101 protein-coding genes (2 of these 101 cut by a window edge) are annotated in these 115,343 nt (G+C 39.6%); 57 read left to right on the forward strand and 44 right to left on the reverse strand.

The features are described from left to right. The 3 genes from gyrB to INP93_RS02345 form a co-directional block, all read right to left on the reverse strand. Positions 1-291: the beginning of a DNA topoisomerase (ATP-hydrolyzing) subunit B gene (gene gyrB / locus INP93_RS02335; RefSeq protein ID WP_197545023.1), read on the reverse strand. The gene continues 2,136 nt to the left of window position 1, outside the view; the window shows 291 of its 2,427 coding nt (coding positions 1-291); its start codon is at positions 289-291; the stop codon falls past the left edge of the window. Between the two features lie 175 nt (positions 292-466). After that, on the reverse strand, positions 467-1,354 hold the full coding sequence (locus INP93_RS02340) for a DUF3137 domain-containing protein (protein ID WP_197545024.1): 888 nt from the start codon (positions 1,352-1,354) through the stop codon (positions 467-469). A gap of 11 nt (positions 1,355-1,365) precedes the next feature. After that, positions 1,366-1,923 carry a LemA family protein gene (locus INP93_RS02345; protein ID WP_232087614.1) on the reverse strand — a complete coding sequence of 186 codons (558 nt, stop codon included), beginning with the start codon at positions 1,921-1,923 and terminating at the stop codon, positions 1,366-1,368. A 404-nt stretch (positions 1,924-2,327) separates the two neighbouring features. On the opposite strand from INP93_RS02345, the gene hybO reads away from it, so the two are divergent. The 6 genes from hybO (at position 2,328) to hybE (ending at position 8,598) form a co-directional block, all read left to right on the forward strand. Further along, complete coding sequence (gene hybO / locus INP93_RS02350; protein WP_049380266.1) at positions 2,328-3,476, forward strand: hydrogenase 2 small subunit; 1,149 nt, start codon at positions 2,328-2,330, stop codon at positions 3,474-3,476. Positions 3,477-3,478: 2 nt separating this feature from the next. Further along, complete coding sequence (gene hybA / locus INP93_RS02355; RefSeq protein WP_049383968.1) at positions 3,479-4,519, forward strand: hydrogenase 2 operon protein HybA; 1,041 nt, start codon at positions 3,479-3,481, stop codon at positions 4,517-4,519. After that, positions 4,512-5,738 carry a Ni/Fe-hydrogenase cytochrome b subunit gene (gene hybB / locus INP93_RS02360; RefSeq protein WP_005695037.1) on the forward strand — a complete coding sequence of 409 codons (1,227 nt, stop codon included), beginning with the start codon at positions 4,512-4,514 and terminating at the stop codon, positions 5,736-5,738. Before hybA ends, hybB begins: the two co-directional genes overlap by 8 nt. Next, positions 5,738-7,447 (forward strand): hydrogenase 2 large subunit, encoded by a 1,710-nt coding sequence (gene hybC, locus INP93_RS02365; protein WP_049365051.1) that lies wholly within the window; start codon positions 5,738-5,740, stop codon positions 7,445-7,447. Before hybB ends, hybC begins: the two co-directional genes overlap by 1 nt. Next, positions 7,447-7,920, forward strand: coding sequence for a HyaD/HybD family hydrogenase maturation endopeptidase (locus INP93_RS02370; RefSeq protein WP_197545025.1), 474 nt, complete (start codon positions 7,447-7,449; stop codon positions 7,918-7,920). Before hybC ends, INP93_RS02370 begins: the two co-directional genes overlap by 1 nt. 90 nt (positions 7,921-8,010) lie before the next feature. Then, complete coding sequence (hybE, locus tag INP93_RS02375; protein ID WP_197545026.1) at positions 8,011-8,598, forward strand: hydrogenase-2 assembly chaperone; 588 nt, start codon at positions 8,011-8,013, stop codon at positions 8,596-8,598. Between the two features lie 110 nt (positions 8,599-8,708). Here the strand turns inward: hybE and serA are convergent, their stop codons facing one another. From serA to lon, 4 genes are all read right to left on the reverse strand, one after another. Next, positions 8,709-9,941: a phosphoglycerate dehydrogenase gene (gene serA / locus INP93_RS02380; protein WP_049369724.1), complete on the reverse strand. Its 1,233-nt coding sequence runs from the start codon at positions 9,939-9,941 to the stop codon at positions 8,709-8,711. 19 nt (positions 9,942-9,960) lie between these two features. Beyond that, on the reverse strand, positions 9,961-10,620 hold the full coding sequence (gene rpiA / locus INP93_RS02385; protein WP_049364295.1) for a ribose-5-phosphate isomerase RpiA: 660 nt from the start codon (positions 10,618-10,620) through the stop codon (positions 9,961-9,963). A gap of 109 nt (positions 10,621-10,729) precedes the next feature. Continuing rightward, positions 10,730-11,878, reverse strand: a complete 1,149-nt coding sequence (gene hemW, locus INP93_RS02390; protein ID WP_197545027.1) for a radical SAM family heme chaperone HemW — start codon at positions 11,876-11,878, stop codon at positions 10,730-10,732. A gap of 50 nt (positions 11,879-11,928) precedes the next feature. Then, positions 11,929-14,346 carry an endopeptidase La gene (gene lon, locus INP93_RS02395; protein WP_070775119.1) on the reverse strand — a complete coding sequence of 806 codons (2,418 nt, stop codon included), beginning with the start codon at positions 14,344-14,346 and terminating at the stop codon, positions 11,929-11,931. 235 nt (positions 14,347-14,581) lie between these two features. Here lon and INP93_RS02400 point away from each other — a divergent pair, with 235 nt between their 5' ends. Together INP93_RS02400 and INP93_RS02405 are read left to right on the forward strand one after the other, a co-directional pair. After that, positions 14,582-15,460, forward strand: coding sequence for a VirK/YbjX family protein (locus INP93_RS02400; RefSeq protein ID WP_197545028.1), 879 nt, complete (start codon positions 14,582-14,584; stop codon positions 15,458-15,460). Positions 15,461-15,631: 171 nt separating this feature from the next. Then, positions 15,632-17,155: a YfcC family protein gene (locus tag INP93_RS02405; RefSeq protein WP_197545029.1), complete on the forward strand. Its 1,524-nt coding sequence runs from the start codon at positions 15,632-15,634 to the stop codon at positions 17,153-17,155. A 54-nt stretch (positions 17,156-17,209) separates the two neighbouring features. Here the strand turns inward: INP93_RS02405 and INP93_RS02410 are convergent, their stop codons facing one another. The 3 genes from INP93_RS02410 to ansB form a co-directional block, all read right to left on the reverse strand. After that, positions 17,210-17,845, reverse strand: a complete 636-nt coding sequence (locus tag INP93_RS02410; RefSeq protein ID WP_049369711.1) for a hypothetical protein — start codon at positions 17,843-17,845, stop codon at positions 17,210-17,212. 124 nt (positions 17,846-17,969) lie between these two features. Continuing rightward, positions 17,970-19,271, reverse strand: coding sequence for an anaerobic C4-dicarboxylate transporter (locus tag INP93_RS02415; protein WP_049365060.1), 1,302 nt, complete (start codon positions 19,269-19,271; stop codon positions 17,970-17,972). A gap of 155 nt (positions 19,272-19,426) precedes the next feature. Then, positions 19,427-20,476, reverse strand: a complete 1,050-nt coding sequence (ansB, locus tag INP93_RS02420) for an L-asparaginase 2 (protein WP_005695016.1) — start codon at positions 20,474-20,476, stop codon at positions 19,427-19,429. Between the two features lie 249 nt (positions 20,477-20,725). Here ansB and INP93_RS02425 point away from each other — a divergent pair, with 249 nt between their 5' ends. The 5 genes from INP93_RS02425 to INP93_RS02445 are packed head-to-tail and all read left to right on the forward strand — an operon-like array spanning position 20,726 to position 24,384. Beyond that, on the forward strand, positions 20,726-21,172 hold the full coding sequence (locus INP93_RS02425) for a rhodanese-like domain-containing protein (protein WP_197545030.1): 447 nt from the start codon (positions 20,726-20,728) through the stop codon (positions 21,170-21,172). 9 nt (positions 21,173-21,181) lie between these two features. Continuing rightward, positions 21,182-21,691: a protein-export chaperone SecB gene (gene secB, locus INP93_RS02430; RefSeq protein ID WP_005695013.1), complete on the forward strand. Its 510-nt coding sequence runs from the start codon at positions 21,182-21,184 to the stop codon at positions 21,689-21,691. Positions 21,692-21,744: 53 nt separating this feature from the next. Next, positions 21,745-22,752, forward strand: a complete 1,008-nt coding sequence (gene gpsA / locus INP93_RS02435) for an NAD(P)H-dependent glycerol-3-phosphate dehydrogenase (RefSeq protein WP_197545031.1) — start codon at positions 21,745-21,747, stop codon at positions 22,750-22,752. A gap of 9 nt (positions 22,753-22,761) precedes the next feature. Then, positions 22,762-23,559, forward strand: a complete 798-nt coding sequence (gene cysE / locus INP93_RS02440; RefSeq protein WP_005695011.1) for a serine O-acetyltransferase — start codon at positions 22,762-22,764, stop codon at positions 23,557-23,559. Positions 23,560-23,568: 9 nt separating this feature from the next. Further along, on the forward strand, positions 23,569-24,384 hold the full coding sequence (locus INP93_RS02445) for a shikimate 5-dehydrogenase (protein ID WP_197545032.1): 816 nt from the start codon (positions 23,569-23,571) through the stop codon (positions 24,382-24,384). A gap of 46 nt (positions 24,385-24,430) precedes the next feature. Here the strand turns inward: INP93_RS02445 and udp are convergent, their stop codons facing one another. Further along, positions 24,431-25,189, reverse strand: a complete 759-nt coding sequence (udp, locus tag INP93_RS02450; protein WP_075875948.1) for a uridine phosphorylase — start codon at positions 25,187-25,189, stop codon at positions 24,431-24,433. Positions 25,190-25,238: 49 nt separating this feature from the next. After that, positions 25,239-26,738 carry a helicase HerA-like C-terminal domain-containing protein gene (locus tag INP93_RS02455; RefSeq protein ID WP_197545033.1) on the reverse strand — a complete coding sequence of 500 codons (1,500 nt, stop codon included), beginning with the start codon at positions 26,736-26,738 and terminating at the stop codon, positions 25,239-25,241. A 122-nt stretch (positions 26,739-26,860) separates the two neighbouring features. Here INP93_RS02455 and INP93_RS02460 point away from each other — a divergent pair, with 122 nt between their 5' ends. From INP93_RS02460 to ppx, 7 genes are all read left to right on the forward strand, one after another. Continuing rightward, positions 26,861-27,538 carry an MOSC domain-containing protein gene (locus INP93_RS02460; RefSeq protein ID WP_197545034.1) on the forward strand — a complete coding sequence of 226 codons (678 nt, stop codon included), beginning with the start codon at positions 26,861-26,863 and terminating at the stop codon, positions 27,536-27,538. After that, the gene (locus INP93_RS02465) at positions 27,528-28,001 is read left to right on the forward strand and encodes a YchJ family protein (RefSeq protein WP_197545035.1); all 474 of its coding nucleotides are present in this window, start codon (positions 27,528-27,530) and stop codon (positions 27,999-28,001) included. The genes INP93_RS02460 and INP93_RS02465 overlap by 11 nt, the downstream gene beginning before the upstream one ends. Then, positions 28,001-28,825: a virulence factor BrkB family protein gene (locus INP93_RS02470; protein ID WP_197545036.1), complete on the forward strand. Its 825-nt coding sequence runs from the start codon at positions 28,001-28,003 to the stop codon at positions 28,823-28,825. Before INP93_RS02465 ends, INP93_RS02470 begins: the two co-directional genes overlap by 1 nt. Then, a complete protein-coding gene (gene dtd, locus INP93_RS02475; protein WP_197545037.1) occupies positions 28,822-29,256 on the forward strand; it encodes a D-aminoacyl-tRNA deacylase in 435 nt (144 codons plus the stop codon). Before INP93_RS02470 ends, dtd begins: the two co-directional genes overlap by 4 nt. 188 nt (positions 29,257-29,444) lie before the next feature. Continuing rightward, entirely contained in the window at positions 29,445-31,181 is a 1,737-nt protein-coding gene (gene tamA, locus INP93_RS02480; protein WP_197545038.1) for an autotransporter assembly complex protein TamA, read from the forward strand. Positions 31,182-31,184: 3 nt separating this feature from the next. Further along, positions 31,185-35,084: an autotransporter assembly complex protein TamB gene (tamB, locus tag INP93_RS02485; protein ID WP_420026360.1), complete on the forward strand. Its 3,900-nt coding sequence runs from the start codon at positions 31,185-31,187 to the stop codon at positions 35,082-35,084. Positions 35,085-35,092: 8 nt separating this feature from the next. Then, positions 35,093-36,637 carry an exopolyphosphatase gene (gene ppx / locus INP93_RS02490; RefSeq protein ID WP_197545040.1) on the forward strand — a complete coding sequence of 515 codons (1,545 nt, stop codon included), beginning with the start codon at positions 35,093-35,095 and terminating at the stop codon, positions 36,635-36,637. Between the two features lie 22 nt (positions 36,638-36,659). Here the strand turns inward: ppx and INP93_RS02495 are convergent, their stop codons facing one another. Continuing rightward, complete coding sequence (locus tag INP93_RS02495) at positions 36,660-37,025, reverse strand: hypothetical protein (protein ID WP_197545041.1); 366 nt, start codon at positions 37,023-37,025, stop codon at positions 36,660-36,662. Between the two features lie 111 nt (positions 37,026-37,136). Here INP93_RS02495 and INP93_RS02500 point away from each other — a divergent pair, with 111 nt between their 5' ends. The 4 genes from INP93_RS02500 to purT all read left to right on the forward strand — a co-directional run bounded on the left by INP93_RS02500 (position 37,137) and on the right by purT (position 40,166). Then, positions 37,137-37,736, forward strand: a complete 600-nt coding sequence (locus INP93_RS02500; protein ID WP_197545042.1) for a beta-phosphoglucomutase family hydrolase — start codon at positions 37,137-37,139, stop codon at positions 37,734-37,736. Beyond that, positions 37,736-38,215: a YqaA family protein gene (locus tag INP93_RS02505; protein WP_049372968.1), complete on the forward strand. Its 480-nt coding sequence runs from the start codon at positions 37,736-37,738 to the stop codon at positions 38,213-38,215. Before INP93_RS02500 ends, INP93_RS02505 begins: the two co-directional genes overlap by 1 nt. Positions 38,216-38,471: 256 nt before the next feature. Next, positions 38,472-38,975, forward strand: a complete 504-nt coding sequence (gene luxS / locus INP93_RS02510; RefSeq protein ID WP_005694994.1) for an S-ribosylhomocysteine lyase — start codon at positions 38,472-38,474, stop codon at positions 38,973-38,975. A gap of 9 nt (positions 38,976-38,984) precedes the next feature. Then, on the forward strand, positions 38,985-40,166 hold the full coding sequence (gene purT / locus INP93_RS02515; protein ID WP_070868173.1) for a formate-dependent phosphoribosylglycinamide formyltransferase: 1,182 nt from the start codon (positions 38,985-38,987) through the stop codon (positions 40,164-40,166). 104 nt (positions 40,167-40,270) lie between these two features. On the opposite strand, the gene INP93_RS02520 is transcribed toward purT, so the two are convergent. The 4 genes from INP93_RS02520 to INP93_RS02535 form a co-directional block, all read right to left on the reverse strand. Further along, complete coding sequence (locus INP93_RS02520) at positions 40,271-41,119, reverse strand: hypothetical protein (protein WP_197545043.1); 849 nt, start codon at positions 41,117-41,119, stop codon at positions 40,271-40,273. Then, positions 41,116-49,908 (reverse strand): two-partner secretion domain-containing protein, encoded by an 8,793-nt coding sequence (locus INP93_RS02525; protein ID WP_197545044.1) that lies wholly within the window; start codon positions 49,906-49,908, stop codon positions 41,116-41,118. Before INP93_RS02525 ends, INP93_RS02520 begins: the two co-directional genes overlap by 4 nt. Positions 49,909-49,979: 71 nt before the next feature. After that, the gene (locus INP93_RS02530) at positions 49,980-51,755 is read right to left on the reverse strand and encodes a ShlB/FhaC/HecB family hemolysin secretion/activation protein (protein WP_197545045.1); all 1,776 of its coding nucleotides are present in this window, start codon (positions 51,753-51,755) and stop codon (positions 49,980-49,982) included. 158 nt (positions 51,756-51,913) lie between these two features. Then, the gene (locus INP93_RS02535; protein ID WP_197545046.1) at positions 51,914-52,348 is read right to left on the reverse strand and encodes a hypothetical protein; all 435 of its coding nucleotides are present in this window, start codon (positions 52,346-52,348) and stop codon (positions 51,914-51,916) included. 248 nt (positions 52,349-52,596) lie between these two features. On the opposite strand from INP93_RS02535, the gene INP93_RS02540 reads away from it, so the two are divergent. Further along, the gene (locus tag INP93_RS02540; protein ID WP_197545047.1) at positions 52,597-53,274 is read left to right on the forward strand and encodes a helix-turn-helix transcriptional regulator; all 678 of its coding nucleotides are present in this window, start codon (positions 52,597-52,599) and stop codon (positions 53,272-53,274) included. Between the two features lie 87 nt (positions 53,275-53,361). On the opposite strand, the gene INP93_RS02545 is transcribed toward INP93_RS02540, so the two are convergent. The 6 genes from INP93_RS02545 to INP93_RS02570 all read right to left on the reverse strand — a co-directional run bounded on the left by INP93_RS02545 (position 53,362) and on the right by INP93_RS02570 (position 58,799). Then, positions 53,362-53,616, reverse strand: a complete 255-nt coding sequence (locus INP93_RS02545) for a hypothetical protein (RefSeq protein WP_197545048.1) — start codon at positions 53,614-53,616, stop codon at positions 53,362-53,364. A gap of 105 nt (positions 53,617-53,721) precedes the next feature. Then, positions 53,722-54,165, reverse strand: coding sequence for a ribonuclease toxin immunity protein CdiI (gene cdiI, locus INP93_RS02550; protein ID WP_197545049.1), 444 nt, complete (start codon positions 54,163-54,165; stop codon positions 53,722-53,724). Between the two features lie 152 nt (positions 54,166-54,317). Further along, entirely contained in the window at positions 54,318-55,532 is a 1,215-nt protein-coding gene (locus tag INP93_RS02555) for an aromatic amino acid transporter (protein ID WP_193452029.1), read from the reverse strand. 163 nt (positions 55,533-55,695) lie between these two features. Further along, on the reverse strand, positions 55,696-57,072 hold the full coding sequence (locus INP93_RS02560; protein ID WP_049365086.1) for a tyrosine phenol-lyase: 1,377 nt from the start codon (positions 57,070-57,072) through the stop codon (positions 55,696-55,698). Between the two features lie 1,041 nt (positions 57,073-58,113). After that, entirely contained in the window at positions 58,114-58,494 is a 381-nt protein-coding gene (locus INP93_RS02565; RefSeq protein ID WP_197545050.1) for a hypothetical protein, read from the reverse strand. A 65-nt stretch (positions 58,495-58,559) separates the two neighbouring features. Continuing rightward, positions 58,560-58,799, reverse strand: coding sequence for an ErpY protein (locus tag INP93_RS02570; protein ID WP_197545051.1), 240 nt, complete (start codon positions 58,797-58,799; stop codon positions 58,560-58,562). 252 nt (positions 58,800-59,051) lie between these two features. Between INP93_RS02570 and INP93_RS02575 the strand changes: the two genes are divergently transcribed. Then, the gene (locus INP93_RS02575; RefSeq protein ID WP_014064485.1) at positions 59,052-59,354 is read left to right on the forward strand and encodes a YMGG-like glycine zipper-containing protein; all 303 of its coding nucleotides are present in this window, start codon (positions 59,052-59,054) and stop codon (positions 59,352-59,354) included. Positions 59,355-59,442: 88 nt separating this feature from the next. On the opposite strand, the gene INP93_RS02580 is transcribed toward INP93_RS02575, so the two are convergent. The 5 genes from INP93_RS02580 to rimO all read right to left on the reverse strand — a co-directional run bounded on the left by INP93_RS02580 (position 59,443) and on the right by rimO (position 66,707). Continuing rightward, positions 59,443-60,897, reverse strand: a complete 1,455-nt coding sequence (locus tag INP93_RS02580) for a DASS family sodium-coupled anion symporter (protein ID WP_197545052.1) — start codon at positions 60,895-60,897, stop codon at positions 59,443-59,445. Between the two features lie 170 nt (positions 60,898-61,067). Next, positions 61,068-62,003 (reverse strand): alpha/beta fold hydrolase, encoded by a 936-nt coding sequence (locus INP93_RS02585; RefSeq protein WP_197545053.1) that lies wholly within the window; start codon positions 62,001-62,003, stop codon positions 61,068-61,070. Between the two features lie 54 nt (positions 62,004-62,057). Beyond that, on the reverse strand, positions 62,058-63,173 hold the full coding sequence (gene asd, locus INP93_RS02590) for an aspartate-semialdehyde dehydrogenase (RefSeq protein ID WP_005697064.1): 1,116 nt from the start codon (positions 63,171-63,173) through the stop codon (positions 62,058-62,060). 138 nt (positions 63,174-63,311) lie between these two features. Continuing rightward, positions 63,312-65,330: a UDP-glucose:protein N-beta-glucosyltransferase gene (locus INP93_RS02595; protein WP_197545054.1), complete on the reverse strand. Its 2,019-nt coding sequence runs from the start codon at positions 65,328-65,330 to the stop codon at positions 63,312-63,314. Positions 65,331-65,369: 39 nt separating this feature from the next. Then, entirely contained in the window at positions 65,370-66,707 is a 1,338-nt protein-coding gene (gene rimO, locus INP93_RS02600) for a 30S ribosomal protein S12 methylthiotransferase RimO (protein WP_197543961.1), read from the reverse strand. 165 nt (positions 66,708-66,872) lie between these two features. Here rimO and INP93_RS02605 point away from each other — a divergent pair, with 165 nt between their 5' ends. Next, positions 66,873-67,589 (forward strand): MgtC/SapB family protein, encoded by a 717-nt coding sequence (locus tag INP93_RS02605; RefSeq protein ID WP_197545055.1) that lies wholly within the window; start codon positions 66,873-66,875, stop codon positions 67,587-67,589. An 84-nt stretch (positions 67,590-67,673) separates the two neighbouring features. Continuing rightward, the gene (mutS, locus tag INP93_RS02610; protein WP_197545056.1) at positions 67,674-70,256 is read left to right on the forward strand and encodes a DNA mismatch repair protein MutS; all 2,583 of its coding nucleotides are present in this window, start codon (positions 67,674-67,676) and stop codon (positions 70,254-70,256) included. 58 nt (positions 70,257-70,314) lie between these two features. On the opposite strand, the gene glpX is transcribed toward mutS, so the two are convergent. Next, the gene (gene glpX / locus INP93_RS02615; protein WP_197545057.1) at positions 70,315-71,328 is read right to left on the reverse strand and encodes a class II fructose-bisphosphatase; all 1,014 of its coding nucleotides are present in this window, start codon (positions 71,326-71,328) and stop codon (positions 70,315-70,317) included. A 143-nt stretch (positions 71,329-71,471) separates the two neighbouring features. Between glpX and INP93_RS02620 the strand changes: the two genes are divergently transcribed. From INP93_RS02620 to mnmG, 3 genes are all read left to right on the forward strand, one after another. Then, positions 71,472-71,690, forward strand: a complete 219-nt coding sequence (locus tag INP93_RS02620; protein ID WP_049370030.1) for a cell division protein ZapB — start codon at positions 71,472-71,474, stop codon at positions 71,688-71,690. A gap of 51 nt (positions 71,691-71,741) precedes the next feature. Continuing rightward, positions 71,742-72,179, forward strand: a complete 438-nt coding sequence (gene mioC / locus INP93_RS02625) for an FMN-binding protein MioC (RefSeq protein WP_197545058.1) — start codon at positions 71,742-71,744, stop codon at positions 72,177-72,179. Positions 72,180-72,608: 429 nt separating this feature from the next. Further along, entirely contained in the window at positions 72,609-74,498 is a 1,890-nt protein-coding gene (gene mnmG, locus INP93_RS02630) for a tRNA uridine-5-carboxymethylaminomethyl(34) synthesis enzyme MnmG (RefSeq protein WP_014064474.1), read from the forward strand. 67 nt (positions 74,499-74,565) lie between these two features. Here the strand turns inward: mnmG and INP93_RS02635 are convergent, their stop codons facing one another. Then, entirely contained in the window at positions 74,566-75,417 is an 852-nt protein-coding gene (locus INP93_RS02635; protein WP_197545059.1) for an SDR family oxidoreductase, read from the reverse strand. Between the two features lie 166 nt (positions 75,418-75,583). Between INP93_RS02635 and INP93_RS02640 the strand changes: the two genes are divergently transcribed. From INP93_RS02640 to INP93_RS02690, 11 genes are all read left to right on the forward strand, one after another. After that, the gene (locus tag INP93_RS02640; protein ID WP_197545060.1) at positions 75,584-75,940 is read left to right on the forward strand and encodes a winged helix-turn-helix transcriptional regulator; all 357 of its coding nucleotides are present in this window, start codon (positions 75,584-75,586) and stop codon (positions 75,938-75,940) included. Positions 75,941-75,999: 59 nt separating this feature from the next. After that, the gene (gene rsmG / locus INP93_RS02645; RefSeq protein WP_197545061.1) at positions 76,000-76,611 is read left to right on the forward strand and encodes a 16S rRNA (guanine(527)-N(7))-methyltransferase RsmG; all 612 of its coding nucleotides are present in this window, start codon (positions 76,000-76,002) and stop codon (positions 76,609-76,611) included. Between the two features lie 139 nt (positions 76,612-76,750). Beyond that, a complete protein-coding gene (locus INP93_RS02650; protein WP_178165214.1) occupies positions 76,751-77,125 on the forward strand; it encodes an ATP synthase subunit I in 375 nt (124 codons plus the stop codon). Positions 77,126-77,146: 21 nt separating this feature from the next. Beyond that, the gene (gene atpB / locus INP93_RS02655) at positions 77,147-77,935 is read left to right on the forward strand and encodes a F0F1 ATP synthase subunit A (RefSeq protein ID WP_014064469.1); all 789 of its coding nucleotides are present in this window, start codon (positions 77,147-77,149) and stop codon (positions 77,933-77,935) included. A 56-nt stretch (positions 77,936-77,991) separates the two neighbouring features. Next, the gene (gene atpE, locus INP93_RS02660; protein ID WP_005539567.1) at positions 77,992-78,246 is read left to right on the forward strand and encodes a F0F1 ATP synthase subunit C; all 255 of its coding nucleotides are present in this window, start codon (positions 77,992-77,994) and stop codon (positions 78,244-78,246) included. Positions 78,247-78,295: 49 nt separating this feature from the next. Then, on the forward strand, positions 78,296-78,766 hold the full coding sequence (atpF, locus tag INP93_RS02665; protein WP_005699161.1) for a F0F1 ATP synthase subunit B: 471 nt from the start codon (positions 78,296-78,298) through the stop codon (positions 78,764-78,766). 12 nt (positions 78,767-78,778) lie between these two features. Beyond that, positions 78,779-79,312, forward strand: a complete 534-nt coding sequence (gene atpH, locus INP93_RS02670; protein ID WP_197545062.1) for a F0F1 ATP synthase subunit delta — start codon at positions 78,779-78,781, stop codon at positions 79,310-79,312. 12 nt (positions 79,313-79,324) lie between these two features. Next, on the forward strand, positions 79,325-80,866 hold the full coding sequence (gene atpA, locus INP93_RS02675; RefSeq protein ID WP_005694948.1) for a F0F1 ATP synthase subunit alpha: 1,542 nt from the start codon (positions 79,325-79,327) through the stop codon (positions 80,864-80,866). Between the two features lie 18 nt (positions 80,867-80,884). Next, positions 80,885-81,754: a F0F1 ATP synthase subunit gamma gene (gene atpG / locus INP93_RS02680; RefSeq protein WP_005694946.1), complete on the forward strand. Its 870-nt coding sequence runs from the start codon at positions 80,885-80,887 to the stop codon at positions 81,752-81,754. A 16-nt stretch (positions 81,755-81,770) separates the two neighbouring features. Continuing rightward, entirely contained in the window at positions 81,771-83,144 is a 1,374-nt protein-coding gene (gene atpD / locus INP93_RS02685) for a F0F1 ATP synthase subunit beta (RefSeq protein ID WP_005694944.1), read from the forward strand. Positions 83,145-83,174: 30 nt separating this feature from the next. Continuing rightward, positions 83,175-83,603, forward strand: a complete 429-nt coding sequence (locus INP93_RS02690; RefSeq protein ID WP_197545063.1) for a F0F1 ATP synthase subunit epsilon — start codon at positions 83,175-83,177, stop codon at positions 83,601-83,603. Between the two features lie 50 nt (positions 83,604-83,653). Here INP93_RS02690 and ilvA read toward each other — a convergent pair whose 3' ends face one another. The 6 genes from ilvA to INP93_RS02720 all read right to left on the reverse strand — a co-directional run bounded on the left by ilvA (position 83,654) and on the right by INP93_RS02720 (position 90,489). Further along, the gene (gene ilvA / locus INP93_RS02695; RefSeq protein ID WP_197545064.1) at positions 83,654-85,195 is read right to left on the reverse strand and encodes a threonine ammonia-lyase, biosynthetic; all 1,542 of its coding nucleotides are present in this window, start codon (positions 85,193-85,195) and stop codon (positions 83,654-83,656) included. A gap of 84 nt (positions 85,196-85,279) precedes the next feature. Then, positions 85,280-87,118 (reverse strand): dihydroxy-acid dehydratase, encoded by a 1,839-nt coding sequence (gene ilvD / locus INP93_RS02700; RefSeq protein ID WP_049365103.1) that lies wholly within the window; start codon positions 87,116-87,118, stop codon positions 85,280-85,282. A gap of 36 nt (positions 87,119-87,154) precedes the next feature. Then, the gene (locus tag INP93_RS02705; RefSeq protein ID WP_197545065.1) at positions 87,155-87,790 is read right to left on the reverse strand and encodes a hypothetical protein; all 636 of its coding nucleotides are present in this window, start codon (positions 87,788-87,790) and stop codon (positions 87,155-87,157) included. Continuing rightward, the gene (gene ilvM / locus INP93_RS02710; protein ID WP_197545066.1) at positions 87,790-88,008 is read right to left on the reverse strand and encodes an acetolactate synthase 2 small subunit; all 219 of its coding nucleotides are present in this window, start codon (positions 88,006-88,008) and stop codon (positions 87,790-87,792) included. The genes INP93_RS02705 and ilvM overlap by 1 nt, the downstream gene beginning before the upstream one ends. A 1-nt stretch (position 88,009) precedes the next feature. Next, positions 88,010-89,665 carry an acetolactate synthase 2 catalytic subunit gene (ilvG, locus tag INP93_RS02715; protein ID WP_197545067.1) on the reverse strand — a complete coding sequence of 552 codons (1,656 nt, stop codon included), beginning with the start codon at positions 89,663-89,665 and terminating at the stop codon, positions 88,010-88,012. 185 nt (positions 89,666-89,850) lie between these two features. Beyond that, the gene (locus INP93_RS02720) at positions 89,851-90,489 is read right to left on the reverse strand and encodes a tellurite resistance TerB family protein (RefSeq protein WP_197545068.1); all 639 of its coding nucleotides are present in this window, start codon (positions 90,487-90,489) and stop codon (positions 89,851-89,853) included. A 159-nt stretch (positions 90,490-90,648) separates the two neighbouring features. On the opposite strand from INP93_RS02720, the gene INP93_RS02725 reads away from it, so the two are divergent. Together INP93_RS02725 and INP93_RS02730 are read left to right on the forward strand one after the other, a co-directional pair. Beyond that, entirely contained in the window at positions 90,649-92,163 is a 1,515-nt protein-coding gene (locus tag INP93_RS02725; protein WP_005694934.1) for a sodium-dependent transporter, read from the forward strand. Between the two features lie 2 nt (positions 92,164-92,165). Then, positions 92,166-92,264, forward strand: coding sequence for a methionine/alanine import family NSS transporter small subunit (locus tag INP93_RS02730; protein WP_032827301.1), 99 nt, complete (start codon positions 92,166-92,168; stop codon positions 92,262-92,264). A gap of 57 nt (positions 92,265-92,321) precedes the next feature. Here INP93_RS02730 and cpdB read toward each other — a convergent pair whose 3' ends face one another. Continuing rightward, positions 92,322-94,295, reverse strand: a complete 1,974-nt coding sequence (cpdB, locus tag INP93_RS02735; RefSeq protein WP_193451719.1) for a 2',3'-cyclic-nucleotide 2'-phosphodiesterase — start codon at positions 94,293-94,295, stop codon at positions 92,322-92,324. A gap of 232 nt (positions 94,296-94,527) precedes the next feature. Between cpdB and INP93_RS02740 the strand changes: the two genes are divergently transcribed. The 4 genes from INP93_RS02740 to potE all read left to right on the forward strand — a co-directional run bounded on the left by INP93_RS02740 (position 94,528) and on the right by potE (position 99,780). Beyond that, a complete protein-coding gene (locus INP93_RS02740) occupies positions 94,528-95,532 on the forward strand; it encodes an ornithine carbamoyltransferase (protein WP_197545069.1) in 1,005 nt (334 codons plus the stop codon). A 211-nt stretch (positions 95,533-95,743) separates the two neighbouring features. Further along, positions 95,744-95,938 carry a leader peptide SpeFL gene (gene speFL, locus INP93_RS09730; protein ID WP_197545070.1) on the forward strand — a complete coding sequence of 65 codons (195 nt, stop codon included), beginning with the start codon at positions 95,744-95,746 and terminating at the stop codon, positions 95,936-95,938. A gap of 254 nt (positions 95,939-96,192) precedes the next feature. Next, entirely contained in the window at positions 96,193-98,355 is a 2,163-nt protein-coding gene (speF, locus tag INP93_RS02750) for an ornithine decarboxylase SpeF (RefSeq protein ID WP_197545071.1), read from the forward strand. Positions 98,356-98,460: 105 nt separating this feature from the next. Continuing rightward, complete coding sequence (gene potE / locus INP93_RS02755; protein ID WP_049365111.1) at positions 98,461-99,780, forward strand: putrescine-ornithine antiporter; 1,320 nt, start codon at positions 98,461-98,463, stop codon at positions 99,778-99,780. 102 nt (positions 99,781-99,882) lie between these two features. Here potE and INP93_RS02760 read toward each other — a convergent pair whose 3' ends face one another. From INP93_RS02760 to INP93_RS02785, 6 genes are all read right to left on the reverse strand, one after another. Next, positions 99,883-100,323, reverse strand: coding sequence for a SoxR reducing system RseC family protein (locus INP93_RS02760; RefSeq protein ID WP_197545072.1), 441 nt, complete (start codon positions 100,321-100,323; stop codon positions 99,883-99,885). Further along, positions 100,317-101,084 carry a class I SAM-dependent methyltransferase gene (locus INP93_RS02765; protein WP_197545073.1) on the reverse strand — a complete coding sequence of 256 codons (768 nt, stop codon included), beginning with the start codon at positions 101,082-101,084 and terminating at the stop codon, positions 100,317-100,319. Before INP93_RS02765 ends, INP93_RS02760 begins: the two co-directional genes overlap by 7 nt. Continuing rightward, the gene (gene trmA / locus INP93_RS02770; protein ID WP_197545074.1) at positions 101,066-102,157 is read right to left on the reverse strand and encodes a tRNA (uridine(54)-C5)-methyltransferase TrmA; all 1,092 of its coding nucleotides are present in this window, start codon (positions 102,155-102,157) and stop codon (positions 101,066-101,068) included. Before trmA ends, INP93_RS02765 begins: the two co-directional genes overlap by 19 nt. A gap of 101 nt (positions 102,158-102,258) precedes the next feature. Further along, positions 102,259-102,594 carry a MaoP family protein gene (locus INP93_RS02775; RefSeq protein WP_032804166.1) on the reverse strand — a complete coding sequence of 112 codons (336 nt, stop codon included), beginning with the start codon at positions 102,592-102,594 and terminating at the stop codon, positions 102,259-102,261. A 53-nt stretch (positions 102,595-102,647) separates the two neighbouring features. After that, positions 102,648-103,253: a thiol:disulfide interchange protein DsbA gene (gene dsbA, locus INP93_RS02780; protein WP_049370007.1), complete on the reverse strand. Its 606-nt coding sequence runs from the start codon at positions 103,251-103,253 to the stop codon at positions 102,648-102,650. 9 nt (positions 103,254-103,262) lie between these two features. Further along, entirely contained in the window at positions 103,263-103,529 is a 267-nt protein-coding gene (locus tag INP93_RS02785) for a YihD family protein (protein WP_005699179.1), read from the reverse strand. A 66-nt stretch (positions 103,530-103,595) separates the two neighbouring features. Here INP93_RS02785 and mobA point away from each other — a divergent pair, with 66 nt between their 5' ends. Then, complete coding sequence (mobA, locus tag INP93_RS02790; protein WP_197545075.1) at positions 103,596-104,162, forward strand: molybdenum cofactor guanylyltransferase MobA; 567 nt, start codon at positions 103,596-103,598, stop codon at positions 104,160-104,162. Between the two features lie 78 nt (positions 104,163-104,240). Continuing rightward, on the forward strand, positions 104,241-105,092 hold the full coding sequence (htpX, locus tag INP93_RS02795) for a protease HtpX (protein WP_192829122.1): 852 nt from the start codon (positions 104,241-104,243) through the stop codon (positions 105,090-105,092). A 53-nt stretch (positions 105,093-105,145) separates the two neighbouring features. Here htpX and INP93_RS02800 read toward each other — a convergent pair whose 3' ends face one another. Continuing rightward, positions 105,146-106,594 (reverse strand): aminoacyl-histidine dipeptidase, encoded by a 1,449-nt coding sequence (locus INP93_RS02800; protein WP_197545076.1) that lies wholly within the window; start codon positions 106,592-106,594, stop codon positions 105,146-105,148. 111 nt (positions 106,595-106,705) lie between these two features. On the opposite strand from INP93_RS02800, the gene gpt reads away from it, so the two are divergent. From gpt to tmk, 7 genes are all read left to right on the forward strand, one after another. Continuing rightward, on the forward strand, positions 106,706-107,164 hold the full coding sequence (gpt, locus tag INP93_RS02805; RefSeq protein ID WP_049364228.1) for a xanthine phosphoribosyltransferase: 459 nt from the start codon (positions 106,706-106,708) through the stop codon (positions 107,162-107,164). 79 nt (positions 107,165-107,243) lie between these two features. Further along, positions 107,244-108,473, forward strand: coding sequence for a phosphoribosyltransferase (locus tag INP93_RS02810; RefSeq protein WP_049373754.1), 1,230 nt, complete (start codon positions 107,244-107,246; stop codon positions 108,471-108,473). A gap of 35 nt (positions 108,474-108,508) precedes the next feature. Further along, on the forward strand, positions 108,509-111,988 hold the full coding sequence (dnaE, locus tag INP93_RS02815) for a DNA polymerase III subunit alpha (protein ID WP_049373753.1): 3,480 nt from the start codon (positions 108,509-108,511) through the stop codon (positions 111,986-111,988). A 79-nt stretch (positions 111,989-112,067) separates the two neighbouring features. After that, positions 112,068-112,607 (forward strand): bifunctional pyr operon transcriptional regulator/uracil phosphoribosyltransferase PyrR, encoded by a 540-nt coding sequence (gene pyrR, locus INP93_RS02820; RefSeq protein ID WP_041918208.1) that lies wholly within the window; start codon positions 112,068-112,070, stop codon positions 112,605-112,607. A gap of 77 nt (positions 112,608-112,684) precedes the next feature. Beyond that, positions 112,685-113,617: a peptidylprolyl isomerase gene (locus INP93_RS02825; RefSeq protein WP_049373752.1), complete on the forward strand. Its 933-nt coding sequence runs from the start codon at positions 112,685-112,687 to the stop codon at positions 113,615-113,617. A 63-nt stretch (positions 113,618-113,680) separates the two neighbouring features. After that, positions 113,681-114,730, forward strand: a complete 1,050-nt coding sequence (gene mltG, locus INP93_RS02830) for an endolytic transglycosylase MltG (RefSeq protein ID WP_197545077.1) — start codon at positions 113,681-113,683, stop codon at positions 114,728-114,730. Next, positions 114,730-115,343: the 5' portion of a dTMP kinase gene (gene tmk, locus INP93_RS02835; protein WP_197545078.1), read on the forward strand. 13 nt of this gene lie beyond the right edge of the window; only the first 614 of its 627 coding nucleotides appear in the window; the start codon lies at positions 114,730-114,732; the stop codon falls past the right edge of the window. Before mltG ends, tmk begins: the two co-directional genes overlap by 1 nt.

Genomic DNA, 115,343 nt, shown 5'->3' on the forward strand with positions numbered 1-115,343 from the left:
AGCCGCAGAAACCCCTTCTTCTGGGTGAATATCTACTGGAATACCACGGCCGTCATCTTGCACGGAAACAGAATTGTCATCATGAATAGTAACGATAATATCGGAACAATAGCCGGCAAGCGCTTCATCGATCGCGTTATCCACTACCTCAAACACCATATGGTGTAGGCCTGTTCCATCATCGGTATCCCCAATATACATGCCCGGACGTTTCCGAACCGCATCAAGCCCTTTTAAGACTTTAATACTTGATGCACCATAAGCATTTTCTGTAACCGGTGTTTCTGACATAGTTTTTCTCTATTTTGTAATGAAAATTGTACGGAATTATAGCAAAAAACTGACTATTTTGCGAAATAAAAGTGCGGTCAAAATTTTCGGTGTTAAAAACCCAATAAACAAGTACATAGCATATAAAACAAAAAGACGAGTTTTTATCTAAACTCGTCTTTTATTACATTAACACTTATTTCCAAATATGGTTATTTAACCCGAGTTCTTTCACCATATCTGTAAAGCCTTTGATACTCGAAATATAATCACGAATCGTATTGTCTTCTAGCAATGACTTTTCAAAGGACGGTTCAAAACTATTCTTTCCTAAATTAAGCGCAATAATCACTTCTCGGTTACGAAGTACCATCGAAATAGGGCAATTAAATTTCTCTTTCAATCCACAAAAACGTTCCATTAACTTAGGCGATAAAGCATATCTGGCTAAGATTTGATCTTCAGTAAATACATCAAAATAGCGATTAAAAGACGGATTATCCATCAAGGCAATTTCACCTTCTTTTCTTAAACCTGCTTCTTTCTTATCACAAACATAAACCCAATGAGTCAGCTCTTTAGGGAAAGTGGCTTTAAATAAAATGCCTTGGAAATTCTGAGCACCTAATGCTTTAACGGATTTCTCTTTCAACGACATGTTAAATGCTGAAAAATCACAGATTTCAACTTCAGTTTGGTTAAACTCACCAAAGATTAAATCCTCACTACGGAAGGTCGCGGGACCACTATCATAAATGGAGAGGAAATCACCAATATTCAGTCCTCTATCTGCGTTAAACTGGAAACCAAATTCCTGGACAATTGTATTAATCACGCGAGTTTTAAATTCTGCGATAAAACGCTTATATTTAAAAAATAAATGACGAAAAGAATAAATGAGCACACCAAGGATCAATGCTGTACTTAATAGATACCCATTCCCTATCGTTCCAATGAGGAAAAATAACCCAACGCATAGCATAATAATCCATTTATTGATGAGGGATTTTATGGCTAAACGTTCCTCATCTAACTTTTCTAATCCCAGAAAACGAATCCCTTCAATTTCTTTTGGTGTATTCATGGTTTTTCCACTTATTGTTTAAATAAATTACCCACATTAGGCACTTCAGCTTCATTCTGAGGAATATCAAAAAATGTTCCTTTCTGGAAATTAAACAAGTTTGCAATTAAATTTGACGGGAACATTTCCACAGCATTGTTATACTCTTCAACTGCTGAATTATAAGTACGTCTTGCTGCAGAGATTTGCTCTTCCACATCACTAAGTGTGGTCTGAATTTGCAAAAGATTTTGATTGGCTTTGAGATCCGGATAATTTTCTAGACGAACCTGTAAATTACGCAATAAACCCGAAATCTCATTATTGAGTTGGAATTTCTCGCTTGTAGAATGGGCTGATTTAGCACTTTCACGTAACGTCACAATACGCTCAAGCAGGCTACGCTCATGCGACATATATTCCTTAGCGGTGGCGACAAGGTTTGGCAACAAATCATAACGACGTTTCAACTGAACATCCACACTGGCTTCAACACTACTCACCTGATTACGTTTTTTAATCAGTTTGTTATACATTGAAATAGTGAAAGCTAAACTGAGAAGGACAATACCCACAACTATATTCATCATTGTTTCTCCATAGAAAATTTTCCCTACTCAGTATAGGGAAAAGCACAATAAAATCTATTCACTTAGACAATATTTTGTTGATAAAAATCAATAAAACCAAGAATTTAGTTTTATCCATCTTCCCCATTCACATCAGCCAGAAGTGCGGTCAATATTCACGAAATTTTTCTGAGCCCAAATCCTTACTTTATTATTATGATTTAGTGTACAAAAAATGGACTCCAAGTGAATGTGGCGCAAATAAATAACAATCATTCTCAATAACTAAGTAAAAACAATCACTTACCCACTTATTTTGTAAGGAAAATAAGGGTATTTTTGATTACGATCAAATAAATTTCCCGCATCAAGGCATATCATAGTTAAATTAACCATACAAGTAACGTGCCAATTGGAGTGATTATATGCAACGAAGTGATGGATTATTTTCTGCTTTAGCAGAAGTTTCCCGTCGGGATTTTATGAAGTTATGTACCGCACTTGCGGCGACTATGGGGTTAAGTTCAAAAGCGGGTGCAGAAATGACTGCTGCTTTAACCGAACCTAAACGTCCACCAGTATTATGGATTGGTGCGCAAGAATGTACGGGTTGTACTGAATCCTTGCTACGTGCGACCCACCCAACAGTAGAAAACTTGGTATTGGAAATGATTTCCTTAGAATACCACGAAACCCTTTCTGCAGCCTTCGGGGAACAAGCTGAAGATAATAAACACAATGCAATTAAACAGTATTATGGAAAATATGTTTTAGTCGTAGATGGATCTATTCCGGTAAAAGACGGCGGCGTCTATTGTATGGTAGCAGGCAAACCGATTGTAGAACACATCCAAGAAGCCGCTAAAGGGGCTGCCGCGATTATTGCGATCGGTTCTTGTGCGGCATGGGGTGGCGTACCTTCTAGCGGTGGCAACCCAACTGGCGCAAGCAGCTTATCTGAAGTCTTACCAAAAGGCACGCCAGTAATCAATATTCCTGGCTGTCCACCAAATCCACACAACTTCCTTGCAACTGTCGCTTATATTCTTACTTATAAGAAACTACCTGCAATGGACAAATTAAATCGTCCATTATTCGCTTACGATCGATTAATTCACGAAAACTGCTATCGTCGTCCGCACTTCGATGCAGGTCGCTTCGCTAAAGAATACGGTGATTACGGTCACCGCAACGGTTGGTGTTTATATCATCTTGGTTGTAAAGGGCCAGAAACTTACGGCAACTGCTCTACCTTAGAATTCTGCGATGTCGGCGGTAATAACTGGCCGGTCGGTATCGGGCACCCTTGCTATGGTTGTAACGAAAAAGGTGTCGGCTTTACCAAAGGTATTTTCCAATTAGCAGGCGTAGAAAATCCAACACCACGCGTTGAAAAACCAGACGTCAACAACACCGAGGGTTCAGGTGCAACCATGACAGCTATTGGTTTATTAGGCGGTGCAGCTGCAATCCTAGCAGGCGTGAGTGTTGTGACCTTACGCGAATTAAGCGCTCAACATAAAGCTCGTTCTGAAGCTAAAGCTGCAGAGAAAGAAGAACATACAGGTAAATAATAATGGATAGACGAAAATTTCTAAAAGCGGGTATGCTTGGCGGAATCGCATCTACTTTGCCTGTATCAAATGTGCAGGCATCGGAAGCGGTTGAGCCTATTCCCGGTGCACTAGGAATGCTTTATGACTCTACCCTTTGTGTAGGTTGTCAGGCATGCGTGGCTGAATGTCAAAACGTGAACCACACACCCGTGAATCCAAAAGGTGATCAAACTTGGTCAAATAACGACAAACTCACACCGTTTACTCGTAACGTGATTCAAGTATGGAGTGATGGTGACGGCACAAATAAAGACAAAACCGAAAACGGTTATGCTTATGTGAAAAAACAATGTATGCATTGCGTTGACCCTAACTGCGTTGCCGTTTGCCCTGTTCAAGCACTCACCAAAGATCCAAAAACGGGTATCGTGAAATACGATCCCGATATTTGTACTGGTTGCCGTTATTGCATGGTGGGTTGTCCTTTTGATGTACCAAAATACGACTACGACAATCCATTCGGTGAAATCAGCAAATGTGAACTCTGTAACCAAAAAGGCGTTGAACGCCTAGACAAAGGTGAATTACCTGGTTGCTGTCATGTTTGTCCGACTGGTGCCATTATTTTTGGTACACGTGAAGAATTATTGGCGGAAGCAAAACGCCGTTTAAGCTTATTACGTGGTACTGAATATGATTACCCACGTCAACACGTCAATAGCACAGATAAATACCGTGCTACTGTGCCAGCATATCAATATCACATCTACGGTGAAAAAGAAGGTGGTGGTACACAAGTACTTGCCTTAAGTGGTGTACCTTTTGCTAACCTTGGTTTACCAGACTTAGATGAAGTCGCGACAGGTTCTCGTGCAGCGCATTTACAACACTTCTTGTATCGCGGTTTAGCATTGCCATTAGTCGCACTGGCTGGTTTAACCTTTATGACTTACAAAAATATGCATGGCGATAAAATCGCTGAGCGTATTGCAGCACAAAAAGAAGCCATGCGTCAGGCACGCAAGGAAATCGAAGAAGCGGAGGATGAGCATCATGAGTAATCCACGTCCGGTAGGCGGTCGCCTTGTTTCTGCCGCAATTCTCTTTTTTGCACCACTTGCTGTGCTTTGCGTTTTATTAATTTTAAAACGTTTGGTTTTCGGTATTGGTTCTGTGACCGCACTTAATGGCGGTTATCCTTGGGGTTTATGGATTGCCTTTGACTTACTTGTCGGTACAGGATTTGCCTGTGGCGGTTGGGCACTCGCTTGGACCGTGTATATTTTCAATAAAGGGAAATATCACGCTCTTGTTCGCCCAGCATTGCTTGCAAGTTTATTCGGCTATTCCCTTGGTGGTTTATCTATCACCATTGATATGGGGCGTTATTGGCATTTACCGTATTTCTACATTCCAGGGCAGTTCAACACGAATTCCGTTCTATTTGAAACGGCATTTTGTATGACGGTGTATATCATCGTGGTGACCCTAGAATTTGCCCCTGTATGGCTTGGTTTCTTCGGCTTGAAAAAATGGTTTAATAAACTGAATAAAATCATGTTTTTCATTATTGCCTTGGGTGCCTTGTTACCAATGATGCACCAATCTTCAATGGGTTCCTTGATGATTGTAGCTGGTCACAAAGTCCATCCGGTATGGCAAAGCTATGAAGCACTACCAATTCTCTCCTTGCTGACAGCTTTCATTATGGGCTTCTCTATTGTGATTTTTGAGGGTTCTTTAGTTAAAGCGGGTCTTGCAGGAAAAACACCAGATGAACGTCATTTATTTACTCAATTGGCACGCGTTACCGCTGGATTAATTTTCTGTTTCTTAGCGGTGCGTTTTGGTGAGTTGATTTATCACGACAAACTGCAAATGGTTGTAGGTTTCGATAAATTAACTAAATTTGAAGCATGGATGTTCTGGATGGAAGTCTGGTTGATGGTATTACCGTTACTGACCCTCTTCCTCGGGGAGAAAAAATCAGATTCCCGTTGGTTATTTATTTCGGCATTAAGCATGTTACTCGGTGCAGCATTATGGCGTATGAACTACTCGCTTATCATGTATAATCCGGGCAACGGCTATCAATATTTCCCATCTGCGGAAGAATTGCTTATTTCAATCGGTTTCGTATCTATTGAAGTATGTGCCTATATTTTAATCATTCGTTTATTCCCTGTATTACCGGTATTTAAAGAAAAACATACCGAAGACTCAGAAAAAATTATTGCCGAAAAAGCGGCATTCAGCAAAAAAGTTAGCGGAGCAGAATAATGTCAGAAAAAAAACGTATCTCAATTGACCCAATTACCCGTATTGAGGGTCATTTACGTATTGATTGCGAAATTGAAAACGGTGTTGTCACCAATGCTTGGTCTTCTGGTACCATGTGGCGAGGTATGGAAAATATCGTAAAAGGTGCCGACCCACGTGATGCATGGATGATTATGCAACGTATTTGTGGCGTATGTACCACTGTACACGCGATTATCAGCGTACGTGCTGTAGAAGATGCTATAGGCGCTAAAGTTCCCGTCAATGCACAGTATATTCGTAACATGATTCTTGCTGCCCACAGCATTCACGACCATATCGTACATTTCTATCAACTCTCCGCGATGGACTGGGTGGATATCACCGCTGCACTAAAAGCAGATCCTGAAAAAGCGGCAGATATGCTAAAAGGTGTCTCTACATGGTCATTAAACAGTGCTAACGAATTCCGCAACGTACAGAAAAAAATCCAAGCATTAGTGGACAGCGGACAACTTGGTATTTTCGCTAACGGTTATTTTGGTCATGCAGCAATGAAACTTCCACCAGAAGTCAACCTCATTGCCGTTGCACACTATTTGCAAGCTCTTGAATGTCAACGTGATGCTAACCGCGTGGTGGCATTACTCGGTAGTAAAACACCACATATTCAAAACTTAGCGATTGGTGGCGTAGCAAACCCAATTAACTTAGATTCCCAAGCAGTACTAAACCAAGAACGCCTCATGTTTGTGAAAGCGTGTATCGATCGCTTAACTGACTTTATCAACCAAGTGTATAAAGTAGATGCAGCAGTATTTGCGGCTTACTATCCTGAATGGTTAAGTTTAGGTAAAACATCGGGTAACTACTTATCTGTGCCAGAATACCCAATTGATGCAGATAACTCTAAATTCATGTTAAAAGGTGGTTATATCGAAAATGGTGATTTATCGACTTTCCGTGCAATCGACCAACAAAAAGACGAGTTTGTTGTAAAAGGTATTAAAGAAAGTGGTAAACACGCTTGGTACGAAGATGATGAGCCATTAGAACCTTGGGCGGGCTTAACTCGTCCGAAATATACCGGCTGGCAAGATGATGGTAAATACTCTTGGGTAAAAGCACCAACCTTCTACGGTAAAGTTGTCGAAGTGGGTCCTCTCGCCTATTTAATGTGTGGTTTGGCTGCGAATGACACGCCAACTGTCAACCACTTCAATGAATTAAAAGGCATTTATGAAAAATTGACTGGTAACACGTTAACTACCGATCAATTACATTCTACCCTTGGACGTATTATCGGTCGTACCGTGCATTGCTGTGCGATCAACGACATTTTAAGCGCTCAATGGCAAATGCTCATTGATAATATCGCTAAAGGTGATATGACGGCGTATATCAAAACAGATATTCCAGCAAGCGGTGAATTCCGTGGTGTTGGTTTCGGTGAGGTACCACGTGGTATGCTTTCTCACTGGGTTGTCATCAAAGACGGGCGCATTGAAAACTACCAAGCCGTTGTACCATCTACATGGAATGCGGGTCCGCGTAATGAACAAGACCAAATGGGTCCTTATGAGCTTTCCATTATTGGTACACCAGTGGCAGATCCAACTAAACCGTTAGAAGTGGTCAGAACCATTCACTCTTTCGACCCTTGTATGTCCTGTGCCGTACACGTAGTTAATACCGAAAACGGCGAAGTCACTGAAGTGAAGGTGTTGTAATGAAGCCGTTAATTCTTGGCGTCGGAAATATTTTGTTGAGCGATGAAGGTGTCGGTGTGCGCGTGGTGCAGGAGCTTGAAAAACGCCCTGAAATTCAACCGCACTTTGACATCATCGATGGTGGTACTTGTGGCATGGAATTACTGGATGCGATGGCAAACCGCGAGCATTTGATTATTGTCGATGCCGTGCTTGCTAATAAACAGCCAGGTGAGATTGTCGTGTTACATGACGAGCAAGTGCCCACCTTTTTCTCTCGCAAAATTTCGCCACATCAACTCGGCATTTGTGATGTACTTTCTGCAATGAAATTAACGGATGAATTTCCCAAACACCTTTGTCTCATCGGCATCCAACCAGAATCGCTAGAATCTGGAATTGGTTTAACGGAAACGATACAAAGCGTGTTACCAAAGGTTTTTGAAACGTTAAATCAAGTCATTAAGGAATACGGCTTAACGCCCACTATTTAGAATAGCAAGGAATTTAATAGCCAATCACTCATAGCACGCATCTTTTGATGCGTGCTTTAATTTAATTAAGTTTTATGTGAAAAATAAACCATGTATCGACACGAAAAAACACCTGACAAAAAGCAAAGCTTTTTGAACGTTGGCTTTGCCAACGGCTCTGAAGGAGCGAGTAAATCTTCAGGATTTACGAGTAAAAACCCTACCGCACTTTTAACCTCTGTTACTGGCTTTGAAGAAAACCCAACGGAGATTTTCCTTGCCGAAATGCAAAACATTGTACCTGAAATGCAAGATCTCCCTTTTTATCACAAAGGCATCGAGTGCTTCTGCCCTAAATTTGTTTTATTCGAAGACCAATGGATCGGCACAGTATTAACCCCGTGGATGATGAGTGTGGTGATTCTACCTGGCCCTCAACAACAATGGGAACCACGTGAATTAGGTGATAAACTCACTGTGCAACTGCCTTACAAAGCACTTACTTTCACCGTTAGTAGTCTTGAAAATGTACCGCAATATTTAAGTTGTTCCTTGCATTCACCGCTCGATCCAAATCTGACTAATGAGCAAGCAGTTCAACTCACACAAGATTGTTTGCGTATGGTTTTATCCATACCAACCGCACAGCCGACATTTAATTCTGATCGCCGTAATCTATTTAAGGCGATGATCAAATAAATGTTAGCTGCAAACAGTTAATAAAAATGGGCAAAGTAAACTAACTTACTTTGCCCATTTTGCTTTCCATTCCACACAAAGTGCGGTCAGTTTTTACTTAATTTTTCAAATTAATACAATACACGTGCTTTAATTGTACCTTCAATTTCACGAAGTTTAGCCAATAACGGTGACGCATCATCTGTTTCGATATCAACGACCACATAACCAATTTTCGGATCGGTTTGTAAAAATTGTGCTGCAATATTGAGATTAGCTTCAACGAAAATTTGGTTCAATTTGTTTAATACACCAGGACGATTTTCGTGAATATGAAGTAAACGTTTTGTACCAACGTGTTCTGGCAAGGATACTTCAGGGAAATTCACGGAAGAAAGGGTTGAACCGTTATCTGAATATTTCACAAATTTACCCGCTACTTCAAAACCAATGTTTTCTTGCGCTTCCGCGGTTGAACCACCGATATGCGGGGTTAAGATCACATTATCAAATTTACGTAGTGGCGAAACAAACTCTTCATTGATTGATGCGGGCTCAACAGGGAATACGTCAACCGCTGCACCACGAACTTTACCTTGTTCAAGTGCAGCTGCTAAAGCATCAATATCCACTACCGTACCACGTGCCGCATTGATCAAAATAGAATCTTGTTTTAATTGCGCAATACGTTCAGCACTCATTAAATTACGAGTTGAAGGTAAATCTGGTACATGAAGCGAAATCACATCACAAGAACCCAATAACTCTTCAAGTGTGTGTAATTGTTTTGCATTACCCAATGGCAATTTATTTTCAATATCGTAGAAATATACTTCCATCCCTAGAGATTCCGCAATAATACTTAATTGCGAACCGATATGGCCGTAACCCACGATACCTAATTTTTTGCCGCGCACTTCATGAGAACCCACTGCCGATTTATTCCATAAACCACGATGCACATCGGCATTCGCTTGAGGAATATTGCGCATTAAGAGCAAAATCTCACCCAACACTAATTCAGCCACAGAACGGGTATTAGAGAATGGCGCATTAAATACTGGAATCCCACGCATTTTGGCTGCATTAAGATCCACTTGGTTAGTACCGATACAGAAACAACCAATAGCAATCAGCTTAGGCGCCGCTTCAATCATTTCAGCGGTTAATTGGGTGCGAGAACGTAAGCCAATAAAATGCGCATCTTTAATGGCTTCTTTTAGCTCATCACCATCTAAAGCTTTTTTGTAAAAGTCGATATTGGTGTAGCCCGCCGCATGCAAGGTATCTAATGCACTTTGGTGCACGCCCTCTAATAGCACAAATTTAATTTTTGATTTGTCGAGTGAGACTTTGTTTGTCATGTTTGCTTCCTTATTTTTATTAATCAATAATTTTTGCGCCGTCTGGTGTACCGACAATCACAATATCCGCCCCACGTAAGGCAAAAATACCATTTGTTACTACACCTGCGACATTATTCAATTCTTTTTCCATTTCCACTGGATTTAAAATAGCGAAGTTATGTACATCTAAAATCACGTTGCCGTTATCAGTCACCACGCCTTCACGATATTCAGGTGCGCCACCAAGAGAGACTAATTTACGACCGACTTGTGAACGTGCCATTGGAATTACTTCTACTGGTAATGGGAACGTGCTACCTAACACATCCACTTGTTTACTAGAATCCACGATACAAATAAATTTTTTCGCTAAAGCAGCCACAATTTTTTCACGAGTCAGTGCCGCACCGCCGCCTTTGATCATCATTTTTTGTGGATTGATTTCATCTGCGCCATCCACATAAATATCTAAACTAGATACATCATTAGCACTAAACACTTCAATGCCCTGTTTACGTAATAATTCTTCTGAGGCTTTAGATGCTGCTACCGCGCCTTGAATTTGATCTTTTAATTCACCTAAGGCTTCAATAAAACAATTCACTGTTGAACCACTTCCCACGCCAACAATGGTATCGGGCTTAACATATTTTAACGCCGCACGTGCCGCTAATTTTTTCATTTCTAATTGGTCCATTTTTCTCTCCCTTTTAAATCGTGGATAACAACGTAAACGTTTGCTTTACTTTAATACGACACTATTAAATAAACAAGTGTAAAAATTTATTCGTGATGATGAAAAAATTTTATTCATCTAAAAAAAGTGCTAACAGCTCGTTCAAAAACAATTTTCCGTGTTCGGTGATTTGCCAAGAATCTAGTGTTTCGACGATATAATTTTGCTGAATGGCCAAATCAATTTGATTTTTGACCGCACTTTGCGAAAGCTTGGTGTAATGTTCAAACTCTTGTTTTGGCACGGCCTCCAATAAACGAAAACGATTCATGAAGAATTCAAAAGCGCGGTCATTTTTTTCCACGTTTTTTTCTTCATAAAGGTACTCACCTCGCAAATACCCTTTTGGATGCTTCGTTTTAGAACAACGTAAAATATCGCCATTAGGGAAAGTGAGTTTTCCATGTGCGCCACAGCCTATCGCCAAATAATCCCCGAATCGCCAATAATTCAAATTATGCTGACACTGAAAGCCTGGTTTCGCATAAGCGGATGTTTCATATTGCTGATAACCGGCTTCAGTTAAAAGTTGGTGACCTTGCTCAAAAATATCCCAAAGATCATCATCATCCGGCAATGTAGGCGGACGATAAGCAAACATGGTGTTGGGTTCAATGGTGAGTTGATACCAGGAAAGATGTGGCGGAGCAAGCTCTATGGCTTGTCGCAAATCATCTAAGGCTTCCTCAAGCGTTTGGTTTGGCAAGCCATGCATTAAATCCAAATTGAAACTTTTTAATCCAGAAACTTTCGCCAAACTGACCGCACTTTTAGCTTCCGCCACATTATGAATACGCCCTAAACGTTGTAATTTATCGTCATTAAAACTTTGGATGCCCATGGAAATACGCGTTACGCCAGCATCCACATAGCCTTTAAAACGCTCCGCTTCGACAGTGCCAGGATTGGCTTCCATGGTGATTTCAATATTCTCTGAAAAAGGAATACGACGTTGAATTTCTGCTAATAACAACTTGATACTTTCCGCTGAAAATAAACTCGGCGTGCCACCACCAATAAAAATTGAATGAAGTGGACGATTTTGAATACTAGCCTGATATTTCTCTAAGTCTGTCTCAAGATCGGCGATCAGATGTTGCACATATTCTTGTTCAGGAATTGTGCCTTTCTGTGCATGCGAATTGAAATCACAATAAGGGCATTTCTGCACACACCAAGGAATGTGAACATAAAGGGAAAGAGGAGGAAATTTTTGCATAATTAAAAGTCAAAAGGGCTTGTTTTCACAAGCCCTAAAAAAATAAGTCATTAATTGACCGCTCTTGCTGTTTTAGTCGCAGCTTTACGGCGTGGTGCTTTCGCTTTCGTTTCCACTTTCACGAATTCAATGCCTTCCGGTGGATTCTCTAACGCTAAGCCTAACACTTCATCAATGGTTTCTACCGCATGAATCGCAAGATTTTCTTTCACGTTATCTGGAATTTCTTCCAAATCTTTCACATTATCTTTTGGAATCAATACAGTTTTAATGCCACCACGATGTGCCGCAAGTAATTTTTCTTTTAATCCGCCGATTGGTAATACTTTACCGCGTAGGCTGATTTCACCTGTCATTGCGACATCGGCACGCACTGGGTTACCCGTTAAGCAAGAAACCAATGCGGTACACATTGCGATACCTGCACTTGGACCATCTTTTGGTGTGGCACCATCTGGCACGTGAATATGAATATCACGTTTTTCATGGAACTCAGAATTGATACCCAATTTTTCAGCACGTGCACGGACTACAGTCATCGCTGCTTGGATAGATTCTTTCATCACATCGCCCAATGAACCGGTGAAGGTTAATTTACCTTTACCCACTACTGAAGCGGTTTCAATGGTCAGTAAGTCACCGCCCACTTCTGTCCACGCAAGGCCTGTTACTTCGCCTACACGGTTTTGCGTATCCGCTTTACCGAATTCAAAACGTTTCACACCAAGATAGTCATGCAAGTTATCTGAATTAACGATAATGGATTTCACTTTTGGATTGACCAATAAATTCTTCACCGCTTTACGACAGATTTTAGAGATTTCACGCTCTAATCCACGCACACCAGCTTCACGGGTGTAATAACGGATAATATCTAAAATGGCGTTTTCTTCAATGGTTAATTCGCCTTTTTTCAATCCATTACGTTCAATTTGTTTTTGCAACAAATGACGCATCGCAATATTGAGTTTTTCATCTTCGGTATAACCAGAAAGACGAATAACTTCCATACGGTCTAGCAATGGACCAGGAATATTCATGGAGTTTGAGGTTGCCACAAACATCACATCAGACAAATCGTAGTCAACTTCAAGATAATGATCATTGAAGGTAGTATTTTGTTCTGGATCAAGCACTTCTAATAAGGCTGACGCAGGATCACCACGCATATCCGAAGACATTTTATCGATCTCATCAAGCAAGAAGAGTGGGTTTTTCACGCCAACTTTTGCCATTTTTTGAATCAATTTACCCGGTAATGCACCAATATAAGTTTTACGGTGACCACGGATTTCTGCTTCATCACGTACTCCACCTAATGCCATACGCACATATTTACGACCTGTTGCATTGGCAATAGATTGACCTAGTGAGGTTTTACCTACCCCTGGTGGCCCGACTAAGCAAAGGATTGGACCTTTGATTTTGTTTAGACGTGCTTGCACTGCAAGATATTCTAAAATGCGTTCTTTCACACGTTCTAAACCGTAGTGATCCGCATCTAAAACCTGTTGTGCTTTTGCGATATCTTTCTTCACTTTAGTACGTTTATGCCATGGCACTTGAAGCATCCACTCAACATAGCTACGCACCACCGTTGCTTCAGCAGACATCGCTGACATCATTTTGAGTTTTTGTAACTCACTCTCTACTTTTTCGCGCACATCTGCCGGCATACCTGCCGCTTCAACCTTTTGACGAAGTTGTTCAACTTCATCAATGGTATCTTCGCTTTCGCCTTCGTCCATTTCTTTGCGAATCGCTTTAATTTGTTCGCTAAGATAATAGTTACGCTGACTTTTCTCCATTTGTTTTTTCACACGGCCACGAATACGTTTTTCAACTTGAAGAATATCCGCTTCAGATTCCATCATGCCGAGCAAGTATTCTAAACGCTCTTGCACATCTGCAAGCTCTAATACGCTTTGTTTATGGCGAACAGTTACTGGAATATGCGCAGCCATGGTATCCGCTAAACGATCGGCATCATCAATGCGTTGTAATGCACCTAAAACGTCTGCAGGAATTTTTTTATTGAGTTGAAGATAGCTTTCAAATTCATTTAAAACAGCTGCCTTCACCACATCTAATTCTTTTTCATCACCAAATGTGGTTTCAATCGGTGTAACTTCCGCAGAAAAATGGTCTTCACCATCATTTAATTGATTGATTTTCGCGCGTTGTTGCCCTTCCACCAACACTTTCACTGTGCCGTCTGGCAATTTTAATAATTGAATAATATTCGCAATCGTCCCGACATCGAATACATCATCAACGGTAGGTTCTTCTAAATCCGCTTGCTTTTGTGACACCAATAATAATTGTTTGCCCTCATTCATGGCTTCATCAAGGGCGCTAATCGATTTTGCACGCCCAACAAAAAGTGGCATCACCATATAAGGGAAAACGACAACATCCCGTAATGGCAATACAGGAAGTGTACGTTGTTGAGTTCTTTTGGCGTTCATAATTATCTCTCTTACATCAATTCTATAATTTCATTGAATATGGGGATGAGTTGCATAAATTCAAGGTAGGATTTGGCATATTAAGGAGAAATCGAAAAATAGGCAAGTAAAGAACCACCTTTATTGATGGTTAATTGGAAAAACCATGGAATACAGGTACAATAAGTGCGGTCAAAAATCAGCATGATTTTACCCAATAAAAAACGTTTGAAAAAATAACCGCACTTTATCCATTATGACAGCAAAACAAACTATTACTTTCGCGACCTTTCAAGAATTACTACCCGATTCTTGTAATCATCCATTAAAAAAACAGTTAAGGGATAAAGCCCGTTATTACGGACGCAAATTTTTATTTAAAAAACAATGTGATGCACTGGTTGATTTCTTAAATGATAATCAAACCTGGATTCCGCTTTTTCAACAAAATCCATATCGTTTTAATGCATTGCTCGCAACCTATTGTGACAAACGTTTTTCCGCAACAGATCGACTCAATGCCATTATCAATAATCTGTTGATGATTGAAGAAAAAATGGGTGTAGAATTTTGTAAAAAACTAATCCAAGAAAAATCCCTGTTATTAGTACAATTAACAGAACAGCTTGGTATTTATTTCAATATCAACCAGATTGACCCTTTCGAAGGTTATTTTTCCATTAACTTAAAAGACAATAATGGGCGTAGCATCTATGACGCATCTTTCACCTTCTTAAAACCAAATAAGTTACTTATTGCCTCTATTCAAGGGCCCTCTTATGAAGACGCTCAAGAAGCCGTGAAACAAGCCACAAAAGAATTACACGGTGTTCGCCCGATGTTTATGTTGATGAATGTTTTCCGCTTGTTAGCTGAAAAATGGCAATGCGAATTAATCGGTATCCCTCACACTTCACAAGGCAAATACCGTTTATCTGCGCGCAGTAAAATTCTATTCAATTACGATGAATTTTGGCAGGAAAACCAAGGGCAATTAAAAGATCAATATTGGCAATTACCGCTTAAAAGTGCTCGCAAACCACTGGAAGAAATCGCCAGCAAAAAACGTTCGATGTACCGAAAACGTTATGAAATGTTGGATGATTTGAGTGAAAAAATTGCTCAATTTTCCTAAATAAAATAGACTTAAGCCAGGTTTAATTACAATGAACTCTGGCTTAGGTAAACGATTGCCAACCTTGCTATTATTGCATTCGTTCAAAAATCATCCTTTGCTTTTTTGTTCTTTTTGTGTAGAATACGCGCTCGGCTTATTGATTAATCCGAACACAAGGAGTTCTCCATAATGGAAGCATCAAAGAAAAAGATGAAATTCCCTTCCGCATTTAGCATTCTCTTTATTATTCTTCTTATTGCTATTGGTCTTACTTGGCTTATTCCCTCAGGGTCCTACTCTAAACTTTCCTACGACAGCACCGAAAATCATTTTATTGTCAAAACCCACGGAATTCCCGATCAAAGCTATCCAGCAACAGAACAAACCCTTAATCAACTCAATATCAAAATTCAACTTTCTAATTTCACCAACGGCATTATCAAAAAGCCGATTGCTATCCCCGATACCTATCAACGCATTGAACAACACGAAAAAGGCATTACCGATATGATTCACGCCATGGTAGATGGCACCATTGAAGTCGCGGATATTATGATTTTTATCTTCATACTCGGTGGGATGATTGGTGTGATAAACAAGACTGGAGCCTTTAATGCCGGATTAATGTCTCTCACCAAGAAAACAAAAGGAAATGAATTCTCTGTTGTCTTTGCTGTCTGTGTGTTGATGCTGTTAGGCGGTACGGCTTGTGGTATTGAAGAAGAGGCGGTAGCCTTCTACCCGATTCTTGTTCCTGTCTTTTTAGCCTTAGGTTATGATTCGATTGTCTGTGTTGGTGCCATATTCCTTGCCGCATCAATGGGTACAGCCTTCTCTACAATCAATCCATTCTCCGTTGTTATTGCTTCAAACGCGGCAGGGATTCCATTTACTGAAGGGATGGGATTTCGCACACTGGGACTTATTCTTGGTGGAACCTGTGTAATAGCCTACATGTATTGGTACTGTAAAAAACTGCGTGCCAATCCTGAATTTTCTTATACCTATGACGATCGCCAAGCCTTCTATGATCTCTATATGAAAGATATTGATCCGAATGCAACCGTTGAATTTACCTTTAGAAGAAAACTGATTCTGATTCTATTTAGTGGCGCCTTTCCTCTCATGGTATGGGGGGTGATGTTTGGTGGTTGGTGGTTCCCTCAAATGGCGGCTTCCTTCCTAGCCATTACCATCATTATTATGTTTATCAGTGGATTGCCTGAAAAAGATGTTGTAAATGGGTTTACTCATGGTGCTTCTGAATTAGTCGGTGTCGCATTGATTATCGGACTCGCTCGAGCAGTTAATATCATTCTAGAGCAAGGAATGATTTCTGACACGATTCTCGATTATATGACTCATCTTGTTGGTGGAATGAATGGCGGCGTCTTTATTATTGGTCAGCTCATTGTCTTCATTTTCTTAGGATTGGTTGTACCTTCCTCTTCAGGCCTTGCCGTACTCGCTATGCCAATTATGGCACCGCTGGCTGATACTGTGGGCATTCCAAGAGATATCGTCGTATCGGCTTACAACTGGGGACAATATATTATGTTATTCCTTGCACCAACAGGATTGGTCCTTGTCACGCTACAAATGCTTGGTATTCCATTCAATAAATGGCTGAAATTTGTCATGCCAATCGTGGGCTGTCAATTTGTTATCTCATCGATACTTCTTCTCGTTCAAGTATTTATGTATGCACAATAAGCAATAAAATAAAAAGCCACGCAATCTAGCGTGGCTTCTTTTTATCATCTGATGTCATTTGACAAACTCATCAAACTCTAACTCATAATCATCACCATCTCTGGTGTATTTGATATAACGTGGAAATTGTTCACCTGAGAATTTCTTCACCATAATATCCTTATTACCTGTTTTAAATGAATAAGTGATTTCCGTGACAGTTTGCTTGTTATATTGGATCTGTTTTTCCACTTTCTTCACATTCACATTTTCCATTGGGTAAAGTTTTTTACCGTTTGTAATTTGGAAACTGGTTGGCAATTTATCGTAATAGCTCAACTGAAATGCCATGGTGAATAAGTCAAAAGTCGGTAATGTTAACGGTTCGGTTTCTAACCCATTTTTCACTTTACCGTATTCAATTGTTGTTGGCGAAATTTTAGAAATAGCATAAGGCTTACCATTACGCACATCTTGATAATTCACCATTTTAAATTGGCTCGCAGTTTGCGAACCACGAGAAGTAAACACAATGTTGTACAACGGAATATTAATTTTCGCATTGACTGAATACTGTGAACCATCAGCTTTAAAATGTACATACGCCGGCATTAAATAATTGGAACTGTATTTAATATTATAATCCACCGCAGACCATGCTGTTGGCACATAAGCAATTAATGCAGCAAAAAGGATTTTAAATAACTTCATTGGTTTTCCTTATATATAAAAATAGGTTGCCCTTTAGAGTATCACAGCGAGAAGAAGTTCCCCATTAAAAAACCATCTTATCCGTAGACAAGATGGTTTTCATTTATGTTAGCTTAATGGGAGATTATAAAACTGCACCAGCCATTAAGAAACCGAATAATACAGATAAGCTGATTGCAATCACACCTGGCACTAAGAATGGGTGGTTGAATACATATTTACCGATACGAGTTGAACCAGTATCATCCATTTCCACTGCCGCAATTAAGGTTGGGTAAGTAGGAAGAATGAATAATGCTGATACTGCGGCAAATGCTGCAATTGCGGCTTCCGGAGAAACACCTAATAAAATTGCAGTTGGGTATAACGCTTTTGCAGTTGCAGCTTGTGAGTAAAGTAAGGTACTTGCGAAGAACAAGATAACCGCTAAACTCCAAGGGTATTGTTGTAAGAACTCAGCTGATACCGCTTTAATTTGATCGATATGACCTTCTACGAAGGTATTACCTAACCATGCTACACCAAGCACACAAATTACTGCTGACATACCTGATTTAAAGGTTGCTGCATTAGTAATTTTTGCGGTATCCACTTTACATGCCATAGTGATAATGGCTGCTGTCGCAAGCATGAAAGAGATAATGGCGTTATCACGAGAAAGAATTGGATTTTGAATTAAACCAACAGTTTTACTGATTGCAGTTGCATAAAGCATGACCACTAAAATCGCGATAAGGAAAATTGCAACAGAACGTTTTGCATAAGGTTTGATCTCAATTTGCATTTCACCACGCATAGTAATTAAACCTTTTGCTAGACGATCTTGGTAAACTTCATCATCTTTCAAATCTTTACCAAGGAAGTTACAAATCACCGCAGTAATCATACATGCTGCGTAAGTAGTTGGGATCCAAATACCTAATAATTGTAAGTAACTTAAACCAAAGTTTTTCTCTAATTCAGCAGAAAGGAATACCACTGCAGCAGAAATTGGAGACGCTGTAATCGCAATTTGTGAAGCGATAACCGCAATAGAAAGTGGACGTGAAGGACGAATGCCTTGTTCTTTTGCCACTTCAGCAATTACTGGAAGTGTTGAGAACGCAGTGTGACCAGTACCGGCAAGCACAGTCATAAAGTAAGTCACAGTTGGCGCAAGGAAAGTGATGTATTTTGGATTTTTACGTAGGATTTTTTCAGCCATTTTCACTAAGAAATCCATACCACCCGCAACTTGCATTGCCGCAATCGCCATGATTACAGACATGATAACTGAAATTACATCAAACGGAATGGCGCCCGGTTTTAAGCCAAGTAGTGAAAGTGCCACAACACCCATACCACCCATGAAACCGATACCAATACCGCCTAATCTAGCCCCTAGGTAAATAAAGAGTAGGACGACTAAAAGTTGAGCCCAAATCATAATATTTTCTCCATATTAATTTTAAAAATAATTCCGAAACATATATTAACAACAAACTAGTGCATTATCTATATTTATTAGTTGGATTAGTCTATTTTATCCGAAAGTGCGGTTAAAATTTGATTCAAATTCTGACCGCACTTTCAATGACTTTCCTAGAAATCCTCAAAGTATTGTTGAATCACTTTTGGATCTTTTGTTTGTGTTAAGGCTAATTGTAATAACACACGTGCTTTTTGTGGATTCAATGTACCTGAAGCCACAAAACCATATTTAGAATCATCTACTTCAGCATCACGTGTGGTGTAGCCCGTTGGTACACGAGATGAACGTACTACAACAACGCCATCTTTCGCCGCTTTTTCTAAACGTTCTAAGTGTGCAGCATTCACGTTACCGTTACCCACACCCGCTGAAACAATACCTTGATAGCCTGCATCCAATAATGAATTTAACGGTTCAATTGGTGCATTCGAATAAGCATAAACAATGCCCACTTTTGGTAAACTGTCTAATTTATCGACATTGAATGGCGTGTTCACCGTATGTTTACTTTCAGGTGAACGTTCGTAATCCACTTTACTGTTATGGATATAACCCAAGGTACCATAGTTTGGTGAGTGGAATGTTTGTACTGCAGTGGTACTCATTTTGGTTACATCACGCGCACCTAATACTTCACCATTCATCGCCACTAACACACCACGACCAGATGATTTTTTATCCGTTGCCACAACGACGGCGTTATAAAGGTTTAACGGACCATCCGCACTTTTTTCTGTCGCAGGACGCATTGCACCGACTAATACAATTGGTTTTTCACATTTCGCGGTAAGATCTAAGAAATAAGCGGTTTCTTCCATGGTATCGGTACCATGAGTAATCACAAAACCATCAGTATCTTTACATTGTGCATTAATCGCTTTGGCTAATTTTAACCACACATCATCGCTCATGTCCTGTGAACCAATTTTCACAATTTGCTCACCTTTTACATTCGCAAGTTGCTTAATTTCAGGCACGGCATCAATTAATGCATCAACATTGAGTTGCCCTGCTTTATAAGCTGAAGAAACTGCAGTTTCACCACTTCCGGCAATCGTGCCACCTGTTGCTAAAATTGTAATATTAGGTAATTCCGCAGCTTGTGCGACCGAAAAACCGAATCCGAGCATCATAAGTGCCGTTAATTTTTTTAATTTCATGCGCGTCTCCTTTCACGTTTAATCATCTAAGTTTGGCTATTCTCTACTTAATTAGGCGTAGAATAAACACAAAGATAAGATATTTATGATCCCGATCACATTTTTATTGATCTGATTGTATAAGCTTTCGCCAACGTTACGTTTCCTTGATAATTTTTTTGAAAGATAACTAAAGTGCGGTTATACTTAAAGCCTTATTTCATCTGAAGATAAACTCTTATTCATTATCAAAATTAAGTTGAGAACAACATGCAAGAATTTATGCCTCAAGCAATTGAATTTGCTCAAAAACACACTTTTTTAACGATCGCATGGTTTGCTGTCCTTTTTATGACACTTTTCACCTTTTTTAAAAGTGCGACACAAAAATATCGCGTCATCACCAATCCTGAAGCGGTTCGCTTAATGAACGATGAAGAAGCCGTGGTGATTGATTTACGTCCTATTGATGAATTCCAACGCGGCCATATCATTGGTAGCGTCAACTTGCTTCCAACTGAAATTAAAAATCAAAATGTAGGCAAAATTGAACATCACAAAGAAAAACCGCTTATCATTGTGGATGTTAACGGTGTTTCTTCTACCACCTCTGCAGAACTTTTAACCAAACAAGGCTTTGAAAAAGTCTATGTATTAAAAGACGGTTTAGCGGCTTGGGCGGGTGCAAATTTACCATTAGTAAAAAAACATAAGTAAGGATCCTCTATGTCTGAACAAAATCAACAACCTGAAGTAGCCGCTGAAGAGCAACAAGAAGCAGTACTTCAAATTCAACGTATTTATGTAAAAGATGTTTCTTTTGAAGCACCAAATCTTCCTCATATTTTCCACCAAGAATGGAAACCAAAACTTGGCTTTGATTTAAGCACTGAAGCCGTTCAAGTGGGTGAAGATTTATATGAAGTCACTTTAAACATCAACGTAGAAACCACCATGGAAGATTCTGGTGATGTGGCGTTTATTTGTGAAGTGAAACAAGCTGGCGTATTTACAATCAGCGGTTTAGAAGATGTTCAAATGGCACACTGCTTAACATCTCAATGCCCAAATATGCTTTTCCCTTATGCTCGTGAATTGATTTCTAACTTAGTAAATCGCGGTACATTCCCGGCATTAAACCTTTCTCCAGTAAACTTCGATGCGTTATTCATTGATTACATGAACAAGCAGCAAGCGGCAGCCGAAGCGGAAGAAAATCAGGAAACCCAACATTAATTGTGATGAGGGCAGGCGATATCGTCTGCCCTTTTATCTTAAAGGTGATTGAAATGAACGCATCCCAATCTCCAATTACCATTCTTGGTTGCGGTTCTTATGGAACAGCGCTCGCTATCTCATTTTCTCGCAATGGTTCTCCAACCTATCTTTGGGGGCACAATCCCGAGCACATTCATCAAATGCAACAAGAACGTCAAAATCGCCGTTTTCTGCCGGATATTGAATTTCCAGAAAGTTTGCATTTAGAATTAGATTTGAAAACAGCCCTTGAGCAATCGAAAGACATTTTAATTGTAGTGCCAAGCCATGCTTTCGGTGAAATTCTCTTAAAAATTCGACCGCACTTAAAACCTGATCATCGTTTAATTTGGGCAACCAAAGGATTAGAACGCAACACCGGCCGATTACTACAAGAAGTAGTGGAAGAAACCTTAGGTAAAGCAATTCCGACGGCGGTGCTTTCTGGTCCTACTTTTGCGAAAGAATTGGCTCAAGGTTTGCCAACGGCGATTACGCTTGCCTCTTGTAATGAAAAGTTTGCCTTAGAATTTCAAGCGAGAATTCATTGCAGTCAGCATTTCCGAGTGTATGTAAACCAAGATATGATCGGCGTTCAATTAGGTGGTGCCATTAAAAACGTGATTGCGATTGGTGCTGGTATTTCAGATGGCATGGGATTTGGCGCCAATGCGAGAACGGCATTAATTACCCGTGGGATTGCGGAAATTACTCGCTTAGGCATGTCCATGGGCGCCAATACGCAAACCTTTATGGGTATGTCTGGTTTAGGTGATTTAGTGCTCACTTGTACCGATAATCAATCCCGTAACCGCCGATTTGGTTTAATGCTTGGAAAAGGTATCAATAGCCAACAAGCCATGGATGAAATTGGTCAAGTGGTAGAAGGGTTTTATAACACCAAAGAAACCTATTTATTAGCACAACGACAAGGCGTAGAAATGCCGATTACAGAACAAATTTACCAAATGCTCTTTTGTGGTAAAAGTGCACAAGAAGTCGCACTGAGCTTATTGGGTCGTGAACGAAAAGGCGAATAAGGAGAAAAAATGACGTTAGAAGTATGGCAACACATTCGCCAAGAGGCAAAAGAATTAGCAGAATGCGAACCAATGCTCGCAAGCTTTTTCCATTCCACTATTTTAAAACATCAAAATCTTGGCAGTGCCTTGAGTTATTTGCTTGCGAATAAACTGGCTAACCCCATCATGCCCGCAATTTCGCTGCGTGAAATTATTGAAGAAGCCTATCAAGCGGAGCCCAATATCATTGATTGTGCCGCTTGTGATATTAAAGCTGTGCGCCACCGCGATCCTGCTGTGGAATTATGGTCCACACCATTACTTTATTTAAAAGGTTTTCACGCCATTCAAAGCTATCGTATTACCCATTATTTGTGGAACCAAAATCGAAAAGCACTCGCACTTTATTTACAAAATCAGATTTCAGTGGCTTTTGATGTGGATATTCACCCTGCCGCCAAAATTGGGCACGGCATTATGTTTGACCATGCTACAGGTATTGTTGTAGGCGAAACCTCAGTAATTGAAAATGATGTGTCTATCTTGCAAGGTGTTACCCTTGGTGGTACGGGTAAAGAATCCGGCGATCGCCATCCAAAAGTACGAGAAGGTGTAATGATTGGAGCGGGTGCAAAAATTCTCGGTAATATTGAAGTGGGTAAATATGCCAAAATCGGCGCCAATTCTGTTGTACTTCAACCTGTGCCTGAATACGCCACTGCTGCAGGTGTACCTGCTCGTATTGTCGGTAAAGACAAAGCGGCAAAACCGGCCTTTGAGATGAATCAATATTTTATCGATGATGATATAAATTTGAATATTTAAGGAATCGATATGATTAACAAAGACACCCAACTTTGCATGTCCCTTTCTGGTAGACCGGGCAATTTTGGCACAACATTCCATAACTATATGTATCAAAAATTAGGACTTAATTTTATCTATAAAGCCTTTACCACCACAGATATTGAAAGTGCAGTCAAAGGTATTCGTGCACTTGGTATTCGAGGTTGTGCCGTTTCGATGCCTTTCAAAGAAAGCTGCATGCCATTTTTAGATGAAATCTCCCCTTCTGCACAAGCCATTCAATCGGTGAATACCATTGTGAATGAGCAAGGTTTTCTTCGTGCTTACAACACCGACTATATTGCCATTGTTAAACTTATCAAAGAATATCAATTAGATAAAAAGAGTCGCGTAATTGTACGAGGCAGTGGTGGTATGGCTAAAGCCGTCGTTGCAGCCTTTAAAAACAGTGAATTTGAGCATCTTAAGATTTTTGCTCGAAATGAAAAAACAGGTAAAAATTTAGCCGCACTTTATGGCTATGAATATATCCCATCTTTAGCCAATCAATCAGCAGACATTTTAGTCAACGTTACGCCAATTGGGATGAAAGGTGGAAAAGAAGAATTTGATCTCGCCTTTCCTGAAAATCTTATTCAACAAGCTCAAACCGCTTTTGATGTGGTGGCGATTCCTGCTGAAACACCGTTTATCCAATTTGCTCAACAGCAAGGTAAACAAACGATTTCTGGTGCTGAAGTGATTGTGCTACAAGCTGTCGAACAATTTGAGCTCTACACTGGGGTTCTACCTGATGACCAATTAATCGCCGAAGCCGCAGCTTTTGCCCGAAAAAACAGTTAAAAAATAAACCGCACTTCTAAAAAGTGCGGTTCTTTTTATCTGAGTTTTACGCTAACAATTTTCTTGCTGCTTCCACCACTACAGATACTGCTTTGTCTTCTGTATCTTTCATGGTGGCTTCATTTGGAATTTCTTGTTGCGTACGGTTCACAATCACACCTGCCACCATACCAGCTCGTAAGCCAAGAGCGTTACACATGGTGAATAACGTCGCGGATTCCATCTCATAGTTCATCACATTGAGATCTTGCCATTGTTTTAACAAGCCTTGGTAATCACGATATACTTTACCGCTGTAAGTATCATAACGTTCTTGACCTGGATAGAACGTATCTGAAGACGCTGTAATTCCTACAAATGGCTCAATGCCTTTTTCTTTAGCCGCATTGAAAAGTGCCGTGGTACATTCAAAATTTGCTACCGCTGGATATTCAATTGGGGCAAAATGACGGCTTGCACCATCAAGACGAACCGCACCCGTTGTAACAAGAACATCCCCCACATTAATGTGTGGTTGAATCGCACCTGTTGTACCAATACGTAAGAATGTACGCACACCAAGCTGAGCCAGCTCTTCCACACAGATAGACGTAGAAGGGCCGCCAATACCGGTTGAACACACCACCACCGGTTGACCATTTAAATAGCCTAACCAAGAAGTGAACTCACGTGTACTTGCAAGAAACTCAGGGTTATCAAGTTTTTTAGCAATACGTTCGCTACGTGCAGGATCCCCCGGTACAATAGCGAGTGTAGCACCTTTTAATTGTGCTTTAGTCAGGTTTAAGTGAAATACATCAGACATAATAATCTCCTTTTTATCATTCTTGCCGCAAAGTGCGGTCAAATTTTCGTTATTTTTTCAATGCGCCTAAAATACCACGCATGATTTGTTTGGTCACTTCATTACGAATATTGCGACCAACTGATTTTGCCACGCTATTCACAATTTGTTCTGTCGGAGAAAGTTTATCTCCGCGTTTTTGTGTTCCAAAAATCATACGACTTAAGCTACCAAATAAACCGCTTTCTTCCTCTTGCTGCGCTTGCTCGGCTTGTTTTTGTTGTACTGCTGCTAAATCTGCTTGAGCATTTAACACTTCGAAAGCTGACTCATTATCCACATAATCTTTATAGAATGCATAAAGCTCATCGTCTTTCACCCACGCAGCACGCTCTTCTTCAGTAATCGGTGCAAGTTGGCTTTTCGGTGGGTAAACATACGCCACTTCAACAGGCGTTGGCATCCCTTTTTCATCTAAGAATGAAATCAATGCTTGACCCACACCTAAAGTTGAAATGGTTTCAACCACATTAACGGCAGGATTTGAACGGAACGTTTCTGCCGCAGATTTCACTGCTTTTTGATCGCGTGGTGTAAAAGCACGTAATGCGTGTTGAACGCGGTTACCTAATTGACCTAACACCGTATCCGGTAAATCTAATGGATTTTGGGTCACAAAATAAATCCCTACCCCTTTAGAACGAATCAAACGAACCACTTGTTCCACTTTGTCCACCAACACACTTGGTGCACCATCAAAAAGTAAGTGCGCTTCATCGAAGAACATCACAAATTTTGGTTTATCCGGATCACCGACTTCCGGTAATTGCTCAAATAATTCAGACATCAACCAAAGCAAGAATGCGCTATACATTCTTGGGGAATTAATTAATTTTTCAGAATTTAAAACATTGATCACGCCACGACCATCTCGGGTTTGTAACCAATCTTCAAGATTTAATGCTGGCTCACCAAAAAGATTGGTCGCTCCTTCATTTTCAAGGGTCAATAAAGCACGTTGAATCGCGCCCACACTCGCAGCTGATACGTTGCCATATTCTACTTGGAACGATTTCGCATTTTCTGCCACAAATTTAAGCATTGCACGCAAGTCTTTTAAATCGATGAGTAGCAAGCCTTTATCATCTGCCACACGGAATACAAGGTTTAATAAGCCTTCTTGGGTTGCATTTAAATTTAATAAACGGGAAAGTAATAATGGTCCCATTTCAGAAATCGTGGTGCGAAGCGGAATACCGGTTTCACCGAATACATCCCAAAATGACACAGGATAGCCATTTAGATAACTCTCGCCCCCTAAATCAAATTGTTCAATGCGTTCTGCTACTTTGCCACTAAATGTGCCCGCTTTCACTAAACCGGACAAGTCGCCTTTTACATCGACTAAAAAGACTGGTACGCCATCATCACTGAACGCTTCCGCCATTTTTCGTAGTGTGACAGTTTTACCCGTCCCTGTCGCTCCAGCGATCAGGCCATGACGGTTTGCCATTTTTGCGGTAATACCAAGGGTTTGACCTTGTTCGGTACGCGCGAGAGAATATTGCATAAAGATTCCTTTGTTTTGTTGGTTTTATTTAAACGAATAATAAGGAAAAAACGAAGTGCGGTCAAAATTTAAGTGATTTTACGGTATAATTTCTCAAAACTAACTCAAAGCAGGAAAAATAGATGTCAAACGCAAAAATTCTTATTATTAAAACAGGATTGATAGAAACCTTAACGTTCCCTGATGGTAGCTCATATGAAAGCGCTATTCGTAAAAAACCAGTACCAATGGTAAAAGTACACACGCTGGGTGCAGAAGGTAACGATGTAGGCTTAAAAGCCCATCACGGTGGTGTTGATAAAGCCTTGTTTTTTATGTCTGATGTGTCTTTCCCTGCTTTAAACGAGATACTTGGTGAAAAGTTTGATTTCCACGGCAGTGCGATTTACGGTGAAAACTTTGTGGTATCCGGCTTACATGAAGATAATGTCTGCATAGGCGATCGTTACAAAATTGGCTCTACTCTGTTAGAAGTGTCTCAACCCCGCAAACCTTGCGAGCGTTTATCTCATAATACCAAGAATGAGAATACAAGAGAGGTTATTCGTCAATCAGGTTGGACAGGTTGGTATGTGCGCGTGATTGAAGAAGGTGAAATTCATCAAGGCGATGAACTCATTTTGCAACATCGACCTTATCCTGAATGGACAATTCGTCGTCTAAATACGCAACTCTCCGCGCCTTCAAGTATTGCAGAGCTAGAAGAGGCCTTAGCCATTGAAGAATTAGCGCCTGCGTTTAAACGTTCTGTTAACTCACAATTACGTAATTTACAGCAGGCGGCTAAAAATGTCGGCTAAAACGACCGCACTTTGTCCGTGCCAATCTTCGCTTTCTTACGAAGATTGTTGCGGACGCTTTCATTCAGGCAATATGTTTCCAGAAACAGCGGAACAACTCATGCGTTCCCGCTATTCAGCGTTTGTGCTCAAAAATATTCCTTATGTCGTACAAACCACTGTGCCAAGCCAACAAACCTTATTAGATGAAAAAGCCCTGCAAGATTGGGCTGATGAAACGCAATGGCTCAGTTTAGAGATTGTCAAAGCAGAAACCTTAACCAAAACACAAAGTGCGGTTGAATTTAAGGCTCATTTTCAAGGTAGCGAACAGCCGCAAGTGCATCACGAACATTCTATTTTTGTAAAAATCGATGGCCGTTGGTATTTTGTTGACCCCACTGTGCCACTCCCAAGCAATAAACAGCCTTGTGTTTGTGGCTCAGGGAAGAAATTTAAACATTGTTGCGGAGGCTTGCTCTAATGACCTTAACGTCTTTTCTCGCATTATTCTGGCAGCGTTCTCAAGAAAACAAATTAACGCAAGCTGCCGGTTCACTCACCTACAGCACCATGCTCGCCATTGTGCCATTAATTATGGTGGTGTTTTCGATTTTCTCCGCCTTTCCTGTTTTTAACGAAGTAACCAGTGCGTTGAAAGAATTCATCTTCACCAATTTCGCCCCTTCCGCAAGCGATGTTGTGGGGCAATATATTGATGAATTCGTCCATAACTCCAAGCAAATGAGTGCAGTGGGGATTGTGAGTTTGATTTTAGTGGCATTGATGCTCATTAACTCCATCGACCGTACACTTAATGGCATTTGGCAAGATACCAGTAATCGCCCAATTTTTACTTCATTTGCTATTTATTGGCTCATTTTAACGCTCGGTCCACTTTTAATCGGTACCAGCATTGCCGCAAGTTCCTATGTCAAAGCCATGTTCGAGCAATCGGAAACGCTCTCTTTTGGCTTAAAACTCCTCAGCTTTGTGCCATTTCTTTCTACTTGGTTTATTTTCACGCTCATTTATATGGTCGTGCCAAATAAGAAAGTGAGCATCAAACACTCTGCAGCAGGCGCATTAATTGCTGCAATTTTCTTTACTTTAGGGAAACAGGCCTTTGCTTGGTACATTACGACATTCCCGTCTTACCAATTAATTTACGGTGCCATGGCAACACTACCCATTATGTTATTGTGGATTCAAATCAGCTGGACAGTGGTGTTATTCGGCGCACAATTAGCCGCAGTACTTGCAGAAGAGCGGTCAATGAATAAAACGAATTTAGAGGAAGTAAAATGATTGCGTTAATTCAGCGTGTTACGCAGGCTAAAGTAGAAGTTGAAGGTCAAATTGTGGGGCAAATCGGCAAAGGATTATTGGTTTTATTAGGTGTAGAAAAAGAAGATGATCAAGCCAAAGCGGATAAACTCGCTGAGAAAGTCTTAAATTACCGTATTTTCAGCGATGAAAATGACAAAATGAATTTAAACGTGCAGCAAATCGGTGGTGAAGTGCTTGTGGTATCCCAATTTACTTTAGCCGCTGACACGCAAAAAGGCCTGAGACCAAGTTTCTCAAAAGGTGCTGCACCTACATTGGCTAACGAATTGTATGGCTATTTTTCGCAAAAATGTGCAGAAAAAGTCACTGTTGCCAACGGACAATTTGCGGCAGATATGCAGGTGAGCCTCACCAATGATGGTCCAGTTACATTTTGGTTAAATGTCTGAATAAATACAAAAATTGCTATTTTTTTCAAAGCAAAGGAAACTCTTTCTTTGATTGCATTGTCGTATTAACGCTCAAATGCATATAACAATTTCAAATCCCATCCATAATTGCATTGGTAATCCCCTTATTTTATGGGTAAACTAAGGCGGTTTGATGTGGATCTTCTTAAAGTTTAGCTTGTAATAAAATGAAAAAAATTTCGTTAAAAATAACCGCTCTTTTGCTTGGATGGATGAGTTTTTCAGCCCTTGCAGAACAAACCGTGGATATTGAGATCCGCGGAATCAAAGGTGAACGTGCCATTCGCAATACTGATATGAATGTCAAACTCATTGATAAAGGTGAAATGGACGGCTCAGATCGGTATAAACAATTAGTTTCAGATGCTGTCGATAAAGGCCTTCGAGTCTTCGGTTATTATGGTTCTTCAGTCACCTTTGAATTGAAAAAACGCAAAGGTCAACGAGACTTACTTATCGCCAATGTAAAACCCGGTGAACCAAGCAAAATTGCCGGAACAGAAGTTGAAATTACAGGCGAAGCCGAAAAAGATGAAAACTTCACGGCACTCCGTAAAAACTTACCAAAAAAAGGCGAGTTAGTTGAGCATCAAAAATACGATGACTATAAAAGCAGCATTTCAAACCTTGCTCTAGCTCGTGGTTATCTTGACGGAAAATTCCAAATTTCTCGCTTAGAAATCAGCCCAGAAACTCATGAAGCATGGTGGCGTATGCTATTTGATAGTGGCGTACGTTATCATTATGGCAATATCACCTTCAACCATTCCCAAATTCGCGAAGATTATTTGCAAAACATGCTCAACATCAAATCGGGCGATCCTTATTTAGTCAGTGATTTATCTGAATTAACCAATAATTTTTCTTCCACCAACTGGTTTAGCTCCGTACTTTTACAACCGCATGTCCGCGAAGAAGATAAATTAGTGGATATCGAACTTTTACTTTATCCACGTAAGAAAAACTCAATGGAGCTTGGGGTAGGTTTTGCAACTGATACGGGCCCTCATGTCCAAATTGGTTGGACAAAACCTTGGATCAATAGCCGAGGCCATAGTTTCCGTACAAATCTTTACGTCTCTGCGCCAAAACAAAACTTTGAAGCCACCTATAAAATGCCATTGTTGAAAAATCCATTAAATTATTATTATGAATTTTCAACCGGTTATGAAAAAGAAAATAAAAACGATACGGATACCAAAGCCCTCACTTTCGCTGCATTACGTTATTGGAATAATAGCGAGGGTTGGCAATATTTTGCAGGTCTTCGTGTCCGTTATGACAGCTACACACAAGCTGATTTCACCGATAAAACTTTCCTAGTTTATCCAACTGGAGGCTTTAGCCGTACCCGTTTAAGAGGTGGTCAATTCCCAACATGGGGAGATACCCAAAAAATCACGGTTGATTTAGGGAATAAGCTTTGGATGTCCGATGCTAATTTCTTTAAAGTTCAAGCCTCTACCGCCTGGATTCGTACGTACGCAGAAAATCACCGTTTTATTACCCGTGCAGAAATTGGTTATTTAAATACGCCCGATATTCGAAAAATTCCACCGGCATTACGTTTCTTTGCAGGGGGCGATCGCAGCGTGCGAGGTTATGGCTATAAGAAAATTTCACCGAAAAATAAAAATGGAAAATTAGTCGGCGGCTCTCGCTTAGTAACAGGTAGCCTTGAATATCAATATCAAGTTTACCCAAATTGGTGGGGAGCAGTATTTGCGGATACAGGCTTAGCCGCAGATGCTTACAAAGCAAATGAGTTACGCTACGGCGCAGGTTTCGGTGTACGTTGGGCATCGCCAGTTGGCGCCATCAAATTTGATATTGCAACGCCAATTCGAGATAAAGATAACAGCAAAAACATTCAATTTTACATTGGCTTAGGGGCTGAAATTTAGGGTATGACTATGTCTGAACAAGAAAAACAACCAGATAACCAAACCACACAACCCGTTAAAAAGAAAAAGACCTGCCGTAAAATTTTATGTGTCGGAAGTGCGGTCATTTTTGTCCCTGTTTTAGGCTTAGTCACAGCGCTTTCTTTTGATAGTGGACAACGTGCACTTATTCAACTCGCCGATAAAATGCTCGATAGCTTATCTATTGAGCAAGTCAGCGGTGGCTTACAAGATGGTTTAGTCTTAGAAAATTTACGTTTTCAAACAACCGGCGTAGATGTGGCACTCCCTAAAACGCGATTACAACTGAATTTAGCTCGTTTACTTTCGGGTGATATTATTGTTGATGATCTCAGCTTAACGCAGCCGAAAATTGCCATTGATACCAGTGTCATGCCACCTTCTGAAGAGAAACAAACGGAAAGTGGTCCAATGGAAAAAATCCATTTACCGGTTTCTGTGCAAGTGAAAAATGTGGCGATTACTGACTTTGATATGAAACTCGATCAAAGCAATATTACGTTTTCGTCTTTTCAAAGTGCGATCAGTTTAAACAATGAATCTGGCCTTACCCTTGAGCCCACCACGCTTTCAGACGTGCTTTTCTCAACTGTCTCCCAAACTCAACCGAATACACCTCAACCTGAGAAAAAAGAACCCGCTAAACCCGTTGATTGGGCGCAAATTGAGCAAACACTCACACCGGCTTTTTTAGGTAATTTAAATGCGGTGAACTTGCCTTTTGATATGCACATTCCAAGTTTTTTGGGTACAAACTGGCAATATCAATCGCTCAATGAAAAAGGCGAAGAAATCCAAAAAATCACTGTGCCTAAAGTGGAATTGCAAGCAGATGCCACCGATCATTTAGTGAAATTACAAAAACTCGACATTGACAGCTCTCTTGGTACACTTTCTAGCCAAGGGCAACTCCAGCTCAATGACGATTTTCCAGTTGATCTCACATTAAAATCTGATCTCCAGGCATTTAAATCAAAAGACAAAACCATTCTTCCTGCCAGCAAAGTTGATCTCAATGTATCGGGCTCCTTGAAAAAAACGACCGCATTTTCGTTAACCACACAGGGGGTGCTTGATGCCACCTTAACAGGTGATGTGAAACTGGCTGAAGATAAAATGCCATTAAATCTGCAGTTAAAAGCGAAAAAAGGTCAATACGCTTTTGCAGATAGCCTTGCACCGCTCAAAATTAACGATGTTGATATTAAACTCACGGGCGATTTATTGAATTATCACGCAGAGATTGTTGGTGGCGTGGAGGGGATGGATCATATCCCTCATACTCACGTTGATTTAAATGCAGACGGTAAACTCTACGAAGTCACCATCAACGAATTAAAACTTGCTGCCCTCGATGGTACGGCACGTTTAACGGGTTCATCAAACTGGAAAGATGGCGCGCAATGGGATGTGACCGCTGATTTAAACAAAATGAACATTCGCCCTTATGTGCCAGCCATGCCAGCCGTATTATCAGGTAAAGTGAGCTCAAAAGGTTCCGCTGATTCCAATCATTGGAAAGTGGATGTGCCTACCGTGGATTTAACCGGTAGTCTTTCCTCTCGCCCATTAAGCTTGAAAGGAAGTGTCTTTTTAAGTAATGAAACCTTATTAAACATTCCTGATTTATTGCTGAACTATGGCGATAACCGCATTGCGGCAAAAGGGATATTAGGTGATAAATCAAACCTAGATTTAGATATCAACGCACCAAGCTTGCGTGGTCTGTGGCAAGATTTAGCGGGTTCCGTGGTCGGCAAAGTACAAATCTTAGGCAAACTTACTGCGCCAACCATTAATACCGATTTAACGGCACAAGGCTTGCACTTCCAAGGGTTAGACTTATCTAAAGCCGTAATTAAAGGTAATGTTGTGAGTGAACCGCAAGTGAAAGGTGAACTTAACGTCAAAGCGGAAAACTTCCGTTATGGTGACAGCATCAAATTACATAATATTGATTTGAATGCATCAGGTGATGAAAAACATCATACGCTCACCTTAAAATCAAAAGGTGAACCTGTTGCTGCTGATTTACAAATCACCGGTAATTTTGACCGCACTTCTCAGCAATGGAAAGGCAATTTAAGCCAAGTGAGCCTAAACTCACCTATTGGTGATTTTAAAGTGAATCAAACTATTCCGGTGACTTATGACAATAAAAAGATCCAAGCCACCATTGGTTCACACTGCTGGATTAACCAAGACTTAGATCTGTGTTTCCCTCAACAATTTACGGCAGGGAAAAACGGCGAAGTCCCTTTTGAGCTTAAACGTATTAATTTAGATTTAGTGAATAAATTGATGGGACAAGACACGCTCAAAGGCCAGTTACAAAGCCGAGGTAAAGTGGCGTGGTTCACGGATAAACCGTTACAACTAAATGTGGCAGTGGAAGGCAATAACATTGGTGTGGCACAAAAATTAGACTACCGCATCTTTAAGCTAGATATTCCTAAATTAAGTGTGAATGCTGATATTCAAAATAACAATTTAACCTTGAAATCAGATATTAACGTTCAGAATCAAGGTCGAATCGGTACAGACTTAAAAATTAATGATTTAAGTAAAGGTCGTCAATTAGGCGGTACCTTTACTATTGAAGGTTTACGCTTATCCTTAGCCAATCAACTTTTCTCTAGCGGTGAAAGCATAGATGGTGAAGTGGTCTCTCGCTTAAGTTTCGGTGGTAATTTAGAAAAACCATTATTAAACGGCAATTTTGATATTCGAAATGTGAAAACGAAACTGAAAAGCCTGCCTTTTGATGTGACTGATGGCCAAGTGGCAATTCGCTTTAATGGCACCTCTTCAACCTTAAATGGCCATGTTCAAACACCAGATAGCAAGCTCAATATTAATGGACAAGCTAACTGGGCGCACATGAATAATTGGACGGCAGAAGTCAGAGCGCAAGCAGATAATTTCAAAGTCGATATTCCATCCATGGCGAAATTAAAAGTCAGCCCGAATGTGGTTGTCAAAGCCTCGCCAAAACTCTTAGATTTGAGTGGTAATGTGGATATCCCTTGGGCAAGAATTGCTATTGAAAGCTTACCGGACAATGCTGAACCAGTGAGTGAAGATGAAGTCATTTTAAATGGCCCAAGAAAAAGTAAAGAAGAACTCATTAATCGCCAATTTGCTTCAGAAACGAAATCTGGGATGCAAATTCAATCTGATTTAAAAATTAAAATCGGTGATGATGTGCATTTAGATGCCTATGGTTTAAAAACGAATTTGGATGGTTTACTTTCGGTGAAACAGGATAAAGGTAAGCTAGGGTTATTTGGTCAAATTAACCTAAAAAATGGTCGTTATGCCTCTTTTGGACAGGATTTATTAATTCGTAAAGGACAAATCAGCTTCTCTGGTTTACCTTCACAGCCGATGTTGAATATTGAAGCGATTCGTAACCCTGAGGCTATGGAAGACAGTAAAGTGACCGCGGGGGTAAAAGTGATTGGTATGGCGTCTAGCCCACAAGTCACGATTTTCTCTGATCCAGCCAAATCTCAAGACCAGGCACTTTCTTATTTATTAACCGGTCGCTCATTAGAAAACAGCGGTGAAGCAGGTTCCAGTGGTTCTGTGGGTGCGGCATTACTTGGCTTAGGTTTAGCGAAAAGTGGTAAAGTAGTCGGCGGTATTGGTGAAGCCTTTGGTATTCAAGACTTAAACTTAGGCACTGCCGGTGTTGGGGATAGCTCCAAAGTACAAGTTAGTGGTAATATTGGTAAACGCTTACAAGTGAAATATGGTGTAGGATTGTTTGATGGCTTAGCCGAAGTGACCTTGCGTTACCGCTTAATGCCACAACTTTATTTCCAATCAGTAACCAGCACAAACCAAGTTTTTGATTTATTGTATAAATTTGAATTTTAGGAAAGGACATGCATAACGACAAGCAACTGGCTCAACTCGTAGAACCTCATCACCGAGGTGAGGCCCGGGAGATTGCCGCCATTGATTTAGGCTCAAACAGCTTCCACATGATTGTGGCGCGGATTATCAATGGCTCAATCCAGGTGCTTTCTCGTTTAAAACAAAAAGTGAGGCTCGCCGATGGCTTAGATGAGCACAATGTATTAAGCCAAGAAGCCATTGAGCGCGGTGTAAATTGCCTCGCACTTTTTGCTGAACGCTTACAAGGTTTTGCCCCAGAAGATGTAAATGTGGTGGGCACTTATACCTTACGAAGAGCGGTCAATAATGACGAGTTTTTACGTCAGGCTGCTGCCGTTTTTCCTTATCCGATTAATATCATCAGCGGTCAAACGGAAGCCAAAACCATTTATGCGGGCGTTTGCCACACTCAACCAGAAAGCGGACGTAAACTGGTCATCGATATTGGTGGTGGCTCAACCGAAATGATCATCGGTGATGATTTCACCCCCTTAGTGGCAGAAAGTCGTCACATGGGCTGCGTGAGCTTTGCTAAAAAATTCTTCCCGAATGGACAAATTTCAAAAGAAAACTTCGAGCGAGCTCGCCAAAGTGCGGTCAATAAAATTGAAGATTTAAGCTGGGAATATCGCAAGCTCGGGTGGCAATCAGTGTTAGGCTCATCAGGCACCATTAAAACCGTCTATCAAGTGATTACCGCAACTCTTGATCCGAACGGCATTATCACCGCTGAGCGCTTACAAAATTTAATTGAACGAACCTTACAAGCATCCCATTTTGAAGAGCTTAATATTGCGGGATTAAACCCTGATCGCGTCGATGTCTTTGTGCCTGGATTAGCCATTTTAAGTGCCGTTTTTGATGTTTTTGGCTTAGAAAATATGCGCTATTCTGACGGTGCTTTGCGTGAAGGGGTGATTTACAGCTTAGAAAAAAACTTCCAAGTTTCAGACATCCGTACACGTACCGCATTAGGACTTGCCGAACAATTTAACTTAGATTTAGCGCAAGCTGATCGCGTGGCAAATAGTGCGAAAACCTTAATTGACCAATACACCCATTGGCAAAAACCGCATCTTGCTGATGAAATGAAAAATCTGTTGATTTGGGCAGCTCGCTTATTGGAAGTCGGTATTGTCATTAATCATCGCAATGTACAAAAACATTCCGCTTATATTCTGCAGAATATGGAATTACCGGGTTTTGATCGCGAGCAACAACGCTTATTGGTGAATTTAGTTCGTTATCACACTGGTGCATTTAAAAATAATGATTTACCGATTTTTGCTCGTTATGCGGATGAAGATGTCCTTGTTTTACTGCTTCTTTTACGCATTTCGGTGATTTTAAATAAATCTCGCCAGGCGACAGACAGCACGGACAAAATCAATCTCAGAATTGACCGCTCTTTGCAGACTTGGGAACTGACTTTTGAGAAACATTATTTGGATAATAATCCGTTAGTGTGGAATGAATTGCGCTTAGAAAGCAATTTACTCAAAGATTTAGAACTCAGTTTGATTTTTAACTGATAAAATAGGGGCTTTCGTGCCCTTATTTTTTATCTTGCTCCAACAGCAAGCTATAAATATTGGCGAGATAATAACTCTGCTCGGCTTCGGGAATTTCTTGCGGAATAAAAGAAAGCAAATCTTGGTGAATTTCCAAAACATCAGGGAAAATGACCGCACTTTGCATTTCATCATAAAAGGCTTGATGAAGTGGGGAAACGCAACCGCCTCGTTTTAAGCGAGCAAGGCTGTTGGCAATATGCAATAAGAGTGTGATGACGGTCGGAATGGACACATCAATGCGCCAATGATGCTCTAGGCGACTTTGCAAAGTCAGAATAATATCAATAACGTCCTGATCAATCTGACCGCGAATTTTCCAACGGGTTAATTGTTTGAGTAACGACATAACATTCCTTTTTGAGATAGGATAACTTTACCGCGATTTCATAAAATTACCAGTGCACAGATCACAAAATTGAAACAAAGTGAAAAAATTTACTAACTAGGAAAGCAATAAATGATAGATAACAGACTTTTTGAAAAATATGATGGCCTGATTTTTGATATGGATGGCACCTTAATCGACACCATGCCAGTACACGCCCGCGCGTGGAATATGGTGGGAGAACAATTTGGTTATCGTTTTAACAGCCAAATTATGTATGATTTAGGTGGCGCAACCGTGAGCACTATCGCCTCTGCCATTATGCAAGATGCCGGTATGCCACAAGAACGTTTAAATGAAGTCATACAAGCAAAACGCAAACTTTCTTATGAATTGATTCCAACAGAATCAAAATTACTTCCAACCTTTGAAGTGGTGCGTCATTACTATCAACAAAAGCCAATTGCGCTTGGCTCAGGTTCAAACCGCCAAATGATTGATATGTTGATGCAAAAATTAGATATCAAACATTACTTTAACGCTATTGTCAGCGCTGATGATGTGAAAGAACATAAACCGCATCCAGAAACTTTTTTACGCTGTGCAGAACTGGCAAAAGCTGAACCATCACGCTGTATCGTCTTTGAAGATGCCGATCTCGGCGTAAAAGCGGGATTAAGTGCAGGAATGGATGTATTTGATGTCAGAACGCGCGAGATTATTATAGCCTAATGTGGGACATTTTCTCTTTCAGCTTTTGGGCTGATTTTTGGCAAACCCATGGCTTATGGCTGATGTTTTTCAGCGCTTTCTTAAGTGCCACCATTTTGCCAGGTAATTCAGAAATTGTGTTTGTCTCCCTTGCTGTGCCAAAAGTATTGGTCGGTTCATTATTAAGTGCGGATATTTTTTGGCTTGTTTTTTTGGCAACCGCAGGCAATACACTTGGCAGCCTCACCACTTATTGGATTGGTCGATGGTTTCCGAAAATTGACAGTAAAAATGACCGCACTTTATGGGCGATAAACAAAATACAACGCTATGGTGCCATCACTTTATTATTGAGTTGGTTGCCTATTATCGGGGATGTGTTTTGTGCGGTAGCGGGTTGGCTTCGATTGAATTGGCTAAGCTGTTTGATTTTTATGACGATTGGAAAAGGACTGCGTTATATTGCCTTGCTCTTTTTCAGTTTACCTTTCGTGTCATAGCCGTGAATAGCCTTTGTGCATAACCTAGTTGTGGGCTAGAATAAAGAGGAATTACTATTCAATAGATAAAAAAACGCCCCTTATCGAGTAAGGGGCAAATAACCTAAGGAACCAATTTTATTAAAACAACTGCAAGTTGCTTGTTCTATAAGACCGACGCTAAAAAGAAAAGTTCAAAGAAATTGTAAAAAAATGTAAAAAAATTTACAAAAACTTGCAATTAATTTACAAATCACTGATTTTCAAGGAAATAAATATGCCATTACTCGACAGTTTTAAAGTGGATCACACCCGTATGAACGCACCAGCTGTGCGCGTTGCCAAAACCATGCGTACCCCAAAGGGCGATGACATCACTGTTTTTGATCTCCGTTTTTGCATTCCAAACAAAGAAATTCTCCCACCAAAAGGGATTCACACCCTGGAGCATTTATTTGCGGGCTTCATGCGTGACCATTTAAACAATGACAATGTAGAAATCATCGATATTTCCCCAATGGGCTGTCGTACAGGTTTTTATATGTCATTAATCGGCACACCAAACGAGCAACAAGTGGCTGATGCATGGTTAGCTTCCATGAAAGATATTTTAACCGTGCAAGATCAAAACCAAATTCCTGAATTAAACGAATACCAATGTGGGACTTACACTGAGCATTCTTTAGAAGAAGCACATGATATTGCTAAAAATGTGATTGCTCGCGGTGTGGGGATTAATAAAAATGACGATTTAGCACTTGATGAATCTTTCTTAAAATAAGGACACAACATGACAACCTTAGGTACAGCATTAACCCCAAATGCTATCAAAGTGATGATGCTTGGCTCTGGTGAACTGGGCAAAGAGGTGGTGATTGAATTACAACGTTTAGGCGTGGAAGTGATTGCCGTCGATCGTTATGAAAACGCCCCTGCACAACAAGTGGCACATCGTGCTTATACGATTTCCATGCTAGATGGGGCAGCCCTCAAAGCCTTAGTGGAAAAAGAGCGCCCAGATTACATCGTGCCGGAAGTGGAAGCCATCGCGACGGATACGCTGATTGAATTAGAAAAAGCGGGTTTTAATGTTGTGCCTACCGCCAAAGCCACCAAGCTGACGATGAATCGCGAAGGCATTCGCCGTTTAGCCGCTGAAGAGCTTGGCTTGCCAACCTCACCTTATCAATTTGTCGATAACTTTGCGGACTTCCAAAGTGCGGTTGAAAAAATCGGTATTCCTTGCGTGGTAAAACCGATTATGTCTTCTTCTGGCCACGGTCAAAGTATTTTAAAATCCAAAGACGATTTACAAAAAGCCTGGGATTACGCTCAACAAGGTGGTCGCGCAGGTGCAGGACGCGTGATTGTAGAAGGGTTTGTTAAATTCGATTATGAAATCACCTTACTCACCGTTCGCCACATTAATGGCACCAGCTTCTTAGCGCCAATCGGCCATCGTCAAGAAGATGGTGACTATCGTGAATCGTGGCAACCACAAGCTATGTCTGATGCAGCCTTGAAAAAAGCACAAGAGGTCGCAGAGAAAATCACCACTGCATTAGGTGGTCGCGGTATTTTCGGCGTGGAAATGTTTGTGTGTGGTGATGAGGTTATCTTCAATGAAGTCTCCCCTCGCCCACATGATACCGGCATGGTCACACTAATTTCTCAAGAGTTATCTGAGTTCGCCTTACACGCCCGTGCGATTTTAGGCTTACCTATCCCAGAAATCACCTTAATTAGCCCATCCGCTTCCAAAGCCATTGTGGTAGAAGGTCAATCGAAAAACGTGCAATTTGGCAATATCGCCGAAGTATTGGCTGAACCAAACACCAATATTCGCATTTTCGGCAAAGGCGAAGTCAATGGCCATCGCCGTTTAGGTGTCTTACTCGCTCGTGATATTTCCGTAGAAAAAGCATTGGAAAAAGTAGAGCGTGCTTACGCGAAGTTGGATGTAAAGCTATAAGATTTGCTTAAAATAAGTAGCTCTGAAAATACAAAAAGTGCGGTCAATTTTGAGAGGTTTAAAAACTCTTTGAAAATTGACCGCACTTTAATTTATTGTATTAATTAAAAATCTTCTGCATATTGCATAAAATCAAACTCGCCCTCAGCACGTGAGAATAAATGAGCAGCATAATGATCTATTGCCTCTGCTGGATTCGTCAACTTTTTAATACCCATCACATCTGCTCTAGGTATCACATAAACATTACGTTCATCATTATGAGAAGACACAAATAATTGATATCCTGTTTTACTCCAATCATCATTAGAGCGGGTATCAAGTAAACATCTTAATTCAAAATATTTTTCATCATTGAATTTATCATCGTCATAACTTTGTCTAAAAGCATGATTAAATTTCTGCTCAAGAAATGTTGTATATTCAGGAAGTGCAACGCCATGACTATCTTCAAAACCTTCTATAATTGAATGAATGGGCATTAATAATAATGAAGGTAAATTACTTTTATATATATTATGTATTGTATCTTCTGCAATTTCCCATCCTTGACTTACATATAACCAAGAGCACATTATTTCTTTTGGAATATAACAATGAAATCCCCCCATACTCTTGTTACCACTCTTATATGAAAAAGGATCATATTTTATATAATATCCAATATTATTTATTAATATACCAAACTGTGTAATATCTCCCATTACAGGTATATCACTTTTCTCAACCCCATAGAAGAATTTTCCTTTGCTCATATAGGAAAATGATAGTGGCTGAATATATCTAAAAGGACCTATTATATTCTCAAAAAGATCACCCTTTACTATAAAATTATATCCATCAAATATTCTTTTAGCATCACTCAGATTTAGCTCACAAAATGGAATTGAATCAAATTCATTATAAAATTCTGTAAACATGTCATTAATTTGTTTTTCTGATAACCCTATCATTTATTTACTCCAAATTTTTCAATAGCAACTAAAACTTCCGCTCTTATTTCATCCTGTCGGTCAGCTAAATATTTTCTATATAAAGGAGATATATCCTTATTATCCTTAACATATCTCTGCCAACCTTTCGTTCCTGTTTCAATTTTAGCACCTTTAGATGAATTTAGTTCCTTTGGTAAAGGCTGTAAATTCTTAGGGTGATTAATTAATTCATTTTGAACATGTTTTGGTAATTTATCAAAACCATCAATTTTATTAAATGCGCTTTGTGGCAAAATATGATCCACCGAAGCTCTTGCTCCATCTGGAAAATCTTTAAATTTACCATCAAAAGGATCGATATACATCACTCGATCATTTTTTGGATTAACCCAACCGCCTTGCTTAAATTTAGCCTCAATATCACCATATTTTACATTCACAAAATCACAACAATTTGCATTGTGAACCCAAACACCAAATTCCCCTACATGGTAAGTGCTAAATTCTTCTACGGCGATGTTATAAACTGTTTCTAGTTTTCCAGTAGCCTGTTGCGATACCACTTGTAAAGATGGTAAGCCATTTCTATCAAGTAGAACCATATCTTCTTCAAGTAAAATCGCTTTCAACCATCCTTTCCCTTCAACAAAGAAAGGATGTTCCGCTGTAGTGACAAAGGATTCAGTTTTACCATCTTCATTTTTCACAACAACCTTAAAAGTTTCTTGATTTAACGTTACCTTATTAGCAAAAACAGGTTTATAAGCATATTTCTCACCAAATTCTTCACGAGACCAAATCAGTTCACCATATTGGATTTCCTCTATTGGTTTTAAACCATTTACAGTTTCAATTAAGGTGCCCGCTACAAAACATTTTTCTCCCATACCACAAACAATATTTAGTGTTTTTTCTGGTTTAGGCTTAAGTGTAGTAGTTTCTTTGACCGTTGAGGCTACACTTGATGCTACATTTATCACCTTTCCTTCATGCTTAACAACATTCTTCGCTAAGTTTGTCGCTGTTTTCGTTAGCTTAATTCCAACTTTAGCCAAACCCGCACCACCGGCAAGTATTCCCGCCGTCTCTTGCAGTAATTGACCTGCCTCTAAACCGGCCTTGAAAGCCCCTTCTGCACCCGCTTTCTCATACTCAACAATCATCTTATCAATTCTATTCGCATAGGATTGCTTCATTGCTTCAGTGAAATTGCCTTCTTGAATTAAGGTTTTAATCGCATTCAGTGAGTCAATCGGATGCATCGCAATCTCAGCAATGCCTTTCCCTGTTTCAAAAAGCCCCACTGGAATTGACGTCGCAAGCCCGGCACCATAAGCAGTATCTTGTCCCGAACTCACCAATTCCCAATAAACACCTGTTTTTAGTTCACAGCGCAAGCTACCATTACATGCCGCAAACTCTTCATCTCTTTGCTTAGCCTGCCACTCGGAAAGGTAATTGTTTGTCACTGTATTTTCCGCAATCTGTGCATTAATTGCCGTATTGCCAATGATTTCAACACCTTCTGATTTTCCGTTCATTATGGCACCGGCAATACCGCCTGCAAGACTTGCCATACTAATGACACCCGCCTTTTCATCTGGCGTTAAATCAGCTTCCGATTTACCATAAAGTATAGAGGCAATTTGTGGCGCCAGTAATTCAGCCCCTGCTGCACTTATCGCACCATGTGCTGCTCTTCCGCCATTGACTTGAGCCTCAATCGCTCCCCATACGGCATGTGCAAGTGCATTAGTTGCTTTATCATGCGTATTATCCGCAATCAGTTTATTCACCGTTGGCGATAAGGTTGCGACAGTTGTGGCTGAAGCACCTTGCCCTGAGAGTACGCCAGTAAAGAGGGCTGTGACGGTGTCTATAGTTCGACGGTTTCCTCCGCCATATCCCCATTCACCCACTTCTCGCTTAGCTTCTCTTAACCGATATTCAAGGAAATTCAACTCATCCTTACTTGCATTATTAGCCTGAGCTTTATCATATTCTGCTTTTGCACGTCGTTCAGCAGTTTCTGCTTCATTTAATTTATTTGACGTATAAGTATCCACAGCCGATTTCACATTACCAATAGCTGTCGAAATTTGTTGCTGCTCTTGGATTTGCGCTTTCACATCTTTCGTCTGTGCAACTTGGTTATTGGCTTGAGCAAGGTCTGTATTGATACCTAACTCTTTTGCTGTAGTGATGGTTGGATGAGTATCTTTATTCAAGATAATCGTCCCTTCCGTCAATGTCGCTCTGGTAACTGAACTATCACTGTCTCGCTCAAACATTGGTAAGCCTGGACTTATACCCCCACTACGTTGACTGTCTAGTTTGGTACTATTTTCTGTGTTCGGTTTAACCGCTCTGCCGGTCTCATTATCAACCCATTTTTCTTTTGACTCTTTGATGCTGCCGCTAACGCTTGCGCTCGCTGCACTGCTGCTTGATTCATTTTGAATATCTTCAAAGGTCAGCTTGTTTGTGGCTAATTCACTGTTTTTCGGGTTAGTGCTTGCAATGGCACCACCTTTTAAATGAACGCTATCCGCATTGATATGATACCCCCCTTCTTCCGCAAAAATACCGGCTTGTTCATTCACTTGTTTACGGTGAGTTGTACCTTTGGAAGCATTGCCATAACCACTTAAGCTCCAGTTATTACCAAAACCAAATTCAACTTCTAAACCACCTCCGCTTGATTTGGTTTTAAAGCGTTCTTCGTCTTGTAAACTTTCAATGTTGAGCTTGCCACCGACATTGGCATTCACTTTATTGCCTGCCACCTGACTACCAATAAGATTGGTATCACCTTGGCTATTTAGGGTTACGGTTTGTGCCTCTAAGTGGCTCGCTTGGTAAGTTTTGCTTTCGCCATCTTCCTTGCCACTGCTTCCACCTACTCGTGCATAAACACCTACACCGGTTTGAGCACCTACTGTTGCCGCCACCCCTGCTTCAACACCTACACTTTGATTACGCCCTTTAAATTGAGTGTAGCTTTCACCAGCTTTGATATTCAACTCATTGCCTGTTAAGGTAATTTTACTATCCTTGATTCTATTACCATTTTCATCTCGGGATGTAAGATCAGTATGCGTTAAATTAATATTTCCTAATTGACGTTCGCCCTTCTCATTTAAGCTACCATCACCGCGAGCAATAAGATTAATCTCTTTCGCATTAATTCGGCTACCTTGGCTAATATCTCCCAAACTTTCTTGGCTTTGACGGCTATGTGCCACACCGCTACCCGATTCAACACGAAGTAAATAAGTGTTAGATTTAGGATCTTTTGTCGCCATTTTACTGAAGGCGTTATATAAGTTATAACCCTGTGCAGCCACACTCATTACATTCGCTGCTTTCAAGCGATCCGATGCTTTGTCATTTTTTGCTGCCCCTTCAATCGTGTTAATTAAATCGATGATTGGCGATTTTACACGACTAAATTGGCCTATTTTTAAATCACTCTCACTATAGCTGTTATCTTGGTGATTAATTGCATTATTGATAGTGATATTTTGAGCATTAATATTGACCTTCTCTTTGGCTAAAACTTCACTTGCTGTTTGCAGGTAATCTTTACCCGCATACACATCAACCGTGCTATTGAGACTTGCAAGTTGACTACCCTTATGCGTAATCTGCTCGCCGTCCTGATTCATTCTAGTGCGATTATAACCAAAGAAACGCTCAGTATCTGAGATAGCCGCCTCCCCTACACTATGCCCTTTGCGCATCTGAGTGCTTCTATCCGTTGTTTCTGCTGTCAGTAATTTCACATCACCATTATTAGCTTGCAGGATATTTTTGTCATTAGAGACAAATGTCGTTCCTTTTAGAGTAATATCACCGTTCTCGGCAATTGTAGTGCTCTTACCACCAATGGAAATCTGGGTACCAACCTCTTGGCGAAGACTAGTATCCCCATTTTCTCGCTGGGTATGTACCCCTGCCATATATTTCGCTAAACCATCTACCCCAACGCCTCGTTGTCTGGATGAAGCATGTTGCGATTGCTCATGTACTGCCACACCAAAATCGACATTTTTAGCAGCAATAAACTGCGCGTCGCCTTCAGCACTGATGTTGCTACCTTGCGTGCGAATATCGCCCTCTCTAGCATGAATATTCAGCTTACCGCCCGCTTCAAGTGAAGTTATTTGTGCTTCTGTTTTTTGATTGTATTTATTTGATTCACTACGATTATGATTAGCATAAGGTTGTATACCGCGCACCATAGATTCTATAGAGTCAGCAACAGCATCAGATACCCCTATCGCCTTACCTACAACGCTCTTTGTAGCACCTTGAGCTTCTTTCTGACGATAGTTTTCTTTTGCTCGAGAAACTGGATCATATACAAAGCCCATTCCAAAACCTGTCGATTTTTGTTCCTGGTGATATTCACTGTCATGCTGTTCATTCATCGCATTTAAATGAACATTTTTACCCGTGATCGACATATCTTTACCAGAAGCTAAGCGTGAAGCATCTACATCTACATCCTGTTGAGCATAAATAGATAAATTGCCATTTTTTGCGACTAATTCGCTACCATTTACACTTTCGTTGTAACTTGAGCCATTATTGTTTAATTTGCCTCGTTGGTAACCAATCCGCATTACGCCACCTTTTCCTGAAGTATCCAATCCAGACTTCTTAAATGAATAAGAATCTTGAACTTCTCTCTTATCAAGGCTTGCTGTCACTCTGACTTGATTACCCTGTAAATGAATATTCTCTTTAGCCTGAATGTCAGATCCTTTTACAGAAACATTTGATGTTTGAGAAAGTATTTCAACATTTTTACCTTGTAATCTACTACCTTTAGCTAAATCATAATCGTGATGATGACGACGTTCTTCGGTTTCTTTGGTTAAAAAACCTTTCAATGTTTGTTTATTTCGGCGATCTAAATGCTCAATATCACGACCTTCTTCAATGAGAACATCACCTTTAGACGCAACCATCATCTTACCATCTTCGCTACTAACCTTCGCTTGACGAAGTGTCGTCTCCTCTTGTCCAATTAAACGTACACCATCTTTACCCTCAATAACAGAGCTCACCTCACCTTCTTTATCTAAGTGATAATGATGGTTATCGCTAAAGTCATAGTGTTCTTTGCTGCTTTGCTTCTCAGTCGTCACCAAAAGCTTACCTTTAGCATTCACATCAACCGTACCTGCCGATTTAACTTTCGCAGCCTTCACAGTGATATCGCCATCACTTTGAATAGAAATCTTTCCATCTTTTCCTGTCACCGTCACTTCGCTTTGACGATCGACAAGCCTATTGCCGGTTTCGGTACGTCCTAATTGGTTTTGTGTTTCTGTTGTGGTTGCAGCAAGCTCTACGGATTTTCCACCGTATAGAGACAAGCTATCTGCAGCCACAATCTTGCCACCAAGGTTCACTAATTTTTGCTTAGCATTAAGGTTGACATTATTAGCCAAAACCAGACCTTTGTTCTCTAAATTTTGGCCGTATAAATTCACTAGGTTTGCGGCAAGTACCGTCCCTTCATTGGTCATATCCTTCACTGAGCCTACAATGCTATCCCCCGAGATCACAGAGCCCGTTGGGGTAACTTGAGTACGGTTAGACGCCAAGTAAATTTTTGGTGTTAACACATTGATTTTCTTACCACTTGGAAGCGTAATTTCTTGATTCACCATCCACACTAAATCAGTGGTCAGCTCCGCCATTTGTTCTTTTGTTAAGCCAACACCCGGCACCAAATTAAATTGTTTGGCATAACGTATGCCGTTGTTCATCAAACCTTTATATTGCTCTAAGGCATTTTGATATCCATCAAGATAACGACGACCGGTTAACTGGTTAATTTGTTCATTCACTAAACGCAACTCATAAAAACCATCCCCCAAACGTTTCAACATATTATTTGAGTCGTAGCGTAATGCATTGAACATATAATCCGAACTCAACCATTTTTGCTTGTTCGCAAAACGTGGGTCGGTTTCAATCACATAGCCTTTTGGTGCATTAGGATTCACATGATAAAGCGAGGATTTATCCAACGATTGAGTCAGATGATTTAATACAACATCTCCCGCATCACCTTTATTAGCCACGCTATTATTGGTAAATTCAGGTGCTACATTTTCTTTATAAGCAAATACCCCTAAATCTTTCACACTTTCATTTTGTTTGTAATAAATACTAGTATCACTTTTAGTTGTATCGTATCTGTCCCATTTTCTTTTTTTCTTACCTTTATAAAAAGCCGTTAAACGACCAGCATCCGTTACAATAGTACGACCTTTCAACTCATCATTATGTAATTGGCCATCCGCAATTTGAATCAGCCCACCAGCGATCACTTTACTGTCTTGGTTGTCTACACGCGCATCATTAAAATCAATGCCGCCACCACTTAAAATCTTACCTTCTTGATATTTTGGGTTAAGTACCACGGTTTCATTCACCGTGCGGGTATAATCATACTCATGCCAGTTATCACTTTCGATTTTGCCATCCGGTGAAAAAATATGATAAAGATCTCTTATTTTTCGGTTTAGTCCCCAGCGACCACTCTTATTATCTTGTTTTACTTTATAAACCCCAGAGTCTTTACCGTAGATAGTCGAATCATTCCCAATTCGATACTCAAAAACCGGTGTAGACGAGGTATCCACATTTTCTGTCTCAAGGAAGAAATGTTTATTCTCTACCTTACCAGTATTAAAGGTGATCGCTTTGCTTTTCGCATTGTCGTAAAGGTTTAGCGCTTCAATCACGCCATTGTAGTTTTGAACATACGCTGATTTACCTGTCGCTTGGTTGTTTTCATCCAACGCTTTACCCACATAAATCTTACCCATACTTAAAAGAGTACTTTCATTGCGGTTTAAAACTTTATCCACGCCCACATCTAAACGCTCACGTGCAGCAATTACAGCGGATTTATCCCCTTCTTCAAGGTTATTTAAATTCTCCCCCTGTAAAGCCACATGGTCACCATAAATACGACCGGTACCTAAGTTATTGATGGTCACGGCTTTTGCCACCGTCAATGCACCATCAATTAAGCCTCGGTTAGTCAACGTGTTTGTATTAATGCGTGTTTCATTACCACTAATTTCAGCATCTTGAGTGTTTTCTACATTAGCCGCTTTAACATCTACCTTATTACCTACACGTAATTGGCTATTATTTTTAAAATCCCCTTCGGTTTTAAAATCTAAATTACCACCAACTTGGAAAGCGTTATTTAAGGTTAAACTATCTTGTAAACGAACCGTCAAATCCCCTTTGGTTTTGATATCACCTTCATTTGCCAACGTCTTCGCTTTTAACTCAATTGATTTACCCGCTTCAATCTCACCTTGTTTGTTATCAATTGTTTGAGCAACATCTAGTTGGGTATGCTCATCACTGTAGATGCCCCCTTGTTGGTTAGAAAGATTTTCAGCTGTAATAGCCACTTGAGCACCACGAATACCTTGTTCCGTGTTGCCGCCAGCTTTCGTCCCTTGGTTATCTACATGTTTCGCTTTAATGCTCGCTTTCTCTGTTGCAACAATTAAAGAGCCTTTATCCGATTGCTTGCGGTTATCCACATTATTTGCGTTAAGCTGAACTTGTTTACCCGCAATAACACCTTGTTTGTTATCAATGTGTTGAGCATTAAGTTGGGTCTGAGCTTTAGCATAAACGGTGCCACGGTTCTCAATATTCTTTTTCGCATTGAGTTCGGCATTTTCGCTACCACCTATAAAGCCTTCATTCACAATCTTACCTTGGCTATCGATTTTCACGCTTCCAGCAGATGCACCAATGTGCCCCGCATTGCGTACACCAAGACCTTGGCCGTTATCCACTAAATGGATTTTTTCAGCATACATCCCACCTAATTGGCTCACATCCACACTGTAGCTTTGGTTTTCGCCTTGGGTATCAGAAGTGCGGTCAGTGTTGTCGGTGTTTTTATCACCCACGTACACAACTGAATCATTGGTGCGGTCAACGTTGTTTTTACCCGTGGTAACTTTAATGCCTTTCTTCGACCAAACCCCACCTTTAATTTCGGCTTTCTCCGCGATAATATCGGTGTAATCAGATTGGCTGTTATCCATTCCTTTTTGACCAACAGTCACTTTACCGCCTTTTACGCGATAGCCTTTCAACTCGCCATTTTCAACTTCCGCTTTACCGGTTGTCAGCGTAGTGCGTCCAGCATTAATCACACCACAGCCATCACATTGGATACCACTTGGGTTGGCAATCACGACATCCGCTTTTTTACCTGCAACTTCCACATAACCTTTTAAACGGCTTGGATTAGCGGAGTTCACCTCGTTAAGAATGACTTTTGCTTCACCACGAGCAAGATTTGGGTTACCTTGCACCCAGCCTGCCATTTGTGTTTGTGCTGCTTTACGAGCATTGTTTAACACGGCACCTTTCTCTGCCACATCAAATTGTGAATATTGGTTACGTGATACCCCACCAGCACTTGGTGTTTGAATATTTACTTGCGGTAAACCATTGCCGGTTTGAAGTACTGTGGGTTGTTGATTACCCGGTGCAGATTTATCTGCACGAATGGCCATATCTTCTGCATGAACAGAAGGGGATAAGAAGACAAAGCCTAATGCCAACATTAAACTAAAATGAATAGGATTAAGTGAAAGTGTACTTGAAAATAGTCCTGTTTTTTCTTGTTCTGAGCTCACATTTTCACTTTGTGCTTTACCTTGAGATTTTGCCAACTCAGATACCACCACAAGCTGGTTTAATACACGGCTAAAAATCACTTTATAATGACGTTTATTCATTTTTTTAATTTCCTTTAAAGTTTTAAATTCTGTTTGGTTTTAATCAATTTATTCATCTAAAAGCGTGAGCATTAAAAACGGTAGCTCACATTAAATCCGGTTGTCACATGACTGGTTCTAAATCCTTCCGGTTTTTTAATTGGAACACCCACAAAATAATCATAGTTAATGCCCCATAATTTACCGCGAAGTCCAATTGCGCCACCCATTAAGCTATCACCAATTTGAAGTTCTTCTTGGCTAGAGTGCACCTTACCTCGGTCAATCCCTAAATAAAGCTCATGTCCTTTATTGGCAATATCCCAACCCAACTCATTTCGCCATAACCAACCTTTTTCACCGGAAAGTGATAGCTCGCCATCAAATCCTCGCACGGTATAACGACCACCAATACTAAATTTATCTTGTTGTGTTAAAGGTGTACCGTTCCATTGTCCACTCCAACTGGTATTAAAGCGGAAAGGTTGATTGCCGATAGTGAAAGGATAGGTAAAATCAATGCCAGCAGTAAAAATCTGCATGCGAGAAGTGCCTTCACCAAACTCTTCTTCCGGAGCAGGTAAGGCTTTATTCCCACCTGTACCACGTTTATAGTTCGCAAACAGTTGTAACACTGTTTCGCCAATGTATTGGGTGTGATTAAGTCCCACTTCCCAACCTGCGGTACGACGACGCTGCACTTCAATTTCGGTGTCATTGATGTAGTTATGCGATTTTTTCGTCCATAACGCGGCATTCACATAGGTTTTATGAAGACTTCCACGAGATAATAAGCGACTTAAATTGGCTTTCATTTGTTGGCTTTCACCCGAATAGGTGTAAGACTCAAACGCGCCCGCTACCGTTTGGTGATAAGAATATTTTGAACCGGAAAGCGTTAAGAGATAGTTCTTCCAAGGAATAGAATAATAGAGACTGATATTTTTACTGCCATAATCTCCTTCTGCATCATCGCTATCACGTTTAAAGCTACGTGTACCACTGATATAGAACATATCATTAAGTGTTAGCACGTTATCCCAAGAAAACGTGGCTGAGCCCTGTAAACGACCCATAGCTTTACTGCCTGAATCATCTAATCCCAGGGTTAAATGGAAAGGTAAGCTTTGCTTATAGGCAATCACCACATCGGTTTCACCTACAGCATCCGTTGGCACAAGCTCCATATTCGCATCGGCACTCGGTACACGTTTTAAGTTTTCTAAACCTTGTTCAATATTGCGAATATTTAATATATCCCCCTGCGCCATTGGCATAGCAAACCATAAGGTACCACGGGTGGCAAACGGAATCGCACTTTGGTCTTGTAATTGAATACGACCTACTTTACCCGGAATCACAGTGAGTACAAGCATGCCTGAACGTAAATCCTGTGGCTCCACCACCACGCGCGTGGTGACATAACCAAAATCAATTAAACGATTTTGAATACGGCGAAGTAAGACGTTAATCCCCTCCGAGCCAATACAAGCCGGTAGCGCAAAATCACGCTCAGCATAAACCGACTTTAATGCCCAAGAGAATTGGCTTGGTTGGATTAATTTAAGGGAAGAAGCTGATGAATTTTCTTCTTCAGCTTGATAATCGGTCAGCACCAATTGATTGATAGGAAAACATTGTGCTTCATTTTGTGGAAAGCCAAGTGAGGCCTCTTTTTCACCCTCTAAACGCACATTCGCAGATTGCGTTTGCTGGGCTAAAATAGCCGCATCTTGTTCAGCTTGTTGCCTCTGTTGTTTGGCATCGATTTGCTTTTCTACATTTGCATTTGGTGAGCTTGGCACCGCCAAAGCGAAAGAGGAAATAAATAATAAACTAGAAAGAAAAGAGCGAGATAAGTTCTTCATTATACTTCAGAGATTAAATTATTGATAAATTTGCGATATAATATCAAAATTCGTTTTAAAATTCTATAAACTAATATTCTCAATACAAAAGTGAGGTTAATTTTCAAGAAGTTTTAAAATCTCTCGAAAATTAACCTCACTGTTCATGTCAAAATTAACTACCTTGCTGTTTCTTCCTTCGCTTTTACTCGCTCTTCCCAAATTTCTCTAGGGATTCCATATTCCGCTATCTCATTTTCTTCAAGATCACTAACACCTCGAAGATAGAGCATTGGCCAACTATCTTCATCCGAAACATATGCAAATTGAATATTAAATTCCATATTATCAAATAGGGAAAACTTATATTGAGTCCATTCTTGAGATAAGGTTGATCTCAATTGTTTCATTAAATTTATAATTTCCCCTTCAATTTCATCAGGTCTTTGACCTAATGGGAAGTAATGAATATCACCATTCGCAACAACCCATTCAGCTCCACCAGAATAATGTTCAGGATAAATAGAACCAATAAAATCAATCCTTACGGCTTCTTCAGGCATTATTGACCACAATAACTCCCCAATTTTCTGGTAAATTTCTTGTTCTTTCATATTAATCTCCTGTTGGGGTATTTTTCATAATTCTTTCAAATTGCTTACCATCAACTGAATAAGGTACAAATCCCAACACCAAAGAATATCACAGAAGTATTGTCTAACCACATCCCCCTAAGCATTATGAGATTTACTTAAAGCAAAATACTACAGATAACCTGCCGTTTTTTACAATATATTTGCTATAAAAAATAAGCGGTTATAGAATACCTATAGCAAGCTGAAATTAATGAGATTAAGTTGGTATGAATAACGTACAAAAGAAATATTTTATTGGCCTAACCCATTTTTTGGGAAATGTTCTCGGCCCTAAATACGAAGTCGTATTTCATTCTTTTGATAAGAATAAGGCTCATATGGAAGCCATTGCTAATAGCCACGTCAGTGGTCGAACACTTTCTTCTCCGCTTAGCTCTTTTGGTTCTAGTTTGTTGCAGGATAAAGTGTATTTAGATAAGGATTTTGTCTTTAACTACAAAGCCGTGGCAGATTCCGAAAAGGTCATTCGAGGTGCAACTTATTTCATTAAAAATGGGGATAAATTAGAAGGCATCCTTTGTATTAATCATGATACCTCTGAGTTGGTTGATGTGATGACCAAATTAATTTCACTGGAAAACCTTGGAAACTTCGTCAATATTTTAGGTATTGATGCGGCCTTTGCCGAAGTGGAAGAAGCTGAAATAATTAATAAAGAAAAACTCGAAAACTCTATCGAAGATATCCTTTGTGAATACCTTGATTTCACTCTATTACACTCCGATAAACCACTCAGCTTAAGACAGCGGGAAAACGCCGTTCAAGTCTTATTTGATAAGGGTATTTTCAATATCAAGGGTGCCATTCCGATGGTGGCGAAATATTTGAAAATCTCAGAACCTAGCGTATATCGCTATCTTAAAGCAATCAAAGAAAAAGCATAAAAAAGCGCGGTCAATTTTCGAGAGGTTTTAAAACTCTTTGAAATTTGGCCGCACTTTATATCTCCAGGCTATAAAAGCAAACTTTCGCTAATTACCATTAAATAAAACCTCCATAAACTCAAAGAAATCTTTTTCCGATACTTCATCAGGAGAAATCATTTTGTTATATATAATATCTATATCTCTATTTTCTAATTTATATATTTCCAACCCTACCCAATGACTACTCCAGAACTCAATAGTTGCTGTTTTTTTATTTGAATATAAGTCAAATCTAGTTAAATAACCAAAATCTCCCTCTTTCTCAAAATCAACTTGAACAACTCTAAATTTTTCAATCACCCTAGGGTAAACAACATTTTCAAAAAAAATTAAATATATCCATTATTTTTTCTAGCACTCTTATATTATTAATTTACCTATCAAAATAGACACAAATTTTGACTTTTATTTCATCTTTGATGGTTCCCAGTTGTTTAAAATATCATAAATAAACTCTACATATTCTTTTTCAGGATGTAATTCTAAAAAACGTTTGCATGCTTTTTTAAAATACATAAAGCAGATTTCTTCAGATACATGAATCTGGTATCTAGGATCACATAAACCTCCAATCTCAAACCTTACCCCTTCAAAGTGATCTTCAGGAAACGGGCTATTCATATCGGGATAATAGCAATCTGCACCTTCTTCAGAAAAACCATCCTTTTCTACCAAAATAGAATAGATAGCTTTTAAAAAATCTCCCTCATGATAAACAATATTAAAGTAGGTTTTTATACTAAACTCAGGCTCATCTAACCCACCTGTTCCACCATAAAAGAAATTTAGAGGGCTATGAGAATCCTCTCCTTTGGCTGTATATAAGGGAATACTATTCTGGATGTACATTAGTTACTCCTTTAGTATCTTTATCAATATAATAACGAAATTTTTTCACAACCAATAGTGAAATGACACCTTTCCCAAGACTGATAATAAAATAAAAGTGCGATTAAAAACACACTGATTTTTAACCGCACTTTTTTATTTTAATCGTGTTATTAACCCACTACTTCAGGTAATACACCTAATTTAATTAGGAATGGGATACTCACGATAATAATCCCTAGAATTGAGACAAAGAGTAGGAACCCTGAACCACCCGGCACACGATAAGGTAAGTTTGGATGTTGATGGCGAGCTTTCCAAACCAATGCTGCTGGCAATACCACTGCATAGAAAGCAAACATTTGTCCTGCATAACCTAATGCAAGGATGAAGCCTTCTGGATAGAAGAATGCAAAGAGCAATGGTGGAAGGAAGGTTAAGAAACCTAAACTTAAACGGTTTGCTGAAATATTGAAGGCGCGTTTTAACAAGTCGTCAATACATTCTAGTAAACCGAGTGCCACCCCTAAGAATGAGGTAATCAGTGCTAAGGCAGAGAAGATTTTCACGACAGCCGCAATGATGGTGCTGCCTGTAATCACTCGAACGGCTTCAATCAATCCATTTAATGTTGGATCTTGATTAAGGATTTCTAAGAATCGGCTTTGGCTTAACACACCGTGAGTAGAAAATTGCCATAAAAGATAACCCACTAATGTGATTGCAGAGCCCACAATAATAGAAAATCTTAAGGCTTTTACATCACCTTCTAAGTATTTATTTAAGCAAGGAATTGAGCCGTGGAAACCAAAAGCGGTAAAGAAAACCGGACTAGCCGAAATCAATAGTGCTTTATCAATTGGCATGGCCATTAAGTTATCGATTTTAATTTCTGGAATCATCAATCCAAGCACAATGAATAGCGCTGCAATCATCGCGATAAATAAGAAGCGATTTAAGGCATCCACAAAGCTTGTGCCAATTGCTACGAAGATACCAAAGAAGATCGTAAATGCTAGGATAGAACCTTTCATTTTGAGATCAGGTGTCGCAAAATCAGGTAAAGTTGAAGCAAGAATTGCACCACCACCGGTTACATAGGCGGAAAGTAACGCATAAAGGAAAATCATTAATACGCTGGTTGCGACAATTCGTCCTGGTCGACCAAAATACTGTGCGGCAAGCGTGCCAATACCGGCATCATGTTCAGCAGTTTGGTAAACCTCAACAAATAATAATGCGCTATAGGTGAGCAGAATCCATAAAAGAACAAGTAGAACAACTGTAAACGTGAAACCTATTCCTGCAGAGGTGAGAGGCATGGCAAGCATCCCTGCCCCAATCATCGTCCCTGAGGTAATCAAGGTACTTCCCAATGTTTTGTTCATAAGTTTTCTCCTTTCCGATTATCGTAGAAAGGCTAGTCACTTCCTTATTTGACAATACATCAAACTACAATGTCATTAGAATGTTTTCGCATTTTTCTCATTAACCAAATATTTTTTAGATACAAAAAGCCCTTACCCCGTTACTGAGGTAAGGGCGGTAGGCCTATTTTTGTTCAAAACGTGCAGTGAAGAAACGTAATTGTTTTGGTTCATACACGAAACGAAGCCCTTTAATATCCTCTTTATGTTTAAATAAGTGGATAATACCATCAGCAACTAAATCCATGTGTGCATAGGTGTAAACACGACGCGGAATAGTAATACGTACAGTTTCAAGTTTTGGATGATGGTTTTCGCCAGTTTTGATATCACGACCAGCTGAAATAATACCACGTTCCATTGTACGCACACCGCATTCAACATAGATTGCTGCCGCTAATGCTTGTGCCGGGAAGTCTTCTTCTTGTTTCAAATGTGGACAGAAACGACGTGCATCTAAGAACACCGCATGACCACCAATTGGTTCTACAATCGGTACACCCGCTGCTTTTAATTTTTCACCGAGGTAACGTACTTGTTTAACACGGTGCTCAATGTACTCTTCCTGAGTTGCTTCTTTCAAACCGATCGCCATCGCTTCCATATCACGACCAGCCATACCACCGTAAGATGGCATACCTTCGAACACCACAACCAATTCTTTCGCTTTCATGAATAATTCTTCATCATTCATACATAAGAAACCACCGATATTGGTTAAGCAGTCTTTTTTACCACTCATTGTACAACCATCTGCATAGCTGAACATTTCTTGAACGATAGATTTGATTGAACGATCTTGATAGCCTGGTTCTTGTTCTTTAATGAAATAAGCATTTTCAATACAACGTGTTGCATCGTAGAACACTTTAATGCCGTGTTTTGCAGTTAATTCACGAACGGCTTTCATGTTTGCGATAGAAACCGGTTGACCACCTGCTAAGTTTACTGTTACCGCCAAGCACACATAAGCAATATTTTCAGCGCCTTTTTCGTTAATTAATTTTTCTAATTTTTTAACATCAATATCACCTTTAAATGGCACATCTAATGTCGCATCATGCGCTTCATCACGAATGATATCGTAGAAAATACCGCCATTGGCTTCTTGGTGGAAACGAGTGGTAGTGAAATACATATTACCTGGTACGTATTGACCCGGTTTAATCGCGATACGAGAAAGGATATTTTCAGCACCACGACCTTGGTGAGTTGGCACAATATGTTTGAAACCAAATAAGTCTTGAACTGTTTCTTGTAAATGATAGAAGTTGCGACTACCTGCATAAGCTTCATCACCCATCATAATACCGGCCCATTGACGGTCACTCATTGCATTCGTACCGCTATCGGTTAAAAGGTCGATATAAACATCTTTTGAATCAAGTAAGAAGGTATTGAAGCCTGCCGCTTTCATTGCTTTTTCACGTTCTGCTTTTGGTAAGATTGAAACAGGTTCAACACTTTTAATACGGAACGGTTCTGCTGGATAGTATGCCATAATAAATCTCCTATTATGTTAGGTTTAAAGTCCATGATTATTAACCCGCTACTAAAAACATCTATCATCGAGTTGCTGGCATAGTACTGAATTTTTTTCTGCAATACTGTGATCAAAGTCACAAATTGATAAAATTTTATCAAATTTATGTAAAAATATTTTTTTTGATAATTTTATATCAAAACATCATAAGCATTCTGATTTTTAGAGCAAGTAAACAAGCGAGTTGGACTATTCTGTTTTTTTCAATAGGACAATATGGGTATGGTGTAGCAGGCAGGATTGCTATGTATGATAGGGCAATATTTCGGTAGAAGAGGCATCAAAAATATAAAAGTGCGGTCAGTTTTTGAAAGGTTTTAAAACTCTTTAAAATTGACCGCACTTTATAGCTATCTTTAAAAAGAAATTCACATACCATTTTAACGTATTTTGAACACTATCATTTTTTCATGGTGTGCATACAATCCATAACTTTCAAACTTATGACCTCTCGTTCCTCATTTGTCTTATCAGGAAGATTTTTATATTTCTCATAACATGATTCAAAAGTTTTTTGTTCCTCATATGTTCTTTTAGGTATCACATCCCCATTCCAAAACCGAACAAAATAGCTATTAGAAGAAACACATGCTGTCAAAATACTACAAAGTAAAAAGATACAGAGATTTACCTTACTCATGTTTTCATCTCCCAATATTACTTTCATCATTCATGTACCCTGTCTAGTTTTCTACCTACTATTTTTTAGAAAACGACTAAGATAAAAACCAACTAATACACAAATAAATGATGCTGGATACCACTTTAATATAGATAAAATTTTAACTTTATAAAAATAAAAGTTAAACTTATATAGAGAATATAAAGTTGCAATAAAAATCAAAAATATTGACATTTTTATAACCTCAATAAAATCGTTTTTTTTCATTATTTCTGTTCATTCTTAGATAGTGGTTTATTAACCAATGAAGGTGCATTTTGATCAAAAATTCAATCTCGAATCAAAACATTCATGTGAAGATCTCATTCCTCACCTCGTTATTTTACTCTTACATCCTCATCAGTAAGCCATTCATACTTTTTAGGAAAATCTTTATATAAAGGCGTTCCATTTACTCTCATACAATGAACAAAAATATCACTCTTATTAACCCTATAAGCATTACCATATTTATGTTTTTTCTCATAAAACAATGATTTAGTTAATTTGTTGCAGTATTGTTCATTTTTAACCCTCAATAACTTTGTTTCTTGAGGTTCGTTTTCATAAAATATTCGTTCTTCTTTATCAAACTCAGCAGCATTATTCCTTACAGAATAATCCCCATTCCAAAACCTTTCAATAGGGTCATCAAATAACACTCCACAACTAGATAAAGTAAGAATATTTATAATAGTTAATATGAATTTTTTCATCATTAATCTTCTACTAAGTATAATTTTGAGTTTAATTTTTTAGCATACTTTTTGAAACATCATCTATACTACCAGTATCCTTTTTGTTCCATGCAGGCTCTTGTATATGGAACTCTTTTAGATCCATCAGGATCTATTGATTGGGGATACATTTCTTCAGATTTACGTATACATAGACTATATGCCTCCATTTCATTTTGAGATGACATTACTCCGTTATTCCAAAATCTTTCAATAGGGTCATCAAATAACACCCCACAGCTAGATAAAGTAAGAATATTTATAATGATTAATATGGCTTTTTTCATTTTAGTGCTCATTTCATTCATTAAAATTTAACTTCAATTAGTGAAAATAGATTTTACAACATCTGACTGAATCACCTATTAAACCTCTCAACAATCATACCAAAAATTGCTCATTCTTAAACCAATTGAACGACCCTTTTGAACTAACTAATTTTCCACATAGTCAAAGCAATCGTAAAAGGAATGCTTTTACACGCCGGATTGCATAAGTGCTTAGGCAAGCAATCCCGACAAAAATAGAGGAGTAGATTTATGAAATCTAAATTGATGAAAGGGTTAGTGATTGTTGCATTAGCAGGAAGCTTAACCGCTTGTGAAATGGACAGACAACAACGTCATACTGCAACAGGTGCAGCAATCGGCGGCGTAGCCGGTGGTTTATTAGGTGGTGATATTGCCACAACACTCGGCGGCGCAGCATTAGGTGGCGTAATCGGTAGTCAAGTGAACAAAGGCGGAGACTACGATGACAGAGAATATCGCCATCATAAAAAACATAAAAGACATCACCACCACAGAAAACATCGTGATTGGGATGACGACTGGGATGATTAATTCAAAATACAAATAAAAATGACCGCACTTTTGAGATACAAATCAAAGTCCGGTCGTTTTTTTAGGGATTTTTATGAATTAATAAGGATTACCACCAACCGAGTAGTTTCATCCATAATCCACCCACACCAAACCAAATGACTAATGAAAGGATGGAAACAATAAAGCTTACGCCCCACCATTGACCGGTTGAGTTATAACCTGAGCCGTATAAAGCAGGGCCAGGACCACCGGCATATTGTGTTAAACTCATGGATAATGTTGAGGTGTAACCTAAACCAATTGCAGCAATGATTGGTGGTGTACCCACAGCGATAGCCGCTGCCACGAAAGCGAGATACATTGCGGAAATATGCGCCATGGCTGAAGCAAAGAAATAGCGGGTATAGAAATACACCAACACTAAAATAGTAAAGGCAACCGGCCAGCTGAAATCACCCACAGAAGAAGAAATGTGGGTAGAGATCCAAGTGATTGCACCGTATTTATTAAGTGCATTTGCCATCATCACCAATACCGCAAACCAGAACATTGTATCCCATGCGGTGGTTTCTGCCACGATATTTTTCCAGCTCATAATATTGGTTAATAATAAAATCACTAAACCGATAAATGCTGAAATTGTTGCAGGAATATGGAAGACTAAATCACCCACCGTCCAAAGGAATAAAAGAAGGATAAAGTCTAGGGCAAGAATCCATTCTGCTTTGCTCATTGGACCCATGCTTTTTAATTCTTCACGCGCCATTTCTGCCATTTTAGGCGTATCTTTTAATTCTGGCGGATAAATTAAATACACGAAATAAGGTAAGACGATTAAGCTCACAATACCTGGTACGATTGCCCCTAAGAACCATGTCATCCACGTGATTTCTACACCTTGGCTTTTCGCAAGTTCTGCAATTAACGGGTTACCCGCCATGGCGGTTAAGAACATGGTACAAATAATGGTATCGATTTGAGAGACCGCAATCGCTAAGAATGCACCTGCTCGACGAGCGGTTGGACCTGGTTTGGATTCATACGCATCAGCAATAGATTGCATAATTGGGTACATAATACCGCCCCCACGCGCAGAAGCCGAAGGAATCCCTGGACCGATAACAACATCAGCCAACGCCATACCATAAGCCACGCCCATCATTTTTTTACCAAAACGACCAACGAAGTACAGCGCGATACGTTTACCTAAACCGGTTTTAATCACCGCTCGAGATAAAAACATGGCAATAGCAATCAACCAAATTGTGCCGTTTGCAAAGCCGGATAACATACCAACATCACCTTGTTTTGGTGAAATCGGTGTAAGCCCAGTTAATCCGCTGATCACCAATGCCACCAAGGTTGCAGCACCCATAGGCATTGCTTTAGCGATAATAGCCACAATGGTTGCCACAAACAGCGCTAGCATTCCCCAGGCTTTAGCGGATAACCCTTCTGGTGTTGGAATTAACCAAATCCCTAACCCAACGATGACGGCAATCAGCAGCCCCTGCCATTTAAAGCCAAGTTTGACTTCTACTGCTGGAATTTTACTTTCCATAGGATAACTCCTAGATAAATGAACAAAAAATAATTCATCACGTATAACGACCGTGACGCAATCGATTAAATAAGCGGTTATAAAGATACCACTTATTTAGTACGAGTAAAGGTTTAAGAGATGTTTTTAATAAAATTTGATGAAAACTTGATGCAGATTAAAAAACAACTTTAAGAATGAAGAAATTGATTCACGCGTTCAAACACGGCTTTTCTCACGTTATCCTTTTCAAAAAGAATTTCATGTTTTGCTTGAGGTACAAGCATAGATTCGGCATGTGGAAAAAGTGCGGTCAATTTTTCAAGATTTTTGTTATCTACAATCTTTTCCTTTTCCGCTTGTAGGATAAGTACAGGTGTTTCCACTCTTGGAATGATTTTAGGGAGCGCTTTGATTGCATTTAAACACAAATGTACCCAACGGAAAGTCGGGCCGCCTAAGTGAATAGCAGCGCATTTTCGATTAACTCGGTTCATCCATTTCATTCGCGTTTTAGAATGGCTAAGTTCATTAAGGTTTAAATCTGCCGGTTTGTAATGTCCCTTACCAAAAACATAGCGATGACCTTGACCAAATGCCATCATCGTTGCAATGATGAGTTCATCTCGTAATGGATGTTTCATTGGAACGCCAAAGAAAGGCGAAGAAAGCACGGCTTTTTTAATATGATGATCGTAATTGGCTAGATAATAGGTGGAAATCAACGCGCCGAGGGAATGGGCGAGAATATATTGCGCTTGATAAACATAAAGTGCGGTCGTTTTTTCAATGATTTTTGCCATATCATCGGTATAAAAACGAAACTCATCTAAATGCCCTTTTTGAGGAATAATACGCTGTGAATAGCCTTGTCCTCGATGATCGAAAAGCAAAACATCATAACCTTGTTGGTAAAAGTCATAAGCCAACTCAGTCCATTTCAGCATATTTTCTGCTCGACCATTGACCAAAATCATCAATTTTCTGACCGCACTTTCAGGCTGAACCAAATGACGATAAGCCAATTTAATATTTCGTTCGCCAGAAAGATATTGAGTCGGAAATTGCTCAAAAAAAGGCAATAACTCCGCAAGAGCAAATTGATGAAAATGAGGTTCTCTGATCATAATTTTCTAATGAAAAGGGCGTAGTAAATACGCCCTTTGTAGTTAAAGTAAAACTTATGCCACCAATTGTTTTAAGATACGGCGAACTGGCTCTGCAGCACCCCATAATAATTGGTCACCAACAGTAAACGCCGCTAAGTATTCTGGACCCATTGCCAATTTACGTAAACGACCAACCGGTACGCTTAATGTACCTGTTACTTTAGCTGGGGTTAATTCACGTAATGTGGTTTCTTTATCATTTGGAATCACTTTTACCCATTCATTATGTGATGCAATAATTTGTTCGATTTCTTCTAACGGTAAGTCTTTTTTCAATTTAATGGTGAACGCTTGGCTATGACAACGTAATGCACCGATACGTACACATAAACCATCAACAGGAATTGGGTTGTCACTTAAACCTAAGATTTTGTTAGTTTCTGCATAACCTTTCCATTCTTCTTTAGTTTGTCCGGTTTCTGGAAGAAGTTTATCAATCCAAGGGATTAAGCTGCCCCCTAATGCTGCACCGAAGTTATCAGTTGGGAAGCTATCAGAACGCATTTCTGCTGTCACTTTACGTTCAATATCTAAAATTGACGAAGCAGGGTCTTTTAATTCACTTGAAACCGCTTGTTCTAATAAGCCCATTTGTGAAATCAATTCACGCATATTTTTTGCGCCTGCACCTGAAGCCGCTTGGTAAGTTGCGACAGATACCCATTCCACTAAATCTTTTTCAAATAAACCACCGATAGCCATCAACATTAAGCTCACGGTACAGTTACCACCCACGAAAGTTTTAATGCCTTTTTTCAAACCTTCAGAAATCACGTGTTGGTTTACCGGATCAAGCACGATAATTGCATCATCTTTCATACGTAGTGCAGACGCCGCATCAACCCAATAACCGTCCCAACCTGTTGCTTTTAATTTTGGATAGACTTCATTGGTATAGTCGCCACCTTGACAGGTCACGATAATGTCTAATTTTTTGAGTTCTTCAATGTCGAATGCATTTTTAAGTTCACCCGCCTCTTTTCCTGCAAATACAGGGGCTTTTTGACCTGCTTGAGAAGTAGTGAAGAAAACTGGATTAATATTAGCAAAATCTTGCTCTTGCACCATACGATCCATTAATACGGAACCGACCATTCCGCGCCAACCGATAAAACCGACGTTTTTCATGAATTTTTCCTTATTTTATGTTGTGTTGAATGGGTCTATTAATTACAGGCTTTACGCCACAAAATCAAGCTTTTTTAGAAAAAATGAGGCTTTGTTTAATTTTTCTCAATAAAAAATCCCCTTTCGGGGATTTATTGATTATTTATCTGCTTTTTTCGTGGTTTTCTTTACCGTTTTTTTCGGCTCAGATTTACCTTCAGATTTGACCGCACTTTTCTTTGTCGTGGTAGACTTTGTAGTCTTCTCTTTTGTCGTTGCGGATTTAGTCGCTTTTTTCTTTGGCTTTTCAGCTAAATTTGCTGCTTTCCATTCCTCAAATTTTTCAAGTAACACTTTACCCATTGGGCTTGGATCACCTGTAAATAAGGTTTGAAGGCCATTATTTTCAATGATATGACGGCGAAGTGCTAAACGTTCTTGATGATTTTCTGCTAAACGAACTGCACGTTCAACATATTCATCTACCGTATTCGCAATTAACCATTCCGGTAAACCTAAACGTTTGAATAACCCTTCATCAATATGTTCATGGACTTCTGAACCCGTTTTACATATACCCACTAAACCTAATGTCACCATATCAATAATGCCATTCGTATTCCCGAATGGGAATGGATTCACCATCATATCGCAGTTATGCAAAATACGAAGATATTGATCATAAGGCGCATGTGGATGAGCTGTCGCATCATTGCCTAAATAAGATTTAATAAAACGCTCAACATAAGGATGGGTTACACCACTGGATTGACCTAAAGCAAAGTGGAAATGAACCTTAACATTCGCACGATCACGAATAGCCTTTAATGCTGCTAAGAAATATGGGTTAAGCTTCATTGTGGTAGAAGCAATACCAATATTCACCACTTCAGGATTTTCACGTAAGCGATATTCTACGTGTTGCGGTGCAAGCGCTGAAGGCACATAAGGTAAGGCATCTTTTGGTAAACGCAATAATTGCTCACTGAAGCATTTTTCAGAACCAACGTAGTCATCTTCCACAATCACATATTCAATAAAATCAGAATGTGTCGTAGCAGGGTGACCTAAAGCAATCACTTGAACCGGTGCAAGACGCGTGTTACTTGCAAAAATGGTGGTTAAATCCATCCCAATACTTGGCATATAAAGAACGGCTGCACCATTTTTTTCACAAATCGCTTTTAAATGATCTAATTTGGAAACAACATTACTGCCTTCTAATACATGGAATTCATCAAATACAGCTTTACCTGCTTCATCTACAGCATCATTACCTACACCAATTAAATAGAAACGTTCACGCGCAGCTATCATTGAAGTGGAATGCGTACGGTAAATTGAATGAGATGAATGGAAATGCTCCAATAACACCACCATGACAGGTTTGCCATTACGCTCACCTAATTTCGTGACATCGCGATCTGTCCATCCACCTTGCAATAAATGACGACGGATGACTTGGTTTAATGCTTTTTTCACCCAATGTTTATTTTCAGCAATATCGTAGCTGCAATGCATATACACATCGTGTGAAATGGCACTCGGTACATTATTTAAGTTTTCAATTGCCGCTAATTTTTCAGGGAACCATTGTAAAAGCGTACCACGCTTAGAGAACGATTGATCAGTACCGATAAAACGGGGTGATTGCAATGCAAAACAAAGGGATGCACATAATTCAGGGTCTAAATTCCATAAAGCATCCAGATTCACGTTTATATTTGATTCCGGCAAGTACAAAATACAGAATTTAATTAATGATGATCTTGCATTATCTAAATGGAAATCAGATAAATTAGTTTTATCTGGATTGCGGTTATAAGTTTGCAACACATGGTCCGCATTCACAAAAGGTGATGATGCAAAAATCATATTAATCCAACGTTGTAAGGTAAAGAAACGTTGTGCCCCGCCTTCAGAAATATCTAATTTAGGATCAGAAAATAGCTCGCTCATTGCTACCGCTACACGGGTACAAAAATGCTTAATTTTATCTTGTACTAATTCATCATTTAATTGGCTAGGATAATCAATTTCAATGCCTTCAACGCCACCAAAATTAGTATCAATTTTGCTTAAAATATCGAGCAATTCTACGCAAGCTGCTTCATAATTTTTTGCCGCAACTTCTTGTTCAAAACGGATAACACTTGGTTGTTTTTGTGTTTCTGCCATTTTTTAATTCCTTTGGTAAAAAATAAATAAGATTAATAATTAACAGGTTCCCCACAGATCGTATTCATCTGAATGGGTAATGGTTACTTTAATAAATTCGCCCACTTTCACAGGCGTGCCACTTAGATTTTCAATATAAACTAAGCCATCAACTTCGGGTGCATCGGCTTTTGTACGGCCGATAATACCTTCGTTATCAATTTCATCCACAATTACATCAAGCGTTTGGCCAATTTTTTGTTTTAATCGTTCAGCCGAAATTTCTTGTTGTAACTGCATAAAGCGGTGGAAACGTTCTTCTTTTACATCTTCAGGCACTTGGTCAGCCATTTCAGTTGCAGGTGCGCCTTCTACTGGGCTAAATTTGAAACAGCCCACGCGATCAAGTTGTGCTTCTTTTAAGAAATCCAATAACATTTGGAAGTCTTCTTCTGTTTCACCTGGGAAACCTACGATGAAAGTTGAACGCAAAGTTAAATCTGGACAAATCTCACGCCATTGCTTGATACGCTCTAAAGTGCGGTCAATTTTTCCTGGTCTTTTCATTGCTTTTAAAATTTTCGGACTCGCATGTTGTAATGGAATATCCAAATAAGGCAATAATAAACCTTCCGCCATTAATGGGATTAAATCATCCACGTGCGGATAAGGATAAACGTAGTGTAAACGTACCCAAATACCTAATTTACCAAGCTGTTTACACAAGGTCATTAAGTCATTTTTAATTGGCATACCATTCCAGAAGGCCGTTTTTACGCCACCTTCTTTGCGTTGTGTATCCATCGCATAAGCAGAAGTATCTTGTGAAACAACCAATAACTCTTTCACGCCCGCATCAGCAAGACGTTTTGCTTCATCCAATACTTGTGTGATAGAGCGGCTTTCTAAATCCCCACGTAATGAAGGGATTATACAGAATGTACAACGATGATCACAGCCTTCTGAGATTTTCAAATAAGCGTAGTGTTTTGGTGTTAATTTCACCCCTTGTTTTGGTACAAGGCTGGTGTAAGGATTATGCTCTGGTTTAGGAACGTACTTGTGTACTTGTGCCATTACCGTTTCATAACTGTGCGGACCGCTTACTTCCAATACTTTCGGGTGAACTTGACGAATTTGATCTTCTTTCGCACCCAAACAACCCGTCACAATCACACGTCCGTTTTCTTCCAACGCCTCTCCAATGGCTTCTAAGGATTCCTGTACAGCGCTATCAATAAAGCCACAAGTATTCACAATAACCAAGTCCACATTTTCATAACTTGGTACAATGTTATATCCGTCAGTACGTAATTCAGTCAGAATACGTTCAGAATCCACTAAATTTTTAGGACAACCTAAACTTACAAAGCCAATATTCGGCGTTGATTTTTGCATAAATTTATTCTCAGCTATCATCATCTTTCAAAATTTTAGATTTTACTCAATTTCAAGCCGAAAGGCGATAAATTAAAGGTAAATTGATTGTAAATTTGCCCATTAAAGTCCTTTTTTCAGGTAGAATAATGCCTGTTTTTTTATTTACTCATATTCATTATTAACATGGAAAATTCTTCTCTTTTTTCGACCGCTCTTGAACAGACGGCTTATTTACTTATCCTAGGGAAAATGCTACTCGCACTTGTGCTTGGCGGGATTATTGGCTTAGAACGTGAACTTAAGCACAAACCGGTTGGAGTCAAAACCTGTGCCATTATTGCGGTGACGACTTGTGTACTGACGATTGTATCTATTCAAGCTGCAGAACATTATGCACAAGTTTCAGATAATATCCGAACTGACCCTATGCGACTTGCCGCTCAAGTAATCAGTGGTATCGGTTTCTTAGGTGCTGGGGTAATTTTACACAAGAAAAATGATGCGATTTCAGGCTTAACCACTGCAGCTATTATTTGGGCTGCAGCGGCTATCGGTGTAGCAACAGGTGCAGGCTTTATTTTTGATGCGATTATTGCCACTTTAATGATTTTAATCGCCATCCGTATCAGCCCGATTGTGCAACGTTATGTTCGTCGCAAAACCTATAAAAAACGTACTCGCTTATCCATTCAACTGAGCTCTGCTAACGGTATCAGTAAAGTGACAGATTTATTATTGAAACATGATTACCGCATTGAAAATATCTCGGTAAAAGATCAAGCTAGCGGTGAAGTTCGCTTGCAAGTACGATGCTACAATATTGATAATGAAATGCTAAAAGATGTCTATACGCTATTAAAAACAGAAGATGAAGTACTGAGTGTGGATGTAGAAAATTAAAATCAGCTAAAAATAACACATCACTTCTATCGTAAAACCTATACTTGCTAGACAAAAAGTTAAAAACTTAAACTGGATAACGTCATGAATTTACAAGACAATTTCGATCAGCATACGCCGATGATGCAGCAATATCTCAAGTTAAAAGCAGAAAATCCCGACATTTTGTTGTTTTATCGAATGGGGGATTTTTACGAGCTTTTTTATGATGATGCAAAAAAAGCGGCAGCGTTGTTAGATATTTCTTTAACGAAACGTGGACAATCAGCAGGTAATCCAATTCCCATGGCTGGCGTGCCTTATCATGCGGTAGAAGGCTATTTAGCAAAATTAGTGCAATTAGGTGAACCTGTAGCCATTTGTGAGCAAGTGGGTGATCCCGCCACATCAAAAGGACCGGTTGAACGCAAAATTGTACGAATTGTGACACCAGGTACAGTAAGTGATGAAGCGCTTTTACCAGAACGCCAAGATAACTTAATTGTAGCCGTTTATCAGGAAAAAGAAAAATTCGGTCTAGCTACATTAGACATGACATCTGGACGTTTCCAACTTTGTGAACCTCATTCAAAAGAAGCCTTACAAGCTGAATTACAGCGTATTAATCCCGTGGAATTACTTTATTGTGAAGATTTTGCTGAAATGGCCATTATCGAACATTATAAAGGATTACGCCGTCGCCCAATTTGGGAATTTGAACTTAGTACAGCAATCTCAGAACTTAATCGTCAATTTGGTACGAAAGATTTACGTGCATTTGGTGTAGAAAAATCACCTCTTGGCTTGGCAGCAGCAGGCTGTTTATTGCAATATGCAAAAGAAACACAACGGGCTTCTCTGCCACACATTCAAAGCATCAGTGTCATTCAAAATAACGATAATATTCAATTAGATGCTGCAACACGCCGAAATTTAGAACTCACTCAAAATCTTGCGGGCGGCACAGAAAACACGCTGGCTTCGGTATTAGATAAATGCGTTACACCAATGGGTAGCCGTTTGTTAAAACGTTGGATTCATCAACCTATCCGTCAAACAGACATTCTATTAAAACGCCAAAAAACGATTGGTGAAATTATTGAGCAAGATTTGTATCACGAATTGCAGCCTTATTTGCAACAAGTGGGGGATATGGAACGTATTCTTACCCGTGTAGCACTGCGTTCTGCACGTCCTCGCGATCTCACGCGTTTACGTACCGCATTAGAACAAATTGAACCGATAAAATCACTGATTCATACAAAAACATCATCAAATTTGACCGCACTTTCTGCACAAATTGATGATTTTTCCGCACAAATCGAGCTACTTCAAAAAGCAATTATTGAAACTCCTCCGTTATTAATTCGCGATGGTGGCGTTATTGCTGAAGGCTATAATGCAGAATTAGATGAATGGCGAACCCTTTCCGCTGGCGCAACGCAATATTTAGAAAATTTAGAACAACGCGAACGAGAAAGCACAGGCATTGATACCTTAAAAATTGGCTTTAATGCAGTGCATGGCTATTACATTCAAATTAGCCAAGGGCAAGCTCATAAAGCACCGATTCATTATGTTCGCCGTCAAACCTTAAAAAATGCCGAGCGCTATATTATTCCTGAATTAAAAGAATACGAAGATAAGGTTTTAAAATCAAAAGGCGCGGCGCTTGCTTTAGAAAAGCAACTTTATGATGAATTATTTGATTTATTGTTGCCACATTTAGGTCAATTGCAGTTAGCTAGCTTGGCATTGTCTGAATTGGATGTGTTAGTTAATCTCGCAGAACGAGCAGAAACCTTAAATTATGTTGCACCACAATTTAGTGATGAAATTGGCGTAAAAATTGAAAATGGTCGCCATCCTGTAGTGGAACAAGTCTTAAAAGATCCCTTTATTGCTAACCCTGTGAATCTCAATCAGCAACGTCATTTGCTGATTATTACTGGCCCAAATATGGGTGGTAAAAGTACCTATATGCGTCAAACGGCTTTAATTACGTTAATGGCGTATATAGGCAGTTTTGTGCCAGCTGATAGTGCGGTTATTGGGCAAATTGATCGTATTTTTACTCGAATTGGTGCTTCTGACGATTTGGCATCCGGTCGTTCTACATTTATGGTAGAAATGACCGAAATGGCCAATATTCTTCATCAAGCCACTTCACAAAGTTTAGTTCTTATTGATGAAATTGGGCGAGGCACTTCTACCTATGATGGGCTTTCTTTAGCTTGGGCTTGTGCTGAATGGTTAGCGAAGAAAACTCGTTCACTTACGTTATTTGCGACCCATTATTTTGAACTCACCGCACTGCCAGAACAAATTGAAGGCATTGCCAATATTCATTTAGATGCGTTAGAACATAACAATACCATCGCCTTTATGCATGCGGTTCAAGACGGTGCGGCAAGTAAAAGTTATGGTCTTGCTGTTGCAGCGCTGGCAGGTGTACCTCAATCTGTCATTAAACTGGCGAAGCAAAAATTACATCAGTTAGAAAAATTGTCGGCACAAAATGGTGATCAACAAATTCAACATTTAAGAGCGTTAAATCAACATCAAGGTGAATTGGCTTTTGAATCGGAGCCTGATGCTTTACGCGAAGCCATTGAGCAACTTGATCCAGATGAATTAAGTCCAAAACAAGCCTTAGCTTATCTGTATCAATTGAAGAAAATGCTGTAAGAAATAAAAAGAGCGGTCAAAAAATTCATTGTTTTTTATGACCGCTCTTTTATTTTCACTAATTTCTTAAAATCTCATAGATTTCAGAATCTTTTCTATCGAGATAATGGATGGATTGGATTTTACGAATGGTGCGTGATTTACCACGGATTAATAAGGTTTCAGTGGTAGCTAAGTTGCCACGACGAGAAATCCCTTTGAGTAATTCACCGTGCGTAATTCCCGTTGCGGCAAAAACAAGGTTATCATCACGCACTAAATCTTCTAATTTTAAGACTTCATTGACCTTCACACCTAAGGCTTCACAACGTTGAACTTCTTCAGCGGCAATTTTACGATTTTCTTCCGTATCGCCTTTCACTTCATTGCGTGGAATAAGACGAGCTTGCATATCTCCACCTAATGCTCGAATTGCAGCGGCGGCTGCCACACCTTCAGGTGCACCGCCAATGCCATAAACCATATCCACTTCAGCATCAGGTAAGCAACATAAAACCGAAGCCGCCACATCACCATCCGGAATAGCCATCACGCGAATACCAAGATTATGCATTTGTTTAATCACTTCATCATGACGTGGTTTAGCGAGCACCATCACTGTTAAATCCGATAAGGATTTACCTAAACGAGAAGCGACACGGCGAAGATTTTGTTCAATTGGTAAACTTAAATCAATCATGCCTTTTACTTCAGGACCCACGACTAATTTTTCCATATACATATCTGGCGCTTTTAAGAAGGTTCGTTTACCGCCAGCTGCCAATACTGAAATGGCATTCAATTGGCCCATTGCGGTCATTCGTGTGCCATCAATCGGATCAACCGCAATAGAAACGAGCTCACCATTACCTGAGCCCACTTTTTCGCCAATATAAAGCATTGGTGCTTCGTCAATTTCTCCTTCACCAATCACAATTTCACCGTCCATATGGATTAAATTCAGCATATAACGCATGGCTTTGACTGCTGCCTCATCTGCCGCATTTTTATTACCACGACCAAGCCAAGTATAAGCTGCTAATGCTGCCGCTTCGGTTACTCTTGAAAATTCAATAGCTAATGCACGATTCATTTTTCTCTCCCAATGCAAAAAGTCTCGTTATTTTATCACTAAGCAAACGTTTGCATAATAAATTTTGACAAGAGGCTTTTAAAAATAGGATTAAGTCGGTAGAATAAAGCCGTTTCGGACTTATTTTAAAAAAGGAAATCACTATGTCTTTAGAAATTTTAGATCAGCTTGAAGAAAAAATTAGACAAGCAGTAGAAACCATTCAATTACTTCAACTTGAAGTAGAAGAATTAAAAGAACAAAAAAATCAATCTCAACAAGCGGTAGAAGCGTTGCAACATGAAAACGAGCAACTTAAAAATGAACACCGCAACTGGCAAGAACATATTCGTTCATTGTTGGGTAAATTCGACAACGTATAATGACTATAAAGGCTTAGAAAATCTAAGCCTTTTTTCTTATTAGGAAACAATATGAATATTTGCGTGATTTCAGGCAGCACATTAGGCGGCGCTGAATATGTGGCAGAGCATTTAGAAGATGTGTTAAAAACACAAGATTTTTCTACCGCACTTTTCCACGGACCAGAACTTGATGATGTGATTGATGAAAATATTTGGTTGATTGTCACTTCAACACATGGTGCAGGTGAATTGCCTGATAATTTGAAACCACTCTTTGAACAAATTGCGGCATCAGATAAAGATTTATCTTCTCTCCGCTTTGCCGTTGTAGGCTTAGGCAATTCAGATTACGATACATTCTGTCATGCCGTGAATAAAGTTGAAACACAATTAAGTGAAAAAAGTGCGGTCAAAATTTGCGACAGTTTAAAAATCGATGTCTTGCATGTTGATGATCAAGAACAATTTGCTGAAGATTGGCTACCACAATTTATAAATGCACTTTAGTCATAATAAAGCGATAATTTGAGTTATCGCTTTTTCTTTATCCATTATCCAAAAAAATCACCTGTGGATAACTTTAATAAAACCTGTCAAAAACTTGTTCTTTTCCACTGAGTAAATCTGATGATTGTTTTAACTGTGGATAAAATTAAAGGTTATCCACAAGAAAAAGCCTTCAAACTGACTACATTTCAACACAGTCTAAAATGATCTAACTTCTTCATTTAAAAAAGGAAAAGGATCTTATTCACAAGGTAAAAGGATCTTAATAGTAACAATAATAAGATCTTTATATATAAATAGATCTTATCTTTATTACTTCTCGATCTTATCTCATCACAGATTGAATTCTTGCTTTCAAGCACACGTAATTTTCAGTAGAATAGCGCCTATTTTTAGATCGAAGATCAAATTGAAGACGAAGAGAGAGATATGTTTTACACCGAAAATTATGATGTGATCGTTGTTGGTGGCGGTCATGCCGGTACAGAAGCCGCATTGGCTCCGGCACGCATGGGATTAAAAACCCTATTATTGACACATAATGTTGATACCCTTGGACAAATGTCATGTAACCCAGCTATTGGTGGTATTGGTAAAGGCCATTTAGTGAAAGAAGTGGATGCCATGGGCGGGTTAATGGCGCATGCTGCAGATAAGGCGGGGATTCAATTTCGTACTTTAAACAGCAGTAAAGGGCCTGCTGTACGTGCAACTCGTGCTCAAGCTGACCGTGTGTTATATCGCCAAGCAGTACGCATCGCACTAGAAAATCAACCAAATTTAGATATTTTCCAACAAGAAGTAACTGATATTTTAATTGAGCAAGATCGCGTTTGTGGTGTGGAAACCAAAATGGGACTTAAATTTCGTGCTAAATCGGTGATTTTAACAGCCGGTACTTTCTTAGCTGGTAAGATCCATATAGGTTTAGAACATTATGAAGGTGGCCGAGCTGGTGATCCGGCATCTGTTACACTTTCTCATCGTTTACGTGATCTTAATTTACGTGTAGATCGTTTAAAAACCGGTACACCACCGCGTATTGATGCTCGCACGATCAATTTCGATATATTGGCTAAACAACATGGTGATGCCGTATTACCGGTATTCTCTTTTATGGGATCAGTGGATGATCACCCTCAACAAATTCCTTGTTATATCACCCACACTAATGAACAAACTCATGAAGTGATCCGTAATAACTTGGATCGCAGTCCAATGTATACTGGTGTAATTGAAGGGATCGGCCCTCGTTATTGTCCATCCATTGAAGATAAAGTAATGCGTTTTGCGGATCGTAATTCACATCAAATTTATTTGGAACCAGAAGGCTTAACCAGTAATGAAGTGTATCCAAACGGGATCTCTACCAGTTTGCCGTTTGACGTACAAATGGGCATTGTGAATTCGATGAAAGGTTTAGAAAAAGCTCGCATCATTAAACCAGGTTATGCCATTGAATATGATTATTTTGATCCGCGTGACTTAAAACCAACGTTAGAAACTAAATCGATTTCGGGTTTATTCTTTGCGGGTCAAATTAACGGTACAACCGGTTATGAAGAAGCTGCGGCACAAGGCTTATTAGCTGGGATTAATGCTGGTCTTTACGTACAAGAGAAAGAGGCATGGTATCCACGTCGCGATCAATCCTATACTGGCGTATTGGTTGATGACCTTTGTACGCTTGGTACCAAAGAACCATATCGCGTATTTACTTCTCGTGCGGAATACCGTTTGTTATTACGTGAAGACAATGCGGACATTCGTTTAACGCCAATTGCCCATGAATTAGGTCTGATTGATGAGGCTCGCTGGGCTCGCTTCAATCAAAAAATGGAAAATATCGAACAGGAACGCCAACGCTTACGCAGCATTTGGTTGCATCCGCGTTCTGAATATTTAGAAGAAGCCAATAAAGTACTTGGTAGCCCACTTGTGCGTGAAGCAAACGGTGAAGATTTATTACGCCGTCCAGAAATAACTTATGATATTTTAACTTCTTTAACTCCATACAAACCTGCAATGGAAGACAGAGAGGCCGTAGAACAAGTGGAAATTGCCATTAAGTATCAAGGCTATATTGAGCATCAACAAGAAGAAATTGAAAAACAAAAACGCCACGAAAATACAGCTATCCCGGCTAACTTTGATTACAGCAAAGTTTCCGGTTTATCTAATGAAGTACGTGCGAAGTTGGAACAGCATCGTCCAGTTTCAATTGGTCAAGCGAGCCGAATTTCAGGCATTACTCCTGCGGCAATTTCAATTATTCTGGTGAATTTGAAAAAACAAGGCATGCTAAAACGCGGCGAATAATGTTTAAAAATGAAAAGTGCGGTTAAAACTAACCGCACTTTTTTATGATTAAATTTAAAGAACTTTATTAATGGGTGAGAGCTTGTTTTACTGCTACATCCAATCCTGCTGTTGGACGGCCAAGCAATTTCTCAAGGGTTTTGTCTTCTGAGTATAATGCACCGTTTGATGCATCTACATCCCATTGTGCAATTAAGCCTGCAAAGCCTTCATCTAATCCTGCTTGCACAAGTGCAGCGGCATAATCTGCTGCAGGAATATCCACGTAAGGGATATCTTTACCTGTTTGTTTGCTGATTTCTGCTGCAAGGTCGGCTAATGTCCAACTGGTTGATCCGGCAAGCTCGTAAGTTTGGTTTTCATGCCCTTCACTTAATGCAACGTTTACCGATGCTTCAGCAAGTTCTGCACGGAGTACAGAGGAAATTTTGCCGTTTTTTGCTGAACCGTAGAAAGCATTGTTTGCTAATGCCGCTGGAATTGAAGCCGTGTAGTTTTCGGTGTACCAACCATTGCGTAAAATGGTGTAAGTAATGCCTGAGGCTTTTAGTGCAGCTTCAGTTTCAACGTGCTCACCGGCAAGAGATTTCACGGTATTGTCGTTGGTGGCGCCAAGTAGGCTGGTGTAAATAATATGTTTCACGCCGGCTTTTTTTGCTGATTCAATTACGTTGTTATGTTGTACAAAACGCTGACCGATTTCATTACTTGAAACAAGAATTAAAGTATCTACGCCTTGTAATGCTTCTACTTGACCTTCTGTTTTTGAATAATCAAATTTGCGGGCTTCTACACCTAAAATTTTTTCTGGAGAGCGTACAAGCGCGATGACATTTGCTTGTTTTGCTTTTAATAAGTCTAATGCGATTGCGCCAAATTGACCTGTTGCACCAGTAATTGCGATAGTTTTAGTTGTCATTATATTTTCCTTCTCGTTAAGTTGAAATTATATTTGAACATTTGATTGTTCGCTTGATGTGGCGTATTATATTTTAATACTTACTTTTGAGAAGTACTTACATAAACGTAAGTTTTGTAATTTTTTAAAAATAATTTTTAACTCATTAATTTTTAAGGAATTAAAAATGGAAAAAAATTTAAATCGTGGAAATGTTCTGGCTTCCGCTTGCCCTTCTCGCCAAATTTTGCAACATTTAACCAGCCGTTGGGGCGCATTAGTGTTAGTGAGTTTACATTCTGGCACCAAGCGTTTTAGTGAACTTTGCCGAGCCATTGATGGTGTAAGTGAACGTATGTTGACTAAAACCCTGCAGGAATTGGAAGCCGATGGGATGTTAATCCGTAAATCCTATAATACTGTGCCACCGCAAGTGGATTACACATTAACAGAATTTGGATCACAGGCTTCTAATAAAATGTTTGAGTTGGTGGATTGGTTGGAAACAAATTTAGGGAATATTTTAGCAAGCCAGAAGAAATAATGTTTCAAGGTAGGTATTTTCAAGTAGAATGACGACAAACAGACAAGATAGATAGAAAAATGAAAGCAAAACTCGAAAATTTACTGACTCAAGCTGAAATTCAATTAACAGATCGACAAAAAGATCAACTTATCCAGTTAGTGCAATTACTCAATAAATGGAATAAAGCCTATAACTTAACCTCTGTGCGTGATCCACAGGAAATGTTAGTGAAACATATCTTGGATAGTATTGTTGTTAGTCCTTATTTACAAGGGGATCGTTTTATTGATGTAGGAACCGGTCCAGGCTTGCCAGGTCTGCCTCTAGCCATTATTAATCCTAGCAAGCAATTTGTCTTGTTAGATAGTTTAGGTAAGCGTATTAGCTTTATTCGAAATGCAGTACGTGAGTTAGGACTAACAAATATAGAACCCGTTCTTAGCCGCGTTGAGGAATACCAACCTGAACAAAAATTCGACGGTGTACTAAGTCGTGCATTTGCTTCGTTAAAAGATATGACAGATTGGTGTCATCATTTGCCAAAGAAAGATGGATATTTTTATGCCTTGAAAGGCATTTATCACGAAGATGAAGTTCAAGAATTAGACAAAAAATTCGAAATAAAAGACGTGATAACTTTACATATCCCTGAGCTTGTAGGTGAACGACATTTAATCGTTTTACGATAAAACACACTTTTTTTGTGACGATTTTGTGAATATTTTTTAAAAGTGTGATTTGTTTAACATTTTTTAGTGGTTTAAAAGTTGAAACTCTTTGTAGCGCGGGTATAATTAGATAGTTTTTGTATTTTAAAAAAATAAGATAATGTCTAAGGTTTTAACACAGGCTAAAAATCGATATCAAAAGGCGATAATCATTGAGTCGGTTTGTCTTGTTGTTTTTGGGGTATTCCTTGCAATTTGGCAAGGTGAAAGTGCGGTAGATTTTAGTTTAGGATTTATCAGTGCTTTTGTACCATTTTGTGCTTTTGCTTATATTGTTTTTTTTCGCAAACAAGATTTTTCAACAAAATTAACAGCATTTTATCGTGGTGAAGCGTTAAAGTTTATGCTAACGATTGTGCTTGTGGGGGTGTCCTTTAAATGGCTTGCTATCTCACATTTTATTTTGTTTTTTGTTGGTTTTTTTACAGCATTAGCGTTGAATAATTTTATTCCGTTTTTGTTAAATAGATCTTAATTTTTCTACAAAGGGTTGACTATGTCTGGACAAACAACTTCCGAATATATTAGTCACCACTTGTCTTTCTTGAAGACAGGTGATGGTTTCTGGAACGTTCACTTCGATACGCTTTTTTTCTCAATTGTATCGGCAGTGATTTTCTTGTTTATCTTTTCTCGTGTTGCAAAAAATGCTACGACAGGCGTACCAGGCAAAATGCAATGTTTGGTTGAAATTGTTGTAGGTTGGGTTGATGGTATTGTGAAAGAAAACTTTCATGGTCCGCGTAATGTGGTAGCACCAATTGCCTTAACCATTTTCTGCTGGGTATTCATTATGAATGCTATCGACTTGATCCCAGTTGATTTTCTTCCTCAATTTGCCGGTCTTTTTGGTATTCATTATTTAAGAGCAGTACCAACAGCAGATATCAGTGCAACATTAGGTATGTCAATCTGTGTATTCTTCCTCATTCTTTTCTATACAATTAAATCAAAAGGTTTTGGTGGTTTAGTTAAAGAATATACACTCCACCCTTTTAATCATTGGGCGTTTATTCCAGTAAACTTTATTCTTGAAACAGTAACTTTACTAGCTAAACCTATTTCTCTTGCTTTCCGTCTTTTCGGTAACATGTATGCAGGGGAATTAATCTTTATTCTTATCGCTGTGATGTACTCTGCAAATGTGGCCATTGCAGCATTGGGAATCCCATTACACCTAGCTTGGGCTATTTTCCATATTTTGGTTATTACGTTACAAGCATTCATCTTTATGATGTTAACGGTGGTTTATTTAAGTATTGCTTATAACAAAGCAGAACATTAATTTTTTTATTAACCGGCTCTAGGGCTAAACTTAACTTCTATCTATTGGAGAACATTATGGAAACTGTAATTACAGCGACAATCATTGGTGCATCAATTCTTCTTGCATTTGCTGCATTAGGTACTGCAATCGGCTTTGCGATCTTAGGTGGTAAATTCTTAGAATCATCTGCTCGTCAACCTGAATTAGCATCTAGCCTACAAACTAAAATGTTTATCGTGGCTGGTCTTTTGGATGCGATTGCAATGATTGCTGTTGGTATTTCATTACTTTTCATTTTCGCAAACCCATTCATCGGTTTATTACAATAATCACCTTATTTGCTTATCAACGTAAAACAAGCATAGTAAGGAGGACGTTGTGAATTTAAATGCAACATTGATTGGTCAACTTATTGCGTTCGCACTTTTTGTGTGGTTCTGCATGAAGTTTGTTTGGCCACCAATTATTAATGCGATTGAAACACGTCAAAGCCAAATTGCGAACGCCTTAGCGTCAGCTGAAGCAGCGAAAAAAGAGCAAGCAGATACTAAAAATCTTGTTGAACAAGAACTTCTATCTGCAAAAGTACAAGCTCAAGAAATTTTAGATGCTGCGAATAAACGTCGCAATGAAGTGTTAGACGAAGTGAAAGCAGAAGCTGAAGAACTAAAAGCAAAAATTATTGCTCAAGGTTATGCTGAAGTAGAAGCAGAACGTAAACGTGTTCAAGAAGAATTACGTGTTAAAGTGGCTTCATTAGCAGTAGCAGGTGCTGAGAAAATTGTGGGTCGTTCTATTGATGAAGCGGCAAACAATGACATTATTGATAAATTAGTTGCAGAGTTATAAGAGGCTTAGCTTATGTCAGAATTAACTACAATAGCTCGCCCTTATGCAAAAGCTGCATTCGACTTTGCCATTGAACAAAGTGCGGTTGAAAAATGGACTGAAATGTTAGGTTTTGCTGCAGCCGTAGCTGAAGATGAAACGGTAAAAGCTTACTTAAGTTGTTCTCTTTCTGCACAGAAATTAGCTGATACAGTAATTTCTATTTGTGGCGAACAATTGGATCAATATGGGCAAAATCTTATTCGGTTAATGGCTGAAAATAAGCGTTTGAGTGCGATTCCTACCGTGTTTGAAGAATTTAAACATTATGTGGAAGAACATCAAGCTATTGCAGAAGTTGAAGTAACTTCTGCACAACCATTGAATGCAACACAAATCGAAAAAATTGCAGCTGCAATGGAAAAAAGATTAGCTCGCAAAGTGAAATTAAATTGCAATGTAGATAGCTCACTGATTGCCGGTGTAGTGATTCGTACAGAAGATTTTGTGATTGACGGAAGTAGTCGTGGACAACTTGCTCGTCTCGCAAATGAGTTGCAATTATAAGAGGAATACAAGATGCAACTAAATTCAACTGAAATTAGTGAATTGATTAAAAAACGCATCGCTCAATTTGACGTGGTGAGCGAAGCCCGTAATACAGGGACAATTGTTTCTGTAAGTGACGGGATTATTCGTATTCATGGCTTAAGCGATGTGATGCAAGGCGAAATGATCGCCTTACCAGGCAACCGTTACGCAATGGCACTTAACCTTGAACGTGATTCTGTTGGTGCGGTAGTAATGGGCCCTTACGCAGATTTAGCGGAAGGTATGGAAGTACAATGTACTGGCCGTATTCTTGAAGTACCAGTTGGTCGTGGTTTATTAGGTCGTGTGGTAAATACACTTGGTCAACCAATCGATGGTAAAGGTGAAATTGAAAACGATGGTTTCTCTCCTGTTGAAGTCATTGCACCAGGTGTTATCGATCGTAAATCTGTTGATCAGCCTGTACAAACTGGTTATAAAGCGGTTGACTCCATGGTTCCAATCGGTCGTGGTCAACGTGAGTTAATCATCGGTGACCGTCAAACGGGTAAAACAGCATTAGCAATCGACGCAATCATTAACCAACGTGATTCAGGTATTAAATGTATCTATGTAGCGATCGGTCAAAAAGCGTCGACTATTGCAAACGTAGTGCGTAAATTAGAAGAGCACGGTGCGCTTGAAAACACTATCGTTGTTGCGGCATCTGCATCTGAATCAGCTGCTTTACAATATTTAGCGCCTTATGCTGGTTGTGCAATGGGTGAATATTTCCGTGATCGCGGTGAAGATGCGTTAATCGTTTACGATGACTTATCAAAACAAGCTGTTGCTTATCGTCAGATTTCATTATTATTACGTCGTCCACCAGGTCGTGAAGCATATCCAGGTGACGTATTCTATCTACACTCACGTTTACTTGAACGTGCAGCACGTGTAAGTGAAGAATACGTAGAAAAATTTACTCAAGGTGCAGTAAAAGGAAAAACCGGTTCTTTAACCGCTCTTCCAATTATTGAAACTCAAGCAGGTGACGTTTCAGCATTCGTTCCAACCAACGTAATTTCGATTACCGATGGTCAGATTTTCTTAGAATCTAACTTATTTAACTCTGGTATTCGTCCAGCGGTAAACCCAGGTATTTCGGTATCTCGTGTGGGTGGTTCTGCACAAACTAAAGTAGTGAAAAAATTAGCTGGTGGTATCCGTACTGCATTAGCTCAATATCGTGAATTAGCAGCGTTTGCTCAGTTCGCATCTGACCTTGATGATGCTACCCGCAAACAACTTTCTCACGGTGAAAAAGTCACTGAATTATTGAAACAAAAACAATATGTACCGCTTAGCGTAGCAGAGCAATCTGTGTTGCTTTTCGCGGTTGAGTTTGGCTATTTAGAAGATGTGGAATTGCAAAAAATTGCAAGTTTTGAAGCCGCACTTTTAGATTACGCTCGCCGTAACCATAGCGAGTTTATGGCTGAATTGACCAAAACCGGTAATTACAATGATGAAGTTAAAGCATCATTGAAAACGATTTTGGATAACTTTAAAGCCAACAGCGCGTGGTAAAAGTAACGGAGAAATAAGATGGCAGGTGCAAAAGAGATAAAAACCAAAATTGCCAGTGTACAAAGTACACAAAAAATTACAAAGGCAATGGAAATGGTGGCGACCTCGAAAATGCGTAAAACGCAGGATCGTATGTCGGCTTCTCGTCCGTATTCTGAAACAATACGAAATGTTATCAGCCACGTCTCTAAAGCAAGTGTTGGTTATAAACACCCATTTTTAATTCAACGCGAAGTGAAAAAAGTCGGGATCTTAGTGGTCTCGACTGACCGCGGAATGTGTGGTGGTCTGAACATTAATTTGTTTAAAACCGTCATGACAGAAATCAAACAATGGAAAGATAAAGGTGTTAATGTTGAATTGGGTTTAATTGGCTCAAAAGGCATTAGCTTCTTCCGTTCATTAGGATTACCTGTTCGTGCACAACTTTCCGGTTTGGGTGATAATCCGACAATGGAAGACTTAATTGGTGTTGCAAACGGTATGTTTGGTAGCTATAAAGACGAAGAGGTAGATGCAGTTTATATTGCCTACAATAAATTCGTTAATACAATGGCGCAAAAACCTGTTTATCAACAATTAATACCATTACCGGCATTAGAAACCGATAATTTAGAGCAAAGACAAAGCACCTGGGATTACCTTTACGAGCCAGAGCCAAAAGTCTTATTAGACAGTTTGCTTACTCGTTATTTGGAATCACAAGTGTATCAATCTGTGGTAGATAACCTTGCTTCCGAGCAAGCTGCTAGAATGGTAGCAATGAAAGCGGCAACTGATAATGCAGGTAATTTAATCAATGACTTGCGATTAGTTTACAATAAAGCCCGTCAAGCAAGTATTACAAATGAATTAAACGAAATCGTCGCCGGCGCGGCAGCGATTTAATGAAAGAGGAACGGTAATGTCAGCAGGAAAAATTGTACAAATCATCGGCGCGGTGATTGACGTTGAATTCCCACAAGATGCAGTACCAAAAGTTTACGATGCATTAAAAGTTGAATCAGGTTTAACCCTTGAAGTTCAACAACAATTAGGTGGCGGTGTAGTTCGCTGTATCGCATTAGGTACATCTGACGGCTTAAAACGTGGCTTAAAAGTAGAAAATACGGGTAACCCTATTCAAGTTCCAGTAGGGACTAAAACGTTAGGCCGTATTATGAACGTGTTAGGTGAACCAATCGATGAGCAAGGTGAAATTGGCGCGGAAGAAAATTGGTCTATTCACCGTCCAGCACCAAGCTACGAAGAACAATCTAACAGTACGGAATTATTAGAAACTGGTATCAAAGTTATCGACTTAATTTGTCCATTCGCAAAAGGTGGTAAAGTAGGTCTATTCGGTGGTGCGGGTGTAGGTAAAACCGTTAACATGATGGAATTAATCCGTAACATCGCGATCGAGCACTCAGGTTACTCCGTATTTGCGGGTGTAGGTGAACGTACTCGTGAAGGTAACGACTTCTATCATGAAATGAAAGATTCTAACGTATTAGATAAAGTATCGTTAGTTTACGGACAAATGAATGAGCCACCAGGTAACCGTTTACGTGTTGCGTTAACCGGTTTAACTATGGCAGAGAAATTCCGTGACGAAGGTCGTGATGTATTATTCTTCGTGGATAATATATATCGTTATACCCTTGCTGGTACTGAAGTATCTGCGTTGTTAGGTCGTATGCCATCTGCGGTAGGTTACCAACCAACATTAGCAGAAGAAATGGGTGTGTTACAAGAACGTATCACTTCAACCAAAACAGGTTCTATCACCTCTGTTCAAGCGGTATACGTACCTGCGGATGACTTAACTGACCCATCTCCGGCAACAACCTTTGCGCACTTAGACTCAACAGTTGTATTAAGTCGTCAAATTGCATCTTTAGGTATTTACCCTGCGGTTGACCCATTAGATTCAACTTCACGTCAATTAGACCCACTCGTTGTTGGTCAAGAGCACTATGATGTAGCGCGTGGCGTACAAGGTATCTTACAACGTTATAAAGAATTAAAAGATATTATCGCAATTCTTGGTATGGACGAGTTATCTGAAGATGACAAACTTGTGGTAGCACGTGCTCGTAAAATTGAACGTTTCTTATCACAACCGTTCTTCGTTGCTGAGGTATTTAACGGTACTCCAGGTAAATACGTTTCTTTAAAAGAAACTATCCGCGGCTTTAAAGGTATTTTAAACGGCGAATACGACCATATTCCAGAACAAGCGTTCTACATGGTCGGTACAATCGACGAAGCGCTAGAAAAAGCCAAAAATATGTAATCACTTCAAGTCATTTGAAGGAGAACAAAAATGGCGACATTTAACCTAATAATAGTCAGCGCAGAGCGAAAAATCTTTGAAGGTGCTGTGAAACAAATCCAAGCAACAGGTGTGGAAGGTGAACTAGGTATTTTACCAAACCACACCCCTTTGATGACGGCGATTAAGCCAGGGATTGTTAAATTCACTCTCGAAGATGGCAACGAAGAAGTTATCTATGTTTCAGGCGGCTTCTTAGAAGTTCAACCTAAAGTAGTAACAGTACTTGCCGATGTTGCAATTCGCGGTAGCGAGTTAGATGCAGATCGTATTCGTGAAGCAAAACGTGAAGCGGAAGAAAATATTGTGAATCACGCAGTTGATGTGGATCATGATTTACTTGTAGCTAAACTTTCTAAAGAGTTAGCGAAACTTCGTGCTTACGAACTTACTGAAAAACTCGTTAAATCAAAACGATAAGTTAATGATAATAAAAAAGAGCGGTTATTTTGACCGCTCTTTTTGTTTTTCTATCGTAAGAAATATCGATACGCTTTACTTTCACTTACATCTTCATAAACATAGCCGAGTTCTGCTAAAGCTTGTTCAAATTCTGCGTTATCTTTTTCGCCTAATTGGAAAGCCGCAAGAATATTACCGTAATCCGCTCCATGTGCACGATAATGGAATAATGAAATATTCCAACGTTTACCCAAAATTTCTAAGAATTTCAGTAGAGCGCCTTTTTGTTCTGGAAATTCAAAGCTATAAAGTCTTTCATGATGATTAGAAACTCGTCCACCCATTAAATAACGCACGTGAGTTTTCGCAATATCATCATCAGACATATCTTCTACATCAAAGCCGTTTTTCGTTAAATCAGCAATAATTTCTGATTTTTCAGCTTCATTAGCCGTGCGTACACCAACGAAAATACAGGCTTTTTGATTATCTGCATAACGATAACTGAATTCTGTTACTGCACGGTTGCCGATGACATGGGCAAATTTTAAGAAGCTACCCGGTTGTTCCGGCATCGTTACTGCCAATAAAGCTTCACGGTTTTCACCAATTTCACAACGTTCTGAAACATAACGCAATGTATGGAAATTAAGATTGGCGCCAGATAGAATTGCCGCCATATTTTTGCCTTCCAAATTGTTTTGTTTCACGTATTTCTTCAAACCAGCTAATCCTAAGGCGCCAGATGGCTCTGCGACAGCACGCACGTTTTCAAATAAATCTTTCATTGCCGCACAAACTTCATCGCTGTCTACCAATACAATACCATCTAAATATTTTTGACATAAACGGAATGTTTCATCACCAATACGTTTTACTGCTACTCCATCGGCAAATAGCCCAACATGTGCTAGATCTGTAGGTTCACCCTTTTCTAAGGCAGCATTCAAACAGGCTGAATCTTTGGACTCGACACCAATGACTTTAATTTCCGGCATAAATTGTTTGAGCAAAATGGCTACGCCAGCGGCGAGACCACCGCCTCCGACTTGCACAAAGACATAATCTAAATCGGCAACTTGTTGCAACATTTCCATCGCCAATGTGCCTTGACCTGCGATAACCAATGGATGATCAAACGGCGGAATAAATGTCATATGTTTAGATTTTGAAAGCTCAATGGCTTTGGCTTTAGCCTCATCAAAATTGGCTCCGTGTAACAGCACTTCGCCACCAAAACCACGAACAGCATCCACTTTAATGCTCGGTGTATTTTGTGGCATCACAATTAATGCTTTTAAGCCGAGTTGTTTAGCGGATAAAGCAACACCTTGTGCATGGTTACCTGCAGAAGCGGCAATGACACCTGCTTGTTTTTGTTCATCAGAAAGGCTAGAAATCATTGCATAAGCACCACGAAGCTTAAAGCTATTTACTGGCTGGCGGTCTTCACGCTTAATCCAAATATTATTATGTAGGCGATCAGACAATTTGCCCATTTTTTGTAGTGGCGTTACGGTAGCGGCTTCATATACTCTGGAGCCTAGTTTGACAATCGCGTTAATGTAATCCGATTGAGAGGGTTGAGGATTGGTGAGTAGGTTTTTCATGGTATTTGTTGTTTATGATGAAGTGCGGGTAATTTTTTCTTTGTTTTATTTCTCCCTCTCATAAAAGAGAGGGAGAATCAGACACTATTTTAAAAGTGTTTTATCACGAACGGCACCTTTATCCGCAGAAGTAGCGAAGTGACCAAATACTTTTAATGCAAAAGACACTTCACGTTCACGGTTAGCTGGTTGCCAGCCTTTGGCATCTTGCTCGGTACGGCGTTTTGCTAATTCTTCATCGCTGATTTTAAGGTTAATCGAGCGATTTGGAATATCGATTTCGATAATATCGTCATCATGTACTAAGCCGATCGCACCGCCAGAAGCTGCTTCAGGAGAAGCGTGACCAATAGATAAACCAGATGTACCGCCAGAGAAACGACCATCTGTTAATAAAGCACATTTTTTACCTAAGCCCATCGATTTTAAGTAGCTGGTTGGATACAACATTTCTTGCATGCCAGGGCCGCCTTTTGGACCTTCGTAGCGGATGACTACCACATGGCCTTCTTTCACTTTGCCACCTAAAATACCAGCTACTGCATCTTCTTGGCTTTCAAATACGATTGCACGGCCAGTGAATTTCCAGATAGATTCATCCACACCCGCCGTTTTTACGATACAGCCGTCTTTAGCGATGTTACCAAATAATACAGCTAAGCCGCCTTCTTGAGAAATCGCATTTTCTTTATTACGAATACAACCGCCTACACGGTCATCATCTACGCTATCCCAACGGCAATCTTGCGAGAAGGCTTGCGTGGTGCGAATACCTGCCGGACCTGCACGGAAGAATTTGTGTAGTTCTTCATCTTTATTACGAATGATATCGTATTGATTTAATTGCTCTTCTAAAGTCATACCTAACACGGTTTTAGTGTTACGGTGGATTAATCCTGCACGATCTAATTCACCTAATAAGCCCATAATGCCACCTGCACGGTGTACATCTTCCATGTGGTATTTATTGGTGTTTGGTGCGATTTTGCTTAAGCAAGGCACAACGCGTGATAAGCGGTCAATATCTGCCATTTTGAAATCTACACCCGCTTCTTGAGCAGCTGCTAATAAGTGTAAAACGGTATTACTTGAACCACCCATCGCAATATCTAAACTCATTGCATTTTCAAAGGCTTCAAAGGTGCCGATTGAACGTGGTAATACGCTTTCATCATCTTGCTCGTAATAGCGTTTGCAAAGCTCAACAATTTGACGACCAGCTTTTAAGAATAATTCTTTACGGTCAGCATGGGTCGCTAACATTGAGCCATTGCCCGGTAAAGATAAACCTAAGGCTTCGGTTAAGCAGTTCATTGAGTTAGCAGTAAACATCCCTGAGCAAGAACCACAGGTTGGGCAAGCGCTGCGCTCAATGGCATCAACATCTTTATCGCTGACATTCACATCGGCGCTTTGGATCATGGCATCAATTAAGTCTAATTTGATGAGCTGGTCGGAAAGTTTGGTTTTACCAGCTTCCATCGGACCACCTGAAACGAAGATGGTTGGAATGTTTAAACGCATTGCCGCCATCAACATTCCCGGGGTGATTTTGTCACAGTTGGAAATACACACCATCGCATCAGCACAGTGAGCATTAACCATATATTCTACGCTGTCTGCGATTAAATCACGGCTTGGTAAGGAATAAAGCATCCCGCCGTGGCCCATCGCGATACCGTCATCTACTGCGATAGTATTGAATTCTTTTGCTACGCCGCCTGCTTTTTCAATTTCAGCCGCGACTAGTTGACCCATATCTTTTAAATGAACATGCCCTGGTACAAATTGGGTGAATGAGTTCACCACCGCAATAATCGGTTTACCAAAGTCATTTTCTTTCATCCCTGTTGCACGCCATAAGGCACGTGCACCCGCCATATTACGACCTTGTGTACTGGTCGCTGAACGTAGTTTTGGCATAAATAATCTCTCCAAGTAAATTTTTAGGGTTTGTTTTTATTTTCCAGATAAAGACTGAATTGCATAAAAAGGTAATGAGATAATTGCTAACGGTACAAAAATAATCATTGCCGCTGATGCTCGTCCAGCTACTGTAACGTTATCCTCTGTTGCTTCAGCACTGAATCTTTTTTCTTGACGATATTCTAAGTACTTAGTTTCTAAAGGTTTAATCAATTTGGCTTTTTTCAAAATCTCATTTTTGTTTTTAATATCAACAATTTCACCATCTTCCATTATAAAAAATATATTATGTTCCTGCATATAGTAATATTTTTGTCCATAGAGCTCATTAGATTGCTTTTGAGTAAGCTCTTTATCATTAAAATATAATGTTAATGTAGCTTTCACTTTGTTTTTTTCAACATCTTTAGCGATAGAATGAATTTTCACAGATGATATGTTTTTTACGTAAGGTGATTGTAAGATACGAATTAAATCTCCAGTTTCACTATATTTTGAACCGGCAAAGTGATAACTATTAAGTTGCCCTATAGCATAAATGTTGTCTTCTGCTATAAAGAAAGAGTGTATTACTTCTTTTTGAGAAGATAGTTCTTTATCTTGTAATGAAGTGCATCCAAATAGTACGAAAGTAATAAGTAGCTCCAATAACAAACGTATATTTTTCATTATTTTATTTCCATAACATCCGGCAACTTCGCCAACTGATTCACTAATAAGTCAAAAGTGCGGTCAGATTTTACAGTGATTTTTAACTGCACTTGAGTGTCTACCAATGCCATATCCATATTAGTCACAGTGAAGCCACGTAAACGAATAACACGTAATACGCGTTCTAAAACCTCTGGGCGATGTTGAGCGGTTAATTCAAAAGTATATTGGTTCATCTTAAATTTCCTCCAACATATCGGCATTACACGCACCTGGTGGGACTAACGGCCATACGCATTCTTCCGGTGGAATACATACTTGTAGTAAATAAGCGGTTTCGCTATTTAATAAGCGATTAAGTGCTGCATCTACTTCATCAGCACGCTCAATGCGTTCAGCCGGAATATTAAAGGCTTTCGCCAGCATCACGAAATCAGGGTTATCTTCTAAAATGGTTTCTGAACGGCGTTTGTTCCAGAAAAGGTCTTGCCATTGACGTACCATACCAAGGCGTTGGTTATCTAACAGCAAAATTTTCACGGGTAATTTGCCGCGTTTGATTGAACCTAATTCTTGAATGTTCATCATCAATGAACCATCACCCGTCACTAAAATCACTTCATCATGAGGGCGTGCTTTTTTCGCACCTACCGCTGCTGGTAAACCAAATCCCATGGTGCCGAACCCCGCAGAGGTAATATAGTTTTCTGGGGCGAAATGGTGCATATGTTGCGCAGACCACATTTGATGTTGACCCACATCGGTGCAAATCACCGCATTTTGAGGTTTACGCTGTGAAAGCGTGTTGAGCAACGACCAAGGGTCAATAGGTCGGTTGCCTGCATTGTCAATATAAGTGAAATCAAGTTTGGCTTTCAATGCTTGAATGTGTGCTCGCCAATCATCAATCTCAAGCGGGATACTTAAAGCCTCTAAGGCTTGAATTAAATCACCTTGAAGGGCGACATTTGCTACACGAAGTTTGTTGATTTCTGCTGCATCAATATCACAATGAATCACTTTCGCATGTGGAGCAAAACTGTCTAATTTACCGGTCACACGGTCATCAAAACGTGCACCGCACACTAACAATAAATCACATTCTTGTACGACAATATTTGCGGCTCTTGTGCCATGCATACCAATCATGCCCATATAAGCGGGATCGGTTGGGTCAATTGAGCCTAAACCTTTCAATGTTGAAACGGATGGCATTTTGGTGATTTGTAGGAATTTTTTGACCGCTTGTGTGGCTTTCGCCATACCTACACCACCACCCACATAAAGCACTGGTTTTTTCACTTGCGCCAATAACGCTTTTGCTTCAGCTAATTTTAATTCTGAAAGTGTGCTTGGTTTTACGACTGGTTTGACAATAGGTTTTACATGTTCAGGTACATCGCTCACTTGGATGTTACGAGGCACATCAATGAGAACTGGACCAGGTCTACCACTTTGTGCAATTTGGAAAGCAGAGGCAATAATTTCGGGGAGTTCTTCGATAGATTGCACAATGTAGCTGTGCTTGGTGCAAGCAAGAGATAAACCTAAAACATCGGCTTCTTGGAAAGCATCGGTACCGATAAGAGGAGCCGCCACTTGGCCAGTAAATGCCACGATGGGTACAGAGTCAGCAAAGGCATCGCCTAAACCGGTAATTAAATTGGTTGCACCAGGACCAGAGGTTGCCACGCAAACGCCGACTTTGCCAGTAGAGCGCGCATAACCAATCGCAGCTATTGCAGCACCTTGTTCATTACGACAAAGGAGATGGTCAAGACCTGAGTCATAGATGGCATCATAGGTTGGCATGATTGCCCCGCCTGGGTAGCCGAAAAGATCGGTTACACCGTGCGCTTTTAAACATTCGATAATGAGTTGTGCGCCTGTCATGTTGCTTCCCGTTTTTATGATTATTAAATAATTTTATGAATATTGAAGTTTTGCATTGTAGCGGAATTTTTCGCCTTTGGTTAGGTTTTCGCGAAAAAACAAACGAAAAAAACACGATAACCAAGATTATCGTGTTTTTTTAATGAAAGTGCGGTCAGAAAACGCGATGTTTTCTGACCGTAAAATTAGAAGCCTGCTTGTTTTTCTAATTGTTCAACAAGCGCATCATCTAAACCTAACGCTTGAGCTAAATCTGCTAAGAAAATGATTTCTTTGCGAGATAAATCTTTGCTTACTAAACGAGCCGCTAAGTATACATTGCTTGCAAGTGCAGTATCATTACCTACCAGACGAGCAATCTCGTTGATAGAAATTGGGTTTTGGATTTCTTGTTCAAGCCATTGCGCTAATTCAGGGTTGTTACCTGCTTCATTTGCGATAGTTTGTTTTTCATCTTCAGTGATTTCACCATCTGCAGCCGCTGCAGCAATCATAGTACGTAAAATCAATTCACCTGCATCGACATGGCTTGATGAATTTAATACATCAAACGCATTTTCTGAAATGTTTGGTTGGGTGTTTTGTTGGGATTTTTGATAGTTTTGGTACGCTTGGTAAGCAAGATTACCTAATACAGCAAGTGAGCCTAATTTTGCTAAGCTTGCACCGCCGCTACGGCCTAAAATCATTGATAAAATACCGCCTAATGCTGCACCACCGCCTACTTTGGTGAGAGAGTCGATTGTTTGGTTGCCGGTTTCAAGTTTGCTTGCAGAGTTTTTAGCAACATCTAAAACTTGATTTAAAATGCTGTTGAGATCCATAAATGTTTCCTTTTGGTTGTTAATAGAGATTAAATTCGGCCTTTAGACAGTGATTTTTAAAAAAAATTCATTATTTTTAACCGCACTTTAAATCAAATTCTTGACTCGGTTTTAGAATTCATTATATTGAAACCTTTCTTCATTCAAAAGGAACTTAATATGACGCAGTCAAACGCAAAGCGTGAGACCTTTTCTGGTCGGAAGGCATTTATTATGGCGGCGATTGGATCCGCTGTTGGCTTAGGAAACATCTGGCGTTTCCCTTATACTACTTATGAAAACGGTGGCGGTGCATTTATTATCCCTTACCTTATTGCACTTTTAACTGCCGGTATTCCATTGCTTTTCTTAGATTACGCAATCGGTCATCGCCATCGTGGTGGTGCACCGCTTTCTTATCGTCGCTTTAACCCACACTTTGAGGTGTTTGGTTGGTGGCAAGTAATGGTGAATGTCATTATCGGTCTTTACTACGCAGTAGTATTAGGTTGGGCAGCAAGCTATACCTATTTCTCACTTAATTCTGCTTGGGGCGACCAACCGATTGATTTCTTCCTACATGAATTCTTAAAAATGGGCGATATCAGTAACGGTGTGAGCTTTGAGTTTGTAGGCATGGTAACTGGCCCATTAATTGCTGTATGGTTAGTGGCGTTAGGCGTGCTTTCTTTAGGTATTCAAAAAGGGATTTCTAAATCTTCAGATATCTTAATGCCCGTTTTAGTTGTGATGTTTGTGGCGTTGGTAGTTTATTCTTTATTCTTACCAGGTGCAGAAAAAGGCTTGAACGCACTATTTACACCAGACTGGTCAAAACTCTCTAATCCGAGCGTGTGGATTGCGGCTTACGGTCAAATCTTCTTCTCTCTTTCTATCTGTTTCGGGATTATGATTACGTATGCATCGTACTTGAAAAAAGATTCAGATTTAACAGGTAGCGGTTTAGTTGTTGGTTTTGCGAACTCAAGTTTTGAAGTGCTTGCCGGTATCGGTGTATTTGCGGCATTAGGTTTCATCGCAACTGCACAAGGCGTAGAAGTGAGCGAAGTGGCAAAAGGTGGTATTGGTTTAGCCTTCTTTGCATTCCCAACTATTATTAATAAAGCACCATTCGGTGAAGTGTTAGGGGTATTATTCTTCGGTTCATTAACCTTTGCGGCATTAACCTCATTTATCTCTGTTATTGAAGTAATCATTTCAGCGATTCAAGATAAACTCCGTTTACGTCGAGCAAAAGCGACCTTCGTTGTTGGCTTACCAATGATGGTGGTATCAGTCATTTTATTTGGTACCACAACCGGCTTACCAATGCTTGATGTATTCGATAAATTTGTGAACTACTTCGGTATTGTAGCAGTGGCATTTGTTTCATTAATTGTGATTGTTGCAAATGAAAAACTAGGCTTATTAGGCAACCACTTAAATCAAAGCTCTTCATTCAAAGTCGGTTTCCTATGGCGTTTATGTATTGTCATCACAACCGGTATTCTTGCCTTTATGTTATTCAGTGAAGGTGCGAAAGTATTTACAGAAGGTTATGAAGGCTATCCAAGCTGGTTTGTAAATATCTTTGGTTGGGGTATGGCTATTTCGCTAGTGGTTGTTTCATTCATTCTTTCTCGTTTAAAATGGAAAAATGAAGACAACTTCAAGCTTGAAGAAAAAGGAGAATAAAGATGACAAGTATTGCAATTACAATGATGATTGTGGCGCTTTTTGTGATTTGGGGCGGCTTGATCTTTTCCTTAATCAGACTTCCAAAAGAAGAAAAATAAGGTCAAAATTGACCGCACTTTGAAATAAGTAGGGCGTGCTGAGCACGCCCTTTTTTGTTATTTCGATAAATCGATTTGATATACCGCAAATCCAACTTCATCGGTGCCGACTTTCTTCATTGGGTATTGCGCATTGTCTTGAATAAATTTCGCTGCTTGTTCGCTTGGCGAGGTTTCAAAACGCACATCTAATTTATCGTTACCTTTAATCGGTGCAAAACGCCAGTTTTTATCCGCACTTGGGTTTACATGGCCATTTTTCTCGCTTTCTGCTTTGATGTAATCCGCAAGGATTTGGCGGTTTTCATCAGGAGAAGCGTAAACAATGTGTGCATCGCCCGTGCCTGGGAATTTATTACCGTAAGCACGATAGTTGTTAGTTGCAATTAAAAATTCTGCTTTTGGATCAACCGGTTTACCTTGGTAGGTTAAATTCACTACACGGTGTGAGTTCGGGTTAATCAATTTACATTCGCCGTCATAACGCGGTGGTTGAGTCAGGTCGAATTCATAATTTACGCCGTCAATCACATCGTAGTTATAAGTACGGAAACCGTCCCAATCAAGTAAAGATTGTGGTTTGTCGCTTGTAGGATCGATTTGTTTAAACATACCTGCGCTACATTCTAACCACTCTTTCAGTTCTTCACCTGTTGCTTTCACAACAACTAAGGTATTTGGATAGAGGTATAAATCTGCTGCATTACGGAAGGTTAATTCACCTTTGTTCACTTCAGTATAGCCCGTTGGGTCATTTTTGCGTCCGCCTGCTTTAAATGGTGCGCCTGCACTTAAAATTGGTAAGCCCGCCATTGCTGCAACACTTGGTGCTACTTTTTCAACGTAAGCTTTTTGTGCTTGGTTCACAATTTGAATGGTTGGGTCATCTTGCACTAGGGCTAAGTAGCTATACATGTTATCGGTCGCTTTACCGATTGGCTGAGCCACAAATTCACGGGTTGCTTCATGCACAGGTTTTAAAAGTGCGGTCAATTCGGCATCACTTTCTGTGGTCGCTTTTTTGTTTTCTGCATCATAAATTGGGCGAAGTACCGCTTTACCATCAGCCACTAACCATTTGCCATTGTGTTGAGCAAGGGTTAAGTCGATCACGCTGATGTTATTCGCCCAGTAGCCAGCCATACTTTCAGGTACGCCTTTTACGGTACCTTTAGCAATATCTGCATTTGGTGATTTGGCGAACTCTTTGTTTGGGAATAAACGGTGAGAGTGACCGAACACAATCGCATCAATGTGCGGTACATCAGCAAGGTAGAATGCGGAGTTTTCTGCACCTTCTTGATATGGTTCATCAGATGGGCCAGTGTGTGCAAGTGCCACAATAATATCGGCGCCTTTTTGTTTCATTTCTGGCACATATTTTTGTGCAGTTTTCACGATATCGCGCGTTTCAACTTTGCCTTGTAAATTTGCTTTATCCCACACCATAATTTGTGGTGGCACAAAACCGATATAACCGATGTTTAGTTTATGTGTTTTACCTTGGCTATCCACCACTTCTTTGGTTTGAATCACATAAGGTGTGAAATAGGGCTCTTCAGTACCGACTTTCACTACGTTAGCATTGATGATTGGGAATTTCGCTTGTTTAATTGCATCCGCTAAATAATCTAAGCCATAGTTAAACTCGTGGTTACCTAATGTTCCTACTTCATAGTGCATTGCATTTAAGCAATCTACGGCTGGGTTTGGTTTGCCTTCTTTATAACCTTTCGCGGCTTGATAGTCAGCAATTGGGTTACCTTGGATTAAGTCACCGTTATCAACTAAAACGCTGTTTTTCACCTCTTTACGTGCTTGACGAATCAAGCTTGCTGCACGGGTAAAACCGAATTTCTCAGTAGGTGCATCTTTGTAGTAATCGAAGTCAGTTAAAAAACTGTGAATATCGGTCGTTGCTACAATACGTAAATCGACTTGTGTGTCGCTTTTCGCAAAAGCAAAACGGCTCGCACTCAACGCTAAAATGCTGCTTGCGCCAAGTTGGATGAAATCTCTTCTGTTGATCATATGTGCTCCTGTTGTGTGAGAATCGACGGGATTTTAAATCTCTTTTATATATAAAGAAAGCGCAATATAAAGTTCTGGAATGAAGTGTGATGAGCATCACAAAATAAAGGATTGAATTTGGTTGCAAAACTCTGCATTTGGGACAAAAATAGGTTATCCAATCCACTAGAAATTAAGTCATTCATAGTAAGGTAGCCTGCATTTATTGATGGCATCCGATAAGGAGATCGCTATGGCTTTTAATCTTAAAAATAGACACCTATTAAGTCTTGTTCATCATTCAGAACGCGAAATTAATCATTTGTTAGATTTATCACGTGATTTGAAACGTGCTAAATATGCAGGAACAGAGCAACCTCAGCTTAAAGGTAAAAATATCGCACTTATTTTTGAAAAGACCTCAACGCGTACTCGTTGTGCTTTTGAAGTTGCAGCTTATGATCAAGGTGCTCGAGTGACTTATATCGATCCAAACTCTTCTCAAATTGGACATAAAGAAAGCATGAAAGACACCGCGAGAGTTCTCGGGCGAATGTATGATGCGATTGAGTATCGAGGCTTTAAACAAAGTACCGTGCAAGAACTTGCGGATTATGCTGGAGTGCCGGTGTTTAATGGTTTAACGGATGAGTTTCATCCTACACAAATGCTCGCAGATGTTCTCACGATGATTGAGCATTGTGACAAGCCACTTCATCAAATAAGTTATGTGTATATTGGTGACGCACACAATAACATGGGGAATTCTCTTTTACTAATTGGATCAAAACTCGGGATGGATGTGCGAATTTGCGGACCTAAGGCCCTATTACCTGAAGCCAGTTTTATTGAAATGTGTAAAGGTTTTGCCAAAGAAAGCGGTGCACGGATTACTGTAACGGAAGATATCGATAAAGCTGTAAGCGGCGTTGATTTTGTGCATACTGATGTTTGGGTCTCAATGGGTGAACCATTAGAAGCTTGGGGAGAACGCATTAAGCTATTGCTTCCTTATCAAGTAACGCCTGAACTCATGATGCGTACAGGTAATCCAAAAGTAAAATTCATGCATTGTTTGCCAGCATTCCATAATAGTGAAACCAAAGTGGGCCACCAAATTGCTGAAAAGTATCCTGAATTAGCAAATGGTATTGAAGTGACTGAAGAGGTGTTTGAATCGCCGATGAATATTGCATTTGATCAAGCAGAAAACCGTATGCATACGATTAAAGCAGTCATGGTAGCGAGTTTAGCTTAGGAAAGATCTCGATAAATGAGTATATTTATTAATCATCTATTTTAAGAATAATTTATTTCCATACTTTTTGTGGTTTTATTTTTATGTGAAAAATTCAATTTATTTTTTGATAATGATCACATTTTTTGAAAAATATTATTGACATGATATTTACACAAGCAGAGAATGTACCCAACAAAGGTTAGTTTAGATAGAAAGAGGGAATTTTTCTATGCTACTTCGTACATATATACACAGATACGTCCATACGAAAGTGTTGAGACTTTTACGGTTTAATCCGATAAAAGGTCGTTCTTTGATGGCGCATATCCGTCGTACACGCCATATTATGATGCCGTCGCATCGCTCTTGCTTTTCATATTCATTATTTGCTTCTCAAAATAAACCATCCAACACGGCTCTCTAAACAGAGTTGTTCTCTCTGTTTAGAGAGTCTCCACAGATTAATTTCTGAATATTTTTGCATTGCCTAGAACAGGCAAGAAATATTTTATGAAATTAACTTAATCTTATTTAATTTAAAATAAAAAATTCTTACTTTAGTTTTTTTATATAAAAATCTAGAGAGGTTTGTTTTATTCTAAATAAATCTATTGCGTTATTAAAAATTAATAACGCAGGGTAACTTTACGTCAAAAAAATAAATAAAAGGAGTTTATTATGCCAAACTTAAAAATTGCATATAGTCCAAAAGTTGAACAATATTTCTCTACAAATAGAGAATTAGTTGAAATTACCAAAACAGACTTTACTGATGTTGCCGCTATTGTGTTGACAGCAGGAGATGTAGGTGAATACCTTGAACGTATTCAAGCAACAAATTTTGGTATTCCAGTATTTGTTGTTCAAACTGAAGAAGAACAAGTTGATCCGAAATTCTATGATGCTATTTATCATATTCAAGATTTAAATGGTTATGACATTAAGCTTTATAGTCGTCAAATCGAAACCGCAGCGAAATTTTATGAAGATAAAATGTTGCCTCCATTCTTCAAAATGTTAAGTGAATATGTAGAAATGGGTAACATTGCTTTTGACTGTCCAGGACACCAAGGTGGTCAATACTATCGTAAACACCCAGCAGGTCGTTTCCTTTATGACTTCTACGGTGAAAACATTTTCCGTTCAGATATTTGTAATGCTGACGTGAAATTAGGTGACTTGTTAATTCACGAAGGTGCAGCTTGTGATGCACAAAAATATGCGGCTCAAGTATTCAATGCAGATAAAACTTACTTTGTATTAAATGGTACATCTTCTTCAAACAAAGTTGCGTTAAACGCAGTACTTGCTCCGGGCGATTTAGTATTATTTGACCGTAATAACCATAAATCAAACCACCATGGTGCATTAATTCAAGCGGGTGCAACCCCAATTTACTTAGAAACTGCACGTAACCCATTTGGTTTCATTGGTGGTATCGATAGTCACTGCTTCGAAGAAGATTATTTGAAATCATTAATTAAAGAAGTTGCACCTGAAAAATTAAACCAAAAACGTCCATTCCGTTTAGCAGTTATTCAATTAGGTACTTATGACGGTACAATTTATAACGCACGTCAAGTGGTAGATAAAATTGGTCATCTTTGTGACTACATCTTATTCGACTCTGCATGGGTAGGTTATGAACAATTCATTCCAATGATGAAAGACTGTTCTCCATTATTGCTTGAATTAAATGAAAATGACCCGGGTATTTTAGTGACTCAATCTGTTCATAAACAACAAGCAGGTTTCTCACAAACTTCACAAATTCACAAAAAAGATAAACACATTAAAGGTCAAGATCGTTATGTAAACCACAAACGTTTCAATAATGCCTTTATGTTACATGCGTCAACCAGTCCGTTCTATCCATTATTTGCGGCATTAGATGTGAATGCGAAAATTCAAGGTAGTGAAGCAGGTCGTCGTTTATGGCATGAATGTGTGAAAGTGGGTATTGAAGCACGTAAATTAGTATTAAATCACTGTGAATTAATTCGTCCATTTATTCCAACCACAATTAAAGGTAAAAAATGGCAAGATTATGACACAGAAGAAATTGCAACTAATCTCGAATTCTTCAAATTCCACCCAACAGATACATGGCATAAATTTGAAGGCTATGCTGATGAACAATACTTCGTTGACCCATGTAAATTCTTACTTACCACTCCAGGTATTAGCTTAGAAACCGGTGAATATGAAAAATTTGGTGTACCAGCAACTATTCTTGCAAACTACTTACGTGAAAACGGTATTATTCCGGAAAAATGTGACTTGAACTCAATCTTATTCTTGCTCACTCCGGCAGAAACCCTCACCAAAATGCAAACTTTGGTCGCTCAAATCGCCTTGTTTGAAAAACACATTAAACAAGACTCTTTATTAAAAGATGTATTGCCAACTGTGTATAAAAACAATGAAGACCGTTACAAAGGCTACACCATCCGTCAATTATGCCAAGAAATGCATGACCTTTATGTAAGCCGCAATGTAAAACAACTTCAAAAAGACCTATTCCGCAAAGCAACATTACCGGAATATGCGTTAAATCCACACGATGCGAATATTGAATTCGTTCGTAACAAAGTTGAACTTGTTCCATTAACAGATATTGTTGGTCGTGTGGCTGCTGAAGGTGCGTTACCTTATCCTCCAGGTGTGTTATGTGTGGTTCCAGGGGAAAGATGGAGTTCAACTGCACAAAAATACTTCCTTGCATTAGAAGAAGGTATCAACACACTACCTGGCTTCGCACCTGAAATCCAAGGGGTTTACTTACAAAAAGACCCTGATGGACGTACTCGTGCATATGGCTATGTTTTAACTGACTATTAATAAAGTGAGGTTATGAGGTTTTTCTTCATAACCTTCTCAGCACAAACAAAAAAAGTGCGGTTAAAAACATCTGATTTTTTGACCGCACTTGTAGGAGTATAAATTATGAGTGCTAAAAGTAATAAAATTGGTGTAGTACAACTCACCATTCTTACCATGGTTAATATGATGGGTTCCGGTATCATTATGTTACCGACCAAATTAGCCGAAATTGGGACTATTTCCATCGTTTCTTGGCTTGTAACAGCCGTTGGTTCAACAGCCTTAGCTTACGCATTCGCACAATGCGGTATGTTCAGTAAAAAATCTGGTGGTATGGGTGGTTATGCGGAATACTCTTTCGGTAAAGCCGGTAACTTCATGGCAAACTACACTTACGGTGTATCATTAGTTATTGCGAATACAGCTATCGCAATTTCTGCTGTGGGTTATGGCTCAGAGTTCCTTGGTGCAACCCTTTCTCCACTTTCTATCGCATTATGGACCATCTTCACTCTTTGGCTTGCAACCGTTCTTAACTTTGGTGGTGCAAGAATCACTGGTAATATCAGTTCATTCACCATTTGGGGCGTAATCATTCCTGTGGTAGGTATTTCAATCATTGGTTGGAAATGGTTTGATGGTACAATGTATGTAAATTCTTGGAACCCACACAATGTACCTACTTTTGAAGCGATCGGTGTATCTATTTCAATGACATTATGGGCATTCTTAGGGTTAGAATCAGCTTGTGCGAACGCAGATGCGGTTGAAAACCCAGAGAAAAACGTACCAATCGCAGTACTTGGTGGTACTTTAGGGGCAGCGGTAATTTATATCGTTTCAACTAACGTGATCGCAGGTATTGTACCTAACCTTGAACTCGCTAATTCAACAGCGCCATTCGGTTTAGCCTTTGCTCATATGTTTGATGAAACAATCGGTAAAGTCATCATGGGCTTAATGGTGATGTCTTGCTTCGGTTCATTATTAGGCTGGCAGTTCACTATTGCTCAAGTATTTAAATCTTCAGCAGAAGAAGGTTATTTCCCAGCATTCTTCAAAAAAGTCACCAGTAAAGATGCACCAATCGTTGGTATGGTGACCATTACTGCGTTACAAACTTTACTATCATTAATGACAATCAGCCCATCATTAAATAAACAATTCAATGTGTTGGTGGACTTAGCGGTAGTAACAAACGTTATTCCATACTTGCTCTCAATGGCAGCACTTGCAGTGTTATTGAAAGCAGAGAATGTTGCGCCACAAAAATATAAAACAACCGTCTTTGTTGCCTTTATCGGTTCACTCTATAGTATCTATGCGCTTTATGCAGCTGGTGAACAAGCGATGTTATATGGTTCAATTGTGACCTTTATCGGTTGGACATTGTATGGTTTTGTTTCTTACAAATTTGACCTTAAAAAATCACAAGCAAATTAAAAAAGAAAAGCCTACATCTTTATGTAGGCCTTTCGAGTTGCAATAAGCTTAAAGTATAAAAGCGCGGTTGAGAATTAACTTGTTTTCAACCGCGCTTTTTATTTAGGACAATACTCTCAACAATACAGGTTGAAATTCCGTTTGTTGGCCAAGTTTTCGGGTGTAACGTTTAACCATGACAAAGGAAAGTGCGGTCAACATAAAGATTAAAATCGCACGGATGAGCTCATTTTCACTGATATAGTTAGAAAGCAATGTTGCAACCAATAGTGTGAAAAGCGGCACGATATACATTAACAATGCTGAAAATAACATGGATTTTTCTTCTAGACCGATTTCTACCATTTGACCTGTACGTAGTGGCGTAATGGTTTCGAGCGTGAAGATATGTTCGCCTCGTTTTCCATTGAGTTCAGACAGGGAAGCTGTCCCACAGGCTTCTCTAGCCGAACAAGCTCCACAGGCGCTTTGTGATTGACATTTCACTTTAGCAAGGCCTGTTTCCGCATCATAGCTCATCACAACGGCACTTTCTTTTAGCATTTTGCTTCTCCCATATAAATATCAAAGCGGTGATTTTTGGTTTCACGACTAACATGGGGCGCTTTTTGCGCTAAAAATTCCGCATAATCAGGACGTTTTACCACCACGCGTTTACAGGCTAATTGTAGCGCAGGTGTCAAGAGCTCATCGGCATCCAAATCGGCACCAACTAAATGTTGGAATACACGCATTTCTTTTTTAACTAGGGCGGATTTTTGTTTGTGCGGATACATTGGATCCAAATACACCACATCGGCACTATCGATTTGTGGATTGAGTTCGGCAATATGATGAACATCTAGTAAGCGCATATTTTGTTGCATCATTTCGCCTATTTCTGCATCTTGATAGGCGCGGTTGAGACCATCCTGCAATAGCAAATATACTACTGGATGACGTTCTACTAAGCGCACTTGGCAACCGATAGAAGCTAAAACAAAGGCATCTCGACCAAGTCCTGCGGTGGCATCAATCACGGAAGGCAATTCTGAGCCCTTAATGCCTACAGCTTTGGCAATAGCTTCGCCACGCCCACCGCCAAATTTACGACGATGAGCCATTGCGCCGGCTACGAAATCTACAAACACATCGCCCAATTTGGGTTCATCCAGTTTACGCAAGGCAAGATGGGTTTCAGTTTGTACCAATGCAAGCGGACTTTCAGTACAATGCTCGATACCAAGAGAGGAACAAAGTGCGGTCAATTCTGACAATGTTCCCGATTCAGCAAGCAGTTGAATTTTTATTTTCTCACCAGCCATACGCCGCTTTCCATATGATCTGTGTAAGGGAATTGATCAAACAGCGCCGCTTTTTCAATGCGGTGGGTTTGGCTTAGGGTCTGCAAGTTCTCGCAAAGGGTATGTGGATTGCAGGAAATATACAAAATACGATCGTAATTCTGCACCAGTTTTACTGTGTCAGGGTCAAGTCCTGCTCGTGGTGGATCAACAAAAATTGTATTGCATTGATAGGCTTTTAAATCAATGCCTTTTAAGCGATTAAATTCACGTACGCCATTCATTGCTTGGGTAAATTCTTCTGCCGACATACGAATAATTTGCAGATTATCTATACCATTTTCCGCAATATTAAATTGTGCAGCTGCAACAGATGGCTTGGCGATTTCGGTAGCAAGGACTTTACGGAAGTTTTGTGCAAGGGCGATAGAGAAATTGCCGTTGCCGCAGTACAGCTCTAATAAATCGCCCTGAGAACCTTGAGTGCAATCAATCGCCCACTCCAACATCTTGCAATTCACGGCTGCATTTGGCTGAGTAAAACTATTTTCTACTTGGCGATAAACATAATTGCGTCCTTTTATCGGTAACACTTCATCGACAAAATCTTGCTCTAAACAGATTTTTTGTTTACTCGCACGACCAATCAGTTGCACATCAAAACCAAGTTGTTGTAATTCGCCTTTCAAGTTTTCGGCAGCATTTTGCCATTCTTCCGTAAGTTGCTTGTGGTAAAGCAGGCTTACAATAATTTTATTGCTAAGCGTGCTCAAATAATCAATTTGAAACAGTTTTTTATGCAATACTTCCTGCGTTTTTAACAACGGTAGTAAGGCTTTCATCATGCGATTTATCAGTTCACTGGCAATCGGGAATTCATCCACTCGATAACGCTGCAAGGTGCTTTGATCAAACATGATGTGATAAAAATCGCCTTTATCATGCCAAATACGAAATTCTGCACGCATCCTATAATGGCTGGTCGGCGAATCAAACACGGCTATTTCTGGGGCATTAAAAGGCTGCAAAAGTGCGGTCAGTTTTTCAGTCTTTTTTTGCAGAAGTTCGGTATATTGGGAAACGGGTAGTTGCATTGATGTTTACGTTTGAATGATAAATATCCCACAGCCCTTGGCAAGCATGGGGATTGAGTAAAAAAGCAAAAGGCAAGCTTCTGCCTGCCTTTTTAAGTGTATTATTCGCCAGAATAATCTTCGCCGCCAGAAGCCGCTTCGCTCACATCACCTGATAAGGTGTAAACACGTTTTGTTGTGTTAATGCGAGTACGATATTTATTCCAGGTTTTTTCGAAGAAAGTTTCCGGTGCACGTTCACCACGGCAAAAAGCAACAAATTCTTTTTCTTCTTTTGTCGCTGGCTTGCGTTCGCCTGAATCTAATGCTTTAAACGCTTGACCATATTGCTCTAATACTTGGGATTCTTTGATTGTATAATCACCATGACGGGAAAATCCGCGTGGGTAGTTTTTGTCGTCAAAAAAACGACGAGTAACACTGAAACTAGCAGCCATAATCATCTCTCTTCTTTATATTTAAAAACGGCAGGCATTAAACCAATTTTTTTTTATTTTTGCAATAAACCTTTCACGGTTTCTACATAATCTTTGACAAAATCATCGTAATTTAAGCCTTCAGGGTTTACACGATATTTGCCATTTACATAGAAATCAGGTACGCCATGTACTTTAAACTGCTCAGCCGCATTCACTTGTTTATTCACTAAACCGTTTACAGCAAAGCTGTTGATGTTGTTATCAAATTGTTCTGCAGTCACACCGTTATCAATGAAGATTTTACGAATATCGTCCATTGAGCTTAATTTATCTTGCTGTGCCGCTTCGAATAAAGGCGCTTTCACTTTGCTTTCTGCACCAAGTGCCATCGCTAATGCCCATGCACGAGTGAGGTTTTCAGATTGACGACCTAAGAAGTTAACGTGATATTGTTTAAATTCAGTGCCTTTTGGTAAGCTTTCTGCAACTTGTTTTGGAATATGGTATTCCATTTCAAAGGCGTAGCAATGCGGGCAGTAGAAAGAGAAAAATTCAATCACTTCAGGCTGTGCAGAAGCGGTTTGACCCACTTGAACGTATTGTTTACCTTCTTCTAGATTAGCTGCGAATGCGTTAAATGAAAATAAAGCACCGAGTAAAAATAAAACTTTTTTCATTTGTTTTCCTTATTTAATAATTCCGCGCGCTTTTAACAATGCGGTTTTAAAATCTTCTTCATAATCTTTTTTGATACCTGGAATCGGCTCAAACTTATCTGTGCCATGCATTTTTAAATGATAAATAATCACTTCATCAGATAATTCTGCCACGGGCTTATCGAAACCTGCTTCATCAGCAATTTTTTGCAAAATTTGTAGCAAGCTAAGATCTGGGTCTTTAGACCAGTAAGGTTGTAAAAGTTCCAAAACTTCATTTAAACGCTTACATTTCATTGCTATTTCCTTTTAAATGGAGAAAAATAAGGCTAGATCATACTTCAAATAAGGCAATAAGAAAATATGGAATACACAATAAGTGCGGTTATTTTGGCTGGCGGAAAAGCACGGAGAATGAATGGGGCGGATAAAGGCTTACAGCTTTTACAAAATAAACCGTTAATTAGTCATGTGATTGAGCGCTTACAACCCCAAGTGGTTGATATATCGATTAATGCTAATCGTCACCATACGGAGTATGCTCAATGGGGGTTTCCCGTATTTTCAGATGAATTGCCTGATTTTCAGGGGCCGTTGAGCGGTATGTTAACAGCACTCGAAAAAGCTAAAACGGATTTTGTACTTTTTGTGCCTTGTGATAGTCCGTATTTTCCACAAAACTTATTAGAAAAACTAAAAAGCGCGGTTAAAAATGACCGCACTTTAATGGCTTATGCAAAAGATAAAGAGCGTGAACACCCGACATTTTGTTTGATGTCTATTCTGCTTAAAGAGAAGTTACGTGCTTATTTAAACGAGGGCGAACGTCGCTTATTACAATTTATGAACAAAAATGGCGCGGTTGCTGTCCAATTTGACGAACAAGAAGGACGATTTGTAAATTTTAATACCTTAGAAGATTTACAATAAATTATTTGTTTAACCTTGAATTTTGTAAAAAATTCTCCATTATTGCAGTGTTTACTTTCTATTTTATTGAGGAACTTTATTATGATGCGAATCCTTTTATTTTTAGCCACTAACTTTGCTGTGATGCTTGTGTTAGGGATTATTTTAAATGTGACCGGTATTGCAGGAAATAGTACAGGTGGCATTTTAATTATGGCGATGCTTTTCGGTTTTGCCGGATCATTGATTTCGTTATTTTTATCAAAAACCATGGCATTGCGCTCTGTGGGCGCGGAAGTGATTACTGAACCGCGTAATCAAGCTGAACGTTGGTTGGTAGAAACGGTACGCCGTCAAGCGCAACAAGCAGGCATCCCAATGCCAGATGTGGCGATTTACCATTCTAATGATGCGAATGCTTTTGCTACAGGGGCAACAAAAAACAATTCTTTAGTCGCGATTAGTACAGGCTTATTAAACTCCATGACGGAAGAAGAAGCTGAAGCGGTATTAGCTCACGAAGTCTCCCACATTGCGAATGGCGATATGGTGACCATGACTTTATTACAAGGCGTATTGAATACCTTTGTGATTTTCTTATCTCGTGTAATTGCTAATGTGGTGGCAAGTTCTCGTAATGGCGATGAAGAAAGCCGCAGCTCAGGCATTTACTTCTTAGTTTCAATGGTGTTAGAAATTGTATTTGGTATTTTAGCGAGCATTATTGCGATGTGGTTCTCACGCTATCGCGAATACCGCGCAGATGCAGGTTCTGCACAACTTGTTGGTAAAGAAAAAATGATTGCGGCATTGCAACGTTTACAACAAATTCATGAGCCGCAAGAGATGGAAGGTTCACTTAATGCCTTTATGATTAATGGCAAACGCAGCGAACTCTTTATGAGCCATCCTCCGCTTGAAAAACGTATCGAAGCATTACGTAGTTTATAAAAGATAAAAAAACAAAGGGCTAAATGTAATATTTAGCCCTTTTTATTTGTAGATTATTTAATATCCGCTAAGACTTTAGTGAGTAATTCCCAGTAAGTTTGTACTGTTGAAATTTGGACTTTTTCATCTGGCGAATGCGCATTACGAATAGTTGGTCCCACAGAAATCATATCAATATTCGGATAATGTTCTTTCAACAAGCCACATTCAAGCCCCGCGTGAATCACTTTAATCTCAGGCTCTTTGCCAAGCACTTCTGCATAATGTTTTTTCATTAATGTCAAAATTGCGGTGTCATTTACTGGTTTCCAACCTGGGTAAGAACCTGAAAATTCAACTGTTGCACCAGTGAGTTTAGCGAGTGAGGTTAAGGTGTCTTCTACATATTCTTTACCGCTTTCAATCAATGAGCGAATAAGAATTGTGCCTTCGATTTTATCTTCAAGGGTTTTTAACACACCAATACTTAATGAGCTTTCCACGACGTTTTTGATTACATCACTGTTACGAATCACACCGTTTGGTAACACATTCAGCAAATTAATCACTTGTTGGGTGCTTTCAAGCGTGAAGGTTTGTTGTGGATTTTCAACTTGCTCAACTGTTAAAGTTAAGTTTGGCTCAGCGATAGCAAGCTCTTCTTTCAATAAAACTTCAAAATTTTTGACCGCACTTTTTACGCTTTCTACATCATGATTGAAGCAAATAGTTGTAGCCGCTTCACGTGGAATCGCATTACGAATTGATCCACCGCGAATTTCTGCAAGAGCAAAGTGCGGTTGATTTTGTGAAAGTTTTGCTAATAAACGCGCTAATACTTTAATCGCATTCGCACGTGTGGTGTGAATATCACAACCAGAGTGACCGCCGCGTAAACCTTTTAAGTTAATTTGCAAACTATGGCTGAATGAATTGCTTTCACGGTGAACAGGTAGTTCAACATTAGCATTCACCCCACCAGCACAACCAATATAGATTTCACCGATTTCTTCGGTATCAGTATTAATTAAGATTTCTGATTTTAACCAGTTGCGGCGAAGATTTACAGCACCATCCATGCCGGTTTCTTCAGTCATGGTGAGTAACACTTCAAGCGGAGGATGTGCAATATCGGTACTTTCTAATACCGCTAAGGTTGAGGCTAAACCAATACCGTTATCCGCACCGAGTGTGGTACCTTGAGCTTTTACCCAATCCCCGTCGATATAAGGACGAATAGGGTCTTGGGTAAAATTATGAGGATTGCCTTCATTGGCTTGTGGCACCATATCTAAATGTGCTTGTAAGACAACAGGTTGGCTATTTTCCATCCCTGCGGTAGCGGGTTTACGAATTAATACATTGCCGGCTTCATCACGTTCTGCAAAGAATTGTTTTTCTTTTGCCCAGTTGACAATAAAAGTGGCGAGTGCATCTTCATGATGTGAAGGATGTGGAATCGCACAAATTTGATCAAACCATTTCCAAAGTAATTGCGGTTGTAATGTGATAATTTCTGACATAATGAACTCCTTTTTTCATTAAAATTTTTGCGGAAATCATAGCATAAAACGCCATTTCAGGTTAAAATTCCGCAATTTTTTTATTTAGCGACAAAGTTTAAGGTATTTGTTATGAGCGAAAAATATGTTGTGACTTGGGATATGTTCCAAATGCATGCCCGCAAATTAGCGGAACGTTTACTTCCTGCCACTCAGTGGAAAGGTATCATTGCAGTAAGCCGTGGTGGTTTATTCCCAGCAGCGGTACTTGCTCGCGAATTAAATATTCGTTTCGTAGAAACTGTGTGTATTGCCAGTTATGATCACGATGAACAAGGTGCATTAAAAGTATTACACCGCGCAGATGGTGATGGTGAAGGAATGATCGTGGTAGACGATTTGGTAGATACCGGCAATACCGCTCGTGCAATTCGTGAAATGTATCCAAAAGCAAAATTCGTCACGGTATTCGCAAAACCTGCAGGTGCTGAGTTAGTGGATGATTACGTGATTGATATTCCACAAAACACTTGGATTGAACAACCTTGGGATTTAGGTTTAACTTTCGTGCCACCATTGGCAAGAAAATAATAAAACCTGAATATAAAATTTCGTTACGCCGGTGCTTTCATAGTTCCGGCGTAATAATTATGACCAATTTATTTTGATTATGAATAATATCGACGCACAAAAAGCGCTAGAGCGATCTTACGTTTCTTCACTTGAAAATAAAGAATATGATGAAGCAGTCAAACTGGCTGAAACGCTTTGCTTGCTTGATCCCAATAATCCCGAATACCCTCATAAAATTGCTTATGTTTATTTGCAACAATTAAAATGGGAAGAGGCGATTGAAGCAGAATTAAAAACATTAAAATTAGATGCACAATATATTCCGGCTTTAGATTTATTGGCACATGCTTATGGTGCCGTAGACAATTGGGAGCGTTCAGGCTTTTATGGCAGTTTAGCTCTTGAGTTGAAAGATAAAGCTATTCCCGTTCCGACACAGGAAATGCTCCCAGCTCCTGCACCTAAAAATGGTAAACGAATTATTGCATTTTCTTTATTTGGTAATAACTCTAAATATATTGAACCGGCTGTATTAAATACACAGGTTTCTCCGATGTTATTCCCTGGTTGGGTATGCCGTTTTTATGTAGATGATTCAGTTTCTACTGGAGCAATTCAGCGATTAAAAAATAATGGTGCAGAAGTGGTTTATGTTACTTCACCAGTGAATAAATGGCCTGGTGCAATGTGGCGTTTTCTCGCCATTAATGATCCTGAAGCTGAGTATGTGATCTTCCGTGATGCTGACTCCGTGGTTTCTCACCGAGAGAGTGAAGCCGTGGCTGAATGGATTGAAAATGGTCGCTCATTCCATACGATGCGTGATTCAGGTTCTCATACCGCACTTATTTTAGCGGGGATGTGGGGCGCTAAAGCTGGCGCTGTGCCTGATATGGAAGTAAGAATTCAACGTTTTGTTGATAAGGGTTACGACTCTCGTCATTTTGCCGATCAGGATTTCCTTGCTGAAGAGTTGTGGGGCTATATTCGCCAAGATGTATTCGCTCATGATAGAGTATTTAATTTCTGTGATGCAAAACCTTTCCCTGGAGAGTTTTATCCTAATTACCAAATTGCGCATTGCGAAGGAGCAAGCGTTTTTGATGCGAAAACCTCTTTTGAAGAAGGGTGCAAAGTCAGATGGACGTTATACTCAAAAATATCGCCTATGGTGAATGTTGATTATTCCTTTATTCGTGTGCCTGAATTTAAAGTTTGCAGCTATGAAACTACAGTAGAGAATGGTCGATTTGAAGCGTCAATACCAAGACGTTATGGATTCGCTTTTAAAGAAGGCTTAGCTAGAATAGATATTAAAAAAGCCTAAGTTATCTGTTTTAACTATCAAAATAAGGATTATTGATGTCAACTCAACCGCGTTTTGTACACCTTCGTACACACACCGATTTTTCAATGATTGATGGTATCGTAAAAGTGAAACCATTGGTCAAAGCGTGTGCAGCAAATAATATGGTCGCATTGGCATTAACCGATTTTACTAATTTTTGTGGCGTGGTGCGTTTTTATGGTGAAACCCTTTCTTCGGGGATTAAACCGATTATTGGTGCCGATGTTCATGTTAAAAGCGAGTTATGCGGTGAGGAATTATTTACGCTTACTTTACTTGCTAAGAACAATGAAGGCTATAAAAACATCACCTTATTGCTTTCAAAAGCCTATCAACGCGGCTATGTGGACTTGCCTTATATCGACCAGGAATGGTTGATTGAACACCGTGAGGGTGTAATTGTTTTATCGGGTGGCACACAAGGCGATATTGCAAAAAAACTCCTTAAAGAAAATAGCTCTGAGGCGGAAAGTGCGGTCAGTTTTTATCAAGAATTTTTTCCTGACCATTTCTACCTTTCTCTTTCCCGAACGGGTCGTCCTGATGAAGAACGTTATATTCAAGCTGCATTAAAACTTGCTGAAGCACATGATTTACCGCTTGTGGCGACCAATGATGTGGTTTTTCTTGAGCCTGATGATTTTGAGGCGCACGAAATTCGTGTCGCTATTCATGATGGCTATACCCTTGACGATCCGAAACGTCCAAAACGTTATACCGAGCAACAATATTTCCGCTCAGAAGAAGAGATGTGCGACTTATTTGCGGACATTCCTTCTGCACTTGAAAATACGGTATTAATAGCGCAACGCTGTAATGTGACTTTGCGTTTGGGGCAATATTTCCTCCCTCAATTTCCAACTGGCGAGCTGAGCACGGAAGATTATTTGGTGATGAAATCCAAAGAAGGCTTGGAAGAGCGTTTGGCATTTTTATTCCCCGATGAAAAAGTACGGGCAGAAAGACGACCGGAATATGATGAGCGTCTTCAAGTCGAACTCGATGTGATCAACCAAATGGGCTTTCCAGGTTACTTCTTAATCGTCATGGAGTTTATTCAGTGGTCAAAGGACAATGATATTCCGGTAGGGCCTGGGCGTGGTTCTGGTGCGGGTTCATTGGTCGCTTATGCACTAAAAATTACTGATTTGGACCCCCTTGAATTCGATCTTCTTTTTGAGCGTTTCCTCAATCCAGAGCGTGTTTCCATGCCCGATTTCGACGTGGATTTCTGTATGGATGGACGGGATCGTGTTATCGATCATGTGGCAGAAACCTATGGTCGTGGTGCGGTATCACAAATTATTACCTTCGGTACCATGGCAGCCAAAGCGGTAATTCGAGATGTGGGGCGTGTATTAGGCTATCCTTATGGCTTTGTGGATCGTATTTCGAAAATGATTCCACCTGACCCAGGCATGACTTTAGCCAAGGCTTTTGAGGCTGAACCACAGTTACAAGTGGCATATGATTCAGATGAAGAAGTCAAGGCCCTAATTGATATGGCGCGTAAGCTAGAGGGTGTCACGAGAAATGCGGGTAAACACGCAGGTGGTGTGGTGATTTCGCCTTCTTTGATTACAGACTTTGCACCACTTTATTGCGACAACGAGGGACTTCATCCTGTTACCCACTTCGATAAAAATGATGTGGAATATGCCGGTTTAGTGAAGTTTGACTTCTTAGGTTTGCGTACACTCACCATTATCAAATGGGCACTAGATATGATTAATGCCCGCCTTACTCGTGAAGGCAAACCGTTAGTCGATATTGCCGCTATTCCATTAGATGATCCTGAATCTTTTGAGTTGCTGAAGCGATCTGAAACGACTGCCGTATTCCAGTTGGAGTCGCGCGGGATGAAAGATTTGATTAAACGCCTGCAGCCAGACTGTTTTGAAGATATTATCGCGTTGGTGGCACTATTCCGACCAGGTCCATTACAATCGGGCATGGTGGATAACTTTATTGACCGTAAACATGGTCGTGAAGAAGTGTCTTATCCTGACGCAAACTATCAACATGAAAGCCTTAAACCGATTTTAGAGCCAACTTACGGTATTATTTTGTATCAAGAGCAAGTCATGCAAATTGCTCAGGTGTTAGCAGGTTATACTCTTGGTGGTGCGGACTTATTACGTCGTGCGATGGGTAAGAAAAAACCGGAAGAAATGGCGAAACAGCGCTCTGTGTTTAAAGAAGGTGCTGAGAAAAATGGTGTTGATGGCGAGCTTTCCATGAAGATTTTCGACTTAGTGGAAAAATTTGCCGGCTATGGTTTCAATAAATCGCACTCTGCTGCTTACGCATTGGTATCTTACCAAACCCTTTGGCTGAAAACCCATTTCCCTGCTGAGTTTATGGCCTCGGTAATGACCTCGGAAATGGATAATACGGATAAAATTGTTGGCTTGTACGATGAATGTTTACGTATGGGCTTAAAAGTTACCCCACCGGATATCAATGTAGGGAAACATCATTTTAGTGTGAATGAAAATGGTGAGATTGTTTACGGTATCGGCGCCATTAAAGGTGTGGGGGAAGGTCCGATTGATGCATTGATTACCGCTCGTAATGAAGGTGGCATTTTCAGAGATTTATTTGATTTATGTGCTCGCGTTGATTTGAAGAAAATTAATCGTCGTACCTTTGAAAGTCTGATTATGTCGGGTGCGTTTGATAAGTTAGGGCCACATCGTGCGGCGTTATCTAAGAATCTAGAAGATGCACTCAAGGCCTCTGATCAGCATGCAAAAGATGAGGCCATGGGGCAAACCGATATGTTCGGTGTGCTAACAGAAACACACGAAGAAGTGGAAAATGCTTACGCTCATACGCCACCTTACACAGAAAAACAAATTTTAGATGGTGAACGTGAAACCCTTGGTTTGTATTTAAGCAGCCATCCGGTAAGTCGTTATTTAAAAGAGCTTTCTCATTACAGTTCTACTCGATTAAAAGATCTTACTCCGAATCGCCGTGGGCAAATTAGCACAGCAGCTGGTTTGTTAGTCTCAACTCGTTTTGCAACAACGAAAAAAGGCAATCGGATTGGTATCGCAACCATTGATGACCGTTCTGGACGTTTGGATTTAACCCTATTTGGAGAAAGTTTAGACCAATTTGGTGAAAAACTGCAAAAAGATACGGTTGTGGTGGTATCTGGCCAGGTAAGTTTTGACGATTTTTCAGGCGGATTAAAAATGTCTGTACGGGATTTGATGACTTTAGATGAGGCGCGTTCCCGTTATGCGAAATCTTTGGCCATTAGCTTGTCCGAGGAGCAGATTAGCCCAAGTTTTATTAAGAAACTGAAAGAAATGTTAGAACCTGTTAGTGGCGGCACTTTACCAATTAACGTATATTATCAAAGTGCAAAAGGCCGTGCGTTATTGCGTTTAGGGATTCAATGGTCGATTACACCAACGGATGAGATTCTAACAGAATTGGTGAATTTGCTCGGTGAAAATGCGGTAGAGCTAGAATTCGGTTAATATTCCAGTAAGAGTGCGGTCAAAAAAATCAGTGTTTTTTAACCGCACTTTAGGCGATATAAACAAAGCGAGAGATAAAATGGAAAAAATCATTATTGATGCAGACAGATTTTTACGCACCATTTCACGTATTTCCCATGAAATTATTGAAAAGCACCAAGATTTCAATAATGTGATTTTAGTTGGGGTAAAACGTCGTGGAGCAGAAATTGCAGAATTGATTCAACGTCGCATTGAAGAATTGAATGGTGTAAGTCTTCCAATGATGGAATTGGATATCACGTTTTACCGTGATGACTTAGAGTATGTTGAACCTGAAAATCCAACTCCTGTGTATAGTGGTGCCTCCAGTTATATGAATATTCAGGGTAAAGAAGTCATTTTAATCGATGATGTACTATTCACTGGAAGAACCATTCGTGCTGCAATGGATGCGTTAACGGATTTTGGTCGAGCAGCTAAAATTGAATTGGTGATTTTAGTGGATCGCGGACATCGTGAATTGCCGATTCGGGCAGACTATGTAGGTAAAAATGTGCCGACTTCCCGTGATGAACAAGTTCAGGTGCGTACATTAAAATATGATGGTTGTTATGAAGTGGCATTATTGCCTAAATAACGATCAGCCTATTGTGAACCTTTGATAAAATTGATAATCTAACGAGCATTATCCTATTATTTTTTAAGACAACTAAAATGAAAAAATCAATGTTAAAATCTCTTTTATTTGCCATGATCGGTCTGTTTACTTTTTCTCAAGTACAAGCAGAAGAACGCGTTGTGGCGACCGTAAATGGTACACCAATTTTACAAAGCCAAGTGAATGCTGTGATGGGTAAAAAAGGTAGCCAACGTGCAGCATTAGATAAGATTATTGATGATATGCTGACAGAGAAAGCGATCAAAGAATCAGGTGTAAAAGTAAACCAAGCGGAAGTAAACCGTATCGTAGAAGATATTGCAGCGAAAAACGGTTTAACTTATGGTCAATTCTTAGATGCGCTCGATTATCAAGGCATTTCCTTAAATGCATTTAAGCAACAAATTTCTCGCCAAATGTTAATGGCGGGTGTGCGTAACCATGCTATTCAAAATAGCGTAGATGTGACTCGCGAGCAAGTGGATGCATTGGGTAAACAAATGCTTGATGAAGCAAAAGCAAAAGGCACGGCGCAAAAAGTGATGGGCAAAGAGTATGAAGTTCGTCATATTTTATTAAAATTAAACCCATTGCTGAATGATGCGCAAGCAAAAGCAGAATTAGAGCGTATTCGTAGTGAGATTATTTCTGGCAAAATGACATTTGCTGATGCCGCATTAAAATATTCTAAAGATTATTTATCAGGCGCGAATGGCGGTAGCTTAGGTTATGCCTTCCCAGAAGCTTATGTGGGCCCATTTGCAAAAATGGTTGAAACAACCCCACAAGGTACCATTTCTGCACCGTTTAAATCTGAATTTGGTTGGCATATTCTCGAAGTAACTGGCAGTCGTGATGGCGATAAAACAGAAGATGCCTATCGTCAAAAAGCTTATGAACAAATTGTTAATAGCCAATTACAAGATGCAACCAAAGACTGGGTGAAAGCATTACGTAAAAATGCTGATATTCAATATTTCGATAAATAACAGAAACCGTTAGAATAAGGGGGCATTTTGCCCCTTTTGTCGTTTTTATAAAATGAGTGACGCATGAAAAAATTTTTTGTCTTTTTACTGATTCTTCTGCTTATTCTTAGCGGTGTTGGTTTTTTGGGTTATCAAAAACTAACGGAGTTTGTTCATACGCCGGTGAATGTCACGCAAGATCAATTGCTGACAATTGAGCGAGGAACCACAGGCAGTAAACTTGCCGCTTTATTAGAGCAAGAAAAAATTCTTGAACATGCCGATTTATTACCTTGGTTATTGAAATTACAACCTCAGCTAAACAAGGTGAAAGCGGGGACTTATTCTTTAACGGGTGTGAAAACGTTACAAGATTTATTAGATATTATTAATTCCGGCAAGGAAGCGCAATTTAGTGTGAAGTTTATTGAAGGTAAAACGTTCAAAGAATCGCGTAAAAAACTTGAAAATGCACCGCACTTAAAACAAACCTTGCAAGGTAAAAGTGATAAAGAAATTATGGCGTTATTGGATATTCCAGCCGTTGCAAAAGCCGTTTACGAATGGAATAACATGGATGGCTGGTTGTATCCAGATACCTATAATTACACCCCAAATTCGACTGATCTTGAATTATTAAAACGTTCAACTACTCGTCTACAAAAAGCCTTGGATAAAGCATGGGGTGAACGCGATGAAAATCTCCCATTAGCGGATCCTTATCAAATGTTGATTTTGGCTTCTATTGTGGAGAAAGAAACGGGGATTGCGGCGGAGCGCCCACAAGTGGCTTCCGTATTTATTAATCGTTTAAAAGCCAATATGAAACTACAAACTGACCCAACCGTGATTTATGGAATGGGTGAGAGTTATACCGGAAATATTCGTAAGAAAGATTTAGAAACGATAACCCCGTACAATACCTATATGATTGAGGGGCTACCACCAACACCGATTGCAATGGTGAGTGAAAGTGCTTTACAGGCTGTGGCTCATCCAGCTAAAACGGACTTTTATTATTTTGTTGCCGATGGAAGTGGCGGCCATAAATTTACTCGTAATCTGAACGAGCATAATAAAGCAGTGCAAGAATATTTACGTTGGTATCGTAGCCAACAAAAAGGAGCCAACTAATGCAAGGCAAATTTATCGTGATTGAAGGGCTGGAAGGTGCGGGTAAAAGTACTGCCGTGCAAACGGTGGTGGACACATTAAAATCCCTCGGTGTAAGCGATATCGTATTTACTCGTGAGCCAGGTGGTACCCCGTTAGCTGAGAAATTGCGCCATTTAATCAAACATGAAACGGAAGAACCTGTTACCGATAAAGCGGAATTGTTGATGCTTTATGCGGCACGAATTCAATTGGTAGAAAATGTGATTAAGCCAGCATTGGCAGAAGGTAAAATTGTGCTTGGCGATCGACATGATATGTCTTCACAGGCTTATCAAGGCGGTGGGCGTCAGTTTGACCAAACACTTATGGCGAATTTAAAAAATATGGTATTAGGCAATTTTGAGCCTGATTTTGTACTGTATTTAGACATTGATCCTGCAGAGGGGCTTGCTCGTGCTAGAGGTCGTGGTGAATTAGATCGCATTGAACAGCAAGGGCTCGATTTCTTCCATCGTACCCGACAGCGTTATTTGGAATTGGTGCAGAACAACCCGAAAGCTGCCATTATTAATGCGGGTCGGCCTTTAGAACAAGTACAAGCAGACATTCAAAGTGCGGTCAAAAATTGGTG

This window comes from Haemophilus parainfluenzae (genome assembly GCF_014931415.1).
GTDB lineage: Bacteria > Pseudomonadota > Gammaproteobacteria > Enterobacterales > Pasteurellaceae > Haemophilus_D > Haemophilus_D parainfluenzae_AF.

Bases quoted from the DNA above. Each gene is read 5' to 3' on its own strand.
- INP93_RS02445 (WP_197545032.1), top strand. From the start codon at position 23,569: ATGATTAACAAAGACACCCAACTTTGCATGTCCCTTTCTGGTAGACCG.
- cpdB (WP_193451719.1), bottom strand. From the start codon at position 94,295: ATGATCAACAGAAGAGATTTCATCCAACTTGGCGCAAGCAGCATTTTA.
- INP93_RS02725 (WP_005694934.1), top strand. From the start codon at position 90,649: ATGACGCAGTCAAACGCAAAGCGTGAGACCTTTTCTGGTCGGAAGGCA.
- lon (WP_070775119.1), bottom strand. From the start codon at position 14,346: ATGAACGCCAAAAGAACTCAACAACGTACACTTCCTGTATTGCCATTA.
- INP93_RS02455 (WP_197545033.1), bottom strand. From the start codon at position 26,738: ATGCAATATTCTCTCGCGCGTACCGAACAAGGTCAAACCCTTGGTATT.
- INP93_RS02520 (WP_197545043.1), bottom strand. From the start codon at position 41,119: ATGATAGGGTTATCAGAAAAACAAATTAATGACATGTTTACAGAATTT.
- INP93_RS02595 (WP_197545054.1), bottom strand. From the start codon at position 65,330: ATGGCAGAAACACAAAAACAACCAAGTGTTATCCGTTTTGAACAAGAA.
- ilvA (WP_197545064.1), bottom strand. From the start codon at position 85,195: ATGAAAAACCTACTCACCAATCCTCAACCCTCTCAATCGGATTACATT.
- INP93_RS02650 (WP_178165214.1), top strand. From the start codon at position 76,751: ATGTCTAAGGTTTTAACACAGGCTAAAAATCGATATCAAAAGGCGATA.
- hybC (WP_049365051.1), top strand. From the start codon at position 5,738: ATGTCAGAAAAAAAACGTATCTCAATTGACCCAATTACCCGTATTGAG.
- gpt (WP_049364228.1), top strand. From the start codon at position 106,706: ATGAGCGAAAAATATGTTGTGACTTGGGATATGTTCCAAATGCATGCC.
- INP93_RS02500 (WP_197545042.1), top strand. From the start codon at position 37,137: ATGATAGATAACAGACTTTTTGAAAAATATGATGGCCTGATTTTTGAT.
- INP93_RS02505 (WP_049372968.1), top strand. From the start codon at position 37,736: ATGTGGGACATTTTCTCTTTCAGCTTTTGGGCTGATTTTTGGCAAACC.
- INP93_RS02535 (WP_197545046.1), bottom strand. From the start codon at position 52,348: ATGAAAGAACAAGAAATTTACCAGAAAATTGGGGAGTTATTGTGGTCA.
- INP93_RS02720 (WP_197545068.1), bottom strand. From the start codon at position 90,489: ATGGATCTCAACAGCATTTTAAATCAAGTTTTAGATGTTGCTAAAAAC.
- atpH (WP_197545062.1), top strand. From the start codon at position 78,779: ATGTCAGAATTAACTACAATAGCTCGCCCTTATGCAAAAGCTGCATTC.
- cdiI (WP_197545049.1), bottom strand. From the start codon at position 54,165: ATGTACATCCAGAATAGTATTCCCTTATATACAGCCAAAGGAGAGGAT.
- serA (WP_049369724.1), bottom strand. From the start codon at position 9,941: ATGACAAACAAAGTCTCACTCGACAAATCAAAAATTAAATTTGTGCTA.
- dsbA (WP_049370007.1), bottom strand. From the start codon at position 103,253: ATGAAAAAAGTTTTATTTTTACTCGGTGCTTTATTTTCATTTAACGCA.
- INP93_RS02810 (WP_049373754.1), top strand. From the start codon at position 107,244: ATGAATAATATCGACGCACAAAAAGCGCTAGAGCGATCTTACGTTTCT.
- hybO (WP_049380266.1), top strand. From the start codon at position 2,328: ATGCAACGAAGTGATGGATTATTTTCTGCTTTAGCAGAAGTTTCCCGT.
- mltG (WP_197545077.1), top strand. From the start codon at position 113,681: ATGAAAAAATTTTTTGTCTTTTTACTGATTCTTCTGCTTATTCTTAGC.
- speF (WP_197545071.1), top strand. From the start codon at position 96,193: ATGCCAAACTTAAAAATTGCATATAGTCCAAAAGTTGAACAATATTTC.
- mobA (WP_197545075.1), top strand. From the start codon at position 103,596: ATGGAATACACAATAAGTGCGGTTATTTTGGCTGGCGGAAAAGCACGG.
- INP93_RS02460 (WP_197545034.1), top strand. From the start codon at position 26,861: ATGTCAAACGCAAAAATTCTTATTATTAAAACAGGATTGATAGAAACC.
- tamB (WP_420026360.1), top strand. From the start codon at position 31,185: ATGACTATGTCTGAACAAGAAAAACAACCAGATAACCAAACCACACAA.
- mutS (WP_197545056.1), top strand. From the start codon at position 67,674: ATGAATTTACAAGACAATTTCGATCAGCATACGCCGATGATGCAGCAA.
- trmA (WP_197545074.1), bottom strand. From the start codon at position 102,157: ATGCAACTACCCGTTTCCCAATATACCGAACTTCTGCAAAAAAAGACT.
- luxS (WP_005694994.1), top strand. From the start codon at position 38,472: ATGCCATTACTCGACAGTTTTAAAGTGGATCACACCCGTATGAACGCA.
- atpE (WP_005539567.1), top strand. From the start codon at position 77,992: ATGGAAACTGTAATTACAGCGACAATCATTGGTGCATCAATTCTTCTT.
- speFL (WP_197545070.1), top strand. From the start codon at position 95,744: ATGCTACTTCGTACATATATACACAGATACGTCCATACGAAAGTGTTG.
- purT (WP_070868173.1), top strand. From the start codon at position 38,985: ATGACAACCTTAGGTACAGCATTAACCCCAAATGCTATCAAAGTGATG.
- INP93_RS02575 (WP_014064485.1), top strand. From the start codon at position 59,052: ATGAAATCTAAATTGATGAAAGGGTTAGTGATTGTTGCATTAGCAGGA.
- rimO (WP_197543961.1), bottom strand. From the start codon at position 66,707: ATGCAAAAATCAACGCCGAATATTGGCTTTGTAAGTTTAGGTTGTCCT.
- atpG (WP_005694946.1), top strand. From the start codon at position 80,885: ATGGCAGGTGCAAAAGAGATAAAAACCAAAATTGCCAGTGTACAAAGT.
- dtd (WP_197545037.1), top strand. From the start codon at position 28,822: ATGATTGCGTTAATTCAGCGTGTTACGCAGGCTAAAGTAGAAGTTGAA.
- INP93_RS02640 (WP_197545060.1), top strand. From the start codon at position 75,584: ATGGAAAAAAATTTAAATCGTGGAAATGTTCTGGCTTCCGCTTGCCCT.
- INP93_RS02540 (WP_197545047.1), top strand. From the start codon at position 52,597: ATGAATAACGTACAAAAGAAATATTTTATTGGCCTAACCCATTTTTTG.
- udp (WP_075875948.1), bottom strand. From the start codon at position 25,189: ATGTCTGATGTATTTCACTTAAACCTGACTAAAGCACAATTAAAAGGT.
- INP93_RS02800 (WP_197545076.1), bottom strand. From the start codon at position 106,594: ATGTCAGAAATTATCACATTACAACCGCAATTACTTTGGAAATGGTTT.
- INP93_RS02705 (WP_197545065.1), bottom strand. From the start codon at position 87,790: ATGAAAAATATACGTTTGTTATTGGAGCTACTTATTACTTTCGTACTA.
- INP93_RS02570 (WP_197545051.1), bottom strand. From the start codon at position 58,799: ATGAAAAAAGCCATATTAATCATTATAAATATTCTTACTTTATCTAGC.
- potE (WP_049365111.1), top strand. From the start codon at position 98,461: ATGAGTGCTAAAAGTAATAAAATTGGTGTAGTACAACTCACCATTCTT.
- hemW (WP_197545027.1), bottom strand. From the start codon at position 11,878: ATGCAAAAATTTCCTCCTCTTTCCCTTTATGTTCACATTCCTTGGTGT.
- cysE (WP_005695011.1), top strand. From the start codon at position 22,762: ATGACGTTAGAAGTATGGCAACACATTCGCCAAGAGGCAAAAGAATTA.
- INP93_RS02525 (WP_197545044.1), bottom strand. From the start codon at position 49,908: ATGAATAAACGTCATTATAAAGTGATTTTTAGCCGTGTATTAAACCAG.
- INP93_RS02585 (WP_197545053.1), bottom strand. From the start codon at position 62,003: ATGATCAGAGAACCTCATTTTCATCAATTTGCTCTTGCGGAGTTATTG.
- atpA (WP_005694948.1), top strand. From the start codon at position 79,325: ATGCAACTAAATTCAACTGAAATTAGTGAATTGATTAAAAAACGCATC.
- ansB (WP_005695016.1), bottom strand. From the start codon at position 20,476: ATGAAATTAAAAAAATTAACGGCACTTATGATGCTCGGATTCGGTTTT.
- hybB (WP_005695037.1), top strand. From the start codon at position 4,512: ATGAGTAATCCACGTCCGGTAGGCGGTCGCCTTGTTTCTGCCGCAATT.
- INP93_RS02760 (WP_197545072.1), bottom strand. From the start codon at position 100,323: ATGCTAAAAGAAAGTGCCGTTGTGATGAGCTATGATGCGGAAACAGGC.
- hybE (WP_197545026.1), top strand. From the start codon at position 8,011: ATGTATCGACACGAAAAAACACCTGACAAAAAGCAAAGCTTTTTGAAC.
- glpX (WP_197545057.1), bottom strand. From the start codon at position 71,328: ATGAATCGTGCATTAGCTATTGAATTTTCAAGAGTAACCGAAGCGGCA.
- rsmG (WP_197545061.1), top strand. From the start codon at position 76,000: ATGAAAGCAAAACTCGAAAATTTACTGACTCAAGCTGAAATTCAATTA.
- INP93_RS02495 (WP_197545041.1), bottom strand. From the start codon at position 37,025: ATGTCGTTACTCAAACAATTAACCCGTTGGAAAATTCGCGGTCAGATT.
- INP93_RS02775 (WP_032804166.1), bottom strand. From the start codon at position 102,594: ATGGCTGCTAGTTTCAGTGTTACTCGTCGTTTTTTTGACGACAAAAAC.
- tamA (WP_197545038.1), top strand. From the start codon at position 29,445: ATGAAAAAAATTTCGTTAAAAATAACCGCTCTTTTGCTTGGATGGATG.
- ppx (WP_197545040.1), top strand. From the start codon at position 35,093: ATGCATAACGACAAGCAACTGGCTCAACTCGTAGAACCTCATCACCGA.
- INP93_RS02370 (WP_197545025.1), top strand. From the start codon at position 7,447: ATGAAGCCGTTAATTCTTGGCGTCGGAAATATTTTGTTGAGCGATGAA.
- INP93_RS02425 (WP_197545030.1), top strand. From the start codon at position 20,726: ATGCAAGAATTTATGCCTCAAGCAATTGAATTTGCTCAAAAACACACT.
- INP93_RS02465 (WP_197545035.1), top strand. From the start codon at position 27,528: ATGTCGGCTAAAACGACCGCACTTTGTCCGTGCCAATCTTCGCTTTCT.
- atpD (WP_005694944.1), top strand. From the start codon at position 81,771: ATGTCAGCAGGAAAAATTGTACAAATCATCGGCGCGGTGATTGACGTT.
- rpiA (WP_049364295.1), bottom strand. From the start codon at position 10,620: ATGGACCAATTAGAAATGAAAAAATTAGCGGCACGTGCGGCGTTAAAA.
- INP93_RS02470 (WP_197545036.1), top strand. From the start codon at position 28,001: ATGACCTTAACGTCTTTTCTCGCATTATTCTGGCAGCGTTCTCAAGAA.
- dnaE (WP_049373753.1), top strand. From the start codon at position 108,509: ATGTCAACTCAACCGCGTTTTGTACACCTTCGTACACACACCGATTTT.
- mioC (WP_197545058.1), top strand. From the start codon at position 71,742: ATGAATATTTGCGTGATTTCAGGCAGCACATTAGGCGGCGCTGAATAT.
- INP93_RS02415 (WP_049365060.1), bottom strand. From the start codon at position 19,271: ATGATTTGGGCTCAACTTTTAGTCGTCCTACTCTTTATTTACCTAGGG.
- mnmG (WP_014064474.1), top strand. From the start codon at position 72,609: ATGTTTTACACCGAAAATTATGATGTGATCGTTGTTGGTGGCGGTCAT.
- INP93_RS02765 (WP_197545073.1), bottom strand. From the start codon at position 101,084: ATGGCTGGTGAGAAAATAAAAATTCAACTGCTTGCTGAATCGGGAACA.
- INP93_RS02340 (WP_197545024.1), bottom strand. From the start codon at position 1,354: ATGAATACACCAAAAGAAATTGAAGGGATTCGTTTTCTGGGATTAGAA.
- INP93_RS02740 (WP_197545069.1), top strand. From the start codon at position 94,528: ATGGCTTTTAATCTTAAAAATAGACACCTATTAAGTCTTGTTCATCAT.
- gpsA (WP_197545031.1), top strand. From the start codon at position 21,745: ATGAACGCATCCCAATCTCCAATTACCATTCTTGGTTGCGGTTCTTAT.
- INP93_RS02635 (WP_197545059.1), bottom strand. From the start codon at position 75,417: ATGACAACTAAAACTATCGCAATTACTGGTGCAACAGGTCAATTTGGC.
- asd (WP_005697064.1), bottom strand. From the start codon at position 63,173: ATGAAAAACGTCGGTTTTATCGGTTGGCGCGGAATGGTCGGTTCCGTA.
- ilvM (WP_197545066.1), bottom strand. From the start codon at position 88,008: ATGAACCAATATACTTTTGAATTAACCGCTCAACATCGCCCAGAGGTT.
- INP93_RS02620 (WP_049370030.1), top strand. From the start codon at position 71,472: ATGTCTTTAGAAATTTTAGATCAGCTTGAAGAAAAAATTAGACAAGCA.
- INP93_RS02605 (WP_197545055.1), top strand. From the start codon at position 66,873: ATGGAAAATTCTTCTCTTTTTTCGACCGCTCTTGAACAGACGGCTTAT.
- hybA (WP_049383968.1), top strand. From the start codon at position 3,479: ATGGATAGACGAAAATTTCTAAAAGCGGGTATGCTTGGCGGAATCGCA.
- INP93_RS02345 (WP_232087614.1), bottom strand. From the start codon at position 1,923: ATGATGAATATAGTTGTGGGTATTGTCCTTCTCAGTTTAGCTTTCACT.
- ilvG (WP_197545067.1), bottom strand. From the start codon at position 89,665: ATGACAGGCGCACAACTCATTATCGAATGTTTAAAAGCGCACGGTGTA.
- secB (WP_005695013.1), top strand. From the start codon at position 21,182: ATGTCTGAACAAAATCAACAACCTGAAGTAGCCGCTGAAGAGCAACAA.
- atpB (WP_014064469.1), top strand. From the start codon at position 77,147: ATGTCTGGACAAACAACTTCCGAATATATTAGTCACCACTTGTCTTTC.
- INP93_RS02785 (WP_005699179.1), bottom strand. From the start codon at position 103,529: ATGAAATGTAAGCGTTTAAATGAAGTTTTGGAACTTTTACAACCTTAC.
- INP93_RS02690 (WP_197545063.1), top strand. From the start codon at position 83,175: ATGGCGACATTTAACCTAATAATAGTCAGCGCAGAGCGAAAAATCTTT.
- INP93_RS02565 (WP_197545050.1), bottom strand. From the start codon at position 58,494: ATGATGAAAAAATTCATATTAACTATTATAAATATTCTTACTTTATCT.
- INP93_RS02400 (WP_197545028.1), top strand. From the start codon at position 14,582: ATGACAGCAAAACAAACTATTACTTTCGCGACCTTTCAAGAATTACTA.
- INP93_RS02405 (WP_197545029.1), top strand. From the start codon at position 15,632: ATGGAAGCATCAAAGAAAAAGATGAAATTCCCTTCCGCATTTAGCATT.
- INP93_RS02560 (WP_049365086.1), bottom strand. From the start codon at position 57,072: ATGGCATACTATCCAGCAGAACCGTTCCGTATTAAAAGTGTTGAACCT.
- INP93_RS02555 (WP_193452029.1), bottom strand. From the start codon at position 55,532: ATGAACAAAACATTGGGAAGTACCTTGATTACCTCAGGGACGATGATT.
- ilvD (WP_049365103.1), bottom strand. From the start codon at position 87,118: ATGCCAAAACTACGTTCAGCGACCAGTACACAAGGTCGTAATATGGCG.
- INP93_RS02410 (WP_049369711.1), bottom strand. From the start codon at position 17,845: ATGAAGTTATTTAAAATCCTTTTTGCTGCATTAATTGCTTATGTGCCA.
- INP93_RS02825 (WP_049373752.1), top strand. From the start codon at position 112,685: ATGAAAAAATCAATGTTAAAATCTCTTTTATTTGCCATGATCGGTCTG.
- INP93_RS02580 (WP_197545052.1), bottom strand. From the start codon at position 60,897: ATGGAAAGTAAAATTCCAGCAGTAGAAGTCAAACTTGGCTTTAAATGG.
- INP93_RS02730 (WP_032827301.1), top strand. From the start codon at position 92,166: ATGACAAGTATTGCAATTACAATGATGATTGTGGCGCTTTTTGTGATT.
- pyrR (WP_041918208.1), top strand. From the start codon at position 112,068: ATGGAAAAAATCATTATTGATGCAGACAGATTTTTACGCACCATTTCA.
- INP93_RS02530 (WP_197545045.1), bottom strand. From the start codon at position 51,755: ATGAAGAACTTATCTCGCTCTTTTCTTTCTAGTTTATTATTTATTTCC.